Annotated in this window: 117 protein-coding genes (2 of these 117 only partly in view); 14 read left to right on the top strand and 103 right to left on the bottom strand. The window is 46.0% G+C overall.

The window, feature by feature from the left end; translation table 11 throughout:
* From fliM to QFZ81_RS13100, 25 genes are all read right to left on the bottom strand, one after another.
* A protein-coding gene (gene fliM / locus QFZ81_RS13220; RefSeq protein ID WP_307443505.1) for a flagellar motor switch protein FliM crosses the window boundary here: on the bottom strand, positions 1–503 show its 5' portion. It extends 496 nt beyond the left edge of the window; the window shows 503 of its 999 coding nt (coding positions 1–503); the start codon lies at positions 501–503; its stop codon lies beyond the left edge, outside the window.
* Positions 504–538: 35 nt separating this feature from the next.
* Entirely contained in the window at positions 539–1,024 is a 486-nt protein-coding gene (locus QFZ81_RS13215; RefSeq protein WP_171688258.1) for a flagellar basal body-associated FliL family protein, read from the bottom strand.
* Positions 1,025–1,246: a flagellar FlbD family protein gene (locus tag QFZ81_RS13210; RefSeq protein ID WP_029195364.1), complete on the bottom strand. Its 222-nt coding sequence runs from the start codon at positions 1,244–1,246 to the stop codon at positions 1,025–1,027.
* A 61-nt stretch (positions 1,247–1,307) separates the two neighbouring features.
* Positions 1,308–2,126, bottom strand: a complete 819-nt coding sequence (gene flgG, locus QFZ81_RS13205; protein WP_307443506.1) for a flagellar basal body rod protein FlgG — start codon at positions 2,124–2,126, stop codon at positions 1,308–1,310.
* Positions 2,127–2,216: 90 nt separating this feature from the next.
* Complete coding sequence (locus QFZ81_RS13200; RefSeq protein WP_307443508.1) at positions 2,217–2,603, bottom strand: TIGR02530 family flagellar biosynthesis protein; 387 nt, start codon at positions 2,601–2,603, stop codon at positions 2,217–2,219.
* Positions 2,600–3,043 (bottom strand): flagellar hook capping FlgD N-terminal domain-containing protein, encoded by a 444-nt coding sequence (locus QFZ81_RS13195; protein WP_373462656.1) that lies wholly within the window; start codon positions 3,041–3,043, stop codon positions 2,600–2,602. The genes QFZ81_RS13200 and QFZ81_RS13195 overlap by 4 nt, the downstream gene beginning before the upstream one ends.
* 34 nt (positions 3,044–3,077) lie before the next feature.
* On the bottom strand, positions 3,078–4,520 hold the full coding sequence (locus QFZ81_RS13190) for a flagellar hook-length control protein FliK (protein ID WP_307443510.1): 1,443 nt from the start codon (positions 4,518–4,520) through the stop codon (positions 3,078–3,080).
* 32 nt (positions 4,521–4,552) lie between these two features.
* Positions 4,553–5,470: a hypothetical protein gene (locus tag QFZ81_RS13185; RefSeq protein WP_307443512.1), complete on the bottom strand. Its 918-nt coding sequence runs from the start codon at positions 5,468–5,470 to the stop codon at positions 4,553–4,555.
* A gap of 24 nt (positions 5,471–5,494) precedes the next feature.
* Positions 5,495–5,938: a flagellar export protein FliJ gene (gene fliJ / locus QFZ81_RS13180; protein ID WP_307443514.1), complete on the bottom strand. Its 444-nt coding sequence runs from the start codon at positions 5,936–5,938 to the stop codon at positions 5,495–5,497.
* A 9-nt stretch (positions 5,939–5,947) separates the two neighbouring features.
* Positions 5,948–7,273 (bottom strand): flagellar protein export ATPase FliI, encoded by a 1,326-nt coding sequence (gene fliI / locus QFZ81_RS13175; RefSeq protein ID WP_307443516.1) that lies wholly within the window; start codon positions 7,271–7,273, stop codon positions 5,948–5,950.
* Positions 7,270–8,112, bottom strand: a complete 843-nt coding sequence (locus QFZ81_RS13170; RefSeq protein WP_373462657.1) for a FliH/SctL family protein — start codon at positions 8,110–8,112, stop codon at positions 7,270–7,272. The genes fliI and QFZ81_RS13170 overlap by 4 nt, the downstream gene beginning before the upstream one ends.
* Positions 8,096–9,112, bottom strand: a complete 1,017-nt coding sequence (fliG, locus tag QFZ81_RS13165; RefSeq protein ID WP_171648839.1) for a flagellar motor switch protein FliG — start codon at positions 9,110–9,112, stop codon at positions 8,096–8,098. The genes QFZ81_RS13170 and fliG overlap by 17 nt, the downstream gene beginning before the upstream one ends.
* 12 nt (positions 9,113–9,124) lie before the next feature.
* Positions 9,125–10,708 (bottom strand): flagellar basal-body MS-ring/collar protein FliF, encoded by a 1,584-nt coding sequence (fliF, locus tag QFZ81_RS13160; RefSeq protein ID WP_307443519.1) that lies wholly within the window; start codon positions 10,706–10,708, stop codon positions 9,125–9,127.
* 43 nt (positions 10,709–10,751) lie between these two features.
* The gene (fliE, locus tag QFZ81_RS13155) at positions 10,752–11,060 is read right to left on the bottom strand and encodes a flagellar hook-basal body complex protein FliE (RefSeq protein WP_173185921.1); all 309 of its coding nucleotides are present in this window, start codon (positions 11,058–11,060) and stop codon (positions 10,752–10,754) included.
* A gap of 20 nt (positions 11,061–11,080) precedes the next feature.
* Positions 11,081–11,530, bottom strand: coding sequence for a flagellar basal body rod protein FlgC (flgC, locus tag QFZ81_RS13150; RefSeq protein WP_171648834.1), 450 nt, complete (start codon positions 11,528–11,530; stop codon positions 11,081–11,083).
* A 6-nt stretch (positions 11,531–11,536) separates the two neighbouring features.
* Positions 11,537–11,944 carry a flagellar basal body rod protein FlgB gene (gene flgB, locus QFZ81_RS13145; RefSeq protein WP_307443521.1) on the bottom strand — a complete coding sequence of 136 codons (408 nt, stop codon included), beginning with the start codon at positions 11,942–11,944 and terminating at the stop codon, positions 11,537–11,539.
* A gap of 225 nt (positions 11,945–12,169) precedes the next feature.
* Positions 12,170–12,955 carry a GTP-sensing pleiotropic transcriptional regulator CodY gene (gene codY / locus QFZ81_RS13140; RefSeq protein ID WP_029195350.1) on the bottom strand — a complete coding sequence of 262 codons (786 nt, stop codon included), beginning with the start codon at positions 12,953–12,955 and terminating at the stop codon, positions 12,170–12,172.
* A gap of 42 nt (positions 12,956–12,997) precedes the next feature.
* Positions 12,998–14,395, bottom strand: coding sequence for an ATP-dependent protease ATPase subunit HslU (gene hslU / locus QFZ81_RS13135; RefSeq protein WP_307443524.1), 1,398 nt, complete (start codon positions 14,393–14,395; stop codon positions 12,998–13,000).
* Between the two features lie 93 nt (positions 14,396–14,488).
* Positions 14,489–15,043, bottom strand: a complete 555-nt coding sequence (gene hslV / locus QFZ81_RS13130) for an ATP-dependent protease subunit HslV (RefSeq protein ID WP_047672807.1) — start codon at positions 15,041–15,043, stop codon at positions 14,489–14,491.
* 195 nt (positions 15,044–15,238) lie between these two features.
* Positions 15,239–16,555: an FADH(2)-oxidizing methylenetetrahydrofolate--tRNA-(uracil(54)-C(5))-methyltransferase TrmFO gene (gene trmFO, locus QFZ81_RS13125; RefSeq protein WP_307443527.1), complete on the bottom strand. Its 1,317-nt coding sequence runs from the start codon at positions 16,553–16,555 to the stop codon at positions 15,239–15,241.
* A gap of 12 nt (positions 16,556–16,567) precedes the next feature.
* On the bottom strand, positions 16,568–18,670 hold the full coding sequence (gene topA, locus QFZ81_RS13120; protein ID WP_307443528.1) for a type I DNA topoisomerase: 2,103 nt from the start codon (positions 18,668–18,670) through the stop codon (positions 16,568–16,570).
* Positions 18,671–18,739: 69 nt separating this feature from the next.
* Positions 18,740–19,831: a DNA-processing protein DprA gene (dprA, locus tag QFZ81_RS13115; protein WP_307603027.1), complete on the bottom strand. Its 1,092-nt coding sequence runs from the start codon at positions 19,829–19,831 to the stop codon at positions 18,740–18,742.
* Positions 19,832–19,947: 116 nt separating this feature from the next.
* A complete protein-coding gene (gene sucD / locus QFZ81_RS13110) occupies positions 19,948–20,880 on the bottom strand; it encodes a succinate--CoA ligase subunit alpha (RefSeq protein WP_029195344.1) in 933 nt (310 codons plus the stop codon).
* Between the two features lie 163 nt (positions 20,881–21,043).
* Positions 21,044–22,204, bottom strand: a complete 1,161-nt coding sequence (gene sucC, locus QFZ81_RS13105) for an ADP-forming succinate--CoA ligase subunit beta (RefSeq protein WP_307443531.1) — start codon at positions 22,202–22,204, stop codon at positions 21,044–21,046.
* A gap of 283 nt (positions 22,205–22,487) precedes the next feature.
* Positions 22,488–22,745 (bottom strand): hypothetical protein, encoded by a 258-nt coding sequence (locus tag QFZ81_RS13100; protein WP_047672798.1) that lies wholly within the window; start codon positions 22,743–22,745, stop codon positions 22,488–22,490.
* Between the two features lie 197 nt (positions 22,746–22,942).
* Here QFZ81_RS13100 and QFZ81_RS13095 point away from each other — a divergent pair, with 197 nt between their 5' ends.
* A complete protein-coding gene (locus QFZ81_RS13095) occupies positions 22,943–24,514 on the top strand; it encodes a YifB family Mg chelatase-like AAA ATPase (protein ID WP_307443534.1) in 1,572 nt (523 codons plus the stop codon).
* A 69-nt stretch (positions 24,515–24,583) separates the two neighbouring features.
* On the opposite strand, the gene QFZ81_RS13090 is transcribed toward QFZ81_RS13095, so the two are convergent.
* The 26 genes from QFZ81_RS13090 to QFZ81_RS12965 form a co-directional block, all read right to left on the bottom strand.
* The gene (locus QFZ81_RS13090) at positions 24,584–24,961 is read right to left on the bottom strand and encodes a YraN family protein (protein ID WP_307443536.1); all 378 of its coding nucleotides are present in this window, start codon (positions 24,959–24,961) and stop codon (positions 24,584–24,586) included.
* Positions 24,958–25,275 carry an EscU/YscU/HrcU family type III secretion system export apparatus switch protein gene (locus tag QFZ81_RS13085; protein WP_307603026.1) on the bottom strand — a complete coding sequence of 106 codons (318 nt, stop codon included), beginning with the start codon at positions 25,273–25,275 and terminating at the stop codon, positions 24,958–24,960. Before QFZ81_RS13085 ends, QFZ81_RS13090 begins: the two co-directional genes overlap by 4 nt.
* Complete coding sequence (locus QFZ81_RS13080; protein WP_307603024.1) at positions 25,272–26,477, bottom strand: hypothetical protein; 1,206 nt, start codon at positions 26,475–26,477, stop codon at positions 25,272–25,274. The genes QFZ81_RS13085 and QFZ81_RS13080 overlap by 4 nt, the downstream gene beginning before the upstream one ends.
* A 659-nt stretch (positions 26,478–27,136) precedes the next feature.
* Complete coding sequence (locus QFZ81_RS13075) at positions 27,137–27,784, bottom strand: ribonuclease HII (protein ID WP_307443539.1); 648 nt, start codon at positions 27,782–27,784, stop codon at positions 27,137–27,139.
* Positions 27,785–27,950: 166 nt separating this feature from the next.
* Positions 27,951–28,823, bottom strand: a complete 873-nt coding sequence (gene ylqF, locus QFZ81_RS13070) for a ribosome biogenesis GTPase YlqF (protein ID WP_307443541.1) — start codon at positions 28,821–28,823, stop codon at positions 27,951–27,953.
* Between the two features lie 11 nt (positions 28,824–28,834).
* Positions 28,835–29,446: a signal peptidase I gene (gene lepB, locus QFZ81_RS13065; RefSeq protein WP_307443543.1), complete on the bottom strand. Its 612-nt coding sequence runs from the start codon at positions 29,444–29,446 to the stop codon at positions 28,835–28,837.
* A gap of 90 nt (positions 29,447–29,536) precedes the next feature.
* Positions 29,537–29,878, bottom strand: coding sequence for a 50S ribosomal protein L19 (gene rplS, locus QFZ81_RS13060; RefSeq protein WP_028558249.1), 342 nt, complete (start codon positions 29,876–29,878; stop codon positions 29,537–29,539).
* A 164-nt stretch (positions 29,879–30,042) separates the two neighbouring features.
* Entirely contained in the window at positions 30,043–30,801 is a 759-nt protein-coding gene (trmD, locus tag QFZ81_RS13055) for a tRNA (guanosine(37)-N1)-methyltransferase TrmD (RefSeq protein WP_307603022.1), read from the bottom strand.
* Entirely contained in the window at positions 30,798–31,313 is a 516-nt protein-coding gene (rimM, locus tag QFZ81_RS13050; protein WP_307443547.1) for a ribosome maturation factor RimM, read from the bottom strand. The genes trmD and rimM overlap by 4 nt, the downstream gene beginning before the upstream one ends.
* 82 nt (positions 31,314–31,395) lie before the next feature.
* The gene (locus QFZ81_RS13045) at positions 31,396–31,626 is read right to left on the bottom strand and encodes a KH domain-containing protein (RefSeq protein ID WP_047672782.1); all 231 of its coding nucleotides are present in this window, start codon (positions 31,624–31,626) and stop codon (positions 31,396–31,398) included.
* Positions 31,627–31,652: 26 nt separating this feature from the next.
* Positions 31,653–31,925, bottom strand: a complete 273-nt coding sequence (gene rpsP, locus QFZ81_RS13040) for a 30S ribosomal protein S16 (protein ID WP_307603020.1) — start codon at positions 31,923–31,925, stop codon at positions 31,653–31,655.
* A 35-nt stretch (positions 31,926–31,960) separates the two neighbouring features.
* Positions 31,961–33,319 (bottom strand): signal recognition particle protein, encoded by a 1,359-nt coding sequence (ffh, locus tag QFZ81_RS13035; protein ID WP_307443549.1) that lies wholly within the window; start codon positions 33,317–33,319, stop codon positions 31,961–31,963.
* A gap of 34 nt (positions 33,320–33,353) precedes the next feature.
* Positions 33,354–33,704: a putative DNA-binding protein gene (locus tag QFZ81_RS13030; protein WP_307603018.1), complete on the bottom strand. Its 351-nt coding sequence runs from the start codon at positions 33,702–33,704 to the stop codon at positions 33,354–33,356.
* Positions 33,705–33,874: 170 nt separating this feature from the next.
* Positions 33,875–34,867 carry a signal recognition particle-docking protein FtsY gene (gene ftsY, locus QFZ81_RS13025; RefSeq protein WP_307603016.1) on the bottom strand — a complete coding sequence of 331 codons (993 nt, stop codon included), beginning with the start codon at positions 34,865–34,867 and terminating at the stop codon, positions 33,875–33,877.
* A 33-nt stretch (positions 34,868–34,900) separates the two neighbouring features.
* Entirely contained in the window at positions 34,901–38,476 is a 3,576-nt protein-coding gene (smc, locus tag QFZ81_RS13020; protein ID WP_307443553.1) for a chromosome segregation protein SMC, read from the bottom strand.
* A 94-nt stretch (positions 38,477–38,570) separates the two neighbouring features.
* Positions 38,571–39,272, bottom strand: a complete 702-nt coding sequence (gene rnc, locus QFZ81_RS13015; protein WP_307443554.1) for a ribonuclease III — start codon at positions 39,270–39,272, stop codon at positions 38,571–38,573.
* A gap of 61 nt (positions 39,273–39,333) precedes the next feature.
* On the bottom strand, positions 39,334–40,569 hold the full coding sequence (gene fabF, locus QFZ81_RS13010; protein WP_307443556.1) for a beta-ketoacyl-ACP synthase II: 1,236 nt from the start codon (positions 40,567–40,569) through the stop codon (positions 39,334–39,336).
* Between the two features lie 94 nt (positions 40,570–40,663).
* Positions 40,664–40,897, bottom strand: a complete 234-nt coding sequence (acpP, locus tag QFZ81_RS13005) for an acyl carrier protein (RefSeq protein WP_028558238.1) — start codon at positions 40,895–40,897, stop codon at positions 40,664–40,666.
* Between the two features lie 84 nt (positions 40,898–40,981).
* Positions 40,982–41,722: a 3-oxoacyl-[acyl-carrier-protein] reductase gene (gene fabG / locus QFZ81_RS13000; protein WP_029195326.1), complete on the bottom strand. Its 741-nt coding sequence runs from the start codon at positions 41,720–41,722 to the stop codon at positions 40,982–40,984.
* Positions 41,709–42,659 carry an ACP S-malonyltransferase gene (fabD, locus tag QFZ81_RS12995; protein WP_307443558.1) on the bottom strand — a complete coding sequence of 317 codons (951 nt, stop codon included), beginning with the start codon at positions 42,657–42,659 and terminating at the stop codon, positions 41,709–41,711. Before fabD ends, fabG begins: the two co-directional genes overlap by 14 nt.
* A gap of 334 nt (positions 42,660–42,993) precedes the next feature.
* Complete coding sequence (locus QFZ81_RS12990) at positions 42,994–43,980, bottom strand: beta-ketoacyl-ACP synthase III (RefSeq protein WP_216625518.1); 987 nt, start codon at positions 43,978–43,980, stop codon at positions 42,994–42,996.
* The gene (plsX, locus tag QFZ81_RS12985; protein WP_307443561.1) at positions 43,977–44,981 is read right to left on the bottom strand and encodes a phosphate acyltransferase PlsX; all 1,005 of its coding nucleotides are present in this window, start codon (positions 44,979–44,981) and stop codon (positions 43,977–43,979) included. The genes QFZ81_RS12990 and plsX overlap by 4 nt, the downstream gene beginning before the upstream one ends.
* Positions 44,965–45,579, bottom strand: coding sequence for a transcription factor FapR (fapR, locus tag QFZ81_RS12980; protein WP_047672754.1), 615 nt, complete (start codon positions 45,577–45,579; stop codon positions 44,965–44,967). The genes plsX and fapR overlap by 17 nt, the downstream gene beginning before the upstream one ends.
* A gap of 119 nt (positions 45,580–45,698) precedes the next feature.
* On the bottom strand, positions 45,699–45,872 hold the full coding sequence (gene rpmF, locus QFZ81_RS12975; RefSeq protein WP_029195321.1) for a 50S ribosomal protein L32: 174 nt from the start codon (positions 45,870–45,872) through the stop codon (positions 45,699–45,701).
* A gap of 37 nt (positions 45,873–45,909) precedes the next feature.
* Entirely contained in the window at positions 45,910–46,416 is a 507-nt protein-coding gene (locus QFZ81_RS12970; protein ID WP_307443563.1) for a YceD family protein, read from the bottom strand.
* Positions 46,417–46,506: 90 nt separating this feature from the next.
* Positions 46,507–47,631, bottom strand: coding sequence for a SepM family pheromone-processing serine protease (locus QFZ81_RS12965; protein WP_307443565.1), 1,125 nt, complete (start codon positions 47,629–47,631; stop codon positions 46,507–46,509).
* Positions 47,632–47,757: 126 nt separating this feature from the next.
* On the opposite strand from QFZ81_RS12965, the gene QFZ81_RS12960 reads away from it, so the two are divergent.
* Entirely contained in the window at positions 47,758–49,056 is a 1,299-nt protein-coding gene (locus QFZ81_RS12960; RefSeq protein WP_307443567.1) for a nucleoside recognition domain-containing protein, read from the top strand.
* Between the two features lie 5 nt (positions 49,057–49,061).
* On the opposite strand, the gene coaD is transcribed toward QFZ81_RS12960, so the two are convergent.
* The 5 genes from coaD to QFZ81_RS12935 all read right to left on the bottom strand — a co-directional run bounded on the left by coaD (position 49,062) and on the right by QFZ81_RS12935 (position 53,375).
* A complete protein-coding gene (gene coaD, locus QFZ81_RS12955; RefSeq protein WP_029195317.1) occupies positions 49,062–49,565 on the bottom strand; it encodes a pantetheine-phosphate adenylyltransferase in 504 nt (167 codons plus the stop codon).
* Positions 49,566–49,596: 31 nt separating this feature from the next.
* On the bottom strand, positions 49,597–50,154 hold the full coding sequence (gene rsmD / locus QFZ81_RS12950) for a 16S rRNA (guanine(966)-N(2))-methyltransferase RsmD (RefSeq protein ID WP_307443569.1): 558 nt from the start codon (positions 50,152–50,154) through the stop codon (positions 49,597–49,599).
* A 658-nt stretch (positions 50,155–50,812) separates the two neighbouring features.
* Positions 50,813–50,977 carry a hypothetical protein gene (locus tag QFZ81_RS12945; RefSeq protein WP_307603012.1) on the bottom strand — a complete coding sequence of 55 codons (165 nt, stop codon included), beginning with the start codon at positions 50,975–50,977 and terminating at the stop codon, positions 50,813–50,815.
* A 295-nt stretch (positions 50,978–51,272) separates the two neighbouring features.
* A complete protein-coding gene (locus QFZ81_RS12940) occupies positions 51,273–53,006 on the bottom strand; it encodes an AAA family ATPase (protein WP_307443573.1) in 1,734 nt (577 codons plus the stop codon).
* Positions 53,007–53,084: 78 nt separating this feature from the next.
* Positions 53,085–53,375, bottom strand: coding sequence for a hypothetical protein (locus QFZ81_RS12935; RefSeq protein WP_307443575.1), 291 nt, complete (start codon positions 53,373–53,375; stop codon positions 53,085–53,087).
* A 643-nt stretch (positions 53,376–54,018) separates the two neighbouring features.
* Here QFZ81_RS12935 and QFZ81_RS12930 point away from each other — a divergent pair.
* On the top strand, positions 54,019–54,744 hold the full coding sequence (locus QFZ81_RS12930) for an RDD family protein (RefSeq protein WP_307603010.1): 726 nt from the start codon (positions 54,019–54,021) through the stop codon (positions 54,742–54,744).
* A 303-nt stretch (positions 54,745–55,047) separates the two neighbouring features.
* Complete coding sequence (locus QFZ81_RS12925; protein ID WP_157036524.1) at positions 55,048–55,218, top strand: hypothetical protein; 171 nt, start codon at positions 55,048–55,050, stop codon at positions 55,216–55,218.
* Between the two features lie 87 nt (positions 55,219–55,305).
* Here the strand turns inward: QFZ81_RS12925 and QFZ81_RS12920 are convergent, their stop codons facing one another.
* Positions 55,306–55,590 carry a hypothetical protein gene (locus QFZ81_RS12920; RefSeq protein WP_047672726.1) on the bottom strand — a complete coding sequence of 95 codons (285 nt, stop codon included), beginning with the start codon at positions 55,588–55,590 and terminating at the stop codon, positions 55,306–55,308.
* 182 nt (positions 55,591–55,772) lie between these two features.
* Here QFZ81_RS12920 and QFZ81_RS12915 point away from each other — a divergent pair, with 182 nt between their 5' ends.
* Entirely contained in the window at positions 55,773–56,267 is a 495-nt protein-coding gene (locus tag QFZ81_RS12915) for a GNAT family N-acetyltransferase (protein WP_307443580.1), read from the top strand.
* 5 nt (positions 56,268–56,272) lie between these two features.
* Here QFZ81_RS12915 and QFZ81_RS12910 read toward each other — a convergent pair whose 3' ends face one another.
* Positions 56,273–57,310 carry a WD40/YVTN/BNR-like repeat-containing protein gene (locus QFZ81_RS12910; RefSeq protein WP_307603008.1) on the bottom strand — a complete coding sequence of 346 codons (1,038 nt, stop codon included), beginning with the start codon at positions 57,308–57,310 and terminating at the stop codon, positions 56,273–56,275.
* A 215-nt stretch (positions 57,311–57,525) separates the two neighbouring features.
* Here QFZ81_RS12910 and QFZ81_RS12905 point away from each other — a divergent pair, with 215 nt between their 5' ends.
* Positions 57,526–58,560: a polysaccharide deacetylase family protein gene (locus tag QFZ81_RS12905; protein ID WP_307603006.1), complete on the top strand. Its 1,035-nt coding sequence runs from the start codon at positions 57,526–57,528 to the stop codon at positions 58,558–58,560.
* 50 nt (positions 58,561–58,610) lie between these two features.
* Here the strand turns inward: QFZ81_RS12905 and abc-f are convergent, their stop codons facing one another.
* Complete coding sequence (gene abc-f / locus QFZ81_RS12900) at positions 58,611–60,458, bottom strand: ribosomal protection-like ABC-F family protein (protein WP_307603004.1); 1,848 nt, start codon at positions 60,456–60,458, stop codon at positions 58,611–58,613.
* Between the two features lie 387 nt (positions 60,459–60,845).
* On the opposite strand from abc-f, the gene QFZ81_RS12895 reads away from it, so the two are divergent.
* Entirely contained in the window at positions 60,846–61,862 is a 1,017-nt protein-coding gene (locus QFZ81_RS12895; RefSeq protein ID WP_307603002.1) for a CobW family GTP-binding protein, read from the top strand.
* Between the two features lie 73 nt (positions 61,863–61,935).
* Here QFZ81_RS12895 and QFZ81_RS12890 read toward each other — a convergent pair whose 3' ends face one another.
* Positions 61,936–62,394: a Fur family transcriptional regulator gene (locus QFZ81_RS12890; protein WP_307443586.1), complete on the bottom strand. Its 459-nt coding sequence runs from the start codon at positions 62,392–62,394 to the stop codon at positions 61,936–61,938.
* Between the two features lie 156 nt (positions 62,395–62,550).
* Here QFZ81_RS12890 and QFZ81_RS12885 point away from each other — a divergent pair, with 156 nt between their 5' ends.
* The 3 genes from QFZ81_RS12885 (at position 62,551) to QFZ81_RS12875 (ending at position 66,066) form a co-directional block, all read left to right on the top strand.
* A complete protein-coding gene (locus tag QFZ81_RS12885; protein ID WP_307443588.1) occupies positions 62,551–63,570 on the top strand; it encodes a permease in 1,020 nt (339 codons plus the stop codon).
* A gap of 26 nt (positions 63,571–63,596) precedes the next feature.
* Positions 63,597–64,625: a TIGR03943 family putative permease subunit gene (locus QFZ81_RS12880; protein WP_307443590.1), complete on the top strand. Its 1,029-nt coding sequence runs from the start codon at positions 63,597–63,599 to the stop codon at positions 64,623–64,625.
* Between the two features lie 544 nt (positions 64,626–65,169).
* Entirely contained in the window at positions 65,170–66,066 is an 897-nt protein-coding gene (locus tag QFZ81_RS12875) for a transposase (RefSeq protein WP_307603000.1), read from the top strand.
* A 696-nt stretch (positions 66,067–66,762) separates the two neighbouring features.
* Here QFZ81_RS12875 and QFZ81_RS12870 read toward each other — a convergent pair.
* The 10 genes from QFZ81_RS12870 to QFZ81_RS12825 all read right to left on the bottom strand — a co-directional run bounded on the left by QFZ81_RS12870 (position 66,763) and on the right by QFZ81_RS12825 (position 75,090).
* Entirely contained in the window at positions 66,763–67,932 is a 1,170-nt protein-coding gene (locus QFZ81_RS12870) for a CobW family GTP-binding protein (protein ID WP_307443593.1), read from the bottom strand.
* A gap of 156 nt (positions 67,933–68,088) precedes the next feature.
* Positions 68,089–68,640 carry a hypothetical protein gene (locus QFZ81_RS12865; RefSeq protein WP_307443595.1) on the bottom strand — a complete coding sequence of 184 codons (552 nt, stop codon included), beginning with the start codon at positions 68,638–68,640 and terminating at the stop codon, positions 68,089–68,091.
* A 5-nt stretch (positions 68,641–68,645) separates the two neighbouring features.
* Complete coding sequence (locus QFZ81_RS12860) at positions 68,646–69,809, bottom strand: metallophosphoesterase (protein WP_307602998.1); 1,164 nt, start codon at positions 69,807–69,809, stop codon at positions 68,646–68,648.
* Between the two features lie 38 nt (positions 69,810–69,847).
* Positions 69,848–70,528, bottom strand: a complete 681-nt coding sequence (locus QFZ81_RS12855) for an SOS response-associated peptidase (RefSeq protein ID WP_307449848.1) — start codon at positions 70,526–70,528, stop codon at positions 69,848–69,850.
* Positions 70,529–70,696: 168 nt separating this feature from the next.
* Positions 70,697–71,200 carry a YhjD family protein gene (locus tag QFZ81_RS12850; protein ID WP_307443599.1) on the bottom strand — a complete coding sequence of 168 codons (504 nt, stop codon included), beginning with the start codon at positions 71,198–71,200 and terminating at the stop codon, positions 70,697–70,699.
* Complete coding sequence (locus tag QFZ81_RS12845; protein ID WP_307602996.1) at positions 71,197–72,474, bottom strand: DNA polymerase IV; 1,278 nt, start codon at positions 72,472–72,474, stop codon at positions 71,197–71,199. Before QFZ81_RS12845 ends, QFZ81_RS12850 begins: the two co-directional genes overlap by 4 nt.
* Positions 72,471–72,848 carry a YhjD family protein gene (locus QFZ81_RS12840; protein ID WP_057303562.1) on the bottom strand — a complete coding sequence of 126 codons (378 nt, stop codon included), beginning with the start codon at positions 72,846–72,848 and terminating at the stop codon, positions 72,471–72,473. Before QFZ81_RS12840 ends, QFZ81_RS12845 begins: the two co-directional genes overlap by 4 nt.
* A 144-nt stretch (positions 72,849–72,992) precedes the next feature.
* Positions 72,993–73,280: a stage VI sporulation protein F gene (locus QFZ81_RS12835; protein ID WP_307443732.1), complete on the bottom strand. Its 288-nt coding sequence runs from the start codon at positions 73,278–73,280 to the stop codon at positions 72,993–72,995.
* A gap of 127 nt (positions 73,281–73,407) precedes the next feature.
* On the bottom strand, positions 73,408–73,674 hold the full coding sequence (locus QFZ81_RS12830; RefSeq protein ID WP_307443734.1) for a DUF1294 domain-containing protein: 267 nt from the start codon (positions 73,672–73,674) through the stop codon (positions 73,408–73,410).
* Positions 73,675–73,770: 96 nt separating this feature from the next.
* Complete coding sequence (locus QFZ81_RS12825) at positions 73,771–75,090, bottom strand: alpha-L-fucosidase (protein WP_307602994.1); 1,320 nt, start codon at positions 75,088–75,090, stop codon at positions 73,771–73,773.
* A 121-nt stretch (positions 75,091–75,211) separates the two neighbouring features.
* Here QFZ81_RS12825 and QFZ81_RS12820 point away from each other — a divergent pair, with 121 nt between their 5' ends.
* Positions 75,212–76,045, top strand: a complete 834-nt coding sequence (locus tag QFZ81_RS12820) for a helix-turn-helix domain-containing protein (protein ID WP_307602992.1) — start codon at positions 75,212–75,214, stop codon at positions 76,043–76,045.
* A gap of 84 nt (positions 76,046–76,129) precedes the next feature.
* Here the strand turns inward: QFZ81_RS12820 and recG are convergent, their stop codons facing one another.
* The 4 genes from recG to QFZ81_RS12800 are packed head-to-tail and all read right to left on the bottom strand — an operon-like array spanning position 76,130 to position 81,208.
* Positions 76,130–78,175, bottom strand: a complete 2,046-nt coding sequence (recG, locus tag QFZ81_RS12815; RefSeq protein ID WP_307443739.1) for an ATP-dependent DNA helicase RecG — start codon at positions 78,173–78,175, stop codon at positions 76,130–76,132.
* 3 nt (positions 78,176–78,178) lie between these two features.
* Positions 78,179–79,036, bottom strand: a complete 858-nt coding sequence (locus QFZ81_RS12810) for a DegV family protein (RefSeq protein ID WP_307443741.1) — start codon at positions 79,034–79,036, stop codon at positions 78,179–78,181.
* A 49-nt stretch (positions 79,037–79,085) separates the two neighbouring features.
* Positions 79,086–80,819 carry a DAK2 domain-containing protein gene (locus QFZ81_RS12805; RefSeq protein WP_307443742.1) on the bottom strand — a complete coding sequence of 578 codons (1,734 nt, stop codon included), beginning with the start codon at positions 80,817–80,819 and terminating at the stop codon, positions 79,086–79,088.
* 29 nt (positions 80,820–80,848) lie between these two features.
* Positions 80,849–81,208 carry an Asp23/Gls24 family envelope stress response protein gene (locus tag QFZ81_RS12800; protein WP_057303556.1) on the bottom strand — a complete coding sequence of 120 codons (360 nt, stop codon included), beginning with the start codon at positions 81,206–81,208 and terminating at the stop codon, positions 80,849–80,851.
* 343 nt (positions 81,209–81,551) lie between these two features.
* Between QFZ81_RS12800 and rpmB the strand changes: the two genes are divergently transcribed.
* The gene (rpmB, locus tag QFZ81_RS12795; RefSeq protein WP_029197753.1) at positions 81,552–81,740 is read left to right on the top strand and encodes a 50S ribosomal protein L28; all 189 of its coding nucleotides are present in this window, start codon (positions 81,552–81,554) and stop codon (positions 81,738–81,740) included.
* A gap of 103 nt (positions 81,741–81,843) precedes the next feature.
* Here the strand turns inward: rpmB and spoVM are convergent, their stop codons facing one another.
* The 22 genes from spoVM to QFZ81_RS12685 form a co-directional block, all read right to left on the bottom strand.
* Positions 81,844–81,924, bottom strand: coding sequence for a stage V sporulation protein SpoVM (gene spoVM / locus QFZ81_RS12790; protein WP_036634233.1), 81 nt, complete (start codon positions 81,922–81,924; stop codon positions 81,844–81,846).
* A 610-nt stretch (positions 81,925–82,534) separates the two neighbouring features.
* Entirely contained in the window at positions 82,535–83,185 is a 651-nt protein-coding gene (gene rpe / locus QFZ81_RS12785; RefSeq protein WP_307443746.1) for a ribulose-phosphate 3-epimerase, read from the bottom strand.
* A 5-nt stretch (positions 83,186–83,190) separates the two neighbouring features.
* A complete protein-coding gene (gene rsgA / locus QFZ81_RS12780) occupies positions 83,191–84,120 on the bottom strand; it encodes a ribosome small subunit-dependent GTPase A (protein ID WP_307443748.1) in 930 nt (309 codons plus the stop codon).
* The gene (gene pknB, locus QFZ81_RS12775) at positions 84,120–86,228 is read right to left on the bottom strand and encodes a Stk1 family PASTA domain-containing Ser/Thr kinase (RefSeq protein WP_307602990.1); all 2,109 of its coding nucleotides are present in this window, start codon (positions 86,226–86,228) and stop codon (positions 84,120–84,122) included. Before pknB ends, rsgA begins: the two co-directional genes overlap by 1 nt.
* Positions 86,225–86,989: a Stp1/IreP family PP2C-type Ser/Thr phosphatase gene (locus QFZ81_RS12770; RefSeq protein WP_307443754.1), complete on the bottom strand. Its 765-nt coding sequence runs from the start codon at positions 86,987–86,989 to the stop codon at positions 86,225–86,227. The genes pknB and QFZ81_RS12770 overlap by 4 nt, the downstream gene beginning before the upstream one ends.
* Positions 86,990–87,004: 15 nt before the next feature.
* Positions 87,005–88,048 carry a dual-specificity RNA methyltransferase RlmN gene (gene rlmN, locus QFZ81_RS12765; protein WP_373462770.1) on the bottom strand — a complete coding sequence of 348 codons (1,044 nt, stop codon included), beginning with the start codon at positions 88,046–88,048 and terminating at the stop codon, positions 87,005–87,007.
* Positions 88,049–88,404: 356 nt separating this feature from the next.
* A complete protein-coding gene (gene rsmB / locus QFZ81_RS12760; protein WP_307606886.1) occupies positions 88,405–89,823 on the bottom strand; it encodes a 16S rRNA (cytosine(967)-C(5))-methyltransferase RsmB in 1,419 nt (472 codons plus the stop codon).
* Between the two features lie 65 nt (positions 89,824–89,888).
* Positions 89,889–90,866 (bottom strand): methionyl-tRNA formyltransferase, encoded by a 978-nt coding sequence (gene fmt, locus QFZ81_RS12755; RefSeq protein WP_307602988.1) that lies wholly within the window; start codon positions 90,864–90,866, stop codon positions 89,889–89,891.
* The gene (gene def / locus QFZ81_RS12750; RefSeq protein WP_307443760.1) at positions 90,863–91,345 is read right to left on the bottom strand and encodes a peptide deformylase; all 483 of its coding nucleotides are present in this window, start codon (positions 91,343–91,345) and stop codon (positions 90,863–90,865) included. Before def ends, fmt begins: the two co-directional genes overlap by 4 nt.
* 41 nt (positions 91,346–91,386) lie before the next feature.
* Complete coding sequence (gene priA / locus QFZ81_RS12745) at positions 91,387–93,900, bottom strand: primosomal protein N' (RefSeq protein WP_307443763.1); 2,514 nt, start codon at positions 93,898–93,900, stop codon at positions 91,387–91,389.
* Positions 93,900–95,120, bottom strand: a complete 1,221-nt coding sequence (coaBC, locus tag QFZ81_RS12740; RefSeq protein WP_307602987.1) for a bifunctional phosphopantothenoylcysteine decarboxylase/phosphopantothenate--cysteine ligase CoaBC — start codon at positions 95,118–95,120, stop codon at positions 93,900–93,902. Before coaBC ends, priA begins: the two co-directional genes overlap by 1 nt.
* A gap of 68 nt (positions 95,121–95,188) precedes the next feature.
* Entirely contained in the window at positions 95,189–95,416 is a 228-nt protein-coding gene (rpoZ, locus tag QFZ81_RS12735; RefSeq protein WP_171648715.1) for a DNA-directed RNA polymerase subunit omega, read from the bottom strand.
* Positions 95,417–96,055: a guanylate kinase gene (gene gmk / locus QFZ81_RS12730; protein ID WP_307443767.1), complete on the bottom strand. Its 639-nt coding sequence runs from the start codon at positions 96,053–96,055 to the stop codon at positions 95,417–95,419. It lies immediately after the preceding gene.
* Complete coding sequence (gene remA, locus QFZ81_RS12725; RefSeq protein WP_009672664.1) at positions 96,045–96,305, bottom strand: extracellular matrix/biofilm regulator RemA; 261 nt, start codon at positions 96,303–96,305, stop codon at positions 96,045–96,047. The genes gmk and remA overlap by 11 nt, the downstream gene beginning before the upstream one ends.
* Positions 96,306–96,338: 33 nt before the next feature.
* Positions 96,339–97,211, bottom strand: coding sequence for a YicC/YloC family endoribonuclease (locus QFZ81_RS12720; RefSeq protein ID WP_307602986.1), 873 nt, complete (start codon positions 97,209–97,211; stop codon positions 96,339–96,341).
* A 41-nt stretch (positions 97,212–97,252) separates the two neighbouring features.
* On the bottom strand, positions 97,253–99,127 hold the full coding sequence (locus QFZ81_RS12715) for a bifunctional homocysteine S-methyltransferase/methylenetetrahydrofolate reductase (protein WP_307602985.1): 1,875 nt from the start codon (positions 99,125–99,127) through the stop codon (positions 97,253–97,255).
* Positions 99,128–99,162: 35 nt separating this feature from the next.
* Positions 99,163–99,993 carry a diaminopimelate epimerase gene (gene dapF, locus QFZ81_RS12710; protein WP_307602984.1) on the bottom strand — a complete coding sequence of 277 codons (831 nt, stop codon included), beginning with the start codon at positions 99,991–99,993 and terminating at the stop codon, positions 99,163–99,165.
* 110 nt (positions 99,994–100,103) lie between these two features.
* Entirely contained in the window at positions 100,104–101,198 is a 1,095-nt protein-coding gene (locus tag QFZ81_RS12705; protein WP_307602983.1) for a GerAB/ArcD/ProY family transporter, read from the bottom strand.
* A 29-nt stretch (positions 101,199–101,227) separates the two neighbouring features.
* Positions 101,228–101,446 (bottom strand): hypothetical protein, encoded by a 219-nt coding sequence (locus tag QFZ81_RS12700; protein ID WP_307443820.1) that lies wholly within the window; start codon positions 101,444–101,446, stop codon positions 101,228–101,230.
* A 6-nt stretch (positions 101,447–101,452) separates the two neighbouring features.
* A complete protein-coding gene (locus QFZ81_RS12695; protein ID WP_307606884.1) occupies positions 101,453–102,676 on the bottom strand; it encodes a Ger(x)C family spore germination protein in 1,224 nt (407 codons plus the stop codon).
* A complete protein-coding gene (locus tag QFZ81_RS12690; protein WP_307443823.1) occupies positions 102,660–104,264 on the bottom strand; it encodes a spore germination protein in 1,605 nt (534 codons plus the stop codon). The genes QFZ81_RS12695 and QFZ81_RS12690 overlap by 17 nt, the downstream gene beginning before the upstream one ends.
* Before the next feature lie 159 nt (positions 104,265–104,423).
* Positions 104,424–107,216, bottom strand: a complete 2,793-nt coding sequence (locus QFZ81_RS12685; protein WP_307602981.1) for a calcium-translocating P-type ATPase, SERCA-type — start codon at positions 107,214–107,216, stop codon at positions 104,424–104,426.
* 182 nt (positions 107,217–107,398) lie between these two features.
* On the opposite strand from QFZ81_RS12685, the gene QFZ81_RS12680 reads away from it, so the two are divergent.
* Positions 107,399–109,159, top strand: a complete 1,761-nt coding sequence (locus tag QFZ81_RS12680) for an Rqc2 family fibronectin-binding protein (protein ID WP_307602979.1) — start codon at positions 107,399–107,401, stop codon at positions 109,157–109,159.
* 119 nt (positions 109,160–109,278) lie between these two features.
* On the opposite strand, the gene galU is transcribed toward QFZ81_RS12680, so the two are convergent.
* The 5 genes from galU to QFZ81_RS12655 form a co-directional block, all read right to left on the bottom strand.
* Complete coding sequence (galU, locus tag QFZ81_RS12675) at positions 109,279–110,160, bottom strand: UTP--glucose-1-phosphate uridylyltransferase GalU (protein ID WP_307602977.1); 882 nt, start codon at positions 110,158–110,160, stop codon at positions 109,279–109,281.
* Positions 110,157–111,014 (bottom strand): PHP domain-containing protein, encoded by an 858-nt coding sequence (locus tag QFZ81_RS12670; protein WP_307443832.1) that lies wholly within the window; start codon positions 111,012–111,014, stop codon positions 110,157–110,159. Before QFZ81_RS12670 ends, galU begins: the two co-directional genes overlap by 4 nt.
* Before the next feature lie 74 nt (positions 111,015–111,088).
* Complete coding sequence (locus QFZ81_RS12665; protein WP_307602976.1) at positions 111,089–112,000, bottom strand: selenium metabolism-associated LysR family transcriptional regulator; 912 nt, start codon at positions 111,998–112,000, stop codon at positions 111,089–111,091.
* Positions 112,001–112,112: 112 nt separating this feature from the next.
* A complete protein-coding gene (locus QFZ81_RS12660; RefSeq protein ID WP_307443835.1) occupies positions 112,113–112,550 on the bottom strand; it encodes a hypothetical protein in 438 nt (145 codons plus the stop codon).
* Positions 112,551–112,761: 211 nt separating this feature from the next.
* Positions 112,762–113,025 carry a YlbG family protein gene (locus QFZ81_RS12655; protein ID WP_029195610.1) on the bottom strand — a complete coding sequence of 88 codons (264 nt, stop codon included), beginning with the start codon at positions 113,023–113,025 and terminating at the stop codon, positions 112,762–112,764.
* A gap of 47 nt (positions 113,026–113,072) precedes the next feature.
* On the opposite strand from QFZ81_RS12655, the gene QFZ81_RS12650 reads away from it, so the two are divergent.
* Positions 113,073–114,077: an asparaginase gene (locus tag QFZ81_RS12650; RefSeq protein WP_307602975.1), complete on the top strand. Its 1,005-nt coding sequence runs from the start codon at positions 113,073–113,075 to the stop codon at positions 114,075–114,077.
* Between the two features lie 3 nt (positions 114,078–114,080).
* Here QFZ81_RS12650 and QFZ81_RS12645 read toward each other — a convergent pair whose 3' ends face one another.
* Positions 114,081–114,530, bottom strand: a complete 450-nt coding sequence (locus tag QFZ81_RS12645; protein WP_029195608.1) for a YlbF/YmcA family competence regulator — start codon at positions 114,528–114,530, stop codon at positions 114,081–114,083.
* 113 nt (positions 114,531–114,643) lie between these two features.
* On the bottom strand, positions 114,644–115,343 hold the 3' end of the coding sequence (locus QFZ81_RS12640) for a helicase-associated domain-containing protein (protein WP_307602973.1). The gene runs 1,352 nt beyond the window's last position; 700 of the gene's 2,052 nt are visible here — the last part of the coding sequence; its start codon lies off the right edge, out of view — the gene reads right to left on this strand; its stop codon occupies positions 114,644–114,646.

The raw sequence follows: 115,343 nt of genomic DNA, 5'->3' as shown, positions 1-115,343 counted from the left end.
CATGCCTCTTGTAAACTATCGAATGCTCTGCTAAAAATACGTTCCATCACAATCGTTTCAATCTCAGTTAAAGCATTAATTTTGGTTGGGGTCGTACCCGCACCGCCCAACAAACGATCCAACATAGCAAATGCGACATTGGGATGAACCTCAAGCACCATTCGACCCTCTAAAGGCTCCGCTTCAAAGATGTTCAAAATGGTCATTTTCGGGATCGAACGAATAAATTCGTCGTAGGGCAGTTGTTCAACCTGGACAACACTGATCTGTACGAACGTACGGAGCTGAGCAGAAAAATACGTTGTTAAAAATCGTGCAAAGTTTTCGTGAATCCGGGTTAAGCTACGAATATGATCCTTTGAGAAACGCACTGCTCTCTTAAAGTCATAGGCCCTTACCTTCTTCTGCGTTTCCTCTTTTTTAAGTTCATCCGCATCCATTTCGCCTGAGGACAAAGCAGCTAGCAAGGCATCGATCTCATTTTGCGACAGAACATCAACCATTCGAGTCACCTCCTTTAAGCAAAATCAAAAGCGAGTTATTGAAGTACTTTATCGGTTATCCATATTTGCTTAATTTTACCCTCATGTAGCAAGGGGTTAAGCTTGTTCATTAACGTAGAAGTTAAACTATCTGAACCTTTACTACCTTCAATTTGTTCCTTTGTCAAATCCCCTAACGCTTGTACAATTGTGCCTTTAACAGCAGATTCAAGTAAACTATCAAATTCTGTTTTAGTCTTCGAGTTCTCTAACTCAAAAGCGAAGCTGATTTTAATGAAATTTTGACTACCAGATAAGTTGGTCAAAATATCTTTAATAATCGCTGTGTTTGCCTTTACTGCCTCAGCCGATGGCGCTTTCGTTGGCTTCACGCTTGCAACGGCTTCCTGAGCCTGTACCGCAGGGTCTTTGGATTGATTATTTTTCTCCATAAAGTTCCACAAAACAAAGGCGGCCGTCAAAATCAGAGTAATTGCAATTAGAATGGAGACAATGAGTATGAAAATTTTGTTCTTAAACACTTACGAACCCTCCGCATCCCTGGACTTTATTGTCGCTCGAACTGAGCCAATCTCCTGCATGTAGGTCCGCACTAAGCTTACCACAACCTCTGCCTTTTCGAGTACTGTGATTTTCTTGCCTGTTGTCAACGTGATCATTGTGTCTGGAGTCTCTTCAATAAGTTCGATCAGTATGGCATTCAGGATAATCGCTTTACCGTTTAAACGAGTGAGAGAAATCATGCTTCTCCTCCTGTATCAGGATAAGGGGAGACCAGCTCCCCTCTTTCACATCAACTTAAGATTAGTGTTTAAGATTAACAACTTCTTGAAGTACTTCATCCGAAGTCGTGATAATCCGAGAATTTGCTTGGAAACCACGTTGAGCGATAATCATCTCTGTGAATTCACCTGTTAAGTCAACGTTTGACATTTCCAGTTGACCGGAAATCAGTGTTCCAGCTCCTGCCGTTGCATTGCCAGGTGTTGTGATTGCGCCACCGCTGCCAGCTGACATTGGAGCATTAGCAGTTGTCCGGTATAAGTTACCGCCTATCTTTTCGAGACCCCCGGGATTATCTACAGTAATGATCCCCAATTGTTGACCAACAACCTGTGCTCCTGTGTTATCGATTCCATTAATGAAACCATCTTGGCCAATAGAGAATGAAACAATTTCAGGAGCTATATTAATGGGAGCCCCACTCGCATCCAATACATGTAGTCCATCTGCATTTACAAGATCTCTCTTTGCATCCAAAGTGAAGTTACCAGCTCTTGTCAAGAAGGGTCCTGTCGGTGTAGTTGTGTCCAATGCAAAGAATCCATCGCCATTAACACGTAAATCAGTAACCACATTCGTCGTCATGGCACTACCTGCTGTATGCACAGTATCTATTGCTGCTGCACTTACACCCAAACCTACTTGTTGAGGATTTACACCACCTCGTTCGTCTCCAGGGGCACTTACCCCCGCTACGGTTTGACTAAGAATATCTTTAAACATAACACGGCTGCCTTTGAATCCGATGGTATTTACGTTCGCGATATTATTCCCGATAACATCCAATTTCGTTTGAAAACCACGCATACCTGAAACGCCTGAGTACAAAGATCTTAACATCTATAATAGGCCTCCTAATCGGATATAAATATAATGAGCTGCTTCAATCGCTCCACAGCTCCAGGCTTCCTTCACGGTCGAGCCTGATGGTTAAGTAATAATAATGGCACTATCTATTTGCGTGAAAACATGTTCATTCATGGCGTTTCCATCAAGCGCCGTCACAACAGTCCGGTTAGGAACATTAACGATTAAAGCATTTCCACCTAAAATCATAAGTGCATCCTTAGCACCTTTAGCAGCTACCTTATCGATAGCTGTACTTAGCTTATCCAATTGCTCAGGCTTAAGTTGAATGCCTCTCTCTTTGAGTCTAACCTCTGCATGATGACTGAAACGAACAAGTTGCTCCTGAAGGAGTTTCTGAAAAGTAGGATTACCGGATTGGGTTACCGGCTGCTGTACAGGTGTTCGTCTCGTAGACGCTGGAGAAACCGCATTAGGATAAAGCTGCCCTAAGGATATTCTCTCTGTCATTTGGTTTCTCCAACATTCTCAATTTTCTTGAGCTTGTCTAGAGAAATTTCCACTCCCTTCACATTCGCGTATTGATTTCCGTCTTTAAATGAGATGGAATCAACAACACCAGACTTTTCAACTGATGCTCCAGAAGAGTCAATCTCCGTCCATGTGATTGATTTACCGATTAATCCTGAAACAAAACCAAGAGATTGACGCATTAGCTTCATTTCACCAGCCATATTGGTCAGTTGCTCTACGGATGTGAATTGAGCCATTTGTGCAATAAACTCTTTATCTTGTAAAGGCTGCGTTGGATCTTGATTTTGAAGTTGAGTAATCAAGATTTTTAGGAAATCATCTTTACCTAAAGTATTATTGTCTTTATCTTTGCTTTTTGCATTTTTGCTAGCATTGATTAAATCCGCAACATTACCTGAAATCGGGCTTGTAGCCACACTTTCACCTCCAACTGCTTCACATAGATTGCCTTTAGGCAATAACATCGAAGGAGTTACCATTAACTGTCGTTCGTATTTGAGCTATATTTTCTATTTCTTGATTAAAATCAATTGAATCTTCATCATAGTTACTTGAACCATTTTTGCTTTGACGCTGAGATTGACCAAATGTTTGCTGTTGACGTTGATCTTGGAACATACTGGATTGCATGTTTTGATTTTGAGTGACCTCAAGCTTCTCAACTTGCAAACCTTGTGTTTGAAGAGCTTGTCTTAACTGCGGAAGCTGACTTTCCAACATCTGCTTACCTGCTAAGGAATCAGCTGCAAATTGAGCTACCAGTTGTCCATCCTGCATCGATATTCTTACATCAATATGACCGAGATTTTTAGGGAATAAAGATAATTTAGCTTCAGAAAAACCGCCAGCCATCGTTATCTTCATGTTCTTCAACACATGCTCTGTCATTTCTTCTGTAAAATTAGCCGCATTGATTGTTGTTGCTGGCACTTTATCAACTGGAATAGCAGCCTGTTGCGCTTTCTGCAGATCACCGATCGTAACAATGGAATTCGTTGCTGGAGCATCTTCAGTCGGCAAATCAACTAGGGCTACAAATGATTCTTCGGACGCTGTAGTAGATTCGACAACTGGTGCGTGAAGTACATTTTTAATTGCTAAGAGCTCAAGCTTGGACTTTGTTGGTTGCACGAGTGTAAATGAATCAACATCAATCTTCTGCTCAACACCAGGTTTATTTGCCTTTTTAACATGATTAGCTCTGTTAACAGATGCGGTATCACTCTTACTTTCATCTACCAAACCTTCAGTAGCCTTGGGTGCATTCGTAGCTGCATCAGTTATTGATGTTGGTCCCTTCAAAGTCGCCATTAATTCTGGAAGCAAAGGCCCTATGGTGCTAATTAAGTCCTGGTTCAAAAACTTCAAAATAGGATTATCGGGCTGCTGTTTAGATAAAGTTGTCAGTGTAAGCAAAGTATTCTGAGCCTGTAAGTTTAATGTATCTGCTGGCTGAAGATTCAATCCATTCGGTAGTGTGAAAGCCGCGTTAGATTGTGCATCGCCAAGTGTACTTAACAACTGCTCAGCATCTTCGAACCACTTCTTTACATTGGGATCTTGTAATAATTGTTCAGCAAGCGCAGGATTACTGTTCATTGCCTCCAAAAGCATTTCTGATAGAGGTTGATCTCCCGTTCCTTGCTCAATCTCCTGTACTGCGGCACCTTGAAGCGGCAATACTAAACTTTGCAGCATTTGAAGCAGCATGTTCAGAGAAAGAGCTGGATCGGAAACATTTAGATCATCAGAAGCACTCTCTTGTCCAATTTGACCATCTAATACTTGATTAAAAGTAGTGTCTTTGGTAGCCGTTTCAGTCGTACTTGCTTTACCTGTTGCTGTTGAAGCAGCATTGTTTCCCGTAGGTACTGTTGACATTTGTACGTCCATTTTTTTCACCTCCCTTCGTGAAATCAATGACATTACTGAACAAGTTTAGCTGTAATTGAAGCTGCGATTTCTTTATTTGCGTCTGACAAAGAAGACATTACTTTAGAACGAGAAGCGTTATCCATCCCACTGAGAATAGCTAACACTTTGTCAGGATTAGATTTATTCATTTCCAGTAGTACATTCGAAGCACTTTTCGGCGTCATGTTGGCAAAAGTTTGCCCTAAATCTGTTTTACTTACGGATGTTGCGGTCTTGGTCGAGTCTTTCGCTCCATTCGTTGACAATCTCTCTTGTAAGGCAGCGATTTGTTTATCACGAGCTGGAACAACATCCTTAACCCCAATAGAAGCCTCAGCTGCTTTAGTCGGATCCATTTTTTCAAGAATTGCTCCACGACTATCTGCTTTCATCATTGAAAATACAAGTACCATTTCTTTAGGTGTCAAGGCTTCAATAATAGGGGCAGCTTTACTTGGATTCATTTTTGCATACATATTCGCAAGTTGCGTAATTTGATTATTGTATTCTTCTTCGGTTTGCGTCTTATTCTTCAGCTTCTCTTCCAGTTCGGTTAACTTCGCCTGAGCATCCTTCAGTGAAAGATCCTTCTGCTCGGTTGTCGAGTCAGCTTTTTGCAAAGCCGATTGAAGTTCAGCAATTCTTGCATTTAGCTTCGTAATCTCTTCATCTTTAATCTTAATGCTTTGCTCAGAAGTCGGTACCTTACCATCACTGGTCACTACTGCTTTTTCTTTGGGAGCAGGGATGATTGTCCCAATGACCGGTGTATTGTGCAGCGCCTTCTGTATACTGCTCTTGATATCATAATCAAAAATTGACAACAGTACGAAGAGCAAAACTGCCGTAAACACAAAGGGGATGACAAACCATATCAGAAATCGTTCCAGTGCACTATAAGATGCACCCTCTATGCTTGTATCGGCCATCTCCTCTTCCCTCCTTTACCTTCCTCAATACGTTAGTCGTCTGAAACGGTTGGTGGCCATTTCATCTAGAGCTTCTTGCTCTTTTTTGGCGACAAAAGATTGAAATTGGTTGTAAGCCTTTTCCCTTGCCTTCGACCAAACCTTCTCATCAATCATTCTTTCCGAAAGATGTTCCTGCTTTTTGAGTACAACATGCTGTGCTTGCTGCACATCCAAATGCTTGCGGGCGATCTGTTGATCAACATGATTCATGTAATTTTGCATCAACAGCATCTTAGAGATGGATACCGAACTGCTAGATTCATTTGCCATTTCATTATGAAGGCTATCTTTTTGCTCAAACAATCCATGCAAGCTCGTTTCTTCGTTCCTTAGTTGCCCCATTGCCTCAGACAGAATCCACTCTGCCTGTGTTCGTTCATTGTTTTTCAAATCGACAATTTGCTGGAAAGAATAACGAAAATTCATTCAGGACCCTCATCCCTTATAAAATTCATGAATCAAACGTTCTTGAGCTTCTTCAAATGTTAACTTCTCATTGGTTTTTTGCTTCGTAAAATCCCATATTGCCTCGATATTCTCCAAAGCGATATCAATATTTGGGTTAGAACCTTTTTGGTATGCCCCTATATTGATAAGATCTTCCGAATCTTTATATATAGAAAGAAGTCGCTTCAATTGATCTGCTGCTTCCATGTGTTCAGTAGGAACAATTTCTTTCATAACTCGGCTTACGCTGGATAAAACATCGATGGCTGGGTAGTGACCCTTATTAGCAATGCTGCGATTTAGGACAATATGTCCGTCCAAAATACCTCGCACTGCATCAGCGATAGGCTCATTCATGTCATCTCCATCTACAAGCACGGTATAAAAAGCGGTAATGGAGCCCTTTGGTCCCGTACCTGAACGCTCTAGAAGCCGCGGAAGCATTGCAAAAACCGAAGGCGTGTAACCACGTGTGGCTGGAGGTTCTCCAACAGCAAGTCCGACTTCACGCTGCGCCATAGCAAAACGAGTAACTGAATCCATCATCATCATGACATTTAAGCCGCGATCTCGGAAATACTCGGCAATGCTAGTTGCAATCATTGCACCTTTGATTCGGATCAAAGCGGGTTGATCCGACGTTGCAACAATCACAACGGATCTAGCAAGTCCTTCAGGACCTAAATCTCTTTCGATAAAGTCTAGAACCTCTCTACCACGCTCACCAATAAGTGCAATTACGTTGACATCAGCGGATGTATTACGGGCAATCATTCCCATCAACGTACTTTTACCTACACCAGAACCTGCGAAAATACCGACACGCTGACCCTTACCAATTGTTAATAAGCCATCAATACAGCGTACACCAACCGAAATTGGATTCAGAACGCGTGGACGTGTTAACGGGTTACCGGGTACATTATTCGTTGAATATTGTGCCATTCTAGAGGGTAGGAATGAACCATCTAAGGGTTGTCCCAAACCATCCAATACCTTACCAAGCAGCTCATGGCCAACTTGGACTGTAAGCGGCTTTCCGGTCCCTACGACATCGCATCCAGGGCCTATTGCATCCAAATCACCGAGCGGCATCAGGATTACTTTATTGCTGCGAAATCCAACGACCTCAGCCTTTAACGGCTTGTTAGACTTATGCGGATATATGTAGCAAAGATCACCTATGCTCACATCAGGACCTTCTGACTCAACTGTCAGCCCTATTACCTGCGTCACTTTACCGTTAACTCGAATGGGATCAATCGTATGTAGATGCTCCTTGTATTTATCAGCATTTGGCAGCTTGCTGCTCATGACTCGGATACCTCACTTTGAGTTGCCAATTGTCTTAGCGCAGACTTGATCTCTTTTAACTGAGTATCAATTCTGGCATCAATGCTTCCAAATGAGGAACGTATCACACAGCCACGGTCTTGTACCGTTGAGTCCGGGATAATTTGTAATTCCGCTTGAGAATCAATGGAAGTTAGTAATTCTTCGCGTGCATCTTGGATGTACGCAAACTGTGAAGGTGCTACACAAAGCGCGATAATCCCTTTTTCTCGTCTACGTGAAAGTACCATCTGAATTAAATCAATAACCCATTCTGGATTTAAAGTTAACTGACGCCCAATTACTTTCTCAGCGATGGAAGTGCTAAGCTCAATTAAGAAAGGTTCTGATTCTTGAATGATTTGCTGCTTAAGCTTGTAGGCTTGTTCCAAAATGGCTCGAGCCTCTGATAACATCTCACCGTATTCTTGTCGGAGGTTATCTTCGACTTGAACAATCCCTTGTTCGTACCCCTCTTCAAATCCTGATTGTCTGGATAGCGCGATGTGCTCCTCATCTTCAGCACGGCGGCTCTCCCACCAACTCGTGATTTCTGCATGTGTTTGTTCTCGGAGCGCAGCACACTCCTGCATAGCCTGATCGATTTGTTCATGGGCAAAAGTCTCAGCGTCTTGAAGGATCTGCTCCTTCATACTTGTGGCTTCTGTCAGTTCCTGCTGCTGTTCCGGAGTCAATTGATTCGCTTCATCCGTTAACATACCTGCGCGTAATAATTCAAGTGGTGGAATCGTTTCTACTAATTTCTTATCATCTAACGGAAAATAAGCAAATGATTTAATGACATTAGACAATAATATCATCTCCTCCACCACGTGCGATGATGATTTCACCAGATTCTTCTAAGCGGCGAATCGTTGCAACAATCCGGGTCTGAGCTTCTTCAACATCACGTAAACGTACGGGTCCCATAAATTCCATCTCTTCCTTAAAGGTATCCGCCATACGTTTGGACATATTCTTGAACAAGGCATCGCGAACTTCTTCGCTTGCAACTTTAAGAGCAAGCTGTAAATCAGCATTCTCAATGTCGCGAATAATTCGCTGAATGGAACGATTGTCGATATTGACAATATCTTCGAAGACAAACATCCGCTTCTTAATTTCTTCTGCAAGTTCCGGATCCTGTATTTCGAGGGAATCGAGAATGGTACGCTCTGTACCCCGATCGACACCATTCAGAATTTGAACGATAGAAGCAATACCACCTGCATTTGTGTAATCCTGAGTTACAGTTGACGATAGCTTTTGTTCAAGAACGCGCTCTACTTGACTAATGACTTCAGGAGAGGTGCTATCCATAAGCGCAATACGCTTAGCAACATCAGCTTGCTTTTCCTGTGGTAGTGAAGACAAGATGATCGAAGCTTGATCTGCTTGCAAATAAGACAATACCAAAGCGATTGTCTGGGAATTCTCATTTTGAATGAAGTTTAGAATTTGAGCAGGATCTGCTTTTCTTGCAAAATCGAAAGGTCTCACTTGCAAAGTTGCTGTCAAACGATTGATGATATCAAGCGCTTTTTGTGACCCCAAAGCCTTTTCTAAAATATCCTTGGCGTAAGCAATACCACCTTGAGAAATAAACTCTTGGGCTAAGCAGATCTGATGAAATTCAGATAAAATGGCTTCTTTTTCATAAGAATCTACTTTTCTAACATTCGCAATCTCAAGTGTTAACTGCTCAATTTCTTCTTCACGCAAGTGTTTAAATATTTGAGCAGACACCTCAGGGCCTAAACTGATCAAAAGAATGGCTGCCTTTTGTCGTCCGGTTAACCCTTGCAGAGCAGCTTTGGCCATACAAGTGCACCTCTATTCGTCTACTAACCAAGTACGAAGCAAATTAACAAAGTCTTCAGGTCGCTTTTTGGCAAGTGTCTCTAGTTGCTTGCGTACTTGATTGTCATTAGTAACATTTTCGATATCAATCGTTGGAAGCTCTGCTTTACCTGCTGCCATATTCATTTCTTGTTCCAATTGTTGTTGCACAGCTTTTCTTCGTTTTCTAATTGCGAAACCTGCAATTAATCCAATTGCTAGCGCCGCTAAAGCTAAACCTGCATACGTCAAGTACGTTGTGGTTTTCGAAGCGAGTGTGTCCGTTGGTCTAGCGAAAGAATGTGCGAATACTGTAACTTTTTTCTGTAAATCCTCGTCTGTATATGTAACCTTATTATCCGCTAAAGCTGTTCTTACGATGTTAACTAGTGCACTTTGGACCGCAGCCTTGGTCTCAGCCGTCAATGAGTTGGGATCATCTTTAACCGGAGGCTCAATCCCTACATTAATACTTAAATCTTTCACAACATAAGGCGTTGAGATAATATCGTTCGTAATACGGTTGACTTCATAATTGACAGTCTTATTATTTTTCTCTGAGTTAGACTTGCCTGAACTGGCCGCCCCTGGATAGCCTGGAACATCTGTAGTTCCTGTACCTGGTACTCCACCTGTATCAGCACCATTGTTCTGATACGACTCGCTTGCTTCCTGTAGAGAAATTTCCAACCCTTTTTGATCTACTTGATTCGGAGCGCTGACAAGCTGCTCTTTGCTTTTCTTTTGATCAAAATTCATTGTTGAGAATACACTTACATTCACTTTGTCACGGCCAAACATTGTACCCAGCATCGTATTGATATTCTTCTGTAAATCATTTCGGAACTGGTTATTAATATCCGCTTGACTAGTGACTAAACTCGTGGATGAAGTCCCGCCGACCTTCGAAGATACAAGACTCTGTCCATACTGGTCTGAGATTGTAATGTTCTCTAGAGGGAGATTCTTAACACTGTGTGATACTAAATTATAAATCGTATCAACCTTTGCTTGATCTAATGTATAGCCCTGTTTCGTTTGCACGACAACAGAAGCCGTTGCTTTCTCTTGCTGTTGCTGTAAGAAAGGTCCTTCTTCTGGAAGTGAGATGAGAACTTTTGAACTAGCGATTGCTTGATTAGCGTTAATCAATTGTTGAAGTTCGCCTTGTATCGCGTTCAAGTATTTCACTTTGAATTCGTTGTCTGTAATGCCAAATGAGCTGCTGTCGCTAAATGCACCAAAGCCTAATGAGCCGTTCTTATTTAAACCTTGGGACTCAACACCAAGCTTTACATTTGCTACTTCGCTTGTTGGTACTTCGATACTTTTTCCATCAGCGCTAAGATGATACGGAATCTTTGCGGTATCCAGATAGGACTTGATGGCTGAAGCATCACTTGGCTGCAATTCAGTAAATGCGAGTGAATACTCCGTTTTTGATAAATTAATACTTATAATTGCAGCAGTAAGAATCAGTAGGACAACCGTTGCTATAAAAGTGATTTTCGTAGTTCTACTATAACGATTCCAATATTGCTTCACCTTTTCCCAGTACTGGAGCAGGTTCTCGTTCACTCTGTCACCTCATCGAACCAAAATTTAGCAGCATCTAAGTCAATCACAGCTGCATTCTCATCATTTCTTGGTAAGCTTCAAGGACTTTGTTTCTGACTTGTACAGTCAACTCAAGTCCTAGCGATGCTTTCTCAGAGGCTATTGTCAGTTGATGAACATCGGAAAGCTCACCTTTGATGAAACTCTGATTCAAATTGTCCACTTGCTGTTGTTGCGTGTTTAAGTTTGTTATGGCGTTATTCAGGAACGAACCAAATCTTTTACCAAGGTCAGCAGCCCCTTCACCGGAGTTATCCTTTGGTTGAATGGAACTCATGATGTTTAGTGGACTGTAACTTATTTTGTCAATCATGATGCAACCTCCTGTAGTGGTTATCTACCAATTTCCAAAGCTTTGGTTATCATTGATTTACTTGCATTAAGGGCTGTTACATTCGCTTCATAAGATCTGGTAGCAGAGATCATATCAACCATTTCTTTAAGTACGTCGACATTGGGCATATAAACGAATCCGTTCCCATCCGCATCTGGGTGAGTTGGGTTATACACTTGCTTCAAAGGCGACTTATCTTCAAAAATTTTGTTCACCCTTACACCTTCACCAGTACCATCAGCCATTGCAGAATTAAGCGACTGCGCAAAGCTGGGCTGTGACTTCGTTTCAAAAGCAACTAACTTTCTTGTATAGGGAACCCATTTCCCATCTACGAACTTAGCACGTGTTGTATCAGCATTCGCTATATTAGAAGAGACAACATCCATTCTTAATCGCTGAGCAGTAAGTGCCGATGAACTGATGTCAAATCCATTGGTTAACCTCATTGGTTATTACTTCCCTCCTAAGACTGTGCGCATTTTTTTGAACTCGCTGTTCATTTGCTGAACCATTGCGTTGTATTTAAGTTGGTTTTTAGCCATTAACGACATTTCATAATCCATATCGACATTGTTCATATTATTGTTAATCGCTGTCGAATCATCTGTTTTTATTTCTGAATTTGGCAGATTTGTGGATTTCCCTATTAAGAAATGCCTGGGGTCTGTCCGATAACCTTCTATAGAGGGTGTTGATGAATTCATCTGACCTTGTAAAAGTTCTTCGAACACGACATCCGAACGCTTAAAGAAGGGTGTATCCGCATTGGCTACGTTGTTTGCTACAACCTTTTGCCTTAAAGTCGATGCATCAAGCGATCGCTCCATCAAGTTCCAACTTGGTTTGTCTAACAAAGACATATTCCTATACCCCCCGTCTATAGAATATTTGACATATACTTCAACATTGCATTTATCGATTCCTTCTTATTTCGACATTATTTTCATAAAATAATTCGAAATGGTCCTTATTGTAGAAATATGTAAAACATTCGGTAACCTTTCTTATCATCTAAGATATTACGATAACTTACAATAAGAAAAAAGCCCTATCTTTTACAAGACAGGGCTTTTCTATGTGTTTATCTACAGTTTCGTTTTTAATTGCTCGATACTTTGTATTAATTGCTCATTTAAAATACGGATATAAGTGCCCTTCATACCAAGCGAACGAGTTTCAATAACTCCGGCACTTTCCAGTTTGCGAAGTGCATTAACAATAACAGAACGAGTAATTCCTACCCGATCAGCAATTTTGCTCGCTACCAAAAGACCTTCCTTACCGTCTAATTCTTCAAAGATATGTTCCACCGCTTCCATTTCACTAAAAGATAAGGAACCGATCGCAACTTGAACGACTGCTTTGCTTCTAGCTTCTTCCTCTATTTCTTCGGCACGTTCTCTTAATATTTCCATCGCAATAACCGTAGATCCATATTCAGCCAAAACTAAGTCATCGTCAATGAAAGTTCCCTCACTACGACTTAAAATGAGCGTTCCCAAACGAGAGCCTCCACCAATAATTGGTACTAAAGTCGTATGCGTGTATGGAAACATATCTTTCATTTGCTCCGTGTAATAGAAATATGGACTGTCCGGTTCTGCTGTTGATGATGTTTCCTCAATCTTCAAGAGCAGATTGTTGGACTCCATCGGAAATCTGCGTTCAATTAATATGGTCTGATTCATTTCGGGTGAAACAGGATCATTCGTTACCGCATATCCTAAAATTTTGCCTTTGCGGCTAACGACGTAGATATTCGCAATAACAATATCACGCAGCACTTCGGCCATATCCATAAAGCTAACTGCGTTGCCAGCTTCTTTTTGCAGCAAGCGATTTAGCCTTCTTGTTTTATTTAATAAACTCATGTAACTGCCTCCTACTTACTTCACCATGCGATAGTTCTTTTTTTATAAGATATACTGACTTAAGTCTCGGTTTTGAACAATATCACTGAGTTTCTCACGCACATATTCCGGATTAATAACAATGGACTCCAAAGTAATCTCAGGCGCTTCAAATGATAAATCCTCAAGCAATTTTTCTAAAATGGTGTGTAACCGCCGAGCACCTATATTCTCTGTATTCTGATTAACTTCAACCGCGATACGAGCAATTTCATAAATAGCTTCGTCCGCAAACTCAACCGTTATACCTTCCGTTTGCAACAATGCTGTATATTGTTTAGTTAATGCATTTTTGGGTTCTTTTAAAATAGAAACAAAGTCTTCCAAGGTTAAATTACTTAACTCAACTCGAATCGGGAACCTTCCCTGAAGCTCTGGTATTAAATCAGAAGGCTTAGCAATATGGAAAGCACCTGCACCAATAAATAAGACATAGTCCGTCTTCACGGGCCCATATTTGGTTACAACCGTCGATCCCTCTACAATCGGCAAAATGTCCCTTTGAACACCTTCCCGAGAGATGTCTGGTCCAGTGCCGCCGCGGCTATTACTAGCGATCTTATCGATTTCATCAATAAAAATAATACCGGATTGTTCGGCGCGGTTAACAGATTCCTGGATCACTTCATCCATGTCAATCAATCTTTGTGCTTCTTCTTGAGCTAACACTTTCCTAGCTTCCTTTACAAGCAGCTTGCGTTTCTTCATTTTTTTCGGGAGAAGATTGCCGAACATCTCCTGCATATTCATACCAGCTTGTTCATTGCCTTGACCAGCTAGCATATCCATCATCGATGGTGAAGAGTCTTCCACCTCGATTTCTACAACTTCATTCTCTAATTTACCATTAGTCAATTGCTCAGCGATTTGAGCCCTTTTGGCAGCAAGTGAAGGATCTGGAGCGCTTTCTTCTTGATCCGGTTGGTTTTGCCCTCCAAACAGCATTTCTAGAGGGTTACGCTGTGTTTTGGAACGCGTAGGGCTCGGCGCCAGCAAGGTAACAAGACGCTCGTTAGCGAGCTTCTCAGCACGGTCTTTCACCTTTTCCATCCGCTCAGCTTTAACCATACGTACGGAAGTTTCGATCAGATCACGCACCATTGACTCTACATCGCGACCAACATAGCCGACTTCTGTGAATTTGGTGGCCTCTATCTTAATAAATGGTGCGCCTACCAATTTAGCTAGTCTGCGCGCAATTTCAGTCTTTCCAACGCCGGTAGGCCCGATCATGAGTATATTCTTCGGGACAATTTCATCCCGCATAGCCTCATCCACGAGGTTTCTCCGATAACGGTTTCGCAGAGCAATAGCAACCGATTTCTTCGCTTTTTTCTGACCTACTATGTATCGATCCAATTCTTGGACAATTTGTTTAGGTGTAAGGGAGCTGTTTGCCACTTTGGTACCCTCCTAAAAGTTTTGCTTTAGCAAAACTAACATCGTAAGTGTAAACTGAGTTTTCCGTAGAAAAACTTGCATCGTAAGCATTAACTATTCAATCTCTTCCACAATAATATTATGATTCGTAAACACACATATTTCGGCTGCAGTTGTTAAAGCAGCGTGGGCTATTTCCTTAGCACTTAGCGATGACGCATGGCGATGCAACGCTCTTCCTGCAGCTAATGCAAAGCTGCCACCAGACCCAATAGCTAAAATACCGTCATCAGGCTCTATAACTTCACCATTTCCCGAGAGCAGCAGTAAACCAGTTGAATCCATAACGATCATCATTGCTTCAAGCCGTCGCAGAACGCGATCCTGACGCCAATCCTTCGTAAGCTCTACCGCAGCACGCTGCAAATTACCGTGGTGTTCTTCAAGCTTGCCTTCGAATTTCTCGAAAAGTGTAATCGCATCGGCAACAGAACCAGCAAAACCAGCGATGACCTTCCCTCTATGTAAACGCCGAACTTTTTTGGCCGTGCTTTTCATAATCATGCTGTTGCCAAATGTCACTTGCCCATCACCGGCAATAGCTCCCTTACCTTGATGACGAATGGCAAAGATTGTTGTCGCATGAAACGTAGCTTGATTAGGATCCATCTCTTCTCACCTCTCAAATGGAATCATACACCATGAAAGTCACTCTATACGTTGGTTTCGGTCTCATAAATGAGATAAACCTCTAGCGAGGTCAATTCGAGAAATGACCGCATCTAGAGGTAAATGTATGAGGAAACGAATGAAAAATGCTACAAAACATAATTATAGTAACATAGCGAAGAGTCCAATTACAACCTACTCCGCATATGTTTTCGTAAAATTCTGAATACTCTCTAAAGCTCGATTAGCCAGCTTCTCGTATTTTTCTTTTTTATTGCGAATTCGTTCGGGTAACTGTGGAAGTAAACCGAAATTAGCATTCATCGGCTGAAAATGTTTGAAGTCAGCTGTCGTGATGTAATTCGCCATACTACCTAGAGTCGTTTCCTCCGGTACAACCAAACAAGGCTGCCCTTTAGCTAAACGCCCCGCATTCATACCTGCTATCAGACCGGAAGCCGCAGATTCCACATATCCTTCTACACCCGTCATTTGACCTGCAAAAAACAGATTTTCACGACGTTTAAATTGATAAGTAGGTTCAAGAAGCTTTGGAGAGTTTATAAACGTGTTGCGATGCATAACACCATAGCGTACGAACTCTGCTTGCTCTAACCCTGGAATCAAGGACAATACCCGTTTTTGCTCTCCCCATTTCAAATGGGTTTGGAAACCAACTAAGTTATACAAAGTCCCCGCTGCATTGTCTTGACGGAGTTGAACGACAGCATGCGGCATCTTACCTGTATGTGGATTTATTAAACCGACTGGTTTCATCGGACCAAACAGTACCGTTTGTCTACCGCGTTTCGCCATAACTTCTAAGGGCATGCAGCCTTCGAAATAAATTTCTTTCTCGAATTCCTTCAATTCAGCAACTTCAGCAGTTATTAATGCTTCATAGAAAACATTGAACTCTTCTTCTGTCATAGGACAGTTAAGGTAAGCTGCTTCTCCTTTGTCATAACGAGATGCCAGGTACACCTTATTCATATCAATGGAGTCCTTCTCCACTATCGGAGCTGCTGCATCATAGAAGTACAAGTACTCCTCACCCATAAGCTCTTTGAGGCCCGCAGAAAGAGCAGGTGATGTTAATGGACCTGAGGCAACTACCGTTATGCCTTCAGGCAAGGTTTGAACTTCCTCATTGCGAACCTCTATCAGCGGATGGTTGCGAAGCGTTGTTGTAACAGCTTGAGAGAACCCATCACGGTCAACAGCTAATGCGCCCCCTGCCGGTACAGCATGCTCATCTGCACAAGATAGAATGAGCGAATCCATACGTCTCATTTCTTCCTTCAGTACTCCGACAGCGTTGGTAAGGCCATTTGAACGTAGTGAGTTACTACAGACTAGTTCAGCAAATTGATCAGTTATATGTGCTGGGGTTTTTCGGACATTACGCATTTCGTATAAAGTAACAGGCACGCCCTGACGGGCAATTTGCCAGGCGGCTTCACTTCCAGCCAATCCTGCGCCGATGACTGTTACTCTTGGATATTCTGGCAAAATCGGACACCTCTAATCTTTCATATCATCTGAATTATCGTCACTAACTTCCTCTTTATGATCACAACCGGTACATTGAATATTCACGCCATTCTTGCTTCTTTTCTCGATCATCATCGAGCTGCAAACAGGACATGGCTTATTGACCGGTTTATCCCATGAGACAAAGTCACAGGCTGGGTACTGATCGCAACCATAGAAAACTCGGCCCTTTTTGCTTCTGCGTTCGACAATTTTCCCGGTATGACAAGTTGGACATGTAACACCAATATCTTTGATGATCGGTTTCGTATTGCGGCAATCTGGGAATCCAGAACATGCTAGAAACTTACCGAAGCGCCCCATTTTATAAACAAGATGTTTCCCGCATTTCTCGCAAATCTCATCCGAAATCTCGTCTTGGATTTCGATTTCCTTCATTTCCTCTTCAGCGAATATAAGCCGCTTTTCAAAGGACGTATAGAATGTATCCAGAACTCGAACCCAGTCCTCTTTTCCCTCTTCGACGAAGTCTAGCTCTTCTTCCATATGAGCCGTGAACTCAATATCGAGAATTTCAGGAAAAAACTCCTGCATTAATTGAATAACTAATTCACCAAGCTCTGTAGGTACGAATTTCTTCTCTTCGATTGCAACATACCCACGCTTCTGAATCGTCTCCAGTGTCGGTGCATACGTACTCGGACGCCCAATGCCCATTTCTTCTAACGCCCTAACTAAACGCGCTTCCGTATACCTTGGAGGCGGTTGAGTAAAGTGCTGCTTCGGATCCACGCTTTGCTTTTGCAAAGAATCCCCCTTGGTCAGAGGCGGAAGCAATTTGTCTTCTTCTGTCGTCCCGTCATCATTGCTCTCGACATATACTTTCATAAATCCAGCAAATTTCATCTTGGAACCATTCGCTCTAAATACGGTTTCACCAGCTGTTAAATCAATGGTCATCGTATCCAAGACGGCTGAAGCCATTTGACTTGCTACGAAACGATCCCAGACTAGCTTGTACAGACGATATTGATCTTTACTGAGAAATGCCTTCATTTGATCAGGTTCTCGAAGCACAGATGTAGGTCGAATACCTTCATGCGCGTCTTGCGCGTTAGCATTTTTCTTCGTGTACTGGCGTGGTGTCTCTGGGTAGAAGGCAGGACCATATTTACTAAAGATAAAATCTTTTGCTTCCTCTTGGGCAACCGGCGAAATGCGGGTTGAATCGGTACGCATGTAGGTAATCAAACCAACCGTACCTTCTTTTCCTAAGTCTATTCCTTCATATAACTGCTGAGCCACAGACATGGTCTTCGACGCACGGAAATTAAGTTTCCTCGCCGCTTCCTGCTGCATAGAGCTTGTAATGAAAGGAGGAGAAGGATTACGCCCACGTTCTTTCTCTTTCACTTCTTTCACTGTAAAAGCATCACTGCCCATCGCAGCTAAAATCAGATCGACATCCTCTTGCGAGTGCAGTTCCTTTTTCTCACCGTTAATGCTGTGATACTTTGCTTCGAACACGGTTTTACCAGCATCCAAAACAACGGTAATCGACCAATACTCTTCAGGCTCGAAGGCCTTAATCTCATTCTCTCTGTCTTGAATTAATTTAACCGCAACCGACTGTACACGGCCTGCAGATAATCCTTTTTTTACTTTCTTCCAAAGTAAAGGACTGATTTTATAACCAACGAGTCGGTCCAATATGCGACGAGCTTGCTGTGCGTTAACGAGATCTTGATTAATTCGACGCGGCGTTTTGAATGCATCTTTTACCGCATCCTTCGTTATTTCGTTAAATACAACACGACAGAGCTCTTCGGGACCTACATCCAAATAATGAGCTAAGTGCCAGGCAATAGCTTCACCTTCACGATCCGGATCCGCCGCCAGATATATTTTCTTCACTTTTTTACTTGCATCTTTTAATTCTTTCAGTATAGAACCTTTACCGCGGATTGTTATGTATTTAGGCTCAAAGTTACGATCCACTTCTACGCCAATTTGGCTTTTCGGAAGGTCGCGAATATGACCCATCGAGGCTTTTACTATAAATTTACTTCCCAAATATTTGCCGATGGTTTTGGCTTTTGCTGGTGACTCAACTATGACTAAAGAATCCGCCATGGATCGTCCTTCCTCCCCTCTTGGTTTCAAGGTAAAGTCTATTGGCGAGAAGAAAAGCTTCGTATTAGCCTATGCTAGTATGTAAGTAGAACCCGGAAGCTGTTTAATCGCCTTTTTCATTAGTAAAGATAACAGAACTGCATGCAAATGTCCAAACGTAAATTGACCGTCCTCTAACAGAGCATCAATCGAGACTGGTTCATTCGACAACTTTCGAACGATTTCGCCTTCCTCATCCGTTAGCGAAAATGTCGGCAAAGGCTTCTTCATGGCACCCCGATCTTCCGCATTTAACATATGTTTATAATCTTCTACAATCTCATCAACACGGGTAACCAGTTTAGCGCCATCCTTTAGAAGCTTGTGGACACCACTACTTTGGTTAGAGTCAATAGGACCAGAAATGGCGAATACATCTCTTGATTCATCCACGGCAAATTCAACAGTAATCAGTGATCCACTATCTTCTGCTGCTTCCACAACCGTAACTCCTAATGACAATCCTGCTATAATTCGATTCCTCTGCGGGAACATACCCGGCCTCATACCTGTGCCTATGGGATATTCAGAAATGATGACACCCTCTTGTTCTATATTTCGATATAATAATGCATTCTCACGCGGATAAATTTGATTAATCGCACATCCAAGAACAGCGACCGTTTTGGATTTACCTTGCAATGCACCAATATGGGCCTTGCTGTCAATCCCCCTTGCCAGTCCACTTACGACACCGAATCCTGCTCTCGAGAGGGCAGCTGCCCACTCCTCAGCAATCTTCTTACCATAAAGCGTAGGGGTACGTGTTCCTACCATACCGAGGAGACGCCCATTCAATAATGACACATTTCCTTTGACATATAACACCCATGGAGGTTGTGCAATTTCTTTAAGAATCGAAGGATAGTCCTCATCCAAAAGCGTTAGAATTTGAATGGATTGTTTCTTATATAACTGAAGCTTTTCCTCAACAAAAGTCGGTGTAAACCTCGTGGCGATTTGTTCTGCAATAGAAGTTCGGATACCTTTGGAGGCAATTGCTGCAGCTGAAAGCTCAAACAGTACGTGAGGATCAGGGAAACGGCTCAGGAGCTGAAGAATCGTTTTCCAACCAACGCCCTCTAGCTCGTGAAGGCCAAACAATATAAAACGATTATCCATAAGTATATACACTCCCTTCTTGAATAACAAATAGTTAAAAAGACAAGAAAAACAAAAAACCTCCCAAATCCCTGAATCAGGGAGATGGAAGGTTGCTTACCTTCGTTAGAAGAAAACTATTTTTTTGTGATGACTTTATCCAACATGCCTTTTTCTTCAAGCACACTTACAAGTGTGGAACCCATCTCGGATGGTGTTGCAGCAACGCGGATACCGCATCTTTCCATTGTTGCAACTTTCTCAGCTGCTGTTCCTTTACCACCGGAAATAATCGCGCCAGCGTGGCCCATACGTTTTCCTGGAGGAGCTGTTTTGCCGCCGATAAAGCCTACAACCGGCTTCGTCATGTTTGCAGCAACCCACTCAGCCGCTTCTTCTTCTGCCGTACCGCCGATTTCACCAATCATGATGACAGCATACGTATCTGGATCATCGTTAAAGCGCTTGAGGATATCGATGAACTCGGAGCCTTTAACAGGGTCTCCACCGATACCTACAGCAGAGGATTGTCCAATACCGCGAGTTGTCAATTGATGAACTGCTTCATACGTTAGTGTCCCGGAACGGGAAACTACACCTACGTGACCTGGCGTATGAATGTAACCCGGCATAATACCGATTTTGCACTCGCCTGGTGTAATAACGCCTGGACAGTTAGGTCCGATTAGAACGGTTTTCTTGCCTTCCAGGTAACGTTTCACGTTAACCATGTCAAGAACAGGAATACCTTCTGTGATACAGATAACGAGATCAAGTTCAGCTTCGATAGCTTCAATGATCGACTCTGCAGCGAAAGCTGGTGGTACATAGATAACGGATGCCGTAGCACCAGTTGCATTTTTAGCTTCGATAACAGTGTTGAAAACTGGAAGTTGAACTAGCTCACCGTTTTCCAATGTGATATCTACTTTTGTTCCGCCTTTACCTGGGGTTACGCCACCAACCATTTGTGTGCCGTATTCTAGGCCGCCTTTGGTATGAAACAAACCCGTAGCGCCGGTAATCCCTTGAGTAATGACTTTTGTATGTTTATTAACCAAAATACTCATGATCTTTTGTTCACATCCCCTATATTATTTGAAACCGCTCGGGTTTAAATTTTCCACATAAGAAAGATAAGTTTTCGGTCCCGAAAACCACTTTATTATTTGGCGATAAAACCTACATCTAAACGCGGTCGCTCATCTTTGAATTACCTCGATAGAGGTTTTCTCATTTAACTAATGCAACGATTTTTTGTGCGCCATCTGCCATGGAGTCAGCAGCGACAATGTTCAAGCCGGATTCGTTAAGAATCTTTTTACCAAGTTCAACGTTTGTTCCTTCAAGACGAACAACAAGCGGACGGGAAAGTCCAAGCTCTCTGGCAGCAGCTACAACACCATCAGCAATTACATCACAACGCATGATGCCACCGAAGATGTTAACGAAGATCCCTTTAACTTGCTCATCGGACAAGATGATTTTGAAAGCTTCTGTTACTTTCTCTTTCGTAGCACCGCCCCCTACGTCTAGGAAGTTGGCCGGGTCTCCGCCATAGTGCTTGATAATGTCCATAGTGGCCATAGCAAGTCCTGCGCCGTTGACCATACAACCGATGTTACCATCAAGAGAAATGTAGCTCAGGTCAAATTTAGAAGCTTGAATTTCTTTCGCATCTTCTTCTTCAAGGTCACGAAGCTCAACAATATCCTTGTGACGGAAAAGAGCGTTTGAATCAAAGTTCAATTTGGCATCAAGAGCCATAACGTCGCCAGAACCAGTAACAACCAAAGGGTTGATTTCGGCAATGGATGCGTCTTTCTCTACGAATGCTTTATAAAGAGCTAGCATGAATTTAACCGCTTTGTTAACAAGCTCGTTAGGAATGTTGATGGAGTAAGCAAGTCTGCGTGCTTGGAAAGCTTGAAGACCGATCGCAGGATCCACAACTTCTTTGAAGATTTTCTCAGGAGAATGCTCAGCAACCTCTTCAATCTCCGTACCGCCTTCTTCAGATGCCATCAAAACGACGCTACCTGTTGCACGGTCAACAACAACACCAACATAATATTCTTTCTTAATGTCACAGCCTTCTTCGATCAATAGGCGTTTAACTTCTTTGCCTTCAGGACCTGTTTGGTGAGTAACAAGAACTTTACCAAGAATTTCGCTAGCATATGTACGAACTTCATCGAGGCTTTTGGCTACCTTAACGCCGCCTGCTTTCCCGCGACCTCCGGCATGAATTTGCGCCTTTACAACAACGACGGATGTTCCGAGTTCTTTTGCTGCTTCAACAGCTTCGTCAACGGTAAAAGCAACTTTTCCGTTAGGAACGTTGACTCCGTACTGTCTCAGGACTTCTTTGCCTTGATACTCATGGATATTCATTTCCTAAAATCCTCCTATCAGTATGGAATTTCTAAACGTGCTATACAGGGAAAAAGTGTAATTTCCTATTTGTGTAGTGCACGAAATAAATCTTGCTGCCGGAATTAGTATCACACTTCTTCACAAGCCCTAACCATTGTATCACTAATTTTCGACAGTTTCCTTATTTTTTTCGTTAATGCGTTCGAAGTTTCCTTTCACGCTGAAAAACTTTAGCTATCACTTTCAACATAAAAAAAGACGCATTTTCAATTGCTGAAAAATACGTCTAGCTTCGGCTTTTTTAATAGAGCGGCGTTGTTGGTGTGTTCATCCGTGGTTCACGCTCCGCTTGTTTAATGAAGCGAAGCTCATTACCCGTGAAACTGCACACCAAGCATTGAATTGTAGGTTCTGGTTCTGGTATTGCGTCAGGATCCTTGAATTCTGTAATATTTCCTGATAGAGCGTCCTTCAAAAACGACTGAGAATAGCTAGTAATTACACTGAACTTGATACGATTGGAACGACAATTGGGACAAAAATATGGTTTCTCCTGCATATCATCACCTCTAGTTCCAGTATGTGCAAGCCGTACATTTTTAAAACGTACTGTGATCATTTACGGATTGCGTAATTTTACCATTATCGTATACAATTAGGACAAAGTATAAATCGGATCAATAAGGAAGCACCTTTTATCCCACTTTATGACAGCTCGAAACAGCTGCATAACTATGGAGAGGAAGGTGTTTTTTCATGTATGGCAAAGTCATGAGCGCTTGCTTGCAGGGAATAGAAGGTCAAACAATCGAAGTAGAAGTTGATATCTCAAGTGGCTTACCCCAAATTAACTTGGTTGGTCTCCCCGACTCGGCCATTCGGGAATCTGTCGAAAGAGTGCGCTCCTCCATTAAAAACTGCGGATACACATTCCCCATGGATCGGATTACGGTCAATCTCGCGCCAGCAGATTTACGCAAAGAAGGCTCATCTTTTGATTTAGCCATTGCGGTAGGAATTCTGATTACAACCGGTCAAGTGCCAATGGACAGCTTTCTGCACACTTTGTTTCTAGGTGAACTTGCATTGGATGGTACTCTTCGCCCTGTACCTGGCGTTCTTTCTATGGCGCATGCCGCTAAAAAGCTAGGGATTAAACGCGTCTGCCTTCCCTTTGCGAATGCTCCTGAAGCTGCTTTAATAGAAGGTATTGAGGTGTGCGCGATAACTAACCTTTCTGATTTTAAGTCCTGGAACAAGCAATCCCATCACGATTTTATATTTAATGGCACTAAATATAAAGATAGTGAAATTCCGACAATTTCTGCCGAAGAACGCAACTTTATCGAAGATTATGCCGATGTCAACGGACAGCATCAAGTGAAGCGTGCCATGATGATCGCCGCGGCCGGGATGCATAATATTCTATTAATCGGTCCTCCCGGAACGGGGAAAACGATGCTAGTTAAGCGCATGCCATCTATTCTGCCACCTATGTCTGACAAAGAAGCATTAGAAGTCACGAAAATATACAGTGCCTCAGGAAAGCTTATTGATCGCTCATCTCTCATGCGTACAAGATCTTTTAGAGCCCCTCATCATACGATTTCACCCGCCGGACTTGTCGGAGGAGGAACAATACCCAAACCGGGAGAAGTTAGCTTATCTCATCGCGGCATTCTTTTTCTAGATGAACTGCCGGAATTCACGAGAACTGCCCTCGAAGTACTTAGACAGCCACTTGAGGATCGTCATGTTACAATTGCAAGAGCAAGAGCGGTTTACACATTCCCCTCACACTTTATATTGGCCGCAGCCATGAATCCATGTCCGTGCGGGTATTATGGAGCCGAAACAGAAGCTAACGCTTGCATCTGCAGCCCTGCTAAAATTGTTCATTATCGTTCTAAGATATCAGGTCCCCTGCTTGATCGCATCGATCTACATGTGGAAGTACCCAAACCAAGTTACACCCAACTCAAGGAACGAAACAATCACTTGTCCTCAAAAGAAATGTTAATGCAAGTTATGCGCGCACATCAAAGACAACAACAACGTTATGCAGGATCTGGCATTCAATATAATAATGAATTAAGCGGTAAGCGGATGAGACAAATTTGTCATCTAACCGTAGAAGGTGATCAACTGCTCAGTGCCTCTTTTGAAGCTTTGGGACTTAGTGCAAGAGCCCATGATCGCATTCTAAGGCTAGCCTTAACCATCGCCGATCTTGAGGAATGTGACAATATCCAGCCGCAGCATCTGGCAGAGGCGATTCAATATCGTAATTTGGATAAAAAGCAACAAATTGAAGAGATTGAAATCTGATGTTATGTTAACTCCTCAATTTCCTAAAAAAAGAGCCCTTTGACGCGTTGTCTTATCGACAGACGACTCTCAAAAGGCTCCTTGTATGTGTTCAATATGAGGCGCTGCTCCATCCACGGATAGTTCTACAGTAATCACATCAAATTGAATGGACTGCTCGTATTTTTGAAATCGATGTAAGTAAAATTGTGCTGTCTCTTTGACTTTCAACTGCTTACGATAGTCGACGGATTCTTTGGCTGAACCAAAACGACCTGAAGGGCGTCTTGTTCTGACCTCAACAAAAATTAACTTGTTGGCTTTCTCTGCAATAATATCAAGCTCGCCAGTACGGCAGCGCCAATTACGTGCCACAATTCGGTATTCACGCTCACTAAGAAATGCTTCAGCCAACTCTTCGCCAAGCTTCCCCAACTGCTTCCGGTCATCTTTACGAAGTTCCGTCATCCATTATTCCTCGACGATCTCATTCGGTTATCTGAACGATAGATAAAACTTAATACCTCAGCGACCAATTGATACAGTTCCGGGGGGATTTCTTGATCCAAATCCAGCTTAGACAACACTTCAACCAAAGAAGAATCCTCTTGAATGGGGATCCCATTCTCCTTGGCTTTCTGAAGAATGGCTTCTGCCATGTGCCCTTTCCCTTTAGCAATAAGGGTTGGGGCTTTTTGCGCTTCAGGTGAGTAGCGAAGCGCTACAGCCTTCTTAAGAGGGGTCGGTTGCGACTCCTCGTGTGCATTCCTTTGCTTAGTCATGCTCGGAAATCCACCCCTTTGTAGGCTTTTGGCTGATAGAGCGCTCGAAGATCTACTCTACCATCCGATGGCCCTTGCTTGGAAGCTTCATTCTCCGCAGCAGGCGGCAGCGGATATGGCGAGCATTTTAATGAGATAAACTGATACCCCGCTTTATTCATGGCAGCTGTTATTTCTTCTTTGGACTCCTCCATTAGAGGAGCTAACGCAGGATGATCATTATGGATGTTTAAAGATACGATTTTATTGACTACATGCACATCGAGCAAAGTATTGCCCATCACTTTCATTTGCAGGTCGAACAGTAAACGACAATTGCTCGCGTCAACTTCCCCGCGCTTTCCTTTGCGGGATTGGATGTGAATGGCGGCAGATTGCTGGCCAGTACCATCCATGAAGGGGACAAACAATGTCATATGTGCAAACATAGAGCTCTTGTCACCTGTCAACATGAGTTGTTGCCCTGTAATTTGCCCAAGGGCTTGCTGCGCCGCCTCTTTGAGCGGCGCTGGCGTGTCATCAGAGGCTGTAAGCTGCAGCAGCAGACTCTTCAGTGTGTCAGCAGCAGGTTTGACGGGGTCATCCTGCTGGGATGCTGTGGCGATCAGATTAGGCAGCTGATCGTCAGTGTTGTTGCGCCCACGTTGGATAGCGTCTGCTCGCTCATCTAGCTTCACCGCTAGATTAGACTCGTGCTCCACGCCTACGGCTTTGAGCATGCGGCTGATCCAGTTTGTCTCTGGAGCAGCCTCGACCTCTTGAGGCGCGCTATTATGCGCCTCTGGCGGAGCCGCCTTCTGCTTCGCAGGCGGCTCTTGGTTCACAGGCGAACCCGCCACGGGCGGTTCGCCTTCACCTGCAGGCTCAGCGCTGCGCGCCTGAGCCTCTGGCTGGGCCGCCCCCGCTGCGCGGGCGGCCTGCAACCCCGCCGTCGGCAGCGCCGAGGCGGCGGTAACGGTCTCCGCGCGTGGCGCAGCGGTCGCAGGCGCGCTGCCGGGCACTATTGCAGGCGGCGACCCTGCGGGAGCCGCCTTAGCCCCACCGCCAGCCTGCGGAGCAGCTGGCGTAACGGCAACGTCCGCGGCCGGCGCCTCCGGCGGCCGCCGCAGGCCACGTTGCTGCGGCGGAAGCGCGCAGCTCCTTGAGCAGCGATACCACCTGCTTCGCTGTATCAGCCGCCGGATGTGCCGGATCTTGCTCAAGCATGGCTATCGCCTGCTGCTCTAGCTGCTCCAGCACCTTACCCACAGGTGGCCCCGTGGTAACCTGTCTCAAAGCCCCCACAGTCGTCTCTGTAAGCGGAAATCCCTTTTTATAGGCAAGTACAGCCGCTTGTGTCCATTCTTCCTTATTGACATCCTCAGGCATGCTGCGCATCACAGCCTCAAAATCCTTCACATTCTCCTTAGATACCGGAACGCCTTCTTGCTGCATCTGCTGCACCATTTGACGATTCCCAGCTGTATCTTTAAGCGTGAAAGCCTTTAACAGCTCACTAAGCGAATCATCCGCAATTTGTACATCTGACGCCGTTAGTGGCTTGAGCAGGATTTGACCGCCACTAGATTCAGGCTGTACTTGCAGCATCGTAACATCCCCTTGCTTAAGGGGAGTTTCCAACTTAGCCCGCACCTGCACGCCGCCAATATTAATCAACGCTTCTTGGTCACTGAGCAACTGAAGCACAACACCTTTTACAATTTGTCCTACTTTTAATTCAAGCACCTTACTTTCAGATGCTGTTAAATCGCCAACTAAACTGCGAATTAAACCACTAATATTCATGGCGCTCACCTCAAATCTTCCTAAAACACTTATGTATATTATCGGCGGCTTCGTGCCTTTTCGTTACAATAATAAGTTAAATGAGATCCAATTCCAGCTGTTCAGACTCGAGCACTATCTCTTTCTCATCCAACTGTGCCATCACTTTACGTATAAATAATTTCCGATGCAGCGGTGTAGGTCCATAGCGCAAGAGCATTTCTCTATGGTGCTTTGTTGCATATCCTTTATGTATAGCAAGTCCATATTCGGGAAACTGCTCATCCCAATCCACACACATACGATCTCGGGTAACCTTGGCAATAATCGATGCGGCTGCAATAGATTGACTAAGTGCATCTCCATGAATGATCGCGGATTGTTCTATGTCCACATCAATGTTCTCCGCATCCACAAGAAGAAAATCAGGTGCTATGTTTAACTGCTCCACTGCCTGCTTCATAGCAAGCCTTGCCGCCTGTTTTATATTGATCGCTTCAATTCTATCTACATCCACAATGCCTACACCTATAGCTAAAGCCTCAGCCATGATCTGATCATAGAGGATATCTCGCTTCTTTTCAGAAAGCTTCTTGGAGTCGTCCACACCCTCCAGCACATATCCCATCGGAAGTATAACAGCAGCTGCGACTACATCCCCAAATAAACAGCCTCTGCCTACCTCATCAATACCCGCTATTAGAGTAAAACCTTGCTCCCACAGTTGTTTTTCATACGCTAGCAATGGCTTTCCGCCCCTTTCCATCTCCTCATTATAAAGGATTGGCGCTTGGTCAAGCCACACCCATTTTTTTCAATGTTCTTAATTAAAAAAGAAAAAGCCACCCGAACCCGCTTGATCAGCTGAGTCCAAAAGTGACCGTTACTTTTCTATAATTTTACTGCCCTGACTATCTTTTATCTAAGGGCCTCTCCAAAGAAATACGCCCCATCTTACCCGCCCTAAGCTCACGAATAATGATTAAAGAGGCTTTGTCCAAATCCACTTTGCCCCCGCTCACAATCGCTCCACGCTTACGACCGATAGCTTCCATGACTTTGACCATTTCCTGTATGTCGTCCAAATCCTCAGGAAGGTCTTGTACCCCAAATCGTTCTTGAATACCGGCCCCATAATTCTGAACCATGTATTTAACGACAAAGAGTGCAATCTCATCTAAATGAAGCAGCTCTTCTTTAATAGCGCCCGTTGCTGCCAATCTCATTCCAACCATTTGGTCTTCGAATTTTGGCCACAAAATACCCGGCGTATCGAGCAAGTCCATTTCGGTTCCAACTTTAATCCATTGCTGCCCCTTCGTAACACCAGGCTTATCTCCGGTTGCCGCAATCTTCTTTCCTGCTAACTGATTAATCAACGTCGATTTCCCAACGTTTGGGATACCCACAATGAGCGCCCTTACGGCACGGGGATTAATCCCTTTGCTAAGTTGCCGTTCAATTTTATGTGCCCAAAGCTGTTTAACTCGCGGCAAAATTTCTTTGACGTGCGTTCCGGTTGCTGCATCAATTGGCAATGCTGGTAGGCCCTGATCAGCAAAATACTTAACCCAATCTGCCGTCACTTGCGGATCTGCCAAGTCATTCTTATTAAGCAGAACCAAACGAGGTTTACCTTTTAAAATCTCATCTACCATCGGGTTCCGACTGGAGAGCGGTATGCGGGCATCCAAGAGCTCGATCACAACATCAATCAGCTTTAGCTTTTCTTCAATCTGTCTTCGGGCCTTGGTCATGTGACCGGGAAACCATTGAATGGTCATTCTTCTTCACCTCAAAAATGTATGAAACTGATTTTGCTCACTGGCCAAAAAATGACTTCCGCACGGCCTACAATTTTGTTGTAAGGTATGAAGCCAATCGCTCGGCTGTCTTTGGAGTTACCACGGTTATCTCCCATTGCGAATATTTCACCATCAGGTACTTTTTTCTCTTGAAAATCTGATAACGTATTATAGGCATGTCCTTCTTTTTTCGCCTGCTCAATCGCTTCCTTGATGTAAGGCTGATCAATTTCTTGACCGTTAATGAAAACTTTGTCACCCGTAACCTTTACGGTCTCACCTGGAAGAGCAATTACGCGTTTAATGTAATCTTTACCTTCCGGTGCATGGAAAACGATGACTTCTCCACGTTTGGGTGAGCGAATATCATAAACAATTTTATTGACAATGAGTCGTTCACCTGTGAAAAAGTTCGGACGCATGGAATCTCCATCAACAATAAAAGGAGAGAACAGGAACCAACGAATGATAATCACGAGCACTCCCGCAATCACTAATGCTTTGATCCATTCCCATGTTTCGCTTTTCGCTGTTTTAACGGGAGTCGTTTCCGTTGTTGTATCCGGCTCTATGTAAGGCTTCTCTTGATTATTTTGTTCCATCACTGATTGCCTCTTTTCCAGTTTTGGTCTATATCTATTATGTACCATGAAAATGAAAAGGAGACTTGCCTGAACAAGCCCCCCGTTTTCTTATCGAATTTCTTTAATTCTTGCTGCTTTACCACGAAGACCACGCAGATAATAAAGTTTCGCACGACGAACTTTACCACGGCGAGCCACTTCAATCTTGTCAATCTTCGGAGAATGGAATGGGAAAGTTCTTTCCACACCCACACCGTAAGAAATTTTACGAACTGTAAACGTTTCGCTGATTCCACCGCCATGACGTTTAATAACAACACCTTCGAACAGCTGAATACGCTCACGTGTACCCTCGATAACTTTTACGTGTACTTTAAGTGTGTCTCCTGGACGGAAATTAGGAATATCCGTACGGAGTTGCTCTTTCGTAATCTCTTGAATAAGATTCATAGTTGACTCCCTCCTTCCACACAGGTGTTCATTCCGCTTATTGGCATAGTCGTTCTTAGTTGTTATGCGTAGAGGACCACCAGACTCGAACTGTTGAAAAATTCACAACAGAATATATATTATCATAGACAGGAAAGAAATTCAATAGAGAAGTTTTTGGGGGCTTACTCCTCTTGCTTCCGCCCGTTCCATTCAACCACCCAAGCTTTTTCCTCTTTGGATAGTTCTCTTCCTTCAAGCAAATCAGGGCGACGTTCTAGCGTTCGGAACAGAGACTCCTTGCGGCGCCAACGCTTCACATTTTCATGATGCCCTGATAACAGCATCTCAGGTACGTCCCAGTCCCTAAATTTCGCAGGCCTCGTATAGTGAGGATACTCTAGCAAGCCTGTGGAAAATGAATCTGTCACCGCTGACATCTCATTGCCGAGCACACCAGGCAGCAATCTCACTACGCTGTCTATAACGACCATAGCGGGTAACTCGCCGCCTGTTAATACATAATCACCGATGGACAGCTCATCCGTCACAAGATACTGCCTAATACGCTCATCATAGCCTTCATAATGACCACAAATAAACACGAGATGCTGTTCATTAGACAGCTCCTCCGCTTTCTTCTGTGTGAACGTCTCCCCTTGTGGGCACATGAGAATCACTCGCGGCTTCACTGGGTCTTGTCCATCTTCTTGATGTATGGGCAGATTCTCAACAGCAGCAAATATCGGCTCTGGCTTAAGAACCATCCCTCCACCGCCGCCGTATGGATAATCATCTACTGTGTTATGCTTATTATTGGAATAATCTCGAAAATTAACCGTGTTGAGAGCAACAATTCCCTTGTCACGTGCTTTCCCTAAAATGCTGGACGAAAACACACCCTCGAACATTTCCGGGAACAGGGTCAATACATCGATTCTCATTCCATTAATCCTTCCATCAGATGAATACGAATCGTTTTGTTGGCAATGTCCACATCGAGTATCACATCATCAATGACTGGAAGCAGCAACTGTTTGCCTTTCGGCAAAGAAACAACCCATACGTCATTAGCTCCCGGTGTCAACACCTCAGAAACAAGCCCTAACTCCTGGCCTTCTTCCGTAACGACCTTACAACCAATGATCTCGTGATAATAGTATTCGCCCTCTTCAAGAGGTTGTTGCTCCTTAGCTTCAATCTTAAGAAGCGAACCTTTGAATTTCTCAACATCATTAATATTAGAGAACTGGTCAAACTGCAAGATAAACATATTTTTATGTAAGCGGGAGGTTTGCACCGTCACCGGCGTTTGCTTATTTTGAGAATCTACAATTATCAATGCGTTTCCTTTATCAAAACGCTCAGGAAAATCAGTTTCCGGAACCACTTTTAGCTCTCCACGAATACCATGGCTATTCACAATTCGACCAACTGTCACAAGTTTTTCGCTCATATGCGCTTGCCCAACCTCCACATTAATTTACCTTCAAAACCATACAAGAAAAAGGTTAGGAACTAAATCCTAACCTAGTTTCTTATGAAACGATTTCAACGGCTACCCGTTTCGTTTCTTTCACTGCTGCCGACGTGACAACTGTGCGGAGCGACTTCGCAATCTTGCCTTGCTTGCCAATCACTTTACCGACATCGTCGGGATGGACAGAAAGCCTGTACTCGATCTTGTCATCTTTCTCCACCACAGCGACACGTACTTCTTCCGGATGATCGACAAGAGCCTTAGCAATAACGGTGATAAGATCCTTCATGAACCCACCCTCCGAAAGATAACAGATTACTTCTGTAATTTCAGCTCGTGAAACTTAGTCATCAGACCTGCTTTTGAGAACAGGCTGCGAACTGTATCGGACGGTTGAGCGCCAGTTTGAAGCCATTTCAGCGCTTTCTCCTCATCAAGAGTTATAGCTGCTGGTTCAGCAATTGGGTTATAAGTACCGATTTCTTCGATAAAACGACCATCACGCGGGGAACGGGAATCCGAAACCACCACACGGTAAAAAGGAGCTTTATGAGCGCCTACACGTTTAAGACGAATACGTACTGCCATGAAAAATCACCTCCTACTTAGAATAAAATGCTTATTTAAAAGGGGAATTTAAATCCCTTGCCTAACTTCTTCATTCCTTTGGCACCTTTAGGTCCCATCATGCCGGAAAACTGCTTCATCATTTTGCGCATATCGTCAAACTGCTTGATGAAACGGTTGACCTCTTGCACCGAGTTGCCACTGCCTTGAGCAATCCGTTTGCGACGGTTCGCATTGAGAAGTTCAGGCTTGCGTTTCTCTTCAGTTGTCATCGACTTCACAATAGCTTCAACACGTGCCATTTGTTTGTCGTCAACTTTCATATCTTTCATGCCCTTGATCTTATTAGCTCCTGGCAGCATCTCAAGAATTTGATCCAGAGGTCCCATCTTCTTCACTTGCTCCATTTGATCAAGGAAATCCTCGAATGTGAATTCGGCGTTGCGCATTTTGCGCTCCATCTCTTTCGCCTTGTCCATGTCGATTCCGGCTTGCGCCTTCTCAATCAAGGTAAGCATATCACCCATACCAAGAATTCTTGAGGCCATACGATCAGGGAAGAATGGTTCTAGAGCATCCATTTTCTCACCGCTAGCCACGAACTTAATTGGGCAACCTGTAACAGCTTTAACCGATAACGCCGCGCCACCGCGGGTATCGCCATCCAGCTTAGTCAGTACAACACCCGTAAGCTCAAGCTGTTGATGAAAGCTTTCTGCAACATTGACTGCATCCTGCCCGGTCATCGCATCGACAACGAGCAATATTTCATCCGGTTCAACAGCAGTTCGAACATTTTTCAGCTCGTCCATCAGGTTTTCATCAATGTGCAAACGACCTGCGGTATCAATAATGACATAATCATTACCGTTATCTTTGGCATGCTGAAGACCTGCTTTTGCAATATCGACAGGATTTACTTGATCCCCAAGTGAAAATACCGGAACATTGAGCTGTTCTCCAAGAACCTGCAACTGTTTGATTGCAGCCGGACGATAAATGTCACAGGCTACAAGAAGCGGTCTATGGTTTTGTTTAAGGAGCATTTTCGCTAGCTTACCAGAGGTTGTTGTCTTACCTGCCCCTTGCAAGCCTGCCATCATAATGATAGTTGGCGGTCGATTCGAACGAGCTAACTTACTTTGTGTTCCGCCCATAAGTGCGGTTAGCTCTTTGTTAACGATATCGATGACGATCATGCCTGGTGTGAAGGATTTCAATACTTCTTGTCCGATGGACTGTTCCTTCACCTTAGCAATAAAGTCTTTGACTACTTTAAAGTTAACGTCCGCTTCAAGCAGCGCCAATCGTACTTCGCGAAGCGCTTCGCCTACATCTTCTTCCGTCAGCTTACCTTTGCTTCTCAGCTTACCGAAAACGTTCTGCAACCGGTTTGCCAATCCTTCAAATGCCATGCGCTTCACCTCCTGCTTCTGGACTTTCTATATTTTAATCGATCCCTACTATTGTATCAAAAAGTTCCGCCATTTTCCTCTTTAGCTCCGGTTCGCAAACATCAAGCACCTGAACCAGTTCCGCACGCAGCTTCATGCGTTGTTCGTGCTTATGTACGAGATGCAATTTGTTCTCATAATCCTGAAGAGTTGATTCCGCACGTTTAATATGTTCATAAACCGCCTGGCGGCTAATTTCAAAATTCTCAGCGATTTCTCCTAGCGAGTAATCATCATGAAAATAAAGTTGGAGAAAAGTTCTCTGTTTATCGGTCAACAGCGGTTCATAGAAATCAAATAGCAAGTTAACGCGATTCGTTTTCTCAAGCATTTGATCGATAGACATGATCCACCTCCGTAAAGGTTGCACGCTTGACAGCAGCACAACAGAACCTATCATACTGAATTCCAAGATGATTGTCAAGCATTTGACCTTGTCAGTTAAAGAACAAAAAAAAAACCCTCTAACCGACTAACGGCTGAGGAGAATTTTTCACGCATCAGAGAAGCAAATGATTAAGCATTCTCTTCTTTTTGCTCACCGATCCATTTGCCAAAGAGGGCATGTACGAATTGCTCGGAATCAAAAGGTTGAAGATCATCCATTTTCTCCCCGAGGCCAACGAATTTCACAGGAAGTGATAACTCTTGACGGATAGCTACAACGATACCGCCTTTGGCCGTACCATCGAGCTTGGAAAGTACCAACCCTGTCAGACCTGTTTTGTCACCAAAAAGCTTTGCTTGGCTGAGTGCATTTTGTCCCGTAGTAGCATCTAAAACGAGAATTACCTCATGGGGAGCATCAGGAACTTCACGCTGGATAACGCGATAGATCTTATTCAGTTCCTCCATCAAATTCACTTTGTTTTGCAAACGACCCGCGGTATCGCATAACAAGATGTCTACATTACGCGTTTTAGCTGCCTGCACTGCATCAAACATGACCGCGGCAGGGTCGGCACCTGATTGCTGTTTAATCACATCAACACCAACACGCTCGCCCCAAGTTTCCAACTGCTCAATTGCACCGGCACGAAATGTATCGCCTGCAGCCATTAACACTTTTTTCCCTTGTGATTTGAACATGTGTGCCATTTTACCGATTGTCGTTGTCTTCCCTACGCCATTCACACCAACAAACAAAATGACAGATAATCCATTTGGATTTAAGTTTAGTCCTGCATCAGCGTCTCCCTTTAATAGCTCAATTAACTTTTCGGAAAGGATCGGTTGAAGCTCCGCGGGATCTTCAATTTTACGTTTCTTCACCTCGGCGCGAAGCTGATCGATTAGCTTAAGCACTGTATTTACACCCACATCAGCGCCAATTAGAATTTCTTCAAGTTCCTCATAAAAGTCTTCATCTATCTTCTTGCGGCGGCTAAATAAATCATCCACACGATCGACGAAGGCATCTCTTGTTTTGGTTAGTCCTTCTTTGAACTTATTCGTGACCACTTCGGCCTTACTGGAAATACTTTCCTTTAATCGTTTAAAAAAGCTCATGGTTCCTCCTAATAAAAATAGCATTCAACCTAATTATGATGCGGACATGGCGGCTTCTTCATCCTCTAAACGAACGGATACGAGCTTGGAAACACCGCCCTCTTGCATTGTTACCCCGTACAGCACATCCGCTTCCTCCATCGTCCCCTTGCGGTGCGTAACGACGATAAATTGCGTCATTTCAGAGAACTCACGCAAGTATTCGGCAAAACGAGATACGTTTGCTTCGTCCAAAGCAGCCTCTACCTCATCTAGTACACAGAATGGAACCGGCTTTACACGGATAATTGAGAATAACAGCGCAATCGCTGTGAGGGCGCGCTCTCCACCGGAAAGAAGCTGAAGATTTTGCAGTTTTTTACCAGGTGGTTGTGCAACGATCTCGATACCTGTATCCAGCATATTCTCCGGCTCAGATAGAATCAAATCCGCACGGCCACCACCAAACAATTTAGCAAATACGACGCCAAAGTGCGAGCGAATCGCATCAAAAGTGGTCTTAAATCGTTTGGACATTTCTAGATCCATTTCACGGATGACCTGATAAAGCGTCGTTTTGGCTTCGATCAAGTCATTTTTCTGAGAGTCTAAGAATTCATAGCGCTCAGAGACCCTCGCATATTCTTCAATAGCGCCAAGGTTCACATCACCAAGCGAAGCGATTTCGCGTTTAAGTTCGCGCACTCTACTCTGCGTACCTTGGATATCTTCCGGTACTGGATAGCGCTCTTTAGCTAACTCATAGCTAAGCTCATATTCTTCCCCTAGCTTCTTCAGCAGGTTTTCTAGCTCAACATCCAGTCGAGTTACCCGGACCTCAGTTTGATGCAGACTCTCTTCAACCTGTTTCAGCTGAATACGTTGCGTCCGGGTTTCGTTCTCTTCTTGCTCGAGCTTATGTAACCAATCAGTTCGTTCAGCACGCTTGAAATCAATGTTTTCTGAGCATTGCTGCTTCTTGATTTTGAGATCATTAAGTAATTCAACTTGAAGTACAGTCTCTTGATCAAGCGCTGCCATATCTTGCTCCAACTGCTCAAGCAGACCGCGGTTCATTTCCATTTCCCGCTCAGCTTCGCCTAGATCCTGCTGCAGTCGCCGTTGTTGATCTTGTAGCGATTGTTTCTCTTGCGAAATAGAAGCAACCTTGACCTTTAAATCCGTCAACTGGCTTTGCAGCTCTTCCTTCTCCGACTCACTCGCTTTACGGGAGTGTTCGGCATCTCGAATCGCTTGCTGTAAGGAAGCTTCTTCTTCCTGCAGTTCAGCCAGCGCTGCTTCGGACTCGACTTTCTTCCGTCCAAGATCAGCCTGCTCTTCAAGCAGCGAACCTCGATCTTGACTATCCAGTGTTAGCTGTTCTTCAACTGTGCGGCTTTCGGACTCAAGCGGATTCAATTCTGCCCGAATTTGCTGCTCGGTGATACGTTTTTGCTCACCTTGCTGACGGAGCTGTTCGATCGTCATCATATCATCCGTAATCTCGCGCTTCATCACGCTGGATTGGCTGCGTAAACCGCTGAGCTGCTCCTCAGAAGTTTTGATCTCCTGATCCAGCTCCTCAATTTGACGTTGACGTCCAAGCAGATTCGTTGATTTCTTCTGCAAGCTTCCGCCTGTCATCGAACCACCAGGGTTCACAACGTCACCTTCCAGCGTGACTACCCGATAGCGATACTGTGCTTTAGCAGCAATATGATTCGCATCTTCTAAACTCTGCGCCACAACAACATTCCCAAGCAGGCTTGAAAAAATGTTCTGGTAGGTGGACTCAAATGAAACAAGGTCAACCGCAAGGCCGACAAAGCCTTTGGAAGATTTCAAAGAACTAAGCTCACTGTCGGAAATCGAGCGTCCGCGAATAACATTCATAGGCAGGAACGTAGCTCGTCCCATTTGACGGCGCTTCAAGAAGGCAATGGCTTCACGCCCATCCGCTTCGGTCTCGACAACGATATTTTGCAACGCGCCGCCGAGCGCCGTCTCAATCGCAACCTCAACGTCTGCCGGCACCTTAACAAGCTCGGCTACGGCCCCGCGAATACCGCGCAAATCCTTGCGGCTCTTCGCTTTAAGAACTTCTTTAACTCCCTGCATGAAGCCATCGTAATCGTTGGCCATCTCTTTCATCGTGTCGCGGCGGGATGTCAACGCATCCAACTTCTGCTCCCATTTGCGGACCATGCTTTGTGCTTCATCAAGCAACCCTTGCTTGCTTTTCAAGCTTTGGGTTAACTGCACATACCTTTGTCGTTCATTCTCAATTTCACTAACCGTTTGTTCCAATTTAGCCGTCAACTCTTGCTTACGGATCAAAATCTTCTCGCGCTGTTCCGACCATTTCTGACGTTCTTCATCTAGCCTTTCCAAACGACGACCGATACTTTCCGTTTGCTGCTCAGCGTAACGAATCTCGTTCCTCGCCTGAGCCATCCGGTTCAGCGTTTCTAGTAATTCGCCCTTCAACTGATCTTCAGGCGAGGAGCTAATACCGCCATTAACCCCAAGTAACCGCTGTTCTTCCGCGGTCAGCTTTGCTTGAAACTCAAAAAGCTGGGCGCCAATTTGAATGATTTTCTCCCGCTGCTGGCTCAGCTCTGCATCTTTATCTATTTTACGCTGTTCTTGAATTGCGATAGTAGTGCTTAGCTGCTGGTGATTAGCCACGTAATTCTTATTACGTTCTTTAAGCACCTCGCCATGCCCTTCGCACTTCTCGAAATCTTCGCTCAGCTGGAGTAAACTTTCTTGAAGCTTTTCCAGCTCCTCCTCTAACCTTCGAGTTTCCCATCTATGCTTCTCCAAGTGCGCATCATGCTGATTCACAATCGTCGAAAGCTCTGTTTGTTCTTTGACTAGCTTCTCTAGTAACTGCTTCGAATCATTCCATGAAATGTAAATCTGATCAATTTGATGTACATACATAGCAATCTCACTGCTTTTGAGCGTCTCCCGAAGCTCTTTATAACGAATCGCCTTCTCAGACTGCTCGCGAAGCGGTTCAATTTGATCCTCAAGCTCAGAAACCAAGTCGTGAATCCGCAGCAAATTTTGCTCCGTGTCACTTAATTTCTTCTCCGCTTCACGTTTACGCGATTTATATTTAACAATCCCCGAAGCCTCTTCAAAGATCCCTCGACGATCTTCGGATTTCGTACTTAAAATTTCTTCAATGCGGCCTTGTCCAATAATAGAATAAGCTTCTTTCCCTATCCCTGTGTCCATGAACAATTCCGTAATATCTTTCAGGCGGCAGGGCTGCTTATTAATTAAATACTCACTTTCCCCACTGCGATGCACCCTGCGAGTAACCGTCACTTCATTGAAGTCAAGTGGAAGCGATTGCGACGTATTATCAAGCGTAAGCGAGACTTCCCCATAATTGACAGCTCGGCGCGCATCACTGCCTGCAAAAATAACATCTTCCATTTTACCGCCACGCAAGGACTTCGCACTTTGCTCACCTAACACCCAGCGGATACCGTCCGAAATATTGCTTTTTCCACTGCCGTTAGGACCTACAACCGCGGTAATACCGCGTACAAATTCCAGCTCCGTACGGTCTGCGAAAGACTTAAACCCGGATAATTCAATCCGTTTCAAAAACATGGTCTCACCTCAGAAATTATTGTAACATATCCCTTATAAAAATAAGAGAAAAAAACAAAAAGGCGGCCGCAGCCGCCCCTTTAAGCCATATGCATTACCGCTGAACGGTTACATTCAATTTCGACAAGGCTCCAGCAGCTGCCTGCTGTTCCGCTTCTTTCTTAGAACGTCCTGCTCCGGTTCCCAGAAGGTCGGCATCCATGTGCACTTCAGCTACAAACTCACGTTCATGAGCTGGCCCACGTTCATTCACAATGCGGTATTCCAATAAACCCATGTTGTGATGTTGGGTATGCTCCTGCAAGAGAGTCTTGTAATCAATAATTAGCAGTTTACCTTCACTGGAGATTTTTGCGAAAACGTGCTTTTTGAGAAAACCTTTTACGATATCCAAGCCTTGATCAAGGTATAAAGCTCCAACAAAGGACTCGAAAACGTCGGCAAGGAGCGCTGGGCGTGACCGCCCTCCAGTTAACTCTTCCCCTTTACCGAGTAATACAAAAGCACCGAAATCCAAATCTTCAGCGAACGTAACGAGTGACGGCTCACAAACGATAGACGCCCTGAGCTTCGTCAGTTCACCTTCTGAACGCCCTGGATAAGAATCATATAAAAATTCCGAAACTGTTAGTTCAAGGACAGCATCCCCTAGAAACTCCAGACGCTCGTTATCTTTATGCCCAGCAATGCGGTGTTCATTGACATAAGAAGAATGGGTAAAAGCTTGCTGAAGCAGCTCTTTTTTCCGAAATGCAATCCCAATTCGCTGCTGCAACTCTTTAATATCACGGTTCATAGCCTTTATTCACCACCCAGAGAGAATGATATTCCGTTATCTTTCTTCGTAGGAAGGCAAATTATGCTTCAAACCTTTTCAAGATAATCGTTGCATTATGTCCACCAAAGCCAAACGAGTTCGACATCGCAATGTCTACCTTCGCTTCACGAGCTGTGTTTGGTACATAATCCAAATCACACTCAGGGTCTTGGTTGACCAAATTGATTGTAGGTGCAATCAAGCTATTCGCAATGGTTAAACCACAGATAACAGCTTCTACACCGCCTGCAGCGCCAAGTAAATGGCCCGTCATTGATTTCGTCGAGCTAACAGCTACTTTGTAGGCGTGTTCGCCTAAAGCTTTCTTAATAGCCGTAGTCTCCGATCTATCTCCTACTGACGTAGAAGTTCCATGAGCATTGATGTAAGTAATCGACTCTGGGCTAATGCCCGCGTCTTTAATCGCTTTGACCATACAACGCGCTGCCCCGTCCGGATCTGGATCTGTCATATGATAGGCATCACCGCTCATCCCATAACCAATCACTTCGGCATAGATGCGTGCCCCACGCTTCTGCGCATGTTCAAGCGATTCCAAAATCATCACACCTGCTCCTTCGCCCATGACAAAACCATCGCGGTCTGTATCAAACGGGCGGCTAGCCAAGTGAGGCTCTTCATTACGAGTTGACATGGCACGCAAAGCACAGAAGCCAGCTACACCAATTGGTGTAATCGTTGCTTCAGCACCGCCGCAAATCATTACGTCAGCATCACCACGTTGAATCATTTTGAACGAATCACCAATGGAATGTGTACCTGTCGCACAGGCAGTAACAGCCGTGGAATTCGGTCCTTTTGCCCCTGTAATCATTGAAACTTGACCTGACGCCATATTCGCAATCATCATCGGAATAAAGAAGGGAGATACGCGTTTCGGACCCTTCTCCAAAAGAATTCTATGCTGTTCTTCCCACGTATTCAAACCGCCAATTCCTGATCCAACCGATACGCCCACGCGTTCAGGATCCGTATCTTCCTTCACATTCAAGTTCGCGTCTTTTAGCGCATTAATAGCACCAGCTACAGCGAATTGAACGAAACGATCCATCCGACGTGAATCCTTACGATCTACATAATTCTCAATATTAAAATCTTTAACCTCAGCAGCAATACGAGTCGGATACTCGCTTACATCAAAATTCTCGATCAAACTGATTCCGGATTGACCGGAAGTCAGATTGCCCCAAAACGTTTCTAAATCTTGACCAAGGGCAGTAACTACGCCCATACCTGTAATTACAACTCTGTTCATTTGTACCACCTTCTATGTAGTAAAGCTTCATTTTTTATTGTTTGAAAATGGAGAGAAAGTCCCGTCTTGATTAGAAACGGGACTCGGTAGACTATTACGTATGAGATTTTATGTAATTCGTAACTTCTCCTACAGTCGTAATCTTCTCAGCATCTTCATCGGAAATTTCTAAATCGAACTCATCTTCTAATTCCATTACTAATTCAACTACATCGAGAGAATCAGCACCTAGATCTTCTTTGAAAGATGCTTCGAGGGTGACTTCAGCTTCATCAACCCCTAGACGATCGACAACAATTCGTTTAACACGATCCAATACGTCGGACATCCGGTTCACCTCCTCTTTGGTATTATACGAGAATCTCTGACAGATTGCCAGTAGTCAATTTTGAGATTCTCTTTCTGGTAAAACTTACATGTACATGCCGCCATCCACATGGAGTGTTTGGCCTGTCATGTAGGACGCATCGTCTGATGCAAGGAAGCGAACAACCTTTGCAATTTCCTCAGGTTGACCAAGGCGCTCCAGTGGAATTTGCTTCAGCATTTGCTCTCGCATCTCGGATGACAACTTGTCCGTCATATCGGTTTCAATGAAACCTGGCGCTACAGCATTCACCGTAATGCCTCGAGAAGATAATTCTCTCGCAGTCGCTTTGGTTAAGCCAATAACGCCTGCTTTTGCTGCTACATAGTTGGCCTGACCCGGGTTACCGAGCACACCCACTACAGAAGATATATTAATAATTCGACCGAAACGCTGTTTCATCATCGGGCGAGTAACGGCTTTTACACAGTTGAACACACCCTTGAGATTCGTAGCGATGACTTGATCGAACTCTTCTTCCTTCATCCGCATGATTAAATTGTCTCTTGTTATTCCAGCATTATTCACAAGAATATCAATTTTACCAAAACTTTCTAGCGTTTGCTTCACTAAATCATCAGCTTCTTGAAAACTGCTTACGTCAGCACGCAGCTTAATAGCTTTACGTCCCATCGCTTCAATCTGCGCAACAACTTCTCCAGCAGCGGCTTCACTTCCTGCATAGTTCACAACAACATCAGCGCCATGTTCAGCCAAATGCAAAGCAATCGCTCGGCCAATACCTCGAGATGCCCCCGTTACCAGTGCCACCTTACCCGTTAACATGATTGTGTACCTCCTGCATGTACTTCTCCAACGCTTCTAGGCTACCGATCGACACGGTTTTCACCGTTTTGTCTACCTTTTTGATCAGACCTGCGAGAACCGTTCCCGAGCCAAGCTCAATAAACGTATCGACGCCTTGGCCGATTAGATAGACAATGGTGTCCTCCCACAATACTGGAGAGTACACTTGCTCTACAAGCAGCCCGCGAACATGGCCAGGCTGCGTGACAGGACGAGCCGTTACGTTAGCCACAACGGGCACGGCTGCATCACTCATCTCGATCGATGCGAGCACCTCTGCAAGGCGCTGCGAAGCTGGCTTCATGAGTGAAGAGTGAAAAGGTCCGCTCACCTCGAGCGGTATTGCACGCTTCGCTCCGGCTTCTTTGCAGCGTTCGACAACCGCTGCAACGCCCTCTTTACTGCCCGAGACGACGATCTGTCCCGGGCAGTTCACATTGGCGAGCTCCACGACGGAGCCGCCGCTTGAGATAGCCGTGCATAGCTCCGCAAGCGCTTCGCGCTCGGCTCCCAGCACGGCTGCCATCGCACCCAGGCCGCCTGGGACGGCCTGTTCCATGAACTCGCCGCGGGCACGAACCGTGCGGACCGCGTCTTCGAACGCGAGTACGCCCGCTGCGACCAGCGCGCTGTATTCACCTAGACTATGTCCGGCGACATAGTCTGGCTTAATGCCAGCTGCCTTGAACGCTTCCAGACAAGCAATGCTTGTTGTCAGCAGCGCAGGCTGCGTGTGATACGTGATCTTCAATTGGTCCTCTGGACCTTGGAAGATCAGATCAGATAACGAAAAGCCTAGCGCTTCGTTAGCGCGCTCAAAATATGCTCTAGCAGCAGGATGATTCGTGTATAAATCTAGACCCATACCCACCGACTGCGAGCCTTGACCAGGAAATACAAATGCTATTTTACCCATACGAGAAAAGGATCCCCTTCCGCGATAATTTTCAGTAATTAATTATATATATTTACTTAAAATTCCATTTGTTTGTCGGGTGACTATTTTTCAAACATCCTTATTGACACTATCCCCTTGGCTCAGTTCTTCAGTTCTTCACACAGCGCCTACTCAATTTGTTTACTGAGTCTCGGGGATAGTGCTAATAGCATCACTCGGAAAACTTTTATTCAGCTGCCAGTCTTTAGACGATCGTCATTTTTTTAAGCGTAATCCTCGGGTTCAGTGGAAAGAAGAAAAAATTGTCTTTTTTAGCCACCTGAGCCTTAGGGATAGTGCAGATAGTAAAGGACTACCAAACCAAAGCAGCTGCGCCCCAAGTAAGGCCGCCACCGAAGCCGACTAGCACGAGGCGGTCGCCTTCATTCAATCTGCCCTGCTCAACTGCTTCAGCGAGTGCTACTGGGATAGAGGCCGCGGACATGTTGCCGTACTTGTCTAGGTTGATCATGCATTTGTCGTCAGTTAGTTCTAGACGATTTAAAGAAGCTTGAATGATTCTCATATTCGCTTGGTGCGGTACGAGCAGATCGATGTCTGTTTTTTCCCAGCCTGCTTTGCGCAGCGCTTCATCAGCGGCATTGCCCATAATCCGGACGGCGAATTTGAAGACTTCAGCTCCGGCCATGTAGATGTAGTGCAAACGTTGGTCAATGGAGGCTTGTGAGGAAGGATTGCGCGACCCGCCACCTTCAATTTTCAGGAGCGGACCTCCTGTACCGTCAGCACCCAGCTCGAACGATTTGAAACCTCTATGTTCAGGCACTTCCCCAATAACAACGGCTCCAGCGCCATCGCCAAAAAGAATGCATGTGTTACGGTCAGTATAGTCAGTAATTTTGGATAAGCAATCGGCGCCAATGATAAGTGCATGTTTATATGTACCTGTGGCAATGAAGTTAGAGGCATTAGCTAGTCCATATACAAAGCCCGAACAAGCTGCCGACAAGTCAAAAGCTGCTGCTTTTTTGGCTCCCAGCTTCTCTTGGAGAATACATGCTGTTGAAGGGAATGCCATGTCAGGTGTAATCGTCGCTACTATAATTAAATCAAGTTGGTCTGCCGTAATCCCTGCATTAGTCAGGGCAATCAGAGCGGCTTCATAGCAAAGATCAGACGTAGCTTGTCCTTCGGCAGCTATTCTTCTCTCACGTATACCCGTTCTGGTCACGATCCATTCATCATTCGTTTCGACCATGGTTTCCAATTCTTGATTTGTTAAAATTCGTTCTGGTACATATTTACCCGTTCCGAGTACCCCAACTGGTATTAAGTTCATGTTGTTATATCTCTCTTCCCGTGGCTAATTTCGGCAGATATCGTGCCAACCAAATCATTTTGTAAGGCAATTCTCGCTTGACGAACTGCATTCTTAATAGCATTCGCATCGGAGGAGCCATGGCTTTTTAGGACTAATCCATCAATACCCAAAAACGGGGCCGCCCCATGTTCGTTATAATCCAACTTTTTGCGGAATTGTGTAAGTCCTGGTTTCAAGACAGCCGCTGCAAGTTTAGTGAAGAAGGTTTTAGTGAACTCTTGTTTAAGTGCTGAGAAAATGGTAGACGCAGCGCCTTCCAATGATTTCAGCATGATATTCCCCGCGAATCCATCGCACACGATGACATCGCATTTGGCACGAAGTACTTGAGAGGATTCGACATTCCCTACAAAATGAATTGGAGCTTGTTCCATTAAAGGATATGCCGTTTTCGTTAATTCATTCCCTTTGGTAGCTTCTGTACCCACATTCAGCAGGCCTACACGAGGCTTGGCAATACCATGTACTTTGGAGCGGTAAATACTGCCCATAATGGCGTATTGAATCAGCTGTTCGGCTGTTGCATCCATATTGGCACCTAGATCTAGTGCAAGCACACCATTTCCATCCATGGTAGGAATCATAGGCGCTAGTGCAGGACGTTCAATCCCTGGAATTCTTCCTACGACTAGCAATCCAGTCGTCATCAAAGCACCTGTATTTCCTGCGGAAATCATGGCTTCCGCTTTCTTCTCACGTACCAGCCTTCCTGCTACCACCATGGAAGCGTCTTTTTTGCGGCGAACGGCCTTAACGGGCTCATCCTCTGCTTCAATGACTTCTTCCGTGTGATGAATAGTTAAGTTCGCAGGCCTTTCTGTGAGATGCGCTTCAATCGCGGCGCTGTTGCCGACCAGAATGATATGAACATCCTTCCATTCTTTGGCCGCTGCGAGTGCACCTTCCACTACGATTTTAGGGGCATTGTCGCCACCCATTGCATCAATCGCGATTCGCATGCAGCTTGTCCTCCCTATCTAGATGTTGCTCTTTCTTCGAATGAAAGATCACAAAGTTGCCTCGAAAAACCGTTTCATCGCCAACATATGAAAACACCTCGACTCTTGCTTTCCCTTTGGAAACGGAACGCACATAGGCTTTGGCGATACATTTCTCTCCGAGCTTTACAGAACGAATAAAACGGATGTCTGCAGAAGCTGTTAAAGCTATGGGATCGTCGATGACGGCAACCGCCAGGGAGTTCGCTTGCGAGAAAATATGATGTCCTCTTGCAATTTTGGTTCTTGAGAAAACATGATCTTCTTTAATTTCAAAAATCGAGATACCGCTTTGATCCAGCTGTAAATCAATCACTTCTCCAATAATTTCATCAATGGGCAGTGAGCGTACATGATCGTACGTTTTGACCGCCATATGCTTCATTCGTTCCCGAAGCTCAGGAATGCCGAGTTCCAACCGATCCAAGCGGACGGTTTGGATACTGACCTGAAACGTTCGCATCAGTTCTTCGTCTGTCATAAAAGGATTAGCTTCAATGGCTTGAAGTAATTGCTGCTGCCTTTGTCGTTTAGGAAGGCGTTCGATGGCGAGCACCACCTTATCTCGTGAGATCTCATCTTATTACCAGATACTAAACTGTAGTATATTAAATTTATAGCCAAAAAGAAAGCAAAAAAAATAGCACCTCACACTAGGATGAAGTACTATGTCCAATCTTATGCTTTTACGATCTCTCTACCTTTGTAAGTTCCGCAAGACTTGCACACACGGTGTGCTAGCTTCAGTTCTCCACATTGTTCACATTTCACCATGCCTGGAACTTCCAATTTAAAGTGAGTACGGCGCTTGTCGCGACGAGTTTTGGACGTTCTTCTTTGAGGTACTGCCATATTCAAAACACCTCCTTATACGAATTTCAACGATGCCTTATTCTTTGTTAAAAAAGTCCGCGAGACCTGCAAGCCTAGGATCAATCTTCTCCTGCTTACAGCCGCAATCAACGTGATTGCGGTTCTCTCCGCACACGGGACAGAGACCTTTGCACGCTTCGTCACAAAGTGGTATGTACGGTAAACCGACCACTACATTTTCTACAACGTAAGGCTCCAAATCGACTTTATCTCCAACCACCAAATGAATATCCTCATCTAGATCCGGATCTTCTTCTTCTGGTTTTTGCATGAAGACTTCCTCAAAAGGAAGTTCGATTGTTTGGTTAGTGTGCGATAAGCATCGTGAACAGCTTAACTCCAAGTCTAGCGTTAACGTACCGTTAACTTTTGCTACTCCATCTTCATACACGGCTTGAAGATCGACGTGTACGGGACCATGACCAAGGATATCTTGACGTCCTTCAAAAGGATCGGTCAATGTCAATTCTTCGGTCATATGAACCTGCCCTTTAAGAGATAGCTCTCTAAAACGAATTTGCATGTTTTTTTCACCCCAAACAAACAAAGATTATTATATCCAGTTTGTATGCCTTTTGTCAATTTAAATTATATTATTTTTACTAAATCTAGCTTATTTCGGAGGCAATGCTGCTAGAAATTTGAGCGCATCTTCCATAGTGCCGATTTCGACAATTTTCATTTTGGTCTTAATTTGATTGGCTCTCTCGACAGCTGCTGTGTAATTCTCGACTTTGGTACCATCTTTATAAGTCACATCTTTGGGTGCGAAGAAATAATCAGCCTTTTCCCGATCCGCGGCAATGATCTTATGCTGAATACCGCCAATTGGACCTACAGTGCCATTGCTTTCAATCGTTCCTGTCCCTGCAATGCGATAACCCTTGGTAATATCATCTGCCACGAGTTGATTGTAAATCTCTAAGGAGAACATTAATCCCGCCGAGGGACCGCCAATCTCACCAGCCTTGATGGATACTTGCTGATCCTCTTGATCCGCTTTTACGGCCTGCATATCCGCCGGTACAACGCCTATGCCTGCCCGCGGCTCGCCCTGCTCCCCTTCCTGCTTAGGAAGCGCACCAAGCGTCAGCGTAGCTTGCTGTTCGACTTTTTTCCTCGAATACGTGATAGCAATTGTATCCCCTGCTTTTTTACCTTTAAGCGAGTCCAGTAAATCTTGAGCGACTTTCACTTCTTTATCTCCAGCTTTTAAAAGGACATCCCCCGGTTTGAGAACCTTTTCTCCCGATAGGCCAGGCAGCGTCTGGAGTACCATAACCCCTTCATGATTGATATGAAAGGGAATTTTCGCTTGCGTGTAGGCCGCTTGAATAGCACTCGCTTGGGATGTCAACATAACATACTCTTGGCGCTGTGAATACTCCTGTTCCGACTCACCTTTACGCAAAACACTCGTTTTGGGCTGAATCTCTTCATAAGGATGTACGAGACCGATTAAATAATTGACCATGTTGGCATCGGCAACTCGTACCGTGGTTAGCATCAGCGTCCCCTTTTCGGCATCAGAGCCTTTGGGGATCGTCACCATCGGTTTAATTTCTTCTGCTGTCCCTGGCATGAATATAAAAAAAGGAAGTCTTACAAAAAACAATAAATAAACAATGACAACTCCGATAATCGCAGATATTAAATAGCGCCTAGTCGCTGATCTTTTCGGATATCGATACGAATCATTCGACCATGTACGAATCGTACTCTCTTCTTCGTTCTCCATGCAGGTTCCCCTTCCTGATGCCTTATACAAGTGATGTCTCTTGCTCTACCTGCCAAGCGAAAGCTTGGTCTAAACCCGCATCCTCTAGCGTACAATTGAAGCATGTTTAAAGGACGAGGTGATATTATGCAGCCTAAGAATGTAAGATCCAACTCCAAACTCACAACGCTGGTACTGGGGTCTTTGGCTGCCCTTGTAGTCGTTTCTATCATTTTATTCCCGGACAAGGCATTTCAGTCTTCGCTCGAGGGACTTACAATTTGGTGGAAGCTTGTATTTCCGGCACTGATGCCTTTTCTCATTATGACCGAACTGTTAATCGGTTTTGGCGTAATTCAAGGAATAGGCATTCTTTTAGAGCCGCTGATGAGGATTGTATTCCGTCTTCCCGGTGTAAGTGGGTGGGCGCTAGCATCTGGTCTTATAATAGGATTTCCTACCGGAGCCAAAATTACAGCTACCCTGAGGGAAAAAAACCTCATCTCCCAAAAAGAAACAGAACGATTAACGGCACTGTCCCATTTGTGCAGCCCCTTATTCCTGATAATGGTCGTAGGTGTAGGCTTTCTGCACAGCGCTAAGCTGGGCTTCATACTTGCAGTAGTCCATTATGCCTCGGCTATTTTAACAGGATTTTTGATGAGAAATTCCAAAAAAGCACAGCAGCCTTTTGATAATTCCCATGAACTTCAAGTAGCCACTTTGCGGCCTAATAATCAAGTATCCACTTCGGTATGGAAACTATCCTTATCAACGATGCGCCAAGCTTATTTACACGATGGACGTCCCTTCGGTAAACTGCTAGGGGATGCGGTAACCTTTTCCGTGCAAACCTTAATGCTAATTGGCGGATATATGATGATTTTTTCCGTACTAATTAATGTAATTAACATAACTCATCTTACGGATGTATTTCGACCCGTCACACGCTATTTACTTGGTTTTATGAATGTCCATACCGATACCACACCTCAGTGGCTCAAGGGGATTCTAGAAATTCATCTGGGTGCCTATGCTTTTAGCCAAGCACAAGGCCTTTCCTTACTTCCGCAAATGGCGCTACTAAGCGCTTTTCTTGGCTGGGGCGGCTTGTCTGCCCACGCGCAAGTAGCTGGCTTTCATCAAAAAACAGATGCTCGTTATCTGTTCTTCTTCCAGTCCCGAGCTCTGCACGCCGTACTCGCTTTGGTATTAACCGTTCTGCTTTGGAAGCCGCTACAGCTGCTTTTGCTGGATTCTGAGCCTAGTTTTCTTTGGTTAGACAAAGCCAAAAGCGAATATCCTACGGTTGCCTTTCCACTGAACGGCGAATCGGCATGGGGCCTTTGGGGACCTATGCTGATGCAGTTCCTTCTATTATTCACTTTGATGTTGATTATTTCAACGATCCTAAGAACTTTCAAAAAAAAAGCTATTGATTCGTAATTCCATTAAATTCGAGGGAATTTCTTTTTCAGCGCTTCTTCCACCTCAGCCGGAACTAGATCTTCCACCGGTCCATGAAACTTAGCAATCTCCTTCACAATACTTGAGCTCAAGTACGAGAACTGTGGCTTCGAAGTCATAAAGAAAGTTTCTACATCTGGATTCAGCTTGTGATTCGTAGAAGCCATCTGCAATTCATACTCAAAGTCAGAGACCGCCCGAAGTCCACGAACAATTAGACGCACATTACGAGCTTTCATATAATTGACCATCAAATCTCTAAAACCATCCACCTCTACATTCGGCAGATCCTTGGTCACCTTCCTAATGAGCTCCATCCGCTCTTCCAATGTGAACAGAGGATTCTTGGATGTGTTATTCAGTACAGCTACAATCAACTTATCAAACACCTTTGCCGCTCTATGTATAATGTCAAGATGGCCGTGTGTAACAGGATCAAAACTGCCTGGATAAACGGCCACTGTAATCCCGTGTTCTTGCCTCATCATGCTGTTCATCTCCTTAAAAGCTTGCTCATATTTATTCTGCTGATCCTTTGTAAATCGTGACAGCAGTATCTCCGTAATCGGATCTTCGCTGCTGCTTAAATCCACCGATGGTATCTTCGAGGACATCCTTAGCATCGTGTTCCACAACTATCGTAGCATTCAAAGGAACGATCGACTGCTCTTCCATCGTGCTTATCAGCTCCGCGATAAATTTCATTTTGTACGGAGGATCGAGGAAAACGAGCTCAAATTGCTGTTCCCGCTTCGCTAACGCTTTCAACGCCCGAGTAGCATCCGTTCGGTAGATCTCAGCTTGGTCCTTGAGACCTGCGGTTACTAAATTATGCCCAATCGTGTCGATGCTTTTCTTCTCGATATCAATGAAGACAGCCTTATCCATCCCGCGGCTGAGCGCTTCAATCCCGAGCCCGCCAGTACCGGCGAATAGATCAAGTACTTGTCCTCCATCAAAGTAAGGACCGATCATACTGAAGATCGCTTCCTTCACTTTATCCGTTGTTGGCCGCGTGCTGGTACCGGGTACAGCTTTTAACGACCTTCCCTTGGCGGTGCCTGAAATCACTCTCATCTTACGTATTTCCCTTCTAGCTGGCTCATTCTTTTGCTATCGTACCACAAGCTCTAATCGGACACAAAAATTTTATCCCTGCGATGTATAAATTTTCCGTAAAACGGTCATCCTTGAACTATCGACATCAGAGAATGTCGTAGACAACCGCGGAGAAGACTTACGTTTCCCCATAAGTTCTTCGTCCGGTTTCTCCTCTCCCATGAGGCGGCTGCGCAAGCAGTCGCCGTTATTATTTATATAGTATAGTTAACGGGACCCTTATTATATAAGGGGTTATTTGAGTTTAACAGGCACTTAAAAGCATATACAGTATGGATTTAGGGCATTGGGTGACCACTTGGTGACCAAATTCTATATCTTTTTATAACCTATAAGAGTTGAAAATAAAAAAACATCAAGATATTACTCTCGATGCTAAAATTATATTTATTTTTTTATCTCTTTGAATGTACTAACGATTTTTGTTAAGTCATCTTTGGAAACATCCATTTGTTTAGTAGATGTCCAGAAAAGAACCCGATAGAATCTATCATTCGTTTCAATAAAAGTAATATGATAACCAGCCTTTATACTTTTATTAATGACACTATGTATTTCTACCTGTTTTGCTGGGTTTCCGTTTACAGTTTTATCAATTTCTGATGATATCGTGAAATCAGCAATAACCCACATAAAGTAACTTTGCATGTCCCGAAACGATTGCTACTATACCCATGATTAGTCCAATTGTAGCCATAATAGACAAAGGAATGCTCATAATATAAATTGTTGTTTTAATAATGCTTTTCTTATTTACTTCAAGTATTTCGTAGTTTTTCATATTTGGCTTCCCCTTTAAGTTTTTCATTGTTTTTATCTAATAATTTCAGATTCTCATAAATACCTTGACCCCAAGCCCCCACTTTAAATCCTCCATTTATTTTTAGTTAGTAACATATAGTGGAAATTTATATGATTAAAAATTAACAAAGAACCTATCCCTCAAGGAATAGGCTATTCTGTAAATCCTCCGATATTTTCTTCTGAGCCCCGTCACATACACCTCACATTTCCTTTTCTCACTCCAAGTCATGAGGCGGTCGCGCAAGCGTCAAAGAAAAAGAAAAATCGACAGGTTATTCGGAATCCTTCGTATCATTAGAGTTCTCCTCCAACAACTGTTCCTGAGCAACTTGTGCTAGGGAATCAATAACAGCCTGGGGTTTTACCTCAGTTGGCTCTGGACGACTACGGCCATACAGCCGCACATAGATCTGCTCAATCTCTTCGCCGGTTAGATCGCCTTGTTTTAGCAACTCTTCAGCAATGGAGTGGACGAAGTCGGCGTGTTCCCTTACTAAATTCTTTACTTGGAGCATCTGATCCTTCAGAAGCTCGTTAATCTTTGGTCGAAGTGCCTTGAGTGCATCTGCCCGAGAGCCCGTCGCAAGCCAACTGAACAGCTCATCGCCCATACCGACCATACCGAGGTAGGCGCCGGCCATCTCCGTAGCCTGCTGAAGATCGGAGGTGACACCGTTTAATTTCTTCCCTAAGAACACCTCTTCCACCGCCCGGGCTGCCAGACAGACTTGGATCTCCGCTAAGATCTCACTATCGCTTCGGTTATACCGTTCATGCGTCGGCTTGGTGGCAGCAAGACCGAGCGCACCGCCCCGGCGGATGATCGTCACTTTCCAGACCCGGTCGTGGGGCTTTAGTAAGTACTGGGCCACCGCATGGCCAGCCTCATGGTAGGCGACATTCCGCTTCTCGTCGTCTCTCATGGAGCGGAGCGGCTGTTTGAGTCCCCACTCATAGGTCTCCATGGCAGCCCGGAAGTCCTCGTAACTAGCTTCCTGGGCTCCCCGTTGGTGGGCGATAACAAGCGATTCATTGACGATGTGTTTGATCTGCGCAGGGCTGTAGCCGACCGTATCGAGCGCCGCTGCTTCCGGAGTTAGCGTAGAATCCCGTTTCACTTTCCGGAGATAATATTGGAAGACGTCCACCCGACCATCATAGTCGGGGGTATCGACCCAGAGCTGCCTGTCGAAGCGGCCGGGCCGGAGCAGCGCTGGGTCGAGTACGTCGGGCAGGTTGGTCGCTGCGACCGTCAGCACCGGCGGACGCTCTGCCTTCTTTCGCCGCAGCCCGAGCGAGCGAAGCAGCTTGGCAAACCTGGAGTTGTCGATGTTCGGCGGGTCCATCTGCAAGAGCAGCTCGTTGAGCAGGCCAGAGCCGCCGCCCATGCCGAACATCCCTCCTCCTCCTGCTCCTGCCTGTCGACTCATCCCGATGGCATCAATCTCATCGATGAAGATGATGCAGGCGCCGTACACCGTCGCCAGCTTCCGGGTCTTCTTGTAGAGGCGCATCACCTTCAGGTTGCCGACGCCGAAGAACATGTTTTGAAAGCTTGGGGCCGAGGCGTAAGCAAAAGGCACCTGTGCTTCGTTAGCGATCACCTGAGCCAGGTAGGACTTTCCAGTGCCGGGAGGCCCGCAGAGCAGCAAGCCTCTGATCGCCTCGCCACCCATTTCCTTGAACTCTTTTACGCCTTTGAGCAGGGTGACAATCCGCTTGGCATTCTCAACGATTTCAGGGTTACCCCGGTAGTCATCCCAAGTGGCCCCGGTCTCACCAGGCAGAATCCAGTATGTGCGTCCCCGGGCCAGGAACCAGAAAAGGGCTACGAACTGCACGATCATGAACATGATGGCAAAGAGCAGCTGCATCACAATACCAACAATAGTCAATGCGATATTCCAAGATGTCGGGCCTCCTACCCATAACAACACGCCGGTTAAGACGAGTGCTGCGAGCCATAGGATGAATGTTCGCCACTTGATCCACTGATATCTCTTCATGGACTCACTTCCTTTAAGACGGTTTGTATTATTCTATGAAAACCATAGGCCTCCCATGAAGGAAGGCCACAGTCTTGTTTATTGAAATTTTCTTTTAATGTCCAATATATACTTGAGAATGACAGCGATACCTCCAACGAAATAAAAAATCACAAGAGTCCAGCCCGTAGGATCAGTTGGTATCAAGGATAAAACAATCTCTAATGGCAGGACATAATATAGGACATCTTTCAAATAGCCTAACACAAAAGTTGGATCAAAAGAGCCTTTCCAAAATGATTGGAAAAAGGCGATTAGAAAATCAATGATCATTAATCCAAATATGGCCCACATGGTGTAGATCATCCAGTCTGCAAGCGTAAATGTCATTTATCATCACCACCTTCCTACATACTATGCTAGGAATTCTGACATGATACAGTTTTTTATCAATCTGCCCATTCGCTGTAGGTACAGCTCAAGTGCCGCATTAAAGTTATTATTAAAACAAAAAAACTGGGGACTAGCCCTTAGAAAAGCACTTTCTCTCCTCTCCCATGAGGCGATCACGCAAAGCGGTCGCCGTTATAATTTTATGAAACAGTTTAACGAAAACCCTTGGTATGAGAACGGGACTAGAAAGCAGTTGACACTATAGAGAAGAGGCTTAAATAAAAAACCAAACGACTTTTAGGTAAAAGTCGTTTGGTTTTTATTTAGGCACATTCAAAATACGTTTTATAATTCATAATTATCTTCGTTGTAGACAGAAAGCACTCCCCTACTGATGTTCTATATTCTGTTCTTCAAGAAATTTGCAGTAATAATCAACGCTTCGACATAGACATATTTTGTATCTTTAGAACTAGGACGATGTTATAGTATTGGAAGACATTACTATATAAGGATGAATTTTTTTAATGAAAAAATACTTATGACCTATTATTTCTACACCTTTACATTTAGCTATTTCTTTCATAACATCGTTTCAATTCAATAACTACTCAAATAAAAAGTGAGGTATACATTCCCTATGGAAAACCATAATCAACTTTCACTAAATGAAATCCAATACATAGGATTCTGGAAACGAGTCCTGATGTACATCTTGGACCTGATAATCATTGGCATACCTTCCATTTTGTTGTACAGATTCTCACTAAATACATCAATAAAAATTGGTTCAGTCTTCCCTTTCATCATTTATTGGCTGCTGTTTTGTGCTTTTTATGTGTTCATGGCCGTCAAGTTTGGTGGTACCCCAGGAAAATTACTTAGTAAAGCTAGAATTGTAGACAAAGAGGGAAACTTTCTTCATATTGGTAGTGCAGCAATTAGATATCTGCTCTTTTTTCTTTATTCGATCATTATGGTGCTTAAACTAAAAGAAGGGATTGATTTAAAAGTCAATTCTCATGAGATTAGTCACTTCTTAAGTACACATAAAGGAAAATTTTCATTAATCGGGAATTTTATTGGAGTTATTACTTTCTTCGAATGTCTTTCCGTTCTATTCAATTACAAAAAACGAACACTCCACGACTTTGCTGCCGGAAGCTACGTTGTTTCACTAGATACTTATAAACGAATGAAAGATACTCATGAGCCTCAAATTGATTTATCGCGTGAAGATAACACAAACACAAGTTCATCAGTATTTAAAAGCCTTGGAAAAGCTGTGATGTGGACTATTATCGGCCTTGTTATCTTTTTAGTGTTTGTGGGAGTCATTCATTTCATATCAACTCAAAACGATTAAATGAAAAAAAGCCGCTAAGTGCGGCTTTTTTTCATTTAGAAGCAGTAAATTATATACTAAGATCTATACATAGTCTCCTTCATTATTTTATCACATACCATACCGTCATTTACCACTTTTGCCGAGACGTGGAAGCACCTACCTATTTTTTATTAGTAGTAAATTTAATTTCAATACCCCGTTGGGGTAAATGATTTTAAAACCTTGTATTCCCTCCTACATACTTCATGTGATATGATAGAAACAAGAACATACATTCTCTTTATTTCGCATTCATCTTACAGTCAGAAAAGAAGGTATCCTATGCAAGATCACACAATTTTTGAGCGTTTGCGTAACAAATATGCGGATGAAGACAGGGCCAAGCTGGTCATGCTGCAATTAAGAACGTTAATGGAGCAGAAGAAAAAGAAGAAATGGTATCAAAAATGGAAGACGCCGACAAAAACGCAGCCATCGAGTTGGAACGAATAACAGGCATGCATTTAATTGTAGAAAATCAGGAACATAAATAGAAGCTTTCCTTTCGTAGTAGAACTACTGAGGAGAGCTTCTTCGCCTTTAGTTGCTTCTTTTGCGTGAATAATACAATACACCGAGATAATGCGCTCCTGTAAATAGGGTGAGAATTCCAAAGAACAGCAGGAACCCTCCTTCACGATCACGGAAGAAAAATTGCAGAACAAAAAGCGCAAGTGATATTTCGCTCCAGAGAAGCGTTCTTCTTTTGAGCTGGGTCAGATCCGCAGTAGATCTACTTATTTTGCGAAGATTCATAAATGTAAGACCAGCGAGCACGATTACGCCAATGACGATCACGAGAATGTAACTTGAATTACCTGACATGTGACTCCCCCTATTTCCGATGGTTCAACTTTATCTTTTATTAATAGTAAGACAATATATCTAAGATACATGGAATATGGCTAGATGTCTATTTCGAATTGTCCTTTTAAAAAGGATTTTAGCTTCTTCCGTGGAACATATTTGAATGTGTTGTCTAAATCTCACAGCGAGGAGCTTACACCATGTCTACCCTGTCATTTAAAGAATTAGAAGAGTCTGATATTTCCCTTCTGATGGATATTTACAATCATTTTGTCATGCATACGACTGTTTCTTTTCACACGGAGCCTGTAGAGATATCAGAATTTACGGAGAGTGTTATTCATCCAAACCCGCGTTACCAAACTTATGTGATAACATGGGATGGGAACCTTCAAGGATATGTACAAGTCATGCCGCACAAGAAAAAGCAAGCCTATGATACCACCGGGGAAGTGACGATCTACTTGCATCCGGAATGCACGGGCAAAGGATTGGGCTCGGCAGCCATACAGTACATTGAAGCGGTCGCTAAAGAGCGCGGCTTTCATGCTCTAATCTCCACCATTTGCGCGGATAATAAACCTAGTATTCATATGTTTACGAAAAATGGCTATACACAATGCGCCCATTTCCGTGAGGTTGGCTTTAAATGGGGCCAATTTCTCGATATCGTTACCTATCAAAAAATCATATAAGAGGTTTATGGCGTTAGTAAGCGCCAGTTCAAACCCCCGTCTGTCGTTTGCCACAAATCTCTAGCATCCAAAAGCCAGCCACTAGTTGCTGTAGGAAAACTTAGGTGTAAACTCGCAGCTAGCGGCTGGAATGTGCTAGGAAATTCGTGTTGTCTCCACGTTTTGCCTCCATCAAATGTCCGAAGGAATTGCCATGTTTTCTCACTACTTTGTGGATTCGCATGCAAGAGAATGAACCCATTTTGTTGATCTGTAAAAGAAATGGCCTGCGGGGCAAGGAAACTCGGCAGCCTGCCTGTTTCTTGCCATGTCTCCCCGTCTGTCATGTGATATAGTATCGACACTTCTTTATCCTTCTTACTGGGCCCAATAAACCAACCCTCGATGGCTGAACGGAACGTAAACAAGCCCTCCTTTTCTGACGGCATTGAGATACGGCTTGATGCAGACCAAGTCAAGCCCCCATCTTGTGTGCGAAGGAGTATCATATCCTTACCACTCTGGAACGCAATCAACCCTTGATGTCGGTCAAAAAAGCGAAAAAACAGCTCTTCTCCTCTAGTCTCTAATCCAGGTAAGTCCTGTGCGATAACCTCCCACGTTTGACCACCGTCTAAGGTTAATCTAAGTTCTGATTTTTCGTCAGAAGATTCACTGGTAAGCAGCCAACCCGTTTGATAATCAAAGAAAGAAATCGCGCTCGCCATGATTGTTTGAGGCAATCTACTCAGAGCCCGCCAGGTCATCCCACCGTCGCTGGATTTCAAGAATTGAAGATCAAGGGTGCCCGAAGAGACACCATAACCATGAAGCTCATCCACGAATGAGATCGCTTTGGTTGGTGTTAAGTGTATAGGTTGAACTACTTGATCTTGAATACCAATTTTCTCACCTGCAACGATCGAAAAGCCATTGTCACGTTTTTGATTCGGAGAAGTCATTAGTTTGGGAGACGGAGTTGAGGTCTCTTCATGAAAACAGCCTGCGCACAGCAGAAAAACCAGCAGTACAACTAATTTTTTGTTGTTTATCAAGGCTGTCATGAACTCATTCCTCTCCTTTCTTGCCGCTAATACTGCTTTGGGTATATGTAATGACGGTCCATGATCCAAAATAGTTCATGTCCATTGCTGCAGCCACAGCGTACGGGATATTTCTTGCCGGCCGCAGGGGCTGTTGATTCCGTTATTTTCACTGGATAGGATGTCCCTTATTAACAAAAGCTAGAGCATATTCATATTGCTCGGAGGGGATTGCAATGACCAAATGGCTTTGGTCCATCGCCATCGTAGGCTTGTTAGCAACAGGCTGCGGTGTGTCAAAAAACAAGCCTTATTACGATCAACGCTCTACACAAAATTCTCATGTAGAAGAACAAGATTTAACAACACATTCTAGTTCCAGCAACGACGAAATTGATACAGAGCCCCTTGCGAGTCCGAGGAGCATGAATAGTCCACCCCCTGCTGGGATACCCACGACTTCCATTCAACCTGAAGCAACATCTACAGTTATAACGACCAGACCATCGCCCAAAGCTATCCCCAAGAAAGCAGCGGTACAACCAGAAGCTTCAAAGAAGCCTTCTGTTCCTGTTCAAAAAAATCAAGGTCAAGCTAGAATTTCTCAGAAAAAGCTTACACTCTCTCAACTGGTTGTGAAATATCCGGATACCTTTAAGCTGCGCGGCTCTGCTCAGGAAAAGAAAGTGGCGCTAACCTTCGATGATGGGCCTGACACCCGATTTACTCCAAAAGTGCTTGATGCCCTTAAAGCGAGCCAAGTTAAAGCGACCTTTTTCGTACTTGGTGCTCAAGCTAACGCTCATCCTGATATCATTAGGCGGATTGTCAAAGAAGGCCATGTCATTGGGAATCATTCTTACAGTCATGCGAACCTGCCGAAGCTAACGGTGGACAAATTCCAAAGTCAGATTATCAGCACGGAGAGCGTACTGCAAGGCTTAATCGGCTACGCACCTAAGCTAATCCGCCCGCCGTACGGCGCGATTAACGAGGAGCAGGTCAGATGGATCGCTGACCACCATTATTTGATCGTGAATTGGAATGTCGATTCCCTCGACTGGAAATCGCTGAACTCCGATCAAGTGCTGAATAATATCATGCAGCAAACGAAGCCTGGTTCTATCATCCTTCAGCACTCCGGAGGTGCTGATAGCCAGGATTTGTCGGGGACGGTACAAGCCATCGGACCGTTAATCAGTAAACTCAAAGCAGCCGGTTACACATTTGTAACCGTACCTGAGCTGCTCCATGTCGCAAAAAGCAAATAAGCCGGAAAGCGCATCCTGAGGTGCGCACCCGGCTTATTCTTTTTGTCAGCTTATTCTTGCAGCTCCGAGAGCCTCGACTTGATGTCTCGGATGATCTGCAGCTGCGAGGGGGCGTTCTCTGGGCTCCACGCCCCCTCGCTCATCAGCTGCGCCAGCGTTAACTCCAGCTGGCGCCTTTCGTTGGCTCGCGCCAGCAGCTCCGGCGAGCTCTCACTCGCCAAGCTCGCCTCCGCATACTCATCGTAAGTGCCAGAGAAAGCGATTGGGCTGCGCTCCGCGCTCAGCCACAATAGCTTCGTCGCCAGCTTACGAATGAAGAAGCGGTCATGCGAGACGATGACCATGGCGCCGGGATAGCGGAGCAGCGCCTGTTCAATCCTCTCCCGCGAATCAATATCCAAATAATTCGTCGGCTCATCCAGCACCAGCAAGTTCGCGCCGCTGAAGTAAAGCTTGAGGAAAGCGAGCCTGCAGCGCTCGCCCATGCTTAAATCACCGATGCGCTTGCGCACCTCTTCGCCTGAGAAGAGAAAGCAGCCCAGAATCGTACGGGCTTGGGTCTGCGTCATGGCAGGCAGCGCCAGCAGGCTGTCTAGCAGTGTCATGCCGTCATCGAGAGCCCTTAGCTCCTGCGAAAAGTAGCCGATCGACGTCTGCGGGTGCTGCCGCACCTTGCCGGCAGCGGGCTGCAGTTCACCGACGAGGAGCTTGAGCAGCGTCGTTTTGCCTGAGCCATTGGGGCCGAGCACGGCCAAACGGTCGCCGCGGTCTACGCTGAGGCTCAGCTCAGCGAACAACTCGCGTTCGCCGTAGCGGAACGCGGCCCGCTCCAAGCGCACAAGCGAGCGTGAAGCGAAGTCGCTCGCACTCAGCTTCACCTTCAGGTGCGCCGCTTCCCGCGGCTTCTCTACGCGGTCGCCCTCTAGGCGCTCCAGCTCCTTCATCTTCGCGTTCATCCGCGAGACATGTGCGCCGGCTCGACCCTGAAAGTACCCGCGTTGTATCGGCACCTCAGCCATCCGGGCATTTTTCTCGCCCTGATGGAACCACTGCCGATACGTGCGAATGCTCTCCTCCAGCTGCTCTCGTAGAAGCTGCTGCTTGCGATAGAGCTGCTCCTGCGTACGCAGCTCGAGCTCTTTTTGGCGTGTATACTCTGTATACCCGCCTCGGTATTTTCGACTGCCTGTCGGCGTCAGCTCGACCAGGCAGGTCGCCACACGATCCATGAAATGGCGATCGTGGGAGACGAACACGACGGTGCCCGGATAGGCTCGAAGCCACACTTCGAGCCATTCGAGCGACGCCGCGTCGAGGTGGTTGGTGGGCTCGTCGAGCAGCAGCAGCTGCGGCTCACGCACCATCAGACCCGCCAACTGGGCGCGCGTCTTCTGCCCGCCGCTTAGCTGGCCGAGCGGCTGATTCCACAACTCGCGGCCGAGCCCGAGCTGCAGCAGCTTGCGCTCCACTTGGATTTCCCAGTGGTAGCCATCCAGCCCCATGTATCGCTCTGCTGCCTCCTGATAGTCGGCTAGCAGGCTCTCCATGCAAGGAGCATCTGCGTCCTGCATCCGCGCCTCCAGCACCTTCAGGCGACGCTTCGCAGCGCAATGCTCTGGGCAGCCTCCCTCGACATAGGCGTGTGTATTCACCGCCTCATCAGCCTCTGTCTGCTGCCCCATCCATCCCCACTGATCGAGCGGCAGCCTGCGTTCCACGCTGCCTTCATCCAGCTCCAGCGTGCCTGCCAACAGGCGAAGCAGTGTCGTCTTTCCTATGCCATTGCGGCCATAGATCGCGATCCGCTCCCCAGCATTCACTTCCAACTCCACTTGTTCAAAAAGTGGTTTCCCCGCAAATTCCTTCATCACATTCATTGCTTTTATTAGTAAAGTCATAGACTCATTTCCTCCTTTAAATTCAAATACAAAAAACCGCAAGCAATCGCCTACGGTCAGGAAGAACAAGTCATGATTTTGGTATGCAAAAAACAGCAACCCCTGAAGGAGTCAGCCCCTTTAGACATACGTATCCCACTCGCTCTACCTGCACAATCGTAGAGTCTGCCTATCAACGAACAATTTCGTTTTAGCAGAAAAAGTTAGGCTACATACTTCATCGTCAAAGGGTACCTCCGAGTTCTTCAAGATAGCTTTATTGTAACATAGCCCCTTGAGCACTCAAGGGAGAAAATTATTATAACCATCTTGCAGCCTGCTCTTTTTTATACTACAATTCAATTCGTAATAATTACTTTTTAATCCCATGATGAAGGAGTCCTTGTTTTGAGCAAAGTTCCCGTTATCGTACTGAGTGGATTTCTAGGCAGCGGCAAAACAACACTGCTCATCCGCATGCTTCAAGAAGCTGCCTCCTTTAACCTCAACCCTGCTGTTCTTATGAATGAGCTTGGGAAACAAGATGTAGACGGTCATCTCCTCCAAGAAGCCTCACCCGATGTCAACATGGCCAAACTGCTCGATGGCTGCATCTGTTGCAGTAAAAAAAGTGATATTAGTGATTCCATTAAACAACTGTTAGCGCGCAAGCCTGACGTCATTCTCATTGAATTAACCGGTGTTGCCAACCCAGAGGAAATCGTCGATGCATTGACCGAACCTAAACTACTTCCTCATGTGAAACTACTTAAAGTCATCACCATACTTGATGCCGAATACGTACTTGAATATAACAGTATTTTCGCTTCGGACCGAGAGCTTGTCCATACACTTCGTAGACAGATGGAAGTTGCGGATCTTCTTATTCTGAACAAAATCGACTTAATCTCTGATAAACAACAGAGGTCCATCGAAAAAACAATTCGCAAATTCAATGAGCGTTCTTTAATACTGCCAACCGCACATAGTCAATTTGATTTAGAGCTTATTTTTGGCACTCTCAGTCCACAAGAATCGCAATCCAACGTCTCTACAAGTTTCAACAAAAAGTTTCAAGTTAAAGCTATTAAAACTGCACAGCCGCCAAGCGAGACATCCAAACATACCCCATCGTTCTCACGTATTCAGACAATTACAATCCCTATGGATGATGACCTCGCTTTGTCACAACGCTTTGTGGAACGTTATTTAGCAAAATGGGGCTCCACACTGCTTCGCGCGAAAGGTTATTTGATTATTGGCGCTAAGCACGAATCCTTTGTTATGCAATTCGCAGGCAGACGCACGAACTGGCAGCAGACCACTTTCCAAGGAACGCCTTATCTCGTCCTCATAGGTATGGATCTGGATTCGAAAACTCTCGAAGATGACTGGCAAAAGCGATTAACAGAATTTCAACTATAAAAGCAATGCATACCAAAAAAGCAGTTCCGCTGAGTTCACCTCAAGCAGACTGCTTTTACTTTTCCCGACTTTTTTAGTGCAGCTCAGAAGAGGGAGAGATGCCCGACTTACAATCTGAGCAATATCCAAATATCTCAAAACGATGGCTTTGAATTTCAAAACTCTCCGGCAAATCCTTTACAAGCTTCATCGGACAGAACTCGAAGGTGACCGTCTTTTCACAATTGATACAGATCATATGGTGATGATGATGGGATAAACAACTCGCCTTGAATTTCAAACCATCCGCCAAGTGAAACTGCTCCAGAACACCCATCTCACTCAACAATCGAAGATTTCGGTAGACAGTATCAAAACTCACACCAGGATATTTAACTTTCATGTATTCATAAACGTCTTTTGGCGACAAATAACTTCCGGATTCAGCGAATAACGTTGCCAAGCTCCTGCGCTGCTCTGTAATTCTCCATCCTTGCTGAGCCATAGCCCTTAGCATCTCGTCAATCGTATGCGTATGAGTGCCCACTTGCATTACCCCTCTGTCATAAATTGTTCTATTAACATAGTGCAGCAAATGGACCTCTTGCGTCAAGTAGACGAACATCTCGTCCTTAACAAAGTTGTCCTATTCCCCTTTCATTCATCATAGGTTACAATAGTAATAATTATGATTAAGGAGTCTTCGTCAATGCCCACTACTGTGTTTCGAGCGAGCATGCATATTATCGCCGCCATCTGTTTCCTTTTAATTGTGCTTATCCTTTTAAACAACGACACGCCTACACTGTCCCTGCTAACAACAGAACGCATTCAAGCTTTCAAAACCATGTTCATCAGCATCCTATTAGAAGCTATTCCCTTCATTTTACTAGGTGTATTGCTTTCTTCCTTGCTCCAAACGTTCGTATCCGAGCAAACCATACGCCGTTTCATTCCCAAGAACCCTATTCTTGGCATCCTGTTCGCCTGCGTTTTAGGCATCCTATTCCCAATGTGCGAATGCGGCATGATTCCTGTCGTTCGAAGACTAATACTCAAAGGAATGCCCGTCTATATCGCAGTCGTTTTCATCGTAACCGGACCCATCATTAACCCTATTGTCTTCGCGGCTACTTTCATGGCTTTCCGAAATCACCCCGCAATCGCATATTCCCGAATGGGGCTGGCTTTTGCTGTTGCTATAATAATCGGACTGATCCTCTACCGTTTTATCAAAAGCAATCCGCTGCGTATAAGCCGCGCCAACTTTTCCAGTCAAGAAGCGTTGGAGGGTCATCAGCATCAGGGTAGTGGCATATCCAGTAAGTTAAATACATTTTTCGTTCATGCTTCTGATGAGTTTTTCGAAATGGGTAAATATCTCGTCTTTGGCTCCCTGCTCACCGCACTGATTCAAGTTTTTATGCAGCGCGAAAGCCTGCTTGCCATTGGTCAGGGCCCTATCAGTTCCCATTTGTTTATGATAGGCTTCGCCTATATTCTTTCACTATGTTCCACATCAGACGCTTTTGTCGCTTCCTCTTTTCAAACGTCATTTACGTCTGGTTCACTGCTTACTTTCTTGGTTCTCGGCCCTATGCTTGATTTCAAAAGCACACTTATGATGCTTTCCGTTTTCAAATCCAAATTCGTACTCATGCTTTCGGCATTAATTGTTATCACCGTGCTGGCTTGTTCACTGCTTTTGGAACGCTTTTCTAACTTTTAAGGTCATACAATCTAGGAGGAATTGACATGAGTGAAGTCCGGTTAATAAGCTTTCATTATTTCTTTCGCACATTAATTTTGCTTGGTTTTTCCAGCTATATCGTGATACTCACCAAGACAGATGCCCTTCAATACTACATAGCTCCGCGTATGATGATTTATGTCAAAATCGCCTCCGTTATCCTTTACATCATCGCCTGCTTTCAAGGCTATATGGCACTTCGTGCTTACTGGGGCAAACCAGTTGCCTGCGAATGTGAACAACCGGTTTCTCGCTCAACCTTGCGCAATACAGTTGCTTACGGACTGCTCATTCTGCCGTTGTTAATCGGCTTTCTGCTGCCTAATACCGCCTTAAGTAGTGCTATGGTAGCTGCCAAAGGGATGAATCTCTCTGCTGCAAAATCTAGTATAGCCAAACAAAATGCAGACCTAATCAACGATAATGGCTCCTCAACAGGTGTGAAAGTGTCCAACCAGGCAACTGCTGCCGCTCCAAGTCCAACAACAGTTCCATCTGCGAACTCTAGCACAACTTTGAGCCCTGCTCCTGCTTCTAGTACCGAGACTCCAGCAATCGCTAAATCCGATGCCGAACTCCAAAAGATGTTCCACGCCGATAACGAGTGGGATGAAGATTTTTCCAAAATCGGCATGATCCTCTACAAAAAAGACACCATCGTCGTAAAACCAGAAATATACATGGAAATCCTTTCGTCCATAGACCTTTTCAAAAACAACTTCATAGGCAAAAAAATCGAGCTCACCGGCTTCGTCTACCGCGAAGAGAACATGTCCAAAAGCCAATTCGTCGTCGGACGCTTTGCTGTAAGCTGCTGTTCCGCTGATGCTACCCCTTACGGAGTCATGATTGACTTCCCGACCGCTCAAAGCTACCCCAAAGACATGTGGGTAAAAGTCACAGGCACCATCCAAAACGGCACCTACAACGGAAACGAAATCTTCACCATAAAAGCAACCCAAATCGAAAAAACCGCAGCCCCCGACTCACCGTATATATACCCAAACTTCGAACCGCTCAAAGAGCTTAACTAGTCAGCACAACAAACGTTAACCAAACCCAAAAACCGTCAGGACCACTCTTCATGATCCTTGACGGTTTTTCTTCATCATGCGGTTGTCCTATTAAGATTCACAGTTCATGCTCCAGTTCATGCTCCAGTTCCTGCTCCAGTTCCAGCCCCACTCCTCACGATTTTTTCCACAAAAAGGAAACAACTTCAACTTTACATCAACTTTAAACTCATATATAGACACTATCCCCACCACTCATTATGTTTATATATCCACCGAATTCTTTGTCTTAAAAAAATCGCTGCTCAGATCCGATCGAATTTATGACTCTCATACTTTGAAATATTATTTTAATCCCCGCACACCTTGTATTCTTTAAAAACAAATCTTTCCACGAACCATAATCCTCATATCGATCAAATACCCAAACCCTAAGATTAAACGCCCTTTTCTGAGACTTTCATTTAAATCTCCAGACTATGAATTAGACTTGATATAAGAACAAATATTCGATATAATGAAATAAGAACAAATGTTCCGCATTTAATTGGATTGAGGTGTCTTAATGGGAACAAACTATCATTTACCAAGCACCCTGGAGCAATTTCAGCAGCAATTTCCTACTGAAGAGGCCTGTAGAGATTACTTTTTCTCGACGAAATGGCCCTCTGGTTTTTCTTGTCCTCAATGTGGGCATTCGCATGCCTATATAACCAATACACGCCGGCTCCCTCTTTATCAATGTCTTCAATGCCATCACCAAACATCCCTTACAGCTGGTACTATAATGGCAGGCAGTCGCACTTCTTTACATAAATGGCTTACAGCTATTTTTCTGATATCACGGACGGAACAGGGCACGAATGCTGTTGCGCTCTCCAAGATTATTAGTGTCACCTACAAAACAGCTTGGCTCATCCTCCACAAAATTCGTCACGCCATAAGCACAGCCGACCAAGGCACTCTACTCTCGGGTATCGTCCAAGTAAATTCAGCTGTCTACGGGAAACCGTATAATCCTTACTTCCGCAACCATCCACAGGAACACTATCTTCTAGCAGGCTCCTCCCTCAACATTCAGGGTGAACCTTCCTACATCAAACTCAAACTTGTCCCTAAAATACATGTAAAAGAAAAGCTTTTTCAACGAGCCGCAACATTGGATTTCACCCAACAACATATCGAATCACAAACAAGCAGCATCGAATTTATTACTGGACGGTTTAGTTCAAAGAAATTCCGCGCCCTCCTTGCATTCGCTGCACAAGCCGGTAAATCTATTAACAACACTTTCCATGGCATTGGTCAAAAGTATCTACAACATTACCTAGATGAGTTTTGCTATAGGAAAAATCTCACTTTACACGAAGCACCCGTCTTTCAGCATTTGACCCACTTATGTACAGCTCCTCATGCCAAGTTAAGCTATTTCAACCCCCAAAACACACCCATGTGCGCCTAATAAGAGTATAACAATGTATCCTTAAGCATCCTATCTTGTAAGGTAATTGGTTTTGTACGAACCCCCAAGCTATTTGAGGTAATGTTCACTAGGCTTTTTTGGTGATATACAAAATCAGAATACGGATGGAAGTTTTTAGTTATTACTGTAACCTGAGTCAAAGGGATAGTGGGGATAGCGCGCATACATAGTAGTTGAGAGGTACTGGGATAGTACTCATATTGTTCACTTAAAGGATTGACTCAAATAATTTTAACTAACGGTTCTAATCACTGTCTTGCCTTGCCTTGCCTTGTCTTATTTTATTTTATCTTATCTTATCTTATCTTATCTTATCTTATCTTATCTTCTTTTCTTTTCTTTTCTTTTCTTTTCTCTTCTCTTCTCTTCTCTTCTCTTCTCTTCTCTTCTCTTCTCTTCTCTTCTCTTCCTCTCTTATCTACTCTTATTTACTCTCCTTACTTTCCATAAGTCCCCTTACTATCATTTCCTTCAACACCTGAGCCAAGGGGATAGTGATCATAGTCCCTAGGTACGACCCACATAACAAGTAACCCTAATCACTCCGCTCCCCTGATATGAGCCATAGGGATATTGGCTACAGCACCCCCTAGGACCTATCCAACCAACATGTTACTAAAATCATAAAAAAGAATCCTCAGCTTGGTCGCTGGGACTCTTTTGGCATTGAATTGCTTATTTCGCAGCTATTTCGGAAAGGGATTCCAGTTTGAGCAATTCTGTTCGGACTGCGTCTTTAGAGAAGTTCTCTCCTATAAACACAGCAACGTCCGGCACATCGCCTTTGGGAGTGATTTTGACGAAATCCATTTCTCTGTAGGCGTACTGGAATAAGAACCGGCTTGAGGTATCGGAAAAACTGAGAATTCCTTTAGCACGGTAAACCTCTTGCGGTAGCTTACTGACAAATTCTTCGAATGCGTTGCTATCTACTGCCCGCTCAAAAAAGTGCGTATACGCCATCACATGATTATGAGAATGATGATGGTGACTGTCGTGCGTATGATCATGGCCATGATCATGATGCAAATTATCGCGAGATTCATGAAGCTCATGATCCTCAGACGAATAGGTGGCGTGATGGACGTCATGATCACGGTCGGCGTCATTATGGGCGTCATACTGGTCTTCAATATGGTCTTCATAATGATGGTTGGCATTGTGCTGCACGTTATTATTAGTGTCATTATGTTTTGCGTTAAGATGCTGTTTCTGCCCTTGCTCTTCTTCCAGCATTTCGATGAGTCTCATGTCGATTTGGCTGAACACGGTGTAGTGTACAGATGCATATGGATTCCATTCGCGTACAAGAGCATCTACTTCCTGAAGCGCCGCTTCCTGTAACAGGTCTGCCTTGTTCAGTAAAAGTAAGTTCGCGCAACGGATTTGTTCCTGCATAAGCCGGTAGGTCTTGCCTCGACTTGTCCGACTTAGCTCCAGCAATTGCGGTGCATCCACTACGGTGATGACGGCTTTGAGCTCCACCGGGAGTATAAGCGAAGCATCAGTTACTTCATCAATGATTTCCATTGGATTAGCGATACCCGTCGATTCTATGAAAATCAGGTCAGGCTGCTCCTCAGTTACAAGTTCTTTGAGTGCCGTCGCAAGATCACCCCGGCTCGAACAACAAATGCAGCCGCCCAGCAGCTCGGACATCGGTACTTCATTGGCAATTAACTGCCCATCTAGGTTAACCTCACCAATCTCGTTCATGATAACCGCGGGTTTACGCCCCGCTTCGGTAAAATGATCAATTGCCTTCGTTAATAAGGTGGTTTTGCCGCTTCCGAGGAACCCGGATAATACATACACGGTAACTCTTTTGTGTGCTGCCATACTCATCTCTACCTCCGCCAAGCAGTATGATAGCAAAAGCTTCTAACCTGCTCATAATTGATTCCTCTTCTATTATTCGTAATTATTACCTTTAAGTCAAGAGGAGACCATATTTCCGTAGAATTTGAGCATGTTGATTCCTTTATTACGTTTCTGCTATTTCTATCTCAGAGGACTTTGCTTAACTTCGAATTTAGTAAAAAGGATCGGCCATTTCCCAACGAGCTGGACAAGAAAGGGAAATAGCTTGACCCACAACAGGCTGTTTACCCGATCGGCTGGCTTGAGTGGAAGCTCGAGTCGATCGTAGAGGATTGCCGCAGCTTCTTCGACAAGTGCTAGCGCCAGGTCTGTGGGAGCAGCTGCGTCGACTGCTTCCAAACGCGGAAGATAGTGCTGACTGATGGATTCCGATAAGTGATGCTCAGACAAGTTGTCTGAACCCATCACTTCCCCCATCCCTAAGCTGACGAGACGTGCAACGTCTGCATCGAAAGCATGGGGAATGCAGTAAATTTCCAACGCTAAGGCTGCTATATATATCTCCCTCAATAAATCGTCTTCTTTAGACTCGGATAATATGGGCTCTTTTAGGTAGGCCGCAACGACCGGTTTGACTGTATCCCAGCTATTTTCTATGCTTTTCATTGTAAACTGCATCATTGCTGCAGCTAGTTCTATGGGTGTAATTTGTTTTTTTTCTGCCTCTTGCATGCTGCTTAACCCTCTTCTCTCTCGTTACTTTTAAAATGAATGGTGAGTTCAATAATTTCTGAGCGGCTGCCTAGACGAATGGGCGGTCCCCACGTACCAAAACCTGAGGAAACGATAGCATGAAGGTTACCTTTGCGCAAGTAGCCCCAATCCAGCTCAAAGAGCCTTCTTGTTATAAGGTGATTAGGCGCCATTTGGCCTCTATGTGTATGACCTGATAGCATCACATCTGCACCAGCATCGGCTGCTTTGTCTAGGTGGTAGGGTTGATGGTCCATCACGATTATAGGTTGTCTGGGATCTTTGCCCTCCAGCAATGTAGCCAGCGCCTTACGTCCATCGTGCGTTCGCTCGGCCGCTTTGTCTTTTCTCCCAACGATGAACAGCCGTTCTTTGATATGAACGGTTTCGTCCATGAGCACACGAATGCCGATCTGATTCATTTGGTCCACGAAGGCAGGAATATGTCCGCCAATGTATTCATGATTACCGAGCACAGCGTAAATCCCTAGTGGAGCCTGAAGTTCTCGCATTGTTTTACCCATATTGTAACGGATAAATGGCTTAATATCATCGTCAATGACATCCCCCGGCAAAAGAATCAAGTCCGGTTTTAAGCCATTGACTTGCTCTACAAGCTTACGCAGATGGCGGTTTCCGACAATTGAGCCCAGATGGATGTCGGAGGCTACTGCGATGCGAAGCTGCTCCCAGTCTCCCGCTTTTTTGGGAACCGTAATGTCATATCTGCGTATAACAGGGCTCCGTGCATTATAAGAACCACGAATCATAGCGATGAGTATAATCCCTACATTTATCCAACCAAGAATAGGAACGTATGTATTTGAAGGAACAGATGCCAGATGGAACACGCCTATCGCCAAATCAGTCAACGGCAGCAGCAGAATACCAAATTGCATGATGGCAAACCAGTATGAGCCGATAATTTTCAATAGTCGGGACACGCCGGCAGGCAGCACCCGCGAGCATACCCATGCTAACAAATACGATAAGGCGACAATCCAGAAGACAATCCAATATAGCCCAGGATGAAACCAAGAACCTAGTTGGTCCGATAGAAAGACTAGGCCGTGCCAACCAATGTAGCCATTCATACCAAAGACAATAATGAATATAAGTGTGATGCTTATTGCCATACGTGCTTTCATGTTGTAACTCTCCCATTCTGTTCTCCAAGCCAGCTCTTCTATATGAGCAGGCTTAACGGCTCTATACACAGCTCATCGTCGTTACGTACATTGCCCACTCGACTCGATACGGGGTAAGCAAACATTTGATCCGCCGGATACGGTTGCAATAATGGCCGTAGCGTGTCGGTGTTTGTAATGCTGCGATCCAACCAAACCGCCTCCATCTCCCTCGGCAAAATGACCGGCATACGCTCATGAATATCCGCCATCAGTTCGTTCGCTTCCGTTGTAACGACGGTGCAGGTAGAAATGCGCGTGCCATCCGGAGATGTCCACGTGTCGTACAGCCCTGCCATACTAAAGATGCCTTTGCTGCGCAGCATAATACGCATCGGCTGCTTATGCTTACCTGTCCCTTTCCAGTCATAGAAGGAGTCCGCCGGAATCAGGCAGCGCTTACGCTCAAACGGCTTGCGGAAGGCAGGTTTGTCCGCGAGCGTCTCAGCTCGTGCATTGAGCATCTGGTAGCCTAGCTTCTCGTCCTTCGCCCACTCTGGAACGAGCCCCCAGCGCAGCTCGCCGAGCTTATTCTTCTCCCCGTCATGGACGATCGCCATGATTTGCTGTCCCGGTGCTACATTATATTTTGGGCTGTATCTTCCAGGATATTTATAATAAATATCATAATGAAGCATAAGCTCCTCTAACGTCACGGTGATCGTATAGCGTCCGCACATCTGTGCCCATCTTCTCCTTCGCATGGTTCTCCCACTCTATTAGTTCCGCAACACTCTTCCTCCATTATGAGAAAAAGAATTACTCACGTCAATTCGCGTAAGCCCGAGGGAGATTTCTCCATCGGGCTTACTGTCTTGGTCTTGCTATTATTTCGAGCTTCTCTCGTTCTACGCTTTCTGTTCATCAACTTTCGGAGCGTTATACACACTTGCTACCAGATGATCAATGTACCGTGCTGTTCGCACGCTAATTTCAGCACGCATGTAATCTTTAGCTATGATAAGCGCATCTTCATGCCCACGACATACATAACGGTAGTGAATGGCGCGGTCATTCTTTTCCTCTTCAAATAATTGAATGCTTCGCTGCATCATCTTGGTTTTAACTTCGCTTAAGTCGGCTTGTATATGCGCAGCAAGCGCATGAGCGACTCGGGCATAAAGCATTCGGAGCGTTTCGGAGGATCTCTCGATTTCACTGGCTTTTTTCTTGATCATCCCGTGCATGAGCGGCAGCAAGACATAATCTCGCATAACCCCAATGTCTTCCGCTGTGGGACGGTTGGCCGGAGCAGGTCTATCACTGCGCTGGTTCTGAAAAGCCTCTCGATGCTGAGGCAGCATCATCCTGCTGGATTCCCATAGGCCGTTTTTTTCCAATTTTTTGCTCATTTATAATGCCCTCCGATTTTGAGCGCCCTGTTCTGCGCTTGGCCGGCTGTTGTGAGCGAGGAAGCACGAACAATCGCCGCGTTGCCGAATCGGTCCTTGATGCTGTCCGTCACTTTTTCAAGCGCTCGCGCCTTGATCTGATCCTCGAAGAGGGTAAGCTGGTAGGTATCATCATCTACTAACTGGCTCAGCATGACACCAGCTCGACGTACCGGCATGGTGTCCCAGAACTTGTAGAAAAGCTTTTTCACAGCTTGAAACACCGTACTTGTATGATTCGTAGGATCAGGCATCTTCATTTGACGCGAAAAGCCCGTCGGGGCGTCGAAAGGACTGCACATACAGCTTACGGTAACAATTGAAGCCATATAGCCTTTGCGCCTACAGTCGCGGCACACCTCTTCCGTAAGCTCGAGCAGGATGGTATCTACTTCAGAGGAGTCCGCGTAGTCCCTCGGCAAAGTCATCATATGGCCTACGGACTTCGGAGGCGTATCAAACGTACCCGGCGTGACCGGACTATCATCCAGCCCGTTCGCTGTTCGCCACATGACTTCGGCGTGAATGTCCGACTGCTTGCCGAAGCGTGCGCGGAATTTATTCTTGAGCTGCGGCAGCGGCGTTCTCGCCACATCGCCAATCAAATACATACCTAGCTTGGCAAAATGGGCGGTCATTCGAGAACCGACACCAAACATTTTACTTACAGGCTGCTCCCACAAGTATTTCTCCACGTCTGATGGGTGCAGCGTGAAAATGCCACTTTCATTCTTTTTAGCCCAAATATCGGTCGCGATCTTCGCAAGTATTTTATTAGAACTAATCCCTATGCGAACCTTTACCCCCGTTTGACTGAACACCTTTAGCTGAATGGTTTTCGCAATCGTGATCGGATCTCCGAACATAGATAAACTCGCTGTAACATCAAGAAACTGCTCGTCAATACTGAAAATTTCAACAAGATCGGTAAACTCTTCGTAAATCTTGGTAATCTGCAGCGAAACATCAATATAATGCTGCATGTGCGGACGCATCACGATCAGCTCAGGACACTTCTTAAGCGCTTCACCCAAACGTTCAGCTGTGGATACGCCGTATTGCTTGGCAACGGGGCAGGCGGCTAGAATGATACCCGATCTTAGAGCAGGGTCTCCTGCAACAGCAACCGGTTTATTCTCCAAGCCCGGATGACCCGCTTTCTCCACACTGGCATAGAAGCTCTGACAATCGGCAAGGAAGATCGTTCGTTCCCCGCCGTGGCGATCTTTGCTCACCGCAATCCCCCCCGCATATTCATGAGCGTGGTCATAAGCTCAGCCTTGACCAAGCTGCGAAGCATCGTGAAATGATGAATATAGCCTCGGACTTTGTATTCTACGTTAATGCCTAAGGCATTCATTTCGGTATGGATAACTTTAATATCTCGTTTCTTCATCTGGCTCTTAATACTTTGTAATTCCGGATAAATAGCCATTTCAACCTCTCTGAGATAAAAAAGAATATGATTGTACACGATTTTATCCTTATAAACCTTGAGCTCCTCCATATCCCTTGCCAGCATATCGAGCAAAATGGGCAGCAGCGTGTATTCCTTAACAATTTGAACATCCTCTTCTGTCTCAATTCTTGAACTTGAGCTAACTTTCATATTTCCACCACCATATGCGAACATATATTCGTGTTACTTATTATATACCGAACACGTATTCGTTATGCAAGTGAATTTTTCTGGAAGCAAAAAAAGCCACTTAACAGGGTATCTTTAACCCTGCAAGTGGCGCATTTGTTTAGTCTATCGAAACATGGACCAGAGTTTGATCAAGTGAAAGGCGTTAGATGGATCAATCTTTTGTGCAAGGATAAACTGCAAAATTTGGGTCGTTTGGCTTCCGCTTAGCTTCTCACCGAGAATGCCGGCGGCAAGTCCTATTAAGCGCGTAACTTTGGTATGATTTTGTAAATCAGCCTTCGTAACACCCTGCAGCAGCATTTTAATGCGTTCTTTGATCTCTGGATTTTTCATCTTGAACTTTACGCGCTCTACGAGCGCAGGATCGATGCCATAATGGTGATAGCTCATGTTCGCACCTCCGATAACCTGTCATGCTCCTATCTTATGAGTAAACGCATGCAAACTTGACTAGGACTCCTGTATAAAACAAGAAACAGCTGCCGCTGTCGGCAACTGTCTCCTTTTTTTGCTATTGCTACATATAAATCGCGATCATGATGACACATAGACTATTTAGCATAACAAGCAGCGGCATGCCAATGACGAATGAGGTATGTTTCGTCTTATGGCGCCAAACCCGCATACCGAGCCACCCGCCAATCCCGCCACCGAGAGCAGCCAATATAAAAAGACGTTTTTCAGGCACTCTACGCCCGCCTTTTTTGGCTTGTCCCTTGTCATGTCCCATTTCTATGAACGTAACGATATTCATCAGCAGTAAATAACAGAGGAAATAAGTCAAATTCCATACACCTTCGTTTCCAAAAGAATAGTAAGCTGTCTACTATCATCTTAAAATCGAATGCGGGCACGGTCAAATGTTAATTTATTTCCGTCTTTAGAGTAACTCCAACTCCACAACCGTAGCTCTATGATCCGGCAGCGGATAGCTGGAGTGCTCAGGTCTAGCGAAACTAATGAACGCATCATCCGGATACTGGGCGGCATTCCAAGGACGGCTTAGGAAGAGCTCGGAACCGTCAGATAGCAGCCTTGCTTTCTTCACCTTACCAGCCAACCCGTTCAAGTTAATAGGACCTATGCTTTCCTCAAACAAGTGGGCATACAGCAGATTGCCCTTTTGCGTATACCTGCCCCACTCCGGTTTCGGTAAGTAGGCTTGCCCGCAGCCGTAAATGCTGTCCCCATTTTTCTGAACCCAATTGCCGATCTCTGCCAAAATGTCCAGCGACTCCTTCGGAATCTCTCCGAGCGCATTCGGACCCACATTCAAGAGCAGATTCCCATTTTTGCTGACACACTCTATCAGCTTCCGGATAAGGGTAGTTGAGGATTTATATTGGAAATCTTGGGCTGCGTATCCCCAGTTATTATTCAGAGTGATACAAGCTTCCCATGGAAGCGAATTGCCCTCGTCATCCGTCACGCCTTGCGGCGGAATGATCTGTTCCGGTGAAGCAAAATCTCCCGAATAGCTGAGCGGATTTTTAGTGAAAATAGTTCCGCCTTCTTCACCGCTTGCGTCCAATCGGTTGTCTACGATGATATGTGGTTGCAGAGATCGAATCATCGCCATCAGCTCGGTTGCTTTCCATGTCTCACCCTTCATGCGATCATAAGAGAAGTCGAACCACATAACATCCAACTTACCATAGTTCGTCAGCAGCTCTCTTACTTGCCCATGCATGTACTGAAGGTACCGACCGAACGTCTCCGGATTTCTTGTGTAGTTCTCATTATCCCGCATCGGATGAATGCGATCCCCATAAGCCGGATAATCCTCATGATGCCAATCGATTAGCGAATAATAGAGCCCCACCTTTAAACCTTCCGCCCGAAACGCTTCAATAAATTCGCGAACCAAATCTCGCCCGGCGCGTGTATTCGTTGACTTATACTCAGTGAGAGCGCTATCAAATAAACAAAAACCGTCATGATGCTTCGCTGTCAATACGGCATATTTCATACCCGCTTGCTTCGCCGCACGCGCCCACGCCTTAGGATCATAACGGACAGGATCGAATTCATCATAATACGTTTGATAGTCCTCTACCGAAATACGCTCGACACTGCGCACCCATTCTCCTCTAGCTGGAATAGCGTACAGTCCCCAATGAATAAACATACCGAATCGATCCTGCAGAAACCACTGCGTACGCTCTGTTCGTTCTTGAATAATCGGATGATTGCTTGTCATCAGCTACACACCTTTCGCATTTAAACTTCACAGCTTTAGTCTACCAAGCCTGTGCTATAATAGACAGGTACGAAACTAACCTCAATCAGGATATAATTAACATTCTCAGGTGAACATGATGATGAATACGCAGCAAATTACATTCCTATCGGACCTTCTGCAGAACCTACAGATCCACATTTTAGAGGCTCATCTTACGCAGTGTACCACCTCGTGGAAGGAGCTTAATTTTACACCAGAGCATAATAAGCTGTATTGGATTCTGGAAGGCGAAGGCTGGGTTAAGGTTGACCATCAAGAGCTTAATCCTATGCCCGGTCAGCTATGTCTGCTTCCTGCCCACGCGCTCCATTCTTACTCCACGATCAGCGATCGTCCTTATTTAAAATATTGGTGCCACTTCACGGCACATATCGGTTCTTTTGATCTATTTCAATGGCTGGATATTCCTTTGTTCATCCAAATTCGCAATGTCGAACAGATGACGGCATGGTTTCAGGAGCTTGCCACCTTGCATCATGAACCGTCACTAACTTCGCGTTTACGGGAAAAAGCGATCCTGCTGCTAATCATATCCAGCTACTTGGAAGCGGTTCCTGTACAGGTACTGCAAAAGCGTACCGATGAAATGGACCGACTCGGCCAATTACGGCAATTCATTGAGCAGAATCTTCATAAGAGCATCACTGTGGAACAAATGGCCAAGTCCGTTCACCTGCACCCCAATTACTTGATCAAATATTTTAAAAAGCACTTTGGCATGCCCCCGGCCAAGTACATGCAGCGCAAGCGCATCGACAAGGCCAAATTTCTGCTCACGACTACGTCGCTCAGTATGAAAGAAATTGCCGAGCAGACTGGTTATGAGGATACGAACCATTTCGCGAAAAGCTTCCGCAAAGATACCGGCTTTCCACCTACGGAATATCGGATGAATGTGCGGGGGAAAGGATAAAATAGTAAAAAAACGCTAGGATCAGCGACTGACAGTTGTCATCAGTCCATCCTAGCGTTTTGTTTATTTTAGTTATAAGGCTGATTAGTCCAACACTTCGCTGTCAAAAATCTGCGCGCGCTGCAAGTAGGCTCTGAGCGGTATGAACGAAGCCCCCGTCCAGAAGGACGAGTCACCGACAAGCTCAGCCGCATCATCGCGTGCCTGCTCCATGACTTCAAAGTCCGCCATCATGTCGGCGATCCGGAACTCCGGCAGACCGCTTTGCTTCGTGCCGAAGAAGTCCCCCGGCCCGCGCAGCTCTAGATCGCGCCGGGCAATCTCGAAGCCGTCGGTCGTTTCGGTCATCGCCTTCATGCGCTCCTTGCCGACCTCGGTCTTCGGGTCGGCGATGAGCACACAGAAGGACTGGTGCTCGCCGCGGCCCACCCGCCCGCGCAGCTGATGCAGCTGCGACAGGCCGAAGCGGTCGGCGTCGTAGATCACCATCAGCGTGGCGTTCGGCACGTCCACGCCGACTTCGATCACCGTGGTCGACACGAGCGCCTCCACGGTGCCTTCCTTGAATGCGCGCATGATCGCTTCCTTCTCCTGCGCACTCATTCGCCCGTGCAGCAGGCCGATTCGCATGTGCGGAAAATGCTGCTGCAGCTGAATGTGGACGTCGATGGCATTCTGCACGTCCAGCTTGTCCGACTCTTCGATGAGCGGACAAATGATATAGGCCTGCCGCCCTGCGGCGACCTCGCGCTGGATGAAGCCGAGCACACGCTCCAGCATCGCGTGCTGAACCGCGTACGTCTTGATCGGCTTACGCCCCTTCGGCAGCTCACGCAGCGTCGAAACGTCCATGTCGCCGAAGGCCGTAATCGCCAGTGTACGCGGAATTGGCGTCGCGGTCATCGTCAGCACGTCGGGGTTCATGCCCTTGCGCCGCAGGATGCTGCGCTGGTTCACCCCGAAGCGGTGCTGCTCGTCCGTCACGACAAGCCCCAGCTGGCGGAAGTAGACGTCCTCTTGAATGAGGGCATGCGTGCCGACCAGCACGTCGATCATGCCCATCTGCAAGGAAGCCAGCAGATCCCGCCGCTGCCGATCGGTTGAGCTGCCTGTCAGCAGCGCAACCTGCAGCCCGTAGGGCTCGAACAAGCTGTCCAGCGAGCGCTTGTGCTGCTCAGCCAGAATCTCCGTCGGCACCATCAGCGCGCCTTGGTAGCCGGCCTTCACCGTCGCGTAGAGGCCTATGGCCGCGACGATCGTCTTCCCCGCACCGACATCGCCTTGCAGCAGTCGGTTCATGGCGTACGGCTCCTGCATATCGTGCAGGAGCTCGCCTACGACCTTCTTCTGTGACTCCGTCAGCTGGAAGGGGAGCGCGCGCACGAAGGCGCGGACAGCAGGCAAGTCCACCTGCTGCTTCAACCCATCCGCGCGGCTGCGCGTCACGGCGCGGTAAGCCTGGAGCTTGAGCTGGAATAGGAACAGCTCCTCATACACCATGCGCCTGCGCGCCTGCTTGCCTTCCTCCACACCGCTCGGCGTGTGGATGACAGCCAGCGCCTTGCTGCGCGGCATAAACCCATACCTGCCGGTAATGGCTGCCGGCAGCACTTCACTGATCATCGCGCTGTACTGCGTCAGCGCCTGCTGAATAACCTTACGCATCCACTTCTGCGTAACAGAGCCTACAACCGAATACACCGGCTGTATAGTGCCGGTATTGGAATCGCCTTGTCCGGGAAATTCCGAATCGGATACGCTCATTTGCCTGCGCTTGCCGTCCCATTTGCCGGTGAGTATAATCTCCTGCTGCGGCCGCAAGCGGTCCTTCAAGAAGTGGCGGTTAAACCACACCGCCGTCAGCAGGAACTCATCGACCATCACCTTGCAGGATAGTCGGGACTTGCCGCTGTAGCGCTGCAGCACCGGCTCTCCGATGATGTAACCCTTCACAGTGACGCGGTCGCCGTCCTTCACACTAGCTAAATCACGTACCGTGTAATCCTCATACCGGAATGGCACATATTCCAGTAAATCCATAACCGTAAAAATGCCCATGGAGTTCAGCTCAAGTGCCTTCTGAGCGCCCACTCCATGGACTTCGCGTACTTCGAATTGATTCAAATCCATATCTTACACCGTACTAACGAACGCTGCGATGGTACCTGGTCCAGCGTGTGCGCCAATAACAGGTCCCAGTGTAATGTAGTCCACATGCTCCACAACAAATTGCTGCATGATGGCCGCACGCAGCTGCTCCGCACCTTCCAAATTGTTTGCATGAGCAATGTGTAAACTGCGGATTGTCTTACCCGATACATCCGCCGCCAACAGCTCTAGGATTCGCGCAACCGCTTTTTTGTGACCGCGAACCTTATCAATCGCAGCTACTTCGCCCGCTCGATCGAGAGAAAGAATGGGCTTTATGTTTAGCAAAGAACCGAAAAGCGCGGATGCTTTGCCGATTCTTCCACCTTTTTGTAGAAATTCTAGCGTATCTACGAGGAAGTATATGTAAAAGTTCTCTCTCATCGTTCGTACAAGCTCTAAAATCTCTTCGACACTTTGCCCCGCCTTAGCTGCTCGGGCAGCAGCTACAGCAAGAGCGCCAATCCCATAGGAAGCCGAGCAGGAATCGAACACACGAACCTTGCCCGGCGAGTCCTCCAGCATCGTGGTAGCCAACAGCGCTGACTGGTATGTTCCGCTCAACACAGATGCCAAATGAATGGAGATAACCTCCGTATTGGGCTCTTCAAGCAGTCTCTGATACAAGTCCAAAAACTCCGCAGGAGACGGCTGTGACGTACGGGGAAAGTGAGGTGACGAGGTCAGCTTCGGATAAAATTCCTCAGACTGCAGCGTCACCGTATCTAAATATTCTTCATCTCCAAAATGAATCTTGAGAGGCACCATCTCGATATTAAGTTCTTGTCTGAGTGCCAAAGGTATGTCGGCCGTGCTGTCCGTTACGATACGAATGTTTGTCAACAGGGCTCACTCCATTCAACGAATTTACTCCACTGCTAATGGTATTCTTTTACTCGACGGAAAACAGGTACGCATACAAAGGCTGTCCGCCAGGATGAAGCTCAATTTCTATTTCGGGATACGCCGCTTGAATGAACGCCTCTAGCTCCTTCGTCTCTGCATCGACGGCATCTTCTCCGGTGAGGATAGTGACAATTTCGCTGCTTTCTTCAATCATTTCCTCCAGCAGCTTCTTACAAGCATCCAGGAGACTCGGCTCTGAAGATACAATGCGCCCATCTTGGATGCCAATAAAATGGCCCTGTTTGATGTCAATACCGTCCATGTTCGTATCGCGCACAGCGTAAGTAACTTGGCCCGATTTTACACGTCGAAGTGATTCACTCATGGCTTCCGTATTTGTTTTGGCATCCGCCTTCTCTTGGAACGCCAGAATGGCAGCAAGACCTTGCGGAATCGATTTAGATGGGATCACAATTAGCGTTTTATTGTCTACCAGTTCAATAGCTTGCTGCGCAGCCAAAATAATGTTGGAATTGTTGGGCAGCACATAAATGGTGTCTGCATCAATGCTGTTAACCGCATTCACAATATCCTCGGTGCTTGGGTTCATCGTCTGTCCACCGGACAGAACGACATCGACGCCTACACTAGACAAAATATCGGTAATGCCATCACCTAGAGCAACCGCAACGAAACCATATGCCTTGCTTGGCGGTACAGCTATGGCCGTAGTAGAAACAGAAGCTTCGTACCCTTCGGTCATATCTTCCAATATATATGAATGCTGATCGCGCATATTTTCAATTTTGATACGGCTCAGAGCACCGTAATTCATGGCTTGGTTCATTACTTCCCCCGGGTATTCGGCGTGAATATGAACCTTCACCAACTCGTCATCGGCTACAACCAGCAGCGAATCCCCCAACTTGCTCAGTTGATCACGGAACGTGCCTTCATCGAAAACTAGTCCTTTGATCTTGCCTGGAGCAATCGTCAGCATAAATTCCGTACAATATCCGAATTCGATGTCTTCCGTAGCCAAATATGCCTGTGCGGGAAGATGTGCGTGCACTTCCTTCGCTAGGTTCATGCCGGGAACGAGTGAAACCGCACCAAGTGTTGTATCCATCGTAGCATAGTCATCGTTCACTTGAACCAGACCGCCGCTTAACGCCGCTACAAAGCCTTCATAAACACATACAAGCCCTTGTCCGCCTGCATCTACCACACCGACCTGTTTGAGCACAGCAAGCTGCTCAGGCGTTCTAGCGAGGGCTTCCTTCGCTTTGCCCAGAACCTCCTGCATGAGATCAAGCAGGTCACTTCCACGCCGATACTGTGTAGCATGCTTAGCTGCTTCTTTCGATACCGTCAAAATCGTTCCTTCCACCGGCTTCACAACAGCTTTGTAAGCTGTCTCTACACCTTGCTGCAGAGCGCCCGCGAATTGCTGTACATTTACATGCTCAAGATCATGCACATGTTTCGCGAATCCGCGAAACAGCTGTGACAGAATAACCCCTGAGTTGCCTCTTGCGCCCATCAGTAACCCTTTCGACAATGCATCAGCTGCTTTCCCAATATGGGAGGATGGCTTCTTTTTAAGTTCCTCACAACCCGCAGTGAGTGTCAAATTCATGTTGGTGCCGGTATCTCCGTCGGGTACAGGAAAAACGTTCAATCCATTAACCTTATCTACATTTCTACGAAGGTTATCCGCACCCGCCAAGACCATGGCTGTGAAGTCATTTCCATTTATTGAAATAAAGCGCTTACTCAAAGTGATTCCCCTTCCTGGTTATCGGGCTTTTACTTGGCTACACGAACGCCTTGAACAAAGATATTCACATCGTCTACATGAAGCCCTACAACGTCATTCAAAATATATTTGACTTTCGTTTGGACATTACCTGCGACTACGGATATTTTCGTTCCATAGCTGACAATAATATAAAGATCAATTTCGAGTCGCCCGTTTTCATGGCGGACTTCCACGCCGCGGCTTAAATTGTCCCGGCCTAGCAATTCAGCTATTCCGTCTTTCAGTTGCTTTCTCGTCGCCATGCCAACAAGTCCATAACAATCTAACGCAGCGGATCCCGCCAGTGTTGAAATCACTTCATTGGTAATATACACTTTTCCGTACTCGGTTGTGAGTTCAATTGGCATTATCTAACAACTCCTTCAAGTTTCGCTTTAGCAAGACTAACTTTGTAAGCATTCCCTTTCCTACTTGCTTTAGCAAATTCGACTTAATAAGTCAATTACTATGTACTTGGAATGTGGGCTAATCTTCATTGTACTATAACATACTGAATAAATAAACGGCAAAAGTGCAGGTAATTCGTTGACTAGGCTCCTTTTGCTATGCTATTATATTTAAGTGTGTTTTTGCTGGTTATATTATGAATCGCAACAAACCAAACAATGTCTAAAATTATGGAAAGCTGTCATGTCAAGCTTAGGCTTGCCACCCAGGCTGCTTTGTATACTGCCCAAGGAGGTGTCAAACATGTCCCGCAAATGTTTCATTACAGGTAAAAGTCCTTCTTCAGGAAATCACGTGTCCCACGCTAACAATAAAAACAAGCGTACTTGGGGAGTTAACGTTCAAAAGGTTCGCATCCTCGTTGATGGCAAACCAAAACGGGTTTACGTAAGTACTCGTGCGTTGAAATCCGGAAAAGTGGCTCGCGTTTAATTTGTAGCTGCGCATACTTACACTTTCTTATGTGAAAGACAAAAAGCACCTTATCGGTGCTTTTTTTGCATTTCTGGGGGAATGGGGTAAGTATTGTGTTGGCCTAGTTTTTACTAAACGTATTAAGTACGGCTTTCACGAATCCACCCAAAAATCTTGGTAGTTTGATTGTGTAGAACTTCATTCTCTACCCCTCCTTAGAGTTTTCGTCAGAAAACTGACTTCATGAGCATTCGCTTAGAGTTTTCGTGAGATAAACCTCTACCGAGGTCTTACGAAGATGAGCGACCGCGCTTAGAGGAAGGCAGAAAACTGACTCCATGAGCACAGACTTCAAGTTTTCAGAAGAAACTTACGTCGTAAGCATATGCTTTCACAAGTTGCATGACTGCTCCTTAGCATCGTTACAACAGTATATGCCCGGACCGTAAAAAAGTGCCTTCTATTTTTACTTTCTCCCACAATTCGCTCGCTTCCAGAAAACAAAAAAAGCTACAAGAGCGCTTCACTCTTGTAACTATATGTATGCGGCTATGGTGCAGTTATGCCCAGCTGCGTGTAAAGCGCATAAATTAAACTGAAAATAAAATAGAAGAGAACAGAAATAACGATGAACCAAATGCGAAACCCAATTTGCTCAAACCGACGAAAGAATCGCATCCCTACATACAGGGCGCCAAGCGAGAATATATACTTCGAGACATCATGTATATTTGAAAAACACGCCAATAGGATTGCGCAAAGCAAACTATACATCAATAACCAGAGAAATCTCATTGTCCTTCGTTCCCCCTCTACCCGCGAATTCGCCTGATAGCCTCGGCACGATCGGACTGCCCAAACACAGCATTGCCAGCAACCAACACATCGGCTCCAGCTTCCACCACCTGGCGAGCCGTCACCTGGTTAATACCGCCGTCCACTTCAATATGAAGCCCCTTCAATCCCTTAGCATTCGCTTGCTCACGAAGCGTGCGAATTTTGCTCAGCATGCCAGGAATGAAAGCCTGTCCACCGAATCCAGGATTGACCGTCATAATAAGCACAAGATCCAGCTGTTCATCGAGTACATGCTCGATCAGCGAAATCGGGGTTGCAGGATTCAGCACAACCCCCGCTTTAATCCCGCTTTGCTTAATAAGATGAAGTGTCCGATGCAGATGCGTACATGCCTCCACATGGACGGATATCAAATCGGCACCCGCTTTGACAAAATCAGGTATATAGCGATCTGGCTGCTCAATCATCAAATGAACATCAAGCGGCAGCTTGGTCATTGGGCGTATCGCTTCAACTACAAGTGGACCAATTGTGATATTTGGCACGAAATGGCCGTCCATGACATCCACATGGATCCAGTCGGCTCCGCCAAGCTCCGCTTCCTTAATCTCTTCCCCAAGTTTAGCGAAATTGGCTGATAAAATAGAAGGTGCTACGTATACCATCCGTCCTAATACCTCCTCTTCCGATCCTTGATTTCAGTTAAAAACAACAAGTAATGATCAAACCGAGAAGCTGCAATAACTCCCTCGGCTACCGCATCACGAACCTTGCAATCCGGCTCATGCAGGTGCAAACAGCCTCTGAACCTGCAGCCCTCCGCTATCGCGGCAAACTCCTTAAAGCAGCTGCTGAGACCCTCTGCTTCGACTTCCATAAAGTCTAACTGGCTGAATCCCGGCGTATCGGCTACAAGGCCACCATTCGTGAGTGGCAGCAGCTCAACATGACGTGTGGTATGCTTTCCTCTGCCTAATCGCTGAGAAATGGCATTCGTCTCCAGATTAAGACCACTAATCATTGCGTTAAGCAGAGAAGACTTACCCACACCGGATTGTCCAGCAAAAACACTGACGGCTCCGTCCAAATGATGCAGAATCGCTTCCACGCCTTCTTGCAGCTTAGAACTCGTCTTCACTACCGTATAACCGATTCCCTCATAGAGCTTCGTAATCCGCTCCAGCTCGGCAACCGTCATTTCTTTGGGAACGGACGACTCATCATCTTTCGTCAATAAATCACTTTTCGTGAAACATAACAAAACATCAATGCCCGTATTTTCGATATGGACCAGAAATTTATCTAACAACTGCAAATTGAGAACAGGCTCTGTCACCGAAAAAACGAGCACAACCACGTTTACATTGGCGATTGGAGGTCGTATGAGCTCCGAAGTGCGGGGAAGGATTTCAGTAACGGTCCCTTCCCCATTCTCCGTTTCCGCGTACATAACGCGATCTCCTACAAGGGGGGTTATGTTTCTGTTTTTGAAAACGCCTCTTCCGCGGCAAGTAACCGTCTTGGCTTCACGGAGATCGGCCTCCTCAGGCAATACGTAATAATAGCCGCTCAGCGCTTTTACGATATATCCTTGCGGCATTAAGGTGTGCCTCCAGCAGGTGGTTTAGAGACAGTGCCGCCTGTTTGCCCATTTCCAGTGCCGCCAACCGGAATAGCCGGTCCATTGCTTTGCTGTTTAGGCGATGGCGATGGTGACGTGGAAGGACTAGGTGATACTGTCTTTCCATTTTTTTGATCCAAGTAGTCTTGATATGTGCGAGTAATGGAGTTGACCAAGTTATCTCCTTCTTTAATCAAGATGACAGCTTTCTTATCTGGAGAAACAATGACTTTGACATCCATATTCTGAGGCTTCGATACTTTTTCTGTTTTGTATTCAAAGTTCTCATACTGGGCATCACTTACGACAATTTTGAACTCAGAATCTTTGCCTTCCGTCGTCGGCTTAACAGCAATACTTACCGTAAGCTGTCCGGCATCCTCCGGCAATCCGTCGCTAATGATCAAAGAAATCTCAGAGCCAACGGATACATCCTGGTTTTTTTCAAAAGGAAACTGTTTGACAACCTTCCCTTTCGCGACTTTGTAGCTTTTCTCACGGGTAATGCCATTCACAGGGAGCTTAAGATTCAGCTTTGTGAGTTGGGCCTTAGCTTCTGCTTCCGTCATTCCGACGAGATCCGGCATTTTGAACGTTTCCTTGGCTTTGCTTACGGTAAAAGCAATTACCGCTTTGTCAAGCTCAAACTCTTCGCCAGCCAAAGGGGATTGCTTCAAAATCATATCTGGAGCACCATCAGTCGTCTCTTGTGTAATCGTAATCTGATCATCCTTGATGCCGAGGGCTTGCAGCTTCAGCTTAACATCCTTAAATGGTTGCCCTGCATAATTATCCATCTTGATTTTGGGCATACCCTTACTAACATACAGCGTCACTTTGGTGCCCAAATTCATTCTCATCCCCGTAGGATCTTGACGAATGACAATGTCTTTAGCAAGCTTGCTGTCCAAATCATATTCAACCGTGGAGCTGAGTTTAACCGCCGTCAATTCAGCTTGAGCTTGAATCAACGGTTTGCCTGCCACATTGGGAACCTCGACGGTTTCAATGGCAAACATCCCTTTCACGTACCCGACCATATACCACATAGCGCCGAGCACCATTAACAAAACGACAATCCAAATGAGCGGCTTAATCCACCCTTTCCCTTTAGAAGGAGCAGGCTCTTCCCGCCAGGCAGGTTTCTCGGGCTCATCATCATCTTCGAACTGTCCGAGTTGGTCTGCGCGAATCGCAGGCATCACAAGGGTACGCTCTTCGTCCATCCCATCCGCATCCCAGAAAGCTACCTTCGCTTCATTCCGGCGATCCGGATTCAAACAGGTATCGAGATCTGCCATCATTAGCTTCGCAGACTGGTAGCGTTCTTCAGGCTTTTTGCGCATGGCTCTCAAAATAATGTTTTCCACGCTTTGCGGAATGAGAGGGTTCACCTTACGCGGTTCTTCCACATCTTCCTGCAAATGCTTCAAAGCCACTGAAATCGGGCTCTCACCGAGAAAAGGCAGCCGAGCTGTCAGCATTTGATACATCACGATACCTAGGGAATACAAATCGGATTTCTCCCCTGTATTCGTCCCTTTGGCATGTTCCGGTGAGAAATAGTGCACAGAACCGACAACCGATCCGGTTTGCGTTATGGTGGAAGACGTGGCAGCCCGTGCGATACCGAAATCCGTCACTTTGACACGGCCGTTTTTACCGATCAAAATATTGTGAGGTTTGATATCCCGATGAATGATTTCATTGTGGTGGGCGTGATCGAGGGCATCTGCAATTTGACTCGCGTAGTGAACCGCATCTTCGACCTGCAGCGGTGCTCTCTCTTTGATAACATCATTCAAAGTCGTGCCTTCTATGTATTCCATCACAATATAATGCACGTCTTCTTCTTGTCCGACGTCATAAATACTGACGATATTAGGATGAGAAAGTGAAGCGGCTGCTTGAGCTTCTCTACGGAAACGACGAATGAATTCTTCATCGTGCACATACTGCTGGCGCAGTACTTTCACAGCCACTTTACGATTTAATAATAGATCATGCCCTTTGTAGACTAAAGCCATGCCGCCTCCGCCAATGCGATCTAAGATTTCATAGCGGCCTCCAAGCTTTCTACCGATCAATTCCCATCACCCCTTTTTTCGTCCGAATCATGATCGTGCGCAAGTAAAACGACCGTCACATTATCGTCTCCACCTTCATCAAGCGCGCTTTGAATCAACTGTTCCGCTGCATCTTCCATACGTTCATGTGATTTGACAATTCGTAAAATGTCGCCGGAATCCACCAATCCGCTTAAACCATCCGTACAGATCAGAACGATATCACCCGGACGCCACGCGTACTCATAGAGATCCACCTCTACGCCCGGCTCTGTGCCGAGTGCGCGAGTAATCCAGTTACGTCTAGGGTGATGATCGGCTTCTTCGATGGTAATCTGCCCGTTCTTGACAAGCTCATACACCAAAGAATGATCTTCCGTTAGTTGTGTGATCGATTCATCGGTGATCTTGTAAGCGCGACTGTCACCGATATGTCCAATAATAAGAAGCTCTTGCGAAGCAATAATGGCAACAACCGTCGTGCCCATACCATGATAACTTTCTTGCCCTGAGGCGAATTCATAAATTTTCTCATTCGCCTTTTCAATGGCTTCCTTCAGCACTTGCTTACAAGCTTCCACAGACATTCCCCAATGGATCGATTGCAGCTGATCTGCAATCATTTCGATGGCCATTTGGCTGGCGATATCACCAGCTTGATGTCCCCCCATGCCATCAGCCACAATAGCCAAAGATAGGCCATTGAGATCATGATGGATGGCGGCTTGGTCCTCATTCACTAAACGGACTTTGCCAATATCGGTACGGCTTACCATCTTCATCCGGATTTCACCTCATTACTTGTTCTCCATATGCTTCGCGCGCAATTGTCCACAGGCAGCAGCAATGTCACTACCTTGTTCACGACGTATGGTGGCATTAATTTTGCCCTTCTCAAGAATACGCTGGAAGGTGAAAATATCATCCCTAGGCGTACGTTTGAAATCCCGTTCGGCCACGAAATTCACAGGAATCAGATTCACGTGGCTAAGCGGCATATCCTTCAGCACTTGCGCTAGTTCCTCTGCATGTTCAGGCTGGTCATTCACTTCCCCCATAAGGGCATATTCAAACGTAATTCGTCTGCCGGTTTTGGCAATGTAATACTTACAAGCTTCGATTAAGTCAACGAAAGGAAATCTCCGATTGACCGGCATTAGCTTAGAACGAAGCTTATCGTTCGGAGCATGAATCGAAATCGCCAAATTCACTTGTAAATTCTCATCAGCGAACTTATAAATGTTCGGCACAATCCCACTCGTCGATACTGTGATATGACGTTGTCCAATGTTCAGACCTTTCGGGTGAATCATGACACGAAGGAAATTCATTGTCGCTTCATAATTTTCAAAAGGCTCGCCAATACCCATAATGACGATGGAAGAGATTCGCTCCTCTGACTCATCCAGCAATTTCTGGGCTTTAACAACTTGGGCCACAATCTCACCTGGTCTCAAATCCCGCTTCAAACCGCCCAACGTAGATGCACAAAACGTACACCCTACCCGGCATCCTACCTGCGTTGTTACGCAAATACTGTTGCCGTAGTTGTGCTTCATGACAACTGTTTCAATGGCATTCTTGTCTTCCAATTCAAATAAAAACTTGACCGTACCGTCCTGCGACTGATACTTGGCAATCTCTGTCAACGTAACGAACTCAAACTGATCCTTCAGTTTGTCCCGCAGCGTCTTCGGCAAGTTCGACATCTCATCGAAGCTGAATACCCGCTTTATATACAGCCAGTCAAAAATTTGTCCAGCACGAAACGAGGACTCGCCGTTCTCTTTCACCCAGCTCTGCCACTCATCCCAATTTAAATCATACACAAATGGTTTCACATTCTCACTGACTTTACTAGTCACATTTATCACAACCTGTTGTTATTTCGTCTATTTTTTTGCTAATCGTATGTTATTTTATCACAAAGCGAGAACGAACACACGTCCCCGTGGTTAGCAGCTGCGGACGATAGGCATTTGCCTGGCCGAGCAACCGTCAACACCAACCCAGACAACCCGAGCATTACCTGCAAAAAGTGCAGCTAAATCGAATACTTAGCCCTTTTTGAGGCAATTACCTGTAAAAAGTGCAGTTGATTAGATGAAATCAGCTTAATTTCCCGGTTCCCTCGAAATTAACTGTAGTAAATACAGTTAAAGCAAGAAGAACCGTTGCTTAGCCTACGGCTGACAAGCTATACACGTTTGCGCAGCCGTGCGATGAAGAAACCGTCGGAATGAAACTGCTGCGGCAGGATTTGCACCATACCGGCTGCGGCAGCCGCAGGGTCAATCCTTGCGAAAACATCCGCCGGCAGCGGTGCTAGCTCAAACTCGCTATGCTCGGTGAGGAAGCGCTCAACCATGCCCGCGTTCTCTGCATGCTCAATCGTGCACGTGCTGTAGACCAGCACGCCGCCCGGCTTGAGCAGCCTATGCACTTTGCTCAGAATAGCATGCTGCAGTTCGCTAATCGCGTCAATCTCCGCCTCCTGCTTCGCCCACTTAAGGTCAGGCTTGCGGCGAATGACCCCAAGGCCCGAGCAGGGCGCATCGAGCAGGATGCGGTCAAATGACTCCGCCGCAAAATGTTCGTCCAGCTTCGCAGCATCCATCACCAGCGTCTGGATCGACGTCAGTCCCAGACGCTCCGCTTGATCTGCGATCAGCTTCTGCTTGTGCTCATGCAGATCACAAGCCCAGATCTTGCCCACATCGTCCATCATCTCGGCGATATGCGCGGTCTTGCCGCCAGGGGCGGCGCAGCAGTCCAGCACCGTCATGCCTGGACGCGGATCCAGAGCCTCGGCGACGAGCATCGAGCTCTCGTCTTGAATCGAGAAGTCCCCATGCTGGAAGCCGGGGACTAATGCCATGTTCCCGGCCCCCTGCACGAGGATGCCGGCCGGGGCCAGCTCTGACGCTTCCGCGCTGAGGCCGCTGCCTTGGAGCTGCTCCAGCAGCTCCAAGCGACTGCGGCGCCTCGCGTTCGCGCGAATGCTGACGTGCGGCGGCTCATTGTTCGCCGCACAGATCTGTTCCGTCAGCTCGGCACCCAGCTGACGGATCCACCGGCGCACGAGCCATTCCGGATGGGAATGGCTCAGCGCGATGCGCTTCACGTCGCCGAGCGCAGCCGGCAGCGTGAGCTCGGCTTTGCTGCGGATCACCGCGCGGAGCACGCCGTTGACCATGCCCGAGATGCCTTGATGGCCTCGGCGCTTCGCGATATTGACCGCTTCGCTCACGACCGCATGGTCAGGGATGCGGTCCAAATAATGCAGCTGATAGAAGCTCAGCCGCAGCAAGCATCTCACCCAGGGCTCGAGCTTCGCGAGCCCCTTGCTGACGAAACGCTCCAAGAAGAAATCGATCGTATTTTTCCGTCCGATGGTCCCATAAACAAGCTCCGTCGCCAGTCCCGCATCCGCCCGTTCAAGAGCATGCTTTTGCAATACCTGGTTCAGCAGCAAATTGCTGTACGATTGATTTTCTTCAACTCGAATCAACACATCCAGCGCCGCATCACGGGCAGAATGCTTAACAGCGCTGCTCTTCGCAGCGCCTGAGGATGATTTTGGAGCAAAGGGCTTGCCGGCCCCCTGCGATTTCATAAGTCCGTTTTGCGGACGATTTGGTTTTTGCGTTGACAAATCGAATACCTCATTTTTTAGTTGCTTTAGTTACTGTGTCCGAATACCGTACCAGCTGGGATTTGCACACCTCGTACGAACTCTGACACGGGCATCGCCTTTTTGCCTGAAGGTTGGATCTCAGTCAGCCACAGCGTACCTTCACCCGTCATCACTTCAATGCCCTGCTCACTACTGCCAAGTACAGTTCCAGGAACAGGTGCATCTCCGCTGATTCCAGAGAAGCTTCGGCTTCTTGGCTCCGAAGAACTTTTCGGATTCGCGCTCGCCCACACTTTCATAACTTCCCCGTTCCAGAGCGTGTAAGCGCCGGGGAAAGGGTTTAAGCCGCGTACTTGATTCCAAAGCTGGGCGGCAGAACGCGACCAATCGATCAATTCGTCCTCCCTGCGGATATTCGGAGAATAAATGGCATCTGCCTCATTTTGAGCGACAGCCTGGATACGTCCTGCCAGTAAATCAGGCAGTGTACGCTTAAGCAGATCAGCACCGGCTATGCTTAGCTTTTCAAATAATGAGCCCGTCGTATCCGTATCTTCAATCGGAAGCTCCACCTTTGAAATCATATCGCCGGTATCAAGACCTACGGCCATGTACATAATCGTAACGCCAGTTACGGCTTCCCCCCGAAGCACAGCGTGATGAATCGGCGCTCCGCCTCGATATTTGGGCAGCAGCGAAGCATGGATGTTAATACACCCGTACTGCGGCAGGTCCAAAACCGCTTTGGGCAAGATCTGTCCGTAAGCGGCTGTCACAATCAAATCCGGTTTTAATTGTCTCAAAAGCTCAACCGAATCCGCTTGACGCAATTTCTCCGGCTGAAGGACCGGAATCCCATGCTTTTCTGCTACCACCTTAACCGGTGGCGGCGTCAGGACGCGCTTGCGTCCTTTCGGCCGATCCGGCTGTGTGACAACCGTCGTCACGTTATAGCCTTCCTCCAAGAGAAGACGCAAAGAGGGTACTGCGAAATCAGGCGTGCCCATGAAAATAATGTTCACTCGGAATCTTCCTCTTCTTCAGCCGTATACGTTTTGGTTGCAAGATCCGTAAACAGAACACCGTTCAAGTGATCAATTTCATGGAAAATGCAGCGAGCCAGCAAATCCGTACCCGTCACTTCAATCGGATTCCCATGACGATCTTGGCCTTTGGCCGTAACATGGAGCGGCCGAAGTACATCGCCGCGAAGTCCGGGAATACTTAAGCAGCCTTCCGGCCCCATTTGTTCACCACTTGAAGTGACAACCTCAGGATTGACCATTTCAATCAATCCACCGTGTTCTTCTCCGCAATCCATGACGATAACGCGTTTAAGAATACCGATTTGCGGGGCAGCAAGGCCTACGCCCTCAGCTTCATACATCGTGTCTGCCATATCATTAAGAAGTTTATGCAGATTGGAATTAAATTTCGTAACCGTGATGGCTTTCTCACGCAGCACTGGATCTGGATCTTTAACAATAATACGAATAGCCATAATGTGCACCTACCTTTGAAGTCTTCTCTATTTGGGGTTCATTACATCAAATATTGCGGGTCAACATCCACGCTAATCAGCAGCTTTTCTTTCGCTGAGCGCTCTTCAAACCAAGCTACTGCTTTAGCAACGATCTCTGCAGCCTGATCTTCCCCCCGATATTTTACCACGCATTGGAATCGATATCTATCTTTGATTCGCGAAATCGGCGATGCAACAGGTCCTAACACATCCATTTGAAAAGATTGATCCGTGGACAACGTGTTCGTAAACAAATCAACCTGTTGGGCTCGATACGGAAGAGCAATCTCTTTCAGTCTCGTTACAAAAGCCTCCGCAGAACGTACCAAGAGCGGGACTTGCTCATGCGAAAAAGTGACCAGAATCAAACGTTGATAAGGCGGATAGCCTAAATTTGCACGTATATCAAGCTCATGGTTCGCAAAAGCGATATAATCGTGCCTGCTTGCATATTGCACACTGTAATGTTCAGGTGTGTATGTCTGGACGAACACTTCCCCTTGCTTTTCATGACGACCCGCCCGGCCTGCAACCTGTGTTAATAACTGAAAAGTCCGCTCCGCTGAACGGAAATCCGGCAGATTAAGTACCGTATCCGCTGCAATAACCCCCACTAAGGTCACGTCAGGAAAATCCAGCCCTTTGGCTACCATCTGCGTGCCAAGCAGCACATCCGCCTGCTTCTCGCGAAACATCGTCAGCCATTTTTCATGTGAACCTTTCTCCGTCGTGGTATCTACATCCATGCGGATGACCCGAATCCCGGGGAAAATCTTACTAAGCTCCTCTTCAACACGCTGTGTTCCTGTTCCAAAATGACGAATATGCTCCGACTGACAGCTAGGACACTGCGTAACCTCACGCTCCGCATAGCCGCAATAATGACAACGCAGCATGCGCGAGCTTTGATGATAGGTTAGTGAAATATCACAATGCGGACATTGCGAGACGAAACCGCATGTACGGCACATAACGAACGTCGCATACCCACGCCGATTCAGCAGTAAAACAATCTGTTCTTTCTTTTGTAACCGATCTTCGATCGCTTTATACAAGGAACGGCTGAACATAGAACGATTTCCGTTTTTCAGCTCCTCACGCATATCAACAATAGCTACTGGGGGCATCGGTCGGCTGGCCACGCGTTCCCGCATCGTCAACAACCGAAAGGGAGGTTTATCCCTGTCGCGGCGTCGCCTTGTTTTCTCGATACTTTCAAGAGAAGGAGTTGCGGAACCGAGTACAACGACGGCGTTTTGCTGCTTCGCTCTTTGAACCGCCACATCACGGGTGTGATATTTGGGGCTCTCCTCTTGCTTATAGGAAGATTCGTGCTCTTCATCAATGATAATAAGGCCAATTCTCGTAAAAGGAGCAAAAATCGCCGAACGAGCGCCGATTACAACCTTCACTTGCTTACGCATAATTTTGCGCCATTCGTCGTACCGTTCACCATTCGATAACCGGCTGTGTAGGACGGCGACCAAATCGCCAAACCGCCCTTTAAATCTTTCTACCATCTGCGGCGTCAGTGAAATTTCAGGAACGAGCACAATCGCTTCTTTATCCATATCCAAGCACTGCTGAATGGATTGTAAATAGACTTCGGTTTTACCGCTGCCCGTAACCCCATGCAGCAGAAATACCTCATTCCGTTCCTCCGCTACAGCATCCCTAATTTCCGCAAAGACACTGCTCTGTTCTTCCGTTAAAGGAAGCGGCTTCGTCCGCGTGAAAGCACGACCCGCATAGGGGTCGCGCATCACTTCGACCTCACGCAGCTCAATCCACCCGCGATCCGCCAAGCTTTTGACCGTGCTTGCGCCGACCTCCACCGTTTCCATCAGCTCCGTAAGCCGAATCGCGTGTGGATGCTCCATCAAATATCGCAGCACATCCTGCTGTTTGTTAGCTCTGGCAGGAAGCTCGGCCAAAGCCTCTTCCAATCCACTGCCTCCAACTGGAGGGAAAACGGTCAATGCCTTCTTGGTGTTCATTCGGTCTTTGACCACTTGTACTTCCGTTAGGATACCTGCGCTCAGCAGTTGTTTAATGAGGGCGCCGTCAGTTGCAAAACGCTCCATCAAAGCATCCATCGAGACTGAACCTTTGGACTTAACGAAACTAACAATCTCTTGGAGATCCGACATGTCCAGCAGCGATTGCTCGCCAGACTCCTCCCCGACCCCGATCGCACGTTCATATTTCGCTTTAAGCGCAGCGGGCAGCATCGCCTGAAGTGCCGTAACTTCATGGCACAAGTACATGCGGCTGACCCACCTCCCCAGACTCACAAGTTCCTCCGTGAGCGGAGGAACCAAGTCCAGGACGTTCTGAATCGGCTTAATGCGAGTCACATCCACCTGCGTTTCCTCAAGCAGTTCGACGACAAAGCCTTGCAGCACCCGAGGGCCGAAAGGTACGCCAACGCGACTGCCCACTTCAACCCATTTGCTCAGTGATGCGGGTACTTCATAGTCGAATGCCCGGTTCGTTTGTTTCGCTGGGACATCGACAATGACTTTGGCGTACATCAGGATTCCCCCGCTGCGGTATGCATACGATCCGCCGCAAGCTCGAGCAGTCTACGTGCCACATCTTTCTTACTTTGTATAGGAAGGGCCTCTACAAGCCCATTACGATCATAGAACCGGACCACGTTCGTATCTCCGCTAAAGCCCGCACCCTCCTGTGATACATCATTACCAACGATGAGATCACAGTTTTTACGGTTCAGCTTGTCCATCGCATGCTCGTCTAAACGTTCCGTCTCCGCAGCAAACCCGATGATGAACTGATGCTTTTTGAGCATACCGATTTCCTGTAAAATATCCGGATTTTTAACCAGCTCTAGCGTTAGCGATTCCGACTTCTTTTTGATCTTTTGCTCTGAAATAACCGTTGGGCGGTAATCGGCAACCGCAGCGGCCTTAACAATGAGGTTACTCTCAACCAAATGAGCTAGCACGGCCTCTCTCATATCCAAAGCAGACTGAACATTGATAAGCTGAACGCCATCAGGCGCGGATAAAGCGGATGGTCCTGATATCAACGTCACCTTGGCTCCCATACGCACCGCTTCTTCAGCGATAGCGTAGCCCATTTTGCCGGAGGAGTCATTCGTAATGTACCGTACCGGATCAATACGTTCAACGGTGCCACCGGCAGTCACAAGGACACGTTGTCCTTCTAAGCGCCTTGGCTCCCCCTTAAAATACTGCTCAACCGCAGCAAGAATCTCCTCAGGTTCAGCAAGCCGTCCTTTTCCAACGTAACCGCAAGCTAATTGCCCTTCTCCCGGTTCAATAAACCGCACTCCACGGCTTAGCAAGGTCTGCATATTATGCTGTACAGCTGGATTCGCATACATATGCACGTTCATTGCAGGCGCTACCCATATCGGTGCCATGGTTGCAAGCAGCGTCGTACTGAGCATATCATCGCCAAGACCAAGCGCTAGCTTGCCAATCATATTCGCCGTTGCAGGCGCAACAAGCACGAGGTCAGCACTATCCGCCAAGTTGATATGCGATACAACCGAAGGGTCTTTCTCATCAAAGGTATCCACAAAAACATGATGACGTGACAGCGTTTGAAACGTTAACGGCGCTACGAATTCAACAGCTGATTTGGTCATAATAACACGCACAATTGCACCAGCTTGTGTCAATTTACTCGTTAAAGCAGCAGCCTTATAAGCGGCAATGCCTCCGCATACGCCGAGCACAATCGTTTTACCATGCAGTACACTCATAGGTATCCCCTTTCTACGCACAATTTGAGAAAAAAATAACAACCACTAGGGTTGTTGGGTAAACCAATTTATTTCTTCTGATATTTCTCAGTCTCTGTCGTCTCAATTTTTTCATAACCGATGTAGTTACCATATAGCTCTTCTAACGCAACACCAACATGTTTGTGGGCCTTTTGGCCTTTCAAATTTGATTTAGCGCCATCACGCAAGGATCTTGCTCTTTTGGAAGCAGCTACAACCAGTGAATACTTGCTATCCACGATATCAAGCAGTTTATCAATTGAAGGGTATAGCATTCAATTCACCTCATCCATCCATTGTACGATTTTTGGATACATCCGATCTTTTTTGCAATGTTCTGCTAAGAGAATCGCTTGTATTTTGGAACAAGCCGTTTCTACATGGTCATTCACAATCGCATAGTCATAGTGCTCCATCAAGCGAATTTCGTCTATAGCCACCGACATGCGGCTGCGAATGACTTCATCCGTCTCCGTACCACGCGTTACAATGCGATTCTCAAGCTCATCTAGAGAAGGCGGCAGCAAGAAAATGAAAACACCTTCGGAAAACTTTTGTTTAACTTGCAGAGCACCCTGCACTTCGATTTCCAAGATGACATCTTGACCGGAGCGCAGCGTTTCCTCAACAAAACGTCTCGGAGTGCCGTAGAAGTTACCTACATATTCAGCCCATTCCAACACTTCATCCGTTTCGATCATCTGTTGAAATTGCTCCCGCGTTTTGAAGAAATAGTTCACACCATCCACTTCCCCTTGTCTAGGAGAACGGGTTGTGGCCGATACCGAGTAGACGATATCCGGTGAGCACTTGCGCAGCGCGGCGCAAACGGTTCCCTTGCCGACACCGGAAGGACCGGATAGAACAATCAGAATGCCTCTCTCACGCTCAAGGGTATTCGTATTACTCGTCATGATCATCGTCCTTGTTGGAAAGTCTATGCGCTACCGTCTCTGGTTGTACTGCCGACAAAATCACATGGTCGCTGTCAGTGATAATAACGGCACGGGTTCTTCTACCATATGTAGCGTCAATCAGCATGTGACGATCACGCGCTTCTTGAATGATCCTCTTGATCGGAGCCGATTCCGGACTTACGATCGAGATAATGCGGTTCGCCGATACGATGTTGCCGAACCCGATATTAATTAATTTGATAGCCATTACGACTTCCTCCTCGCGAAGCTCCATGCCGCTTCACTCGATATTCTGTATTTGTTCGCGCATCTTCTCAAGCTCTGCTTTCATCGTAATCACTCTAGCCGTAGGCTCCGAGTGATTGGACTTGGATCCGATCGTGTTCACTTCTCGATTCATTTCTTGGATCAAGAAATCCAACTTTCGACCAACAGGCTCTTTCTCTGTAAGCAATTGATCACATTGCTCAAAATGACTTTTCAGTCGAGTTAATTCCTCATCCACATTCGAACGATCTGCGAATATCGCAATTTCTGTCGCTAAGCGCTGCTCATCCACAGGCGTCTGATCCTGTAGAAGAGACTGAATTCTGTTCGTCATCTTAGCCGCATAGTCTTGAACCACCTGAGGTGCCAAAGCTTCCAATTCCACATGGATTCGCTTCAGTTCCGCCAAGCGCTCACGAATATCTTGCTCCAGAAACGCTCCTTCCCGCAGCCGCATGTCGGATAATCTGGCAACGGCCTCCTGCAAGCAGGCGCATAATTCCTGTTCAATCTCTTCATCAGGTTCCTTACGCGACTCCTTCATCTGAATGAGATCCGGAAGTTTCAATAAATCATTGAGCTCGACCTGCTCGGCATACCCATAACGCTCCTTCAACTGCTCCGCAGCCTGTAAATAGGCATCTGCCAAAGCAAAGTTAACCGTTACGCTCTTCGGGGAAGCCGTTTCACGTTCCGCCGTGACGAAGACGTCTACCCGTCCTCTCTTCACCGCTTGCAGCACCGTTTTCTTCAAAGCGTCTTCAAAAGCCGTCCATTCCTTCGGCAGTCGAATCGACACTTCACTATACCTATGATTGACCGATTTCACATCGATAAACACGTTGTATCCCGCAAAAGAACGATTCGCTTGTCCGAATCCGGTCATACTGCAAATCATCCTTATCACATCCATTAACCTATTTTAATTCATTTTGAAAGTGGGTACAAGTGGAAATCATGCCGATTCGACTTTTCCCATACATACTTGGTCAGGTCTACGCACATCTCATAGGCCAGAAAAGGGGTCATCAGATAGATGCCATTAAAGAAAGGCATTGCTGCATCCAGCAGCTCTTTGGCAATCTCAACGCCCATTGCCCGCCCTTCTGGACCCTTGAGTCCATTCATGCGTTCTCTCACTTCATCGGACAACCGAATACCTGGAACTTCATTGTGCAGATATTCAGCGTTCCCTCCGCTAGCCAGCGGAGCAATACCTATGAAAATCGGTATATTTAAATGCTTCGTCGCTTCATAAATTTGTTCAATCAGCTTGGCGTCGTAAACGGGCTGCGTCATGATGTAATCGGCGCCTGCCTCAATTTTGCGTTCCAAGCGCTGAACCGCTTTGTCCAGATGCTTCACATTCGGATTAAAAGCAGCCCCTACAACGAAGTTGGCCTTCTGCTTTAGCGGCTTACCCGAGAAGGCAATGCCTTCATTAAGCTGCTTAATCATCCGAATAATCTCGAATGAGGTCAGATCGTAAACGGAGCTAGACCCAGGGAGATCGCCGAATTTGGCGGGATCGCCGGTCACGGCCAGCACGTGGTCTATGCCCAGCGCGTGAAGACCCATCAGATGGGACTGTGTCCCAATCATGTTGCGGTCACGGCACGCGATGTGGATCAGCGGACGCGCGCTTAAGCGTTCCTGCACGAGGTAACCGAGGGCCAGATTGCTCATGCGCGTCACGGCCAGTGAATTGTCGGCCATCGTAATGGCGTCGACATGCGCATCCTGCAGGGCCTTCGACCCCTGCATAAATTTCTCGATGTCGAGATCCCGAGGGGGATCCAGCTCGACAATGACGGTTTTGCGCTGCTTCACGATTTCGAGCAGCGAAGGTTTGCCTGCCGGCGGCGCAGGCTTCGCCGGAGCGGGCTCGCTCACGCGCACAGGTCGCGCCGAGGCCATCGTACCAGGCGCTGCCGGGACGTAGCCTTGCAGCGCATTGGCGACGGCGGCGATATGCTCCGGCGTGGTGCCGCAGCAGCCGCCGATGATGCGCGCGCCGAGGTCGGCGAAGCGCAGCGCGCTCTCAGCGAAGTACTGAGGCGTCGCCGCATAGGTGTAGTGCCCGTCGACGTAGTCAGGCAGCCCCGCGTTCGGGAACGCGGAGAACGGGATGCCAGCGATCGGAGTTAACTTCTCCATCGAACGGAGAATCCCGTTCGGGCCGACGCGGCAGTTGAAGCCGATGACGTCAGCCCCGTCGTTGCGTAACCGTTGGAACGCTTCTTGCAGCGGAACGCCGTCCTGTGTGCTGCCGGTGCCTTCGTTAGCGAACTGACAAATGACAGGCAGCTCACTCATGCTGCGAATGATGCGCAGCGCAAGCTGCAGCTCTTCCAAGTCGTAGAAAGTCTCAAGCAAAAGCCCGTCCACAGGCGAATCCAGTAAGATGCCAATCTGCTCGCGGAGTGATTCCTCAACATCCGTCGTACGAACGTTTTTGCGCTTGCCCGCACGAATAGATCCAATAGCCCCAACGACATATGCTTCGTCGCCAACCGCTTTTCTGGCTAGCTCAACACCTGCGCGGTTAATGGCTTCAACATCGCCTTCTAGTCCGTACTTGGATAATTTTTCGCGATTAGCCGAGAATGTATTCGTTTCAATAAGACGCGCACCTGCCTCAAAATAACGGCGGTGCACGTCAGCAACCGTTTCCGGTCTAAGCAAATTCAATTCTTCATAAGAAATGCCGACAGGAAATCCCATCTGATATAAATAAGTCCCCATAGCGCCGTCACCGACCAAAATGTCCCGCTGCAGCGCCGTACGAAGATCCAATTTCATGATAAATTCCCCACCTACTAAAAAATGTAATTAACTTAAACCGTGCCCGTAAACACTTCTTCCGCAGGTCCAGTCATATAAACATGGTTATCCGCTTCATTCCATTCGATAAACAACTCTCCGCCTTTGAGCGAAACCATCGCTTCGCGATCCGTTAAACCGTTTAACACAGAGGATACAAGCGTTGCACAAGCGCCAGTTCCGCAAGCAAGTGTAGGACCTGCTCCCCGTTCCCAAACGCGCATATCCGTGTAAGCACGATTTTTCACCGTTACGAATTCGACATTGATTTTACGCGGGAACATCGGATGAACTTCAAGCTTCGGCCCCCATGTGGCAAGATCGAAATTCACAGCATCCTCCACATAAATGACACAGTGCGGATTCCCCATCGAAACAGCTGTAAAACGAAATTCTTTCCCGTCAACTTCAATCGGGTAATTGATAACTTTAGCTTCATCGACCGTAGTTGGGACTTGAAGGCCTTTCAGGATCGGTTGACCCATATCTACGCGAACAGTCCGAACTTTGCCATCTTGTACATTTAATTGGACCTTTTGTACGCCTGCGCCAAGTGTTTCAACGGTAATCTCCGTTTTATCAATTAGCTTATGATCGTATACATATTTAGAAACGCAGCGGATGGCATTGCCGCATTGCTCGGCTTCAGATCCGTCGGAGTTTATAATGCGCATTTTGAAATCAGCATTGTCAGAAGGAAGAATATAGACAATACCGTCGGCTCCAATACTAAAAAAACGATTGCACAGCTGGATCGCACGCTGATCTGCATCAGCAGGAAGTTCATTCTCACCAGCTACTACGATAAAATCGTTGCCTAGACCATGCATTTTTGTGAAATTCATTGTTAATAGCACTCCCAGTATGCGGTTTAGCCATTATCATAGCGTAAAAGCTTCAAGATGCATAGTCTTTTTGACACAAAAGGTCAATAGAATGGGGTTTAAAGCACTTATTAGGAATATCTTTTCCTCTTGATTAAAGCAATCCCTAGAAGCAATAAGGGGAAGAAAAGTCCAAAAGTTAGGGCAAACAACGGCCAAATCTTGATGTCAAATGATATTAGATAGCTTATATTGGGTGAAATGATGATGGAAGCAGAATAGAGGATCATTCCCATAGGTAGTGCCATTGATCGATAATCGGAAAGTTTCAAAGTCTGTGAAAGACTAGAGATTAATATATAAAAACAAAGAATCAACTTTAGAAAAATGCTTATAAACCAAATAGCGGCTATGATAACCTCAACTCTCTGAATGATTTCGGTTATTTTAATTTTTTTGGCCAATTCAAAGCTTGAATACAAATTGCTGGCCGTGTTCTCCGCTCCCAAAACTAAAAGGCAGAGAAATGTAATGACGAACAAAATGAGTCCTCCATTGAACGTTCCCTTCAAAAATGCTCTTCCTGCTGCCTTTGGCTCCTTCACAAGCGGAAAGATCATCAAAAATAGAATAAGTTCCATGAAGGGGAAAGCAATATAGGGGTAAGAGGCGTTTAGAACGGGCTTTATTCCTTTTGCCAAAATCGGTTGCAGATGTTTGAATTCAAAATTGGGGACGAGCAAAATGACGAACAGAACAAAAAGAATAAGAATCCATGGATAAAAAAGGTCCACGGTACGGGCTATGTTGGAAGGGCCATAACGCACACCTATAACTACAATGCATAGATATACGATATGTATCGCTTGAATCGGAGTTTCCGGTAATAAGGCAGAGGTTAGAAAATCACCGAGATTTCGCAAGACGAGAGTAGTTAAAATGAAACAGTAAAAAACCATCAACAAAGACACGCATGAACCAAGCCAAGAACCTAAAATGTCTCGACTTAATTCCACCAAGCTCCTGCCGGGATACAGATGGCCAAGCGCATTGTATATCCATACAAGTAAAAGACCAGCTATAATGCCGACAATAGCGGAAATCCAACCATCTTGTTTAGCTTCAGAAGCAAGTATCGTCGGAATCAATATGATGGAGGTACCAATAATAAAGATGGACACCATTTTTTTAAATTGATTGGCTTGAATCATCTCGTTTTCCAACATTGGGTTCACAGTCTCGCTTTCATATTAGCCTATCCGCCTTTGCTGATGGGTCCATAAATTTTCTTAATCCATTCTAAAGGTGTTTGGACTTCTACTCCCAAACTCACTGTTATACCTAATGTAAGCCCGGCAAAAAGCAAGATAAAAAATGTCCATAGCTCCCTGCGCTTTTTACTTTTCATAAGTGATGGCACTTCGATAACTATCATCATGATACTAATCGCCAAAAACGCAGCTACACGCCACAATGGATGCTACTCCCCCATTCTTTCGTAAAAAGATTTTGATGTTTTAAACATTTGCTTGATTTTCACTTCGATTTGAACATCTACTTGCAACGAGGACATCCTTTCATCCCAATTATCTTTTGCCTTCTCCCAATATTCAGGGAAATTACGTTCGACTTCTTCGCCAAATCCGAAAATATCAGACTTATACTGGGTTTGTACCGTTTTTATCGCAGCTAGAATGGAAGCCTTTATTTTGTTTTGCGTTAATTGTTCCATTTGTAAGATGGAAGACGGCTTCGTTAAGTCCATGGGACATTGAGCGTCGGTCACTGCACCTTCCGCTTTTATTTTCAGGCTAATAATAGGCTTCCCATTTTTCATGACAACCTGCGTTTTGTTCTTGGTACGCATTAACTCCACCGTCATGTGGTTCTCTTCATTAGGACAAGTCAGCAGAACTGCAGTGCTTTTCACCTCCCCTTGGGTATAATTAAATCCCATGCTTTCCTCCTCGTTTAACCAACCCAAAAGCTTATCTTTTTTGAAAACAGCGATCCCGAAGTATTTGATTCGGGCAGGCGAGAAAATTTTTTCTACATTCCCTTTATCATTGCCGACCTGGGGGTCACCATTTAGCGTAATTCCTGTCAACACGGCTTCCTTTCCTTTACTGATGATATTAGAAGTAAAATCGTCAATTTTAACCGCTGCAGTCGCCCCCCATGCTTTCGATGAGACTTCTAGGGAAGCATTCATTTTCGTGGCCGGCGTTTTTTCCAAAGGGGTGAACACTTTAAGAATGTCTTGCGCCTCAGCTCCCCGAGCAATGATGACATAAAAGTCTTTGCGATATTCATGATCTCTTGAGATGTGATCCAGTACCCGACCCACGCCCTCCCTTGCGAATTTTTCTCCGAAAATAAGGATCTGCATTTGTCCTACATAGATTTTTCTTGTGCTTCTCGTCGTCATTCTTCTTGCCACCTCCTGAAATCCGTCTCCCTTTTCTTGAAACAAAGTGACCGGAGCAACGGAAGAAGAACCTCCCTCTTTACCCGAAATGGCTCCCGCGTTCAGAATCTGATTGGAAATCATAATTTGCTTGCCATTCTTATCCACACCAATAGCAACGGTAACTGCGAGATCATTCAACTCGCGACGATTCCAACACCCGGTTATAAGCACCATGCAAACGAGAGTAACAAACGTTACATAAAGACTTCTTTTCGTATTAAACTCTCCCTTCAGGGTCTGGGTCCGTTGTAGACGAATGACTCTGACGAATCTGGTTTTGCTTACTCGCAGTCACAGGACGTGCATTCATTTTCCACCAAGGAACACGTATCCCCCCATCTTTTAAATCATCTGTTAAAACAGGAGCGTATGGAGACATGTAGGGAACTCCAAAAGAATTTAATTGACAGAGATGTTGGGCGATCGCGATGATCCCTGCAATGATACCAAACAAACCGAAGGAAGCCGCTAGGATCATAATCCCAAATCGTAAAATTCGAATGGGAATAGCCATGTTGTAGGCCGGAATTGTAAAACTGGCAATCGCGGTGATGGAGACAACGATCACCATGGCGGCCGATACGATTCCGGCTTGTACGGCTGCTTGACCAATGACCAGCGCTCCAACAATGGAGATCGACTGTCCAACTGCTCTAGGTAACCGGACTCCTGCCTCGCGCAAAAGTTCGAAGGTTAATTCCATCATTAAAGCTTCAACAAATGCGGGGAATGGTATTCCTTCCCGCTGAGCCGAAAGACTAATCAATAATCGCGGAGGCAGCATGTCATGATGAAACGTTGTAATCGCAATGTACAAGGGGGGTCCCAGCAGGGCAATCAGCAAAGCTGAATACCGCAGAAGACGCAATAGGGTAGAAATATCGGAACGCTGATAATAGTCTTCCGCAGACTGAAAAAATTGCGGAAATATAGCTGGAACCAAGAGAACAAACGGCGTCCCGTCCACAAGAATCGCAACACGCCCCTCCAAAAGTCCAGCCGCAATCACATCAGGTCTTTCAGTGTTATAGATCGTGGGAAAAAGTGTAAATGTCTTATCCTGAATCAATTCCTCGATATAGCCGCTTTCCAAGATGCCATCTATTTGAATACGTCCAATTCTGTCACGAACCTCTTTCACCACGTGGTCTTTTACTATGCCATTGATGTATACAATAGAAACGCTGGTTTTCGTGATTCGACCGACAATAAATCCCTCTATCCAGAGGTTAGGATTTTTAATCTTTCGCCGAATTAATGCAATATTTGTTGTTATATTTTCAGTGAATCCATCCTTGGGACCTCGTATCACCGTTTGGGAGCTCGGCTCCTGAATGGGGCGATCTTCCCAGCCTTTTGAAGTAATGATTAAACCCTGATCATAGCCTTGGCATAAGAGAACGGTGTCTCCACACAAAATACCTGACAGCAGCATATCTAGGTTTAATCCATCATGAATTCCGCCAACGGGCAGCAGCAGCTGTTTAAATTCATCTAAATGATTTCCTTCTGGCGATTGTAGACCCGAGAAATGCTGGTTCTGATCTAATGCCATCAGGGGTTCTATTATAAATTGATTAATTAATTTGACATCGGCTAGTCCACTAGCATAGATAATGGCCACTTCGACAGCGTTGGAACCCTCGGAACGCCATTCTCTAACCACGATATCCGCGCTGTTTCCAAAAGTCTGTTTGATCCTTTGAATGTTTTCCTTAAGATCCTTTTTTAAACTCAGTGAATCATCGTCGCCTGGTTTTTGCTTATGATGGGTTAGCACACTTAATTTGAACTTATTGGATAAAAATTTAATAATTCCCATGATGTGGTACGCTCCTTCCATGCTTGTACATAATTTCACCAATAGGTTATTATTTCATACACTTACATTGCCCCGTCTCATCCCCACCCAGCAAACTTGCTACTTTGCCTTATTAACGAAAAAAACCGCCCAAAGGCGGCTTTTAATGTATACATCTATTCATCTAAAACTTGGCTTGGAAGAATTATACGAAACAGAACGTGAATTCTTGTTGCGTTTTGGCGACAGCACACTGCCCAGCCCCATTAAGAAGGTCGGAATGCCAGCGGCGATCAGAACCAGAATCCAATCCTTCCAACCAAGTGGAACCGTTTTGAAGATAGGTTGAAGAGCTTCCACATACATAACGGCCAGCATCAATATAAGCGAGGAAAGCACAGCGAGAACAAGGTAACGATTTTGAAAAGGATTACGGTGGAAAATAGAGCGTGAACTGCGGCAATCAAATACGTGAATGAGTTGAGCCATTACCAAAGTGGCAAATGCGATGCTTTGCGCTTTCAGCAGGGTCTCGGCATCAGTTGGGTTGACTCGTAATACGAGCCAGAAAGCACCCAAGGTGCAAACGCCGATAAGAATACCTCTGGAAATAATTTTCCAACCTAATCGTCTTGCGAAAATATTTTCTTTCGCCGAGCGCGGCTTGTGCTGCATCAAATCCTTTTCCGCTTGATCAACACCTAGCGCCATAGCAGGAAGGCCGTCGGTGACAAGATTCACCCATAGAATTTGAATAGGTACAAGCGGCAAAGGCAGACCGGCCATCATCGCAATGAACATCGTCATAATTTCGCCCACATTAGAGGCAAGCAGATACCGAATGAATTTACGAATATTTTCATAAATACCGCGTCCTTCTTCAATCGCTGCAACGATCGTGGAGAAGTTATCATCACTGAGAATTAAAGACGAAGCTTCCTTGGATACATCCGTCCCTGTAATCCCCATCGCAATGCCGATATCCGCAGCTTTGATCGCTGGCGCATCGTTCACGCCATCCCCTGTCATGGCCACTACATGCCCTTTGCGCTGCAAAGCTTTGACGATACGCAGTTTATGCTCAGGGGATACCCTCGCATACACATAGGTATCATTCACTTTAGCATCCAGTTCATCGTCAGAGAGACCCGCAATCTGCTGACCACTCATACTGACTCCATTCGCAGGAAGCATGCCAAGCTGCTTAGCTATCGCCTCAGCTGTTGTCTGATGGTCCCCTGTAATCATGACCGTTTTGATGCCTGCTTTACGGCACTTCGAGATCGACTCACGAACTTCTTTACGCGGCGGATCAATCATGCCGGTTAATCCGACAAAGATCAGACTGTTTTCCACATCATCGTATTCCTCGTATCGGTCACTGCTCTTAAGTTCTTTGTACGCAATCCCCAACACCCGCAGAGCGGATTTGGCCATTCCTTCATTTGCAGATATCACTTTCTGTTTAAGTGTAGATGTGAACGGAATTACCTTTCCATCCCAAAGAATGTAGCTGCAGTGTTGAATTAGAACATCAGGAGCTCCCTTCGTGCAAGCCATGCGACCATGCTCTGAAGTCACAAGTACAGACATTCTTTTGCGATCAGAGTCAAAAGGAAATTCGGCGATACGCTTATACTTCTCGCTTAGCGATTCCTGGGTAATGCCACTTTTCGCACTCAGGACAACTAATGCGCCCTCAGTTGGATCCCCTTTGATGTTCCAAACAGAGACGACGCCGTCTTTGCCATCCTTGCCCTTCTTCCGTTTCAACTCCTGCTTTTCCTCATACAAAGTTGCATTATTACAAAGCACGGACACGTGAAGCAGTTTACTGAGTGATGGATTCTTAAGCGCATCGGTGTTTTGTCCACTTAATTGGATATCCCCAACCGGCGTATAACCGTCACCCGTCACTTCCAACACGTCGCCGCCCACCCATAAATGGGTAACCGTCATTTTATTCTGAGTCAGCGTTCCTGTTTTATCAGAGCAGATGACCGAGGCACAACCTAAAGTCTCTACAGAAGGCAATTTCCTTACAATGGCTTTACGCTTAATCATTCGCTGTACGCCGAGTGCAAGCGCAATGGTTACTATAGCCGGAAGTCCTTCAGGAATAGCGGCGACGGCTAAGCTGACACCGGCCAGGAACATCGCATAAGGTGGTTGTCCATGCATAATACCTGCGATAACAACAAGGACTGTCAAAGCAATCGCGACAATGATCAGAATCTTCCCAAGCTGTTCCAAGCGATGCTGAAGCGGCGTTTCCATTGATTCTGTATTTTGAATCAGATCAGCGATTTTTCCCATCTCCGTGCTCATCCCGACACGAACAACAATGGCTTTGGCTGTTCCACGCGCGACCATCGTACCCATGAAACCCAGATTACGCTGATCCCCAAGAGGTACTTCATCGTTAGATATAGCCGATGTTATTTTACCGACGGCTACCGACTCCCCTGTTAAGGCTGACTCCTCGATATATAAGCCATTTGTTTCCAGAAACCGCACATCTGCCGGCACCCGGTCGCCACTTTCGAGCAAAATAATATCGCCTGGAACCAAATCGCGAGCCGGTATTTGATGAATAGCCCCTTCTCTCCAAACGTTTGCGTTAGGGGCTGACAGTTCTTTAAGTGCACGTAATGAACGTTCCGCCCGAAATTCCTGTGTAAAGCCAAGAATGCCATTCATCACAATAATGACGATAATGGTAATGGCATCTAAATATTCACCCAACAAGCCGGAAATCAAGGTCGCCCCCAATAAGACCAGCACCATGAAATCTTTGAATTGATTCAAAAGCAGTGTAATCGGAGAAACACGCTTCCCTTCGGAAAGCTCGTTTCGACCAACTTCTGCCTGTCGCTTCCAAGCTTCCTCCCAGGGCAATCCTTGCTGCATGTTCACCTGCTGTGACTGCAGGACTTCCTCCGACGTCAACTGGTACCAATTATTCTGACTCATCCGCCTTTCTCCCTCCCACTTCCACATAATCTCGCCATTAACTCATAAGTAAATGTATTCAGACAAGCAGGAAAATATCCCTGAAATCATCTTTCTTGCCGACTAACGCTTAAGTTTTTGTGAAAAGTATGGCATCATAGAGGTTAGCAAAGTTTTCAACCTAGAATGGAGTTGTATGTATCATGGCTTTAGACGGACTAGTCCTTCATGCAATTGTTCACGAACTGCAAATGTGTGTAGGAGGCCGAATCAATAAAATTCACCAGCCCACTGAAAATGACATTATTATGCACATCCGAGCACAAGGGCAAAATGTGAAACTACTTCTTTCAGCAAATCCTACCTATCCAAGGGTCCAAATCACCGAGCAGTCCTCGTTAAATCCAATGGATGCTCCTATGTTCTGTATGCTGCTTCGCAAACACTGTGAGAGCGGCGTTATTGAAGCCGTGGAACAAATAGGCATGGAGCGTGTCATCCGTTTGCAAATTCGTCATCGCGATGAATTGGGAGATATGAGCACCAAACATATCATTGTGGAAATCATGGGGCGACACAGCAATATTATTCTGCTGGACCCGGCAACGGAAACAATTCTAGACGGCATCCATCACGTTACTCCTGCCATCAGTTCTTATCGGATTGTCATGCCGGGAAGCAAGTATGTCACGCCGCCTGAGCAGGACAAACAAAATCCACTAGAGGCCGATGCCTCCACGTTCCAGCATGCTCTTAGTCAAGATTCAGGTCAAGAAGAGTCCAAGGAGAAACCTGAACACAAATTAGTCGCTGCATTCAGTGGGCTAAGTCCTTTGATTGCCAAAGAAATCGTATTCCGCAGCCGTCAAGACGGGAACAACGAACAAGGAGATGACCTAGCGGCCTTGTGGACAGCTTTCGATGGTGTCATGACGGCTGTACGTCAGCATCGGTACGAACCCGTTATTGTAGAGCAAGAAGGTACCGGTAAATTGTTCTTTGCCATGACACCCTTAAGACACATTACCGGCATTTCCACGTCATATGCGACACCAAGTGATTGTTTGGAGCACTTTTATGGCGACAAAGCGGAAAGAGATACGGTCAAACAACGTGTGGCTGATTTGCTCCGTTTTTTGCATAACGAAGCGAATAAAAATGTTAAAAAGTTGGAAAAACTTCAAGAAACCGTTGATGAATCTAAAGATGCCGACAAATATCGGATTCTCGGCGAGCTGTTGACGGCCTCCCTTCACCTGATAAAAAGAGGGGATCGCGAGGTCGAGATTATCAACTACTATGATGAGGACCAGGCTTTGATAAAAATAAAGCTGGATCCGCTATTGAACCCTTCTGAAAATGCACAGCGGTATTTTAAAAAGTACACAAAAATGAAAAACAGCACGGCGATTGTCGAGGAACAAATTGCACAAACCCATCAAGAGATTACGTACTTAAACTCCTTGCTGCAGCAGCTTAGTGTCGCTTCTTTGACCGATATCGAAGAGATCCGCGATGAGCTTATGGAGCAAGGTTATGTACGTGACCGTAACAAAAAACAACGTAAAAAGAAAAAGAAAGATAAGCCGGCTTTGGCCTGCTACCTTTCCAGTGAAGGTGTTCCTATCTATGTTGGTAAAAATAATACGCAGAACGAATATTTAACGAATCGACTTGCCTCTTCGATGGATACTTGGCTGCATACGAAGGATATTCCTGGCTCCCATGTCGTGATTCGCAGCGATAGTTTTTCAGAAACTACCCTGCTGGAGGCAGCCCAATTGGCCGCTTATTTCAGTCAAGCCAAGCATTCCAGCCAAGTCCCAGTTGACTATACAGCCATTAAACATGTTCACAAGCCAAATGGGGCAAAGCCCGGATTTGTCATCTATGTGAATCAGAAGACGCTATTCGTGACGCCGGATGAGAACATGATTAAGCAGATGAACGTTACGATAAAATAAAATTGGGAGAATAAAGAACCTAGCGAGTTAACCCGCTAGGTTCTTTGTGTGTCATATTTTTATGAAATAACCATGTCCAACACGGCTGTTTTTCTGCCGATCGACACATAAGCGTTTCTCTATTTCAATTCCAACTGACGAATCAGAGATAATAGATAAGCTTTTACTTGGTCCTGTAAATCTGGACGCTGCAAGGCAAGTTCGATGGTCGCTTCTATGTATCCCATCTTATCGCCAACGTCGTAGCGCTTAGCTTGCATCAGATAGGCAGCCATTTGCTGCTGCCTGTTGAGTACACGCAAAGCGTCAGTCAATTGAATTTCGCCGCCGCGGCCAGGCTCTTGTCTCTCCAGAATGCCGAAAATTCCCGGCATAATGATATATCGCCCAATAACGGCTAAATTCGAAGGCGCCTGATCACGGTCAGGCTTCTCAACCAGATCTTCTATCAACTGGTACTTGGCTAAGCTGCTTGCGGGAGAGACAATACCATACTTACTTACATCTTCCCATGGCACTTCTTGCACAGCAATGACGGACGTTTCGGATTGTTCATAAATGTCCATCATTTGCTTAAGTCCTGGCGGCGAGGATTGGAGAATATCATCGCCAAGCAGAACAGCGAATGGCTCATCCCCAATGAATTTGCGGGCGCATAGAATCGCATGACCAAGTCCGAGAGGCTGCTTTTGCCGAATATAGTGAACATCGGCCAGATTCGAAACGGATTGCACGATTTCGAGAAGCTGTGTACTGCCTTTTTCCTCCAGCATCATCTCAAGTTCAACCGATTTGTCAAAATGATCTTCAATTGCACGCTTATTGCGTCCAGTGACAATAATAATATCTTCAATGCCAGATTCGATCGCTTCTTCCACGATATATTGAATGGCAGGTTTATCAACAATAGGCAGCATCTCTTTGGGCTGCGCCTTTGTAGCTGGCAGGAAACGAGTTCCCAGACCTGCTGCAGGGATAATAGCTTTGCGAATTTTCTTCATGTACGCTGCTCCTTCTCTGGTTTTAGGCGTTGTAAAACATCGATTCCTATTCGCCTTGAACCGATAGGTGCGTGGAATACTACACCGCCTCGTTCACCATGGAAATCGGAACCAGCCGTTATGAGAAGTCCGGAGCGCTGTGCAAGGCTGAGATATTTCGCTTCTTCTTCCGGCGTATGGTCTGAGTGATAGACTTCAATACCATTCAGGCCTTGATGGATAATTGCCTCTACAAGGGTATCATCATGGTAAATACCTGGATGGGCGAGGACGGCCTTTCCTCCCGCTTCTTGGATCCACCCAATCGCCGTAGCTGGCTCGATCCTTGGTGGATTGGCATAAGCTGCAGCACCAGTGCCTAAATACCGGTCAAAAGCCTCGCTAATCGAGCTCACATAGCCTTTATTCAGCAGCACCGCAGCGATGTGAGGCCTTCCAACTGTGTCGCCCTTACTCTTAATATTCTCTACTTCCCGCAGTACTTCCGCCATTGTAATGTCTAGTCCGAGCTGCTGTAAGCGCTCAATAATCATATTATTGCGGGTATCTCTCGTTTCTCGCAAAGACGCCAGTCTCTGAAGAAATTGCTCATTATTAATGTCAATATAATAACCCAGCACATGGATATCCTGCCCACCCGCAACCGTGGAGATTTCAACTCCTGGCACAACCTCAATACCGAGCTCACGCCCCGCTAAGAGCGCCTCTGCGACACCTGAGACCGTATCATGGTCCGTGATCGCGATAGCGCCTAGTCCAGCGTCAAAAGCCATTTGAACGTTAGCCGCAGGGCGCTCAGTCCCATCTGATGCTGTCGTATGTGTATGTAAATCCGCTTCGATTCTTGCAGACATTTTCTATTCCCTTCCTTCATCGGAAATGACAACTATGAACTTATCATTAGTGAACTGTAGATTTATGTAAAATATTAAAGGAAGCGGCTCAAATCCTCTTGTCGCAAAAAGGTCATGAAGCTTACTGCCGATATAGGCAGCAGCGTAGAGTTCAAGTAAATGGCATAGAAGCTGCGTTCGAAAGCAATGTTCTCGATCTGCTTCACTTTAAAAAGGCCTAGCGTCACTTCATGCTTAACGGATGACTGGGAAAGAATGGATATACCCAAACCCGCTTCAACAGCAGATTTGATAGCACCTGTGCTGCCAAGCTCCATGACAATCTTCATGGAAGAACAATCCACGTTGCAGCGCGCGAACTCCTCTTCCATCACTCTTCTCGTCCCGGATCCTTGCTCACGAAGAACAAACGGATATTTCAGCAGCTCCTCCAGAGTTACAACCTCCATATCGGCTAACGGATGGTCCGCAGGCACGATGAGCTTAAGCTCATCACTAAGAATTGCTTCGGTATGGACATCCGGATGATGAATGGGCGCTTCGACAAGTCCGAAATTGAGCTGATGACCCAGGACCTCGTCCAAAATCTGGGTCGTATTCATCACTTTCATCGATACGGAGATGTTAGGATAGTCTTTGCTGAAGGGCCCAAGAAGGCGAGGTAAAATGTATTCCCCCATCGTCAAGCTGGCGCCCAACTGCAGCCGTCCTTCAATCATCTTCGTAAATTTGGACATGGCAACATCGGTCTCACGGATAAGCTCAATGCTGTTTTTAGCAAAAGGCAGCAGTGCTCGTCCCGCTTCGGACAGCTCGATCTTCTTGGTGCTGCGGTGAAATAGCTTGACGCCGAAATAATCTTCCAGTGATTGTACCTGCATGGTCACAGCAGGCTGTGTCATATGCAGGGCTCCCGCCGCATGAGAGAAGCTGCCTTTCTCCGCCACGGTAAAGAAGATATGTAGTTGATGAAAATTAAGTGCCATGTAAACCCGCCTCTCTTTGTTTCCATTATATGAAATCGCAAGCACACAGTCCATTAAGACGCAAAAAAGAGCATGCCTTCATCGACACACTCCAGTTAAGCAACCTATTCGGCTATCGACGCTTACGACTGTTCTTGATCAGTGTCATGCGACGTGAGTGTCTAAGCCAAGAGTAATAAGACTTCAAATCACGAAGCTCCATCGTTTCCGACATTTTCCCAAGGAAAGTAACAATAATCATTTTGTGAAGCGGATTACCCACAAGATCAGTTTCATGTTCCAGATGGGAAAACTCGGCAACAACAACAAGGTCGTCATCAATGAGATAAACGTCTTCTTCATTGCGATAATAAGGGACGATGCTATCATTTTTAAGCTTTTCCCACAGAAAAGCACAAATTTCCTCGAGTGAATTGTTTTCGCTAGAAATACGATCACTCCATCTCAGCTTAGCATGATTCGTGATCACGACATCCGCCACTTTCTTGTCACCCAGCTGTACGAAGAATGGTTCATAAGTACTCCATCTCCCCATCACCTTGTCTTTCATGATCACAACCCCTTTCCTACTAAAATGAGACCGTGTACCTATTCCCTATGTGCCTGTAAGTTATATTTTACTTGATTATAACTTTTTTTCCTATGAAAGAATATATAAAATTATTAATAAATATTTGTGAAATCATGAAAAAATGCTTATTTTCTAAAAATTCAAAAAATAAAAAAAGCTTCTTACGAAGCTTTCGTTTTGCACTGCAGCCTCAAAGGGTGTAAAATCTAGTTTTGTCCGGCACATCACTACTGTATTCGGTTTTAATTTCGTTTCGGTAAGACTTCTCTACCTTTTTGACGTACGGGAGCTTCAACAGGTTCCGTGTTGTCTCATCTACTTTGCTGGCATGTATATAAAGAACGGCATAATTCATTTTCTTGGATATGTAATGAAGGGAACCGAACCGTTCCAAGTTTCTGGCGGCTTTGATATCGTTTACCCAAATGATTAATCCGCTACGCTCGATCATCATGATTGCAACCTCTTTTCAATAATCCTAGTATGGAGTGATACCACTACATGAAGCCTTCTGACACCATGGTCCGCATATTCCGTGGAAGCATAACAGAAAGTATTCACCGCGTCCACCTCGCGGTCGTTAACGCTGGGGGGACGCTGCTGCATCAAGCAGGCGACCCGCAGCTGCTCACCTTCGCCCGTTCGACAGCGAAGCTCTTACAAGCATTGCCGGTGATTGAATCCGGCGCAGCTGATCATTTCGGCCTCACTGATGCCGAAATCGCCTTATGCTGCGCTTCCCACAACGGGGAAGCTGAGCACGTGAGCACGGCCCAGGGTATCCTGGGCAAGCTCGGTTACCATCATGAGCACCTGCAGTGCGGTGCACATGATCCTTACCACGCACCGACTGCAAAGGCGATGCGCGAGCGAGGAGAGTCCCCGACCACCTTGCACAACAATTGCTCGGGCAAACATTCGGGCATGCTAGCGCTAAGTGCACACCTGGGTGCATCGCCGGATACCTACATGAGCATCCAGCATCCTGTTCAGCAGCTTATGCTAGATGCGGTATGTGCCATGACCGGCGTGCCGAAGCCGCAGATGCATCTCGGGATTGACGGTTGTGGGGTGCCCGTATTCGGTATGACGATTGACCAACTGGCACTTGCCTTCGCCAGATTAGGCCGCCCTGACGAATTGCCGCAAGCACGTGCAAACGCTTGCCAAAGAATTGTCGCCGCGGTGCGAAAATATCCTCAATTCCTCGCGGGAAGCGACCGCTTCGATACGCGATTAATCGAGGTTACGGGTGGCCGTATCATCGGCAAGATGGGAGCCGAAGGCATCTTCGCCATCACAATTCCTGAGCAGGGACTAGGCTTTGTCTTAAAGATCGAAGACGGTACCGTTCGGGCCTTGTATCCCGCTGTCGTCGAAGCTTTGAAGCAGTTAAGCTTGCTCTCGGAATCCGAAGTAGGCGAACTTGCATCCTATCATACCCCTACTATTCATAACTGGCAGGGAACCGAGGTCGGAATCATCCGCCCCGATTTCCAGCTTTAGTTTTTACCCGCAATTCCCGCTGCAGCTTCCACCGGAACTGCAGCCTTTGCCAGTTGGAAGTGGATTATTACTTGGGACTTTAATCGTATCGGAGACCGCATGCGCGATCGTCGTTGAAACCGTAAACAGCAAATCGTCCAAACGGTCTTCCGCTTCTTTGAACCTACGCACCGCTTCAACAGCATGCAGCTTCTCCTGAATCTCATTCACCGCGGCTAATGCTTCGTGATAGCTTGGGTGGTAATGCCCGAAGCGTTCACATTCCTCGAAAGCATCTTTCTTTCTGGCGAAAACCGCTTTAAGATCCCGAACTTCCGCGCTGTTCTCCACAGCGATCTTCCAATATAAATAATCTGCCACTTCAGCAGAGGAATTAATCATATCACCCATGTCATAAGCCTGCATAAGAACGGCCGACATATCTATTGTTTCTGCTTCCATTGTCTGTAACATAACTACGATCAACATCCTTCCTCTCAAAGAATAGATAACATCTCTACTATACCACAGTTCCCCAAGAGTTTCTTCCTTTTCTCTTTGCAGCGAAATCCTCGTTCATTTGATCATTAGCTTCTTCTATCCAATGTATAAACACCTTCATCATTGATACCAGGCAAAATAAGCTTCATTTCCTCCCAATCCTCGCTCGCCAAAGAAATCTCCTGATATTCCTCCAGTCCTTCCAATATCCAGCCCGACCGTTCTTCGCGAAGAATTCGGGGGATAATGAAGCGATTTCGCCCTTCTTTACGAAGCTGCAGAACGCTTTTCCATTCAATAGCTTTACGGATCATCTCTTTGCGTGTAGAGCCATGATACTCACGGATTTCCTTAATCCAGCTTACAGGAATATCCTGCATATCCGGATACAATTCATACCGCTCCGGCAAATGGGTATCCATTTCATAGAGCTGAATGGTATCCCGTGAATAACAAAGGCCACCTGTCTGATTTTCGGACGAAATCAAGGGATTGGAAATCACTGAGTTCTCGTCTTTTCGGCTGCTTCTTGGATTGAAACCCATATTCTCCAGACACTTCGTAAGCATTGTAAGATGTTGACGCAAAATAATAAAGTCTGAGCCGCCAACGCGGTCCCCGAGAAGTGGAAGGCATTTCTCGTTTCTAAGCAGTGCCTCTGCAATATCCTCGGAACGGCATCGAAGCAGTGTTACTTCTTCGATATACAGCTTACCGGCCTGCTCCCCCCATTGCTGTAAAGTAAGCGTTATATGTGCAGGTACTTCGTAGAGTGCGTTCTCGTGC

Source organism: Paenibacillus sp. V4I9, from assembly GCF_030817295.1.
Taxonomy (GTDB): Bacteria; Bacillota; Bacilli; order Paenibacillales; family NBRC-103111; genus Paenibacillus_E.
This window is presented reverse-complemented; position numbering and strand designations above follow the sequence as displayed.

Coding starts and splice junctions, on each gene's coding strand:
- QFZ81_RS12925 (WP_157036524.1), top strand. CDS start 55,048: ATGCAAGATCACACAATTTTTGAGCGTTTGCGTAACAAATATGCGGAT.
- rpoZ (WP_171648715.1), bottom strand. CDS start 95,416: ATGCTATACCCTTCAATTGATAAACTGCTTGATATCGTGGATAGCAAG.
- topA (WP_307443528.1), bottom strand. CDS start 18,670: ATGGCGGATTCTTTAGTCATAGTTGAGTCACCAGCAAAAGCCAAAACC.
- fabD (WP_307443558.1), bottom strand. CDS start 42,659: ATGGGTAAAATAGCATTTGTATTTCCTGGTCAAGGCTCGCAGTCGGTG.
- QFZ81_RS12665 (WP_307602976.1), bottom strand. CDS start 112,000: ATGGCACTTAATTTTCATCAACTACATATCTTCTTTACCGTGGCGGAG.
- QFZ81_RS12935 (WP_307443575.1), bottom strand. CDS start 53,375: ATGACATTTACGCTTGCAGACTGGATGATCTACACCATGTGGGCCATA.
- QFZ81_RS12855 (WP_307449848.1), bottom strand. CDS start 70,528: ATGTGCGGACGCTATACGATCACCGTGACGTTAGAGGAGCTTATGCTT.
- QFZ81_RS12655 (WP_029195610.1), bottom strand. CDS start 113,025: ATGATGATCGAGCGTAGCGGATTAATCATTTGGGTAAACGATATCAAA.
- flgC (WP_171648834.1), bottom strand. CDS start 11,530: ATGAGGTTAACCAATGGATTTGACATCAGTTCATCGGCACTTACTGCT.
- galU (WP_307602977.1), bottom strand. CDS start 110,160: ATGAAGAAAATTCGCAAAGCTATTATCCCTGCAGCAGGTCTGGGAACT.
- QFZ81_RS12990 (WP_216625518.1), bottom strand. CDS start 43,980: ATGAACTTAATACCAGTTGGGGTACTCGGAACGGGTAAATATGTACCA.
- trmD (WP_307603022.1), bottom strand. CDS start 30,801: ATGAGAATCGATGTATTGACCCTGTTCCCGGAAATGTTCGAGGGTGTG.
- lepB (WP_307443543.1), bottom strand. CDS start 29,446: ATGGAACAAAATAATCAAGAGAAGCCTTACATAGAGCCGGATACAACA.
- fabG (WP_029195326.1), bottom strand. CDS start 41,722: ATGTTAACGGGTAAGGTGGCACTGGTAACGGGGGCATCTCGAGGTATT.
- ffh (WP_307443549.1), bottom strand. CDS start 33,319: ATGGCATTTGAAGGATTGGCAAACCGGTTGCAGAACGTTTTCGGTAAG.
- QFZ81_RS13170 (WP_373462657.1), bottom strand. CDS start 8,112: ATGATATTATTGTCTAATGTCATTAAATCATTTGCTTATTTTCCGTTA.
- flgB (WP_307443521.1), bottom strand. CDS start 11,944: ATGTCTTTGTTAGACAAACCAAGTTGGAACTTGATGGAGCGATCGCTT.
- QFZ81_RS12825 (WP_307602994.1), bottom strand. CDS start 75,090: ATGACAAGCAATCATCCGATTATTCAAGAACGAACAGAGCGTACGCAG.
- QFZ81_RS12890 (WP_307443586.1), bottom strand. CDS start 62,394: ATGCAAGTGGGCACTCATACGCATACGATTGACGAGATGCTAAGGGCT.
- QFZ81_RS12770 (WP_307443754.1), bottom strand. CDS start 86,989: ATGAAGATGGTAAGCCGTACCGATATTGGCAAAGTCCGTTTAGTGAAT.
- rplS (WP_028558249.1), bottom strand. CDS start 29,878: ATGAATCTTATTCAAGAGATTACGAAAGAGCAACTCCGTACGGATATT.
- QFZ81_RS13210 (WP_029195364.1), bottom strand. CDS start 1,246: ATGATTTCTCTCACTCGTTTAAACGGTAAAGCGATTATCCTGAATGCC.
- codY (WP_029195350.1), bottom strand. CDS start 12,955: ATGAGTTTATTAAATAAAACAAGAAGGCTAAATCGCTTGCTGCAAAAA.
- ftsY (WP_307603016.1), bottom strand. CDS start 34,867: ATGAGCTTTTTTAAACGATTAAAGGAAAGTATTTCCAGTAAGGCCGAA.
- recG (WP_307443739.1), bottom strand. CDS start 78,175: ATGGATTTGAATCAATTCGAAGTACGCGAAGTCCATGGAGTGGGCGCT.
- rimM (WP_307443547.1), bottom strand. CDS start 31,313: ATGAGCGAAAAACTTGTGACAGTTGGTCGAATTGTGAATAGCCATGGT.
- QFZ81_RS12885 (WP_307443588.1), top strand. CDS start 62,551: ATGCCCACTACTGTGTTTCGAGCGAGCATGCATATTATCGCCGCCATC.
- QFZ81_RS12875 (WP_307603000.1), top strand. CDS start 65,170: ATGGGAACAAACTATCATTTACCAAGCACCCTGGAGCAATTTCAGCAG.
- plsX (WP_307443561.1), bottom strand. CDS start 44,981: ATGCGAATCGCGATTGATGCAATGGGTGGCGACAATGCCCCTAAAATC.
- flgG (WP_307443506.1), bottom strand. CDS start 2,126: ATGTTAAGATCTTTGTACTCAGGCGTTTCAGGTATGCGTGGTTTTCAA.
- dapF (WP_307602984.1), bottom strand. CDS start 99,993: ATGAATTTCACAAAAATGCATGGTCTAGGCAACGATTTTATCGTAGTA.
- spoVM (WP_036634233.1), bottom strand. CDS start 81,924: ATGAAGTTCTACACAATCAAACTACCAAGATTTTTGGGTGGATTCGTG.
- def (WP_307443760.1), bottom strand. CDS start 91,345: ATGGCTATTCGTATTATTGTTAAAGATCCAGATCCAGTGCTGCGTGAG.
- rpmF (WP_029195321.1), bottom strand. CDS start 45,872: ATGGCAGTACCTCAAAGAAGAACGTCCAAAACTCGTCGCGACAAGCGC.
- QFZ81_RS13200 (WP_307443508.1), bottom strand. CDS start 2,603: ATGACAGAGAGAATATCCTTAGGGCAGCTTTATCCTAATGCGGTTTCT.
- abc-f (WP_307603004.1), bottom strand. CDS start 60,458: ATGACTTTACTAATAAAAGCAATGAATGTGATGAAGGAATTTGCGGGG.
- QFZ81_RS12945 (WP_307603012.1), bottom strand. CDS start 50,977: ATGAAAAACTACGAAATACTTGAAGTAAATAAGAAAAGCATTATTAAA.
- QFZ81_RS12660 (WP_307443835.1), bottom strand. CDS start 112,550: ATGAAAGACAAGGTGATGGGGAGATGGAGTACTTATGAACCATTCTTC.
- fliG (WP_171648839.1), bottom strand. CDS start 9,112: ATGGCCAAAGCTGCTCTGCAAGGGTTAACCGGACGACAAAAGGCAGCC.
- QFZ81_RS13185 (WP_307443512.1), bottom strand. CDS start 5,470: ATGGCCGATACAAGCATAGAGGGTGCATCTTATAGTGCACTGGAACGA.
- fliE (WP_173185921.1), bottom strand. CDS start 11,060: ATGATTGACAAAATAAGTTACAGTCCACTAAACATCATGAGTTCCATT.
- QFZ81_RS12685 (WP_307602981.1), bottom strand. CDS start 107,216: ATGAGTCAGAATAATTGGTACCAGTTGACGTCGGAGGAAGTCCTGCAG.
- QFZ81_RS12865 (WP_307443595.1), bottom strand. CDS start 68,640: ATGCAAGAGGCAGAAAAAAAACAAATTACACCCATAGAACTAGCTGCA.
- QFZ81_RS12680 (WP_307602979.1), top strand. CDS start 107,399: ATGGCTTTAGACGGACTAGTCCTTCATGCAATTGTTCACGAACTGCAA.
- QFZ81_RS12870 (WP_307443593.1), bottom strand. CDS start 67,932: ATGAGTATGGCAGCACACAAAAGAGTTACCGTGTATGTATTATCCGGG.
- QFZ81_RS12715 (WP_307602985.1), bottom strand. CDS start 99,127: ATGAAATTGGATCTTCGTACGGCGCTGCAGCGGGACATTTTGGTCGGT.
- QFZ81_RS13030 (WP_307603018.1), bottom strand. CDS start 33,704: ATGTCTATCGATCAAATGCTTGAGAAAACGAATCGCGTTAACTTGCTA.
- QFZ81_RS12930 (WP_307603010.1), top strand. CDS start 54,019: ATGGAAAACCATAATCAACTTTCACTAAATGAAATCCAATACATAGGA.
- coaD (WP_029195317.1), bottom strand. CDS start 49,565: ATGATGAGGCAAGAACACGGGATTACAGTGGCCGTTTATCCAGGCAGT.
- QFZ81_RS12960 (WP_307443567.1), top strand. CDS start 47,758: ATGCAGCCTAAGAATGTAAGATCCAACTCCAAACTCACAACGCTGGTA.
- fliJ (WP_307443514.1), bottom strand. CDS start 5,938: ATGAATTTTCGTTATTCTTTCCAGCAAATTGTCGATTTGAAAAACAAT.
- coaBC (WP_307602987.1), bottom strand. CDS start 95,120: ATGAGTGTACTGCATGGTAAAACGATTGTGCTCGGCGTATGCGGAGGC.
- QFZ81_RS12905 (WP_307603006.1), top strand. CDS start 57,526: ATGACCAAATGGCTTTGGTCCATCGCCATCGTAGGCTTGTTAGCAACA.
- QFZ81_RS12840 (WP_057303562.1), bottom strand. CDS start 72,848: ATGAAAGTTAGCTCAAGTTCAAGAATTGAGACAGAAGAGGATGTTCAA.
- remA (WP_009672664.1), bottom strand. CDS start 96,305: ATGGCTATCAAATTAATTAATATCGGGTTCGGCAACATCGTATCGGCG.
- sucC (WP_307443531.1), bottom strand. CDS start 22,204: ATGAATATCCATGAGTATCAAGGCAAAGAAGTCCTGAGACAGTACGGA.
- smc (WP_307443553.1), bottom strand. CDS start 38,476: ATGTTTTTGAAACGGATTGAATTATCCGGGTTTAAGTCTTTCGCAGAC.
- QFZ81_RS12690 (WP_307443823.1), bottom strand. CDS start 104,264: ATGGGAATTATTAAATTTTTATCCAATAAGTTCAAATTAAGTGTGCTA.
- QFZ81_RS13100 (WP_047672798.1), bottom strand. CDS start 22,745: ATGCAGGAGAAACCATATTTTTGTCCCAATTGTCGTTCCAATCGTATC.
- rpsP (WP_307603020.1), bottom strand. CDS start 31,925: ATGGCAGTACGTATTCGTCTTAAACGTGTAGGCGCTCATAAAGCTCCT.
- fliI (WP_307443516.1), bottom strand. CDS start 7,273: ATGAGCAGCAAGCTGCCAAATGCTGATAAATACAAGGAGCATCTACAT.
- QFZ81_RS12910 (WP_307603008.1), bottom strand. CDS start 57,310: ATGACAGCCTTGATAAACAACAAAAAATTAGTTGTACTGCTGGTTTTT.
- QFZ81_RS12920 (WP_047672726.1), bottom strand. CDS start 55,590: ATGTCAGGTAATTCAAGTTACATTCTCGTGATCGTCATTGGCGTAATC.
- QFZ81_RS12940 (WP_307443573.1), bottom strand. CDS start 53,006: ATGAAGAGATATCAGTGGATCAAGTGGCGAACATTCATCCTATGGCTC.
- QFZ81_RS12915 (WP_307443580.1), top strand. CDS start 55,773: ATGTCTACCCTGTCATTTAAAGAATTAGAAGAGTCTGATATTTCCCTT.
- sucD (WP_029195344.1), bottom strand. CDS start 20,880: ATGAGTATTTTGGTTAATAAACATACAAAAGTCATTACTCAAGGGATT.
- ylqF (WP_307443541.1), bottom strand. CDS start 28,823: ATGACCATTCAATGGTTTCCCGGTCACATGACCAAGGCCCGAAGACAG.
- QFZ81_RS12835 (WP_307443732.1), bottom strand. CDS start 73,280: ATGAGCTATCACCATTATGGCATCGATCCTGCGCTCGTAGAGCGCGTA.
- QFZ81_RS13090 (WP_307443536.1), bottom strand. CDS start 24,961: ATGACGGAACTTCGTAAAGATGACCGGAAGCAGTTGGGGAAGCTTGGC.
- QFZ81_RS12880 (WP_307443590.1), top strand. CDS start 63,597: ATGAGTGAAGTCCGGTTAATAAGCTTTCATTATTTCTTTCGCACATTA.
- QFZ81_RS12705 (WP_307602983.1), bottom strand. CDS start 101,198: ATGTTGGAAAACGAGATGATTCAAGCCAATCAATTTAAAAAAATGGTG.
- QFZ81_RS12820 (WP_307602992.1), top strand. CDS start 75,212: ATGAATACGCAGCAAATTACATTCCTATCGGACCTTCTGCAGAACCTA.
- QFZ81_RS12965 (WP_307443565.1), bottom strand. CDS start 47,631: ATGGAGAACGAAGAAGAGAGTACGATTCGTACATGGTCGAATGATTCG.
- QFZ81_RS13045 (WP_047672782.1), bottom strand. CDS start 31,626: ATGAAGGATCTTATCACCGTTATTGCTAAGGCTCTTGTCGATCATCCG.
- QFZ81_RS12800 (WP_057303556.1), bottom strand. CDS start 81,208: ATGCCAATTGAACTCACAACCGAGTACGGAAAAGTGTATATTACCAAT.
- rpmB (WP_029197753.1), top strand. CDS start 81,552: ATGTCCCGCAAATGTTTCATTACAGGTAAAAGTCCTTCTTCAGGAAAT.
- QFZ81_RS12850 (WP_307443599.1), bottom strand. CDS start 71,200: ATGAGCAAAAAATTGGAAAAAAACGGCCTATGGGAATCCAGCAGGATG.
- rnc (WP_307443554.1), bottom strand. CDS start 39,272: ATGAACCGTGATATTAAAGAGTTGCAGCAGCGAATTGGGATTGCATTT.
- QFZ81_RS13190 (WP_307443510.1), bottom strand. CDS start 4,520: ATGGACGTACAAATGTCAACAGTACCTACGGGAAACAATGCTGCTTCA.
- fabF (WP_307443556.1), bottom strand. CDS start 40,569: ATGAACAGAGTTGTAATTACAGGTATGGGCGTAGTTACTGCCCTTGGT.
- gmk (WP_307443767.1), bottom strand. CDS start 96,055: ATGACGAGTAATACGAATACCCTTGAGCGTGAGAGAGGCATTCTGATT.
- QFZ81_RS12650 (WP_307602975.1), top strand. CDS start 113,073: ATGAAGCCTTCTGACACCATGGTCCGCATATTCCGTGGAAGCATAACA.
- rsgA (WP_307443748.1), bottom strand. CDS start 84,120: ATGCCGCAAGGATATATCGTAAAAGCGCTGAGCGGCTATTATTACGTA.
- QFZ81_RS12860 (WP_307602998.1), bottom strand. CDS start 69,809: ATGAAAGCACGTATGGCAATAAGCATCACACTTATATTCATTATTGTC.
- rsmD (WP_307443569.1), bottom strand. CDS start 50,154: ATGAGAGTGATTTCAGGCACCGCCAAGGGAAGGTCGTTAAAAGCTGTA.
- rsmB (WP_307606886.1), bottom strand. CDS start 89,823: ATGAAATCGCAGGGGGCCGGCAAGCCCTTTGCTCCAAAATCATCCTCA.
- QFZ81_RS12670 (WP_307443832.1), bottom strand. CDS start 111,014: ATGTCTGCAAGAATCGAAGCGGATTTACATACACATACGACAGCATCA.
- QFZ81_RS13095 (WP_307443534.1), top strand. CDS start 22,943: ATGTATGGCAAAGTCATGAGCGCTTGCTTGCAGGGAATAGAAGGTCAA.
- QFZ81_RS12645 (WP_029195608.1), bottom strand. CDS start 114,530: ATGTTACAGACAATGGAAGCAGAAACAATAGATATGTCGGCCGTTCTT.
- QFZ81_RS13085 (WP_307603026.1), bottom strand. CDS start 25,275: ATGACTAAGCAAAGGAATGCACACGAGGAGTCGCAACCGACCCCTCTT.
- QFZ81_RS12720 (WP_307602986.1), bottom strand. CDS start 97,211: ATGACCGGATTCGGACAAGCGAATCGTTCTTTTGCGGGATACAACGTG.
- priA (WP_307443763.1), bottom strand. CDS start 93,900: ATGTACGCCAAAGTCATTGTCGATGTCCCAGCGAAACAAACGAACCGG.
- acpP (WP_028558238.1), bottom strand. CDS start 40,897: ATGTCCGACGTATTGGATCGTGTTAAACGAATTGTTGTCGATCGTCTA.
- hslV (WP_047672807.1), bottom strand. CDS start 15,043: ATGGATCCTAATCAAGCTACGTTTCATGCGACAACAATCTTTGCCATT.
- QFZ81_RS12970 (WP_307443563.1), bottom strand. CDS start 46,416: ATGCAAATTCGTTTTAGAGAGCTATCTCTTAAAGGGCAGGTTCATATG.
- dprA (WP_307603027.1), bottom strand. CDS start 19,831: ATGGATAATCGTTTTATATTGTTTGGCCTTCACGAGCTAGAGGGCGTT.
- rpe (WP_307443746.1), bottom strand. CDS start 83,185: ATGGTATACGTAGCACCTTCTATTTTATCAGCCAATTTCGCTAAACTT.